At 60.0% G+C, this 115343-nt stretch carries 109 protein-coding genes and 2 pseudogenes; 46 read left to right on the plus strand and 65 right to left on the minus strand.

Annotated elements, in window-relative coordinates:
- Positions 1-139: 139 nt before the first annotated feature.
- A complete protein-coding gene (locus ACFRJ9_RS15415) occupies positions 140-901 on the plus strand; it encodes a DUF4191 domain-containing protein (protein ID WP_377669594.1) in 762 nt (253 codons plus the stop codon).
- A gap of 90 nt (positions 902-991) precedes the next feature.
- On the opposite strand, the gene ACFRJ9_RS15420 is transcribed toward ACFRJ9_RS15415, so the two are convergent.
- Entirely contained in the window at positions 992-1429 is a 438-nt protein-coding gene (locus tag ACFRJ9_RS15420; protein ID WP_377669597.1) for an RDD family protein, read from the minus strand.
- Between the two features lie 319 nt (positions 1430-1748).
- Between ACFRJ9_RS15420 and glnA the strand changes: the two genes are divergently transcribed.
- Positions 1749-3173 (plus strand): type I glutamate--ammonia ligase, encoded by a 1425-nt coding sequence (glnA, locus tag ACFRJ9_RS15425; protein WP_377669599.1) that lies wholly within the window; start codon positions 1749-1751, stop codon positions 3171-3173.
- Between the two features lie 121 nt (positions 3174-3294).
- On the opposite strand, the gene ACFRJ9_RS15430 is transcribed toward glnA, so the two are convergent.
- Positions 3295-3444 carry a hypothetical protein gene (locus ACFRJ9_RS15430; RefSeq protein ID WP_377669905.1) on the minus strand — a complete coding sequence of 50 codons (150 nt, stop codon included), beginning with the start codon at positions 3442-3444 and terminating at the stop codon, positions 3295-3297.
- A 900-nt stretch (positions 3445-4344) separates the two neighbouring features.
- On the opposite strand from ACFRJ9_RS15430, the gene ACFRJ9_RS15435 reads away from it, so the two are divergent.
- From ACFRJ9_RS15435 to ACFRJ9_RS15445, 3 genes are all read left to right on the plus strand, one after another.
- Entirely contained in the window at positions 4345-5526 is a 1182-nt protein-coding gene (locus ACFRJ9_RS15435) for a hypothetical protein (RefSeq protein WP_377669601.1), read from the plus strand.
- Between the two features lie 688 nt (positions 5527-6214).
- Positions 6215-6421 carry a hypothetical protein gene (locus tag ACFRJ9_RS15440; RefSeq protein ID WP_377669603.1) on the plus strand — a complete coding sequence of 69 codons (207 nt, stop codon included), beginning with the start codon at positions 6215-6217 and terminating at the stop codon, positions 6419-6421.
- 90 nt (positions 6422-6511) lie between these two features.
- A complete protein-coding gene (locus tag ACFRJ9_RS15445) occupies positions 6512-6922 on the plus strand; it encodes a hypothetical protein (RefSeq protein ID WP_377669606.1) in 411 nt (136 codons plus the stop codon).
- Between the two features lie 713 nt (positions 6923-7635).
- On the opposite strand, the gene ACFRJ9_RS15450 is transcribed toward ACFRJ9_RS15445, so the two are convergent.
- The 3 genes from ACFRJ9_RS15450 to ACFRJ9_RS15460 form a co-directional block, all read right to left on the minus strand.
- Positions 7636-7857, minus strand: a complete 222-nt coding sequence (locus ACFRJ9_RS15450; protein ID WP_377669608.1) for a hypothetical protein — start codon at positions 7855-7857, stop codon at positions 7636-7638.
- Positions 7858-8089: 232 nt separating this feature from the next.
- A complete protein-coding gene (locus ACFRJ9_RS15455) occupies positions 8090-8896 on the minus strand; it encodes a hypothetical protein (RefSeq protein ID WP_377669610.1) in 807 nt (268 codons plus the stop codon).
- Positions 8897-9027: 131 nt separating this feature from the next.
- A complete protein-coding gene (locus tag ACFRJ9_RS15460) occupies positions 9028-9489 on the minus strand; it encodes a hypothetical protein (RefSeq protein ID WP_377669612.1) in 462 nt (153 codons plus the stop codon).
- Between the two features lie 118 nt (positions 9490-9607).
- Here ACFRJ9_RS15460 and ACFRJ9_RS15465 point away from each other — a divergent pair.
- A pseudogene (locus ACFRJ9_RS15465) lies at positions 9608-9784 on the plus strand (HNH endonuclease); the annotation flags it as partial.
- Between the two features lie 96 nt (positions 9785-9880).
- Positions 9881-10447 (plus strand): hypothetical protein, encoded by a 567-nt coding sequence (locus tag ACFRJ9_RS15470; RefSeq protein ID WP_377669923.1) that lies wholly within the window; start codon positions 9881-9883, stop codon positions 10445-10447.
- 119 nt (positions 10448-10566) lie between these two features.
- Here ACFRJ9_RS15470 and ACFRJ9_RS15475 read toward each other — a convergent pair whose 3' ends face one another.
- From ACFRJ9_RS15475 to ACFRJ9_RS15485, 3 genes are read right to left on the minus strand one after another with little or no spacing between them, the layout of a single operon-like run.
- Positions 10567-11394 (minus strand): hypothetical protein, encoded by an 828-nt coding sequence (locus tag ACFRJ9_RS15475; RefSeq protein WP_377669614.1) that lies wholly within the window; start codon positions 11392-11394, stop codon positions 10567-10569.
- Positions 11391-11648: a helix-turn-helix transcriptional regulator gene (locus tag ACFRJ9_RS15480; protein WP_377669616.1), complete on the minus strand. Its 258-nt coding sequence runs from the start codon at positions 11646-11648 to the stop codon at positions 11391-11393. Before ACFRJ9_RS15480 ends, ACFRJ9_RS15475 begins: the two co-directional genes overlap by 4 nt.
- Before the next feature lie 39 nt (positions 11649-11687).
- Positions 11688-12212 carry a hypothetical protein gene (locus ACFRJ9_RS15485; RefSeq protein WP_377669618.1) on the minus strand — a complete coding sequence of 175 codons (525 nt, stop codon included), beginning with the start codon at positions 12210-12212 and terminating at the stop codon, positions 11688-11690.
- Between the two features lie 181 nt (positions 12213-12393).
- Here ACFRJ9_RS15485 and ACFRJ9_RS15490 point away from each other — a divergent pair, with 181 nt between their 5' ends.
- Together ACFRJ9_RS15490 and ACFRJ9_RS15495 are read left to right on the plus strand one after the other, a co-directional pair.
- Positions 12394-13092, plus strand: coding sequence for a hypothetical protein (locus ACFRJ9_RS15490; protein WP_377669620.1), 699 nt, complete (start codon positions 12394-12396; stop codon positions 13090-13092).
- Positions 13093-13123: 31 nt separating this feature from the next.
- Positions 13124-13261 carry a hypothetical protein gene (locus ACFRJ9_RS15495; RefSeq protein ID WP_377669623.1) on the plus strand — a complete coding sequence of 46 codons (138 nt, stop codon included), beginning with the start codon at positions 13124-13126 and terminating at the stop codon, positions 13259-13261.
- Here the strand turns inward: ACFRJ9_RS15495 and ACFRJ9_RS15500 are convergent.
- The 4 genes from ACFRJ9_RS15500 to ACFRJ9_RS15515 form a co-directional block, all read right to left on the minus strand.
- A complete protein-coding gene (locus ACFRJ9_RS15500) occupies positions 13258-14529 on the minus strand; it encodes a hypothetical protein (protein WP_377669625.1) in 1272 nt (423 codons plus the stop codon). The genes ACFRJ9_RS15495 and ACFRJ9_RS15500 overlap by 4 nt on opposite strands.
- Before the next feature lie 714 nt (positions 14530-15243).
- The gene (locus ACFRJ9_RS15505) at positions 15244-15471 is read right to left on the minus strand and encodes a hypothetical protein (RefSeq protein ID WP_377669627.1); all 228 of its coding nucleotides are present in this window, start codon (positions 15469-15471) and stop codon (positions 15244-15246) included.
- A gap of 62 nt (positions 15472-15533) precedes the next feature.
- Positions 15534-15734 carry an AsnC family protein gene (locus ACFRJ9_RS15510; RefSeq protein ID WP_377669629.1) on the minus strand — a complete coding sequence of 67 codons (201 nt, stop codon included), beginning with the start codon at positions 15732-15734 and terminating at the stop codon, positions 15534-15536.
- Positions 15735-15782: 48 nt separating this feature from the next.
- A complete protein-coding gene (locus ACFRJ9_RS15515; protein ID WP_377669631.1) occupies positions 15783-16376 on the minus strand; it encodes a GNAT family N-acetyltransferase in 594 nt (197 codons plus the stop codon).
- A gap of 61 nt (positions 16377-16437) precedes the next feature.
- Here ACFRJ9_RS15515 and ACFRJ9_RS15520 point away from each other — a divergent pair, with 61 nt between their 5' ends.
- Positions 16438-17916, plus strand: coding sequence for an arylsulfatase (locus ACFRJ9_RS15520; RefSeq protein WP_377669634.1), 1479 nt, complete (start codon positions 16438-16440; stop codon positions 17914-17916).
- Here ACFRJ9_RS15520 and ACFRJ9_RS15525 read toward each other — a convergent pair.
- On the minus strand, positions 17913-20924 hold the full coding sequence (locus ACFRJ9_RS15525; protein WP_377669637.1) for a bifunctional [glutamine synthetase] adenylyltransferase/[glutamine synthetase]-adenylyl-L-tyrosine phosphorylase: 3012 nt from the start codon (positions 20922-20924) through the stop codon (positions 17913-17915). The genes ACFRJ9_RS15520 and ACFRJ9_RS15525 overlap by 4 nt on opposite strands.
- Before the next feature lie 9 nt (positions 20925-20933).
- A complete protein-coding gene (locus ACFRJ9_RS15530) occupies positions 20934-22274 on the minus strand; it encodes a glutamine synthetase family protein (protein WP_377669639.1) in 1341 nt (446 codons plus the stop codon).
- 190 nt (positions 22275-22464) lie between these two features.
- Between ACFRJ9_RS15530 and panB the strand changes: the two genes are divergently transcribed.
- Entirely contained in the window at positions 22465-23370 is a 906-nt protein-coding gene (gene panB / locus ACFRJ9_RS15535) for a 3-methyl-2-oxobutanoate hydroxymethyltransferase (RefSeq protein WP_377669641.1), read from the plus strand.
- Here panB and ACFRJ9_RS15540 read toward each other — a convergent pair.
- Positions 23367-23531, minus strand: coding sequence for an SPOR domain-containing protein (locus ACFRJ9_RS15540; protein ID WP_377669643.1), 165 nt, complete (start codon positions 23529-23531; stop codon positions 23367-23369). The genes panB and ACFRJ9_RS15540 overlap by 4 nt on opposite strands.
- A gap of 109 nt (positions 23532-23640) precedes the next feature.
- Between ACFRJ9_RS15540 and map the strand changes: the two genes are divergently transcribed.
- The 3 genes from map to ACFRJ9_RS15555 all read left to right on the plus strand — a co-directional run bounded on the left by map (position 23641) and on the right by ACFRJ9_RS15555 (position 26166).
- Positions 23641-24519, plus strand: a complete 879-nt coding sequence (map, locus tag ACFRJ9_RS15545) for a type I methionyl aminopeptidase (RefSeq protein ID WP_377669646.1) — start codon at positions 23641-23643, stop codon at positions 24517-24519.
- 71 nt (positions 24520-24590) lie between these two features.
- Positions 24591-25394, plus strand: coding sequence for a polyphosphate--glucose phosphotransferase (ppgK, locus tag ACFRJ9_RS15550; RefSeq protein WP_377669907.1), 804 nt, complete (start codon positions 24591-24593; stop codon positions 25392-25394).
- 4 nt (positions 25395-25398) lie between these two features.
- Positions 25399-26166, plus strand: a complete 768-nt coding sequence (locus ACFRJ9_RS15555; protein WP_377669649.1) for an SDR family oxidoreductase — start codon at positions 25399-25401, stop codon at positions 26164-26166.
- 63 nt (positions 26167-26229) lie between these two features.
- On the opposite strand, the gene nrdR is transcribed toward ACFRJ9_RS15555, so the two are convergent.
- From nrdR to ACFRJ9_RS15570, 3 genes are all read right to left on the minus strand, one after another.
- Positions 26230-26733 carry a transcriptional regulator NrdR gene (gene nrdR / locus ACFRJ9_RS15560; protein WP_377669651.1) on the minus strand — a complete coding sequence of 168 codons (504 nt, stop codon included), beginning with the start codon at positions 26731-26733 and terminating at the stop codon, positions 26230-26232.
- 172 nt (positions 26734-26905) lie between these two features.
- Positions 26906-28270, minus strand: a complete 1365-nt coding sequence (gene hisD, locus ACFRJ9_RS15565) for a histidinol dehydrogenase (protein WP_377669653.1) — start codon at positions 28268-28270, stop codon at positions 26906-26908.
- A gap of 4 nt (positions 28271-28274) precedes the next feature.
- Complete coding sequence (locus tag ACFRJ9_RS15570) at positions 28275-28808, minus strand: hypothetical protein (protein ID WP_377669655.1); 534 nt, start codon at positions 28806-28808, stop codon at positions 28275-28277.
- 112 nt (positions 28809-28920) lie between these two features.
- Here ACFRJ9_RS15570 and ACFRJ9_RS15575 point away from each other — a divergent pair, with 112 nt between their 5' ends.
- Positions 28921-29421, plus strand: coding sequence for a flavin reductase family protein (locus ACFRJ9_RS15575; RefSeq protein ID WP_377669657.1), 501 nt, complete (start codon positions 28921-28923; stop codon positions 29419-29421).
- Positions 29422-29440: 19 nt separating this feature from the next.
- Here the strand turns inward: ACFRJ9_RS15575 and dnaE are convergent, their stop codons facing one another.
- From dnaE to dinB, 23 genes are all read right to left on the minus strand, one after another.
- On the minus strand, positions 29441-32998 hold the full coding sequence (gene dnaE, locus ACFRJ9_RS15580; RefSeq protein WP_377669659.1) for a DNA polymerase III subunit alpha: 3558 nt from the start codon (positions 32996-32998) through the stop codon (positions 29441-29443).
- 56 nt (positions 32999-33054) lie between these two features.
- Positions 33055-33981, minus strand: coding sequence for an RluA family pseudouridine synthase (locus ACFRJ9_RS15585; protein WP_377669661.1), 927 nt, complete (start codon positions 33979-33981; stop codon positions 33055-33057).
- Positions 33974-34576 (minus strand): signal peptidase II, encoded by a 603-nt coding sequence (gene lspA / locus ACFRJ9_RS15590; RefSeq protein ID WP_377669663.1) that lies wholly within the window; start codon positions 34574-34576, stop codon positions 33974-33976. The genes ACFRJ9_RS15585 and lspA overlap by 8 nt, the downstream gene beginning before the upstream one ends.
- Positions 34577-34675: 99 nt before the next feature.
- The gene (locus ACFRJ9_RS15595; protein ID WP_377669665.1) at positions 34676-35374 is read right to left on the minus strand and encodes a DivIVA domain-containing protein; all 699 of its coding nucleotides are present in this window, start codon (positions 35372-35374) and stop codon (positions 34676-34678) included.
- A 157-nt stretch (positions 35375-35531) separates the two neighbouring features.
- Positions 35532-35819, minus strand: a complete 288-nt coding sequence (locus ACFRJ9_RS15600; protein WP_207597124.1) for a YggT family protein — start codon at positions 35817-35819, stop codon at positions 35532-35534.
- A gap of 106 nt (positions 35820-35925) precedes the next feature.
- Positions 35926-36459, minus strand: coding sequence for a cell division protein SepF (locus ACFRJ9_RS15605; RefSeq protein ID WP_377669667.1), 534 nt, complete (start codon positions 36457-36459; stop codon positions 35926-35928).
- Positions 36460-36545: 86 nt separating this feature from the next.
- Positions 36546-37304 carry a YggS family pyridoxal phosphate-dependent enzyme gene (locus tag ACFRJ9_RS15610; RefSeq protein WP_377669669.1) on the minus strand — a complete coding sequence of 253 codons (759 nt, stop codon included), beginning with the start codon at positions 37302-37304 and terminating at the stop codon, positions 36546-36548.
- Positions 37297-38010 (minus strand): polyphenol oxidase family protein, encoded by a 714-nt coding sequence (locus ACFRJ9_RS15615; RefSeq protein ID WP_377669910.1) that lies wholly within the window; start codon positions 38008-38010, stop codon positions 37297-37299. The genes ACFRJ9_RS15610 and ACFRJ9_RS15615 overlap by 8 nt, the downstream gene beginning before the upstream one ends.
- A 25-nt stretch (positions 38011-38035) precedes the next feature.
- Entirely contained in the window at positions 38036-39256 is a 1221-nt protein-coding gene (gene ftsZ / locus ACFRJ9_RS15620) for a cell division protein FtsZ (protein ID WP_377669671.1), read from the minus strand.
- A 216-nt stretch (positions 39257-39472) separates the two neighbouring features.
- Complete coding sequence (locus tag ACFRJ9_RS15625) at positions 39473-40426, minus strand: FtsQ-type POTRA domain-containing protein (RefSeq protein WP_377669673.1); 954 nt, start codon at positions 40424-40426, stop codon at positions 39473-39475.
- The gene (gene murC, locus ACFRJ9_RS15630; protein ID WP_377669675.1) at positions 40419-41789 is read right to left on the minus strand and encodes a UDP-N-acetylmuramate--L-alanine ligase; all 1371 of its coding nucleotides are present in this window, start codon (positions 41787-41789) and stop codon (positions 40419-40421) included. Before murC ends, ACFRJ9_RS15625 begins: the two co-directional genes overlap by 8 nt.
- The gene (gene murG / locus ACFRJ9_RS15635; protein ID WP_377669677.1) at positions 41786-42904 is read right to left on the minus strand and encodes an undecaprenyldiphospho-muramoylpentapeptide beta-N-acetylglucosaminyltransferase; all 1119 of its coding nucleotides are present in this window, start codon (positions 42902-42904) and stop codon (positions 41786-41788) included. The genes murC and murG overlap by 4 nt, the downstream gene beginning before the upstream one ends.
- 6 nt (positions 42905-42910) lie before the next feature.
- A complete protein-coding gene (ftsW, locus tag ACFRJ9_RS15640) occupies positions 42911-44212 on the minus strand; it encodes a putative lipid II flippase FtsW (protein ID WP_377669679.1) in 1302 nt (433 codons plus the stop codon).
- 2 nt (positions 44213-44214) lie between these two features.
- Positions 44215-45804 carry a UDP-N-acetylmuramoyl-L-alanine--D-glutamate ligase gene (gene murD, locus ACFRJ9_RS15645; protein WP_377669681.1) on the minus strand — a complete coding sequence of 530 codons (1590 nt, stop codon included), beginning with the start codon at positions 45802-45804 and terminating at the stop codon, positions 44215-44217.
- Complete coding sequence (gene mraY / locus ACFRJ9_RS15650) at positions 45786-46895, minus strand: phospho-N-acetylmuramoyl-pentapeptide-transferase (RefSeq protein WP_377669683.1); 1110 nt, start codon at positions 46893-46895, stop codon at positions 45786-45788. Before mraY ends, murD begins: the two co-directional genes overlap by 19 nt.
- Entirely contained in the window at positions 46892-48382 is a 1491-nt protein-coding gene (gene murF / locus ACFRJ9_RS15655) for a UDP-N-acetylmuramoyl-tripeptide--D-alanyl-D-alanine ligase (protein ID WP_377669685.1), read from the minus strand. Before murF ends, mraY begins: the two co-directional genes overlap by 4 nt.
- Positions 48383-48388: 6 nt before the next feature.
- Positions 48389-50023, minus strand: coding sequence for a UDP-N-acetylmuramoyl-L-alanyl-D-glutamate--2,6-diaminopimelate ligase (locus ACFRJ9_RS15660; RefSeq protein ID WP_377669687.1), 1635 nt, complete (start codon positions 50021-50023; stop codon positions 48389-48391).
- Positions 50024-50123: 100 nt separating this feature from the next.
- A complete protein-coding gene (locus ACFRJ9_RS15665; RefSeq protein WP_377669913.1) occupies positions 50124-51863 on the minus strand; it encodes a peptidoglycan D,D-transpeptidase FtsI family protein in 1740 nt (579 codons plus the stop codon).
- Between the two features lie 99 nt (positions 51864-51962).
- Entirely contained in the window at positions 51963-52613 is a 651-nt protein-coding gene (locus ACFRJ9_RS15670) for a hypothetical protein (RefSeq protein WP_377669690.1), read from the minus strand.
- On the minus strand, positions 52610-53638 hold the full coding sequence (gene rsmH, locus ACFRJ9_RS15675; RefSeq protein ID WP_377669693.1) for a 16S rRNA (cytosine(1402)-N(4))-methyltransferase RsmH: 1029 nt from the start codon (positions 53636-53638) through the stop codon (positions 52610-52612). The genes ACFRJ9_RS15670 and rsmH overlap by 4 nt, the downstream gene beginning before the upstream one ends.
- A 137-nt stretch (positions 53639-53775) precedes the next feature.
- Positions 53776-54207 carry a division/cell wall cluster transcriptional repressor MraZ gene (gene mraZ / locus ACFRJ9_RS15680; RefSeq protein WP_377669696.1) on the minus strand — a complete coding sequence of 144 codons (432 nt, stop codon included), beginning with the start codon at positions 54205-54207 and terminating at the stop codon, positions 53776-53778.
- Between the two features lie 440 nt (positions 54208-54647).
- Positions 54648-55016: a DUF3040 domain-containing protein gene (locus ACFRJ9_RS15685; RefSeq protein ID WP_377669698.1), complete on the minus strand. Its 369-nt coding sequence runs from the start codon at positions 55014-55016 to the stop codon at positions 54648-54650.
- Between the two features lie 238 nt (positions 55017-55254).
- Positions 55255-56517 carry a DNA polymerase IV gene (gene dinB, locus ACFRJ9_RS15690; RefSeq protein WP_377669701.1) on the minus strand — a complete coding sequence of 421 codons (1263 nt, stop codon included), beginning with the start codon at positions 56515-56517 and terminating at the stop codon, positions 55255-55257.
- 74 nt (positions 56518-56591) lie between these two features.
- On the opposite strand from dinB, the gene ACFRJ9_RS15695 reads away from it, so the two are divergent.
- Both ACFRJ9_RS15695 and ACFRJ9_RS15700 read left to right on the plus strand, forming a co-directional pair.
- Positions 56592-57176: a hypothetical protein gene (locus ACFRJ9_RS15695; RefSeq protein WP_377669704.1), complete on the plus strand. Its 585-nt coding sequence runs from the start codon at positions 56592-56594 to the stop codon at positions 57174-57176.
- A gap of 17 nt (positions 57177-57193) precedes the next feature.
- Complete coding sequence (locus tag ACFRJ9_RS15700) at positions 57194-58267, plus strand: polyprenyl synthetase family protein (protein ID WP_377669916.1); 1074 nt, start codon at positions 57194-57196, stop codon at positions 58265-58267.
- 111 nt (positions 58268-58378) lie between these two features.
- On the opposite strand, the gene ACFRJ9_RS15705 is transcribed toward ACFRJ9_RS15700, so the two are convergent.
- Entirely contained in the window at positions 58379-58732 is a 354-nt protein-coding gene (locus tag ACFRJ9_RS15705) for an Rv2175c family DNA-binding protein (RefSeq protein ID WP_377669706.1), read from the minus strand.
- A 258-nt stretch (positions 58733-58990) separates the two neighbouring features.
- On the opposite strand from ACFRJ9_RS15705, the gene ACFRJ9_RS15710 reads away from it, so the two are divergent.
- Both ACFRJ9_RS15710 and pknB read left to right on the plus strand, forming a co-directional pair.
- Complete coding sequence (locus tag ACFRJ9_RS15710) at positions 58991-60325, plus strand: LysM peptidoglycan-binding domain-containing protein (protein ID WP_377669708.1); 1335 nt, start codon at positions 58991-58993, stop codon at positions 60323-60325.
- A 76-nt stretch (positions 60326-60401) separates the two neighbouring features.
- On the plus strand, positions 60402-62468 hold the full coding sequence (gene pknB / locus ACFRJ9_RS15715; RefSeq protein ID WP_377669710.1) for a Stk1 family PASTA domain-containing Ser/Thr kinase: 2067 nt from the start codon (positions 60402-60404) through the stop codon (positions 62466-62468).
- A 55-nt stretch (positions 62469-62523) separates the two neighbouring features.
- Here the strand turns inward: pknB and ACFRJ9_RS15720 are convergent, their stop codons facing one another.
- Positions 62524-63927, minus strand: a complete 1404-nt coding sequence (locus tag ACFRJ9_RS15720) for a class II 3-deoxy-7-phosphoheptulonate synthase (RefSeq protein WP_377669712.1) — start codon at positions 63925-63927, stop codon at positions 62524-62526.
- A gap of 66 nt (positions 63928-63993) precedes the next feature.
- Positions 63994-64785: a lysophospholipid acyltransferase family protein gene (locus tag ACFRJ9_RS15725; protein WP_377669919.1), complete on the minus strand. Its 792-nt coding sequence runs from the start codon at positions 64783-64785 to the stop codon at positions 63994-63996.
- Between the two features lie 111 nt (positions 64786-64896).
- Between ACFRJ9_RS15725 and ACFRJ9_RS15730 the strand changes: the two genes are divergently transcribed.
- From ACFRJ9_RS15730 to ACFRJ9_RS15740, 3 genes are read left to right on the plus strand one after another with little or no spacing between them, the layout of a single operon-like run.
- On the plus strand, positions 64897-65685 hold the full coding sequence (locus ACFRJ9_RS15730; protein WP_377669715.1) for an alpha/beta hydrolase: 789 nt from the start codon (positions 64897-64899) through the stop codon (positions 65683-65685).
- Positions 65682-66485, plus strand: a complete 804-nt coding sequence (locus ACFRJ9_RS15735) for an alpha/beta hydrolase (RefSeq protein ID WP_377669717.1) — start codon at positions 65682-65684, stop codon at positions 66483-66485. Before ACFRJ9_RS15730 ends, ACFRJ9_RS15735 begins: the two co-directional genes overlap by 4 nt.
- Positions 66472-67029: a hypothetical protein gene (locus tag ACFRJ9_RS15740; protein WP_377669719.1), complete on the plus strand. Its 558-nt coding sequence runs from the start codon at positions 66472-66474 to the stop codon at positions 67027-67029. Before ACFRJ9_RS15735 ends, ACFRJ9_RS15740 begins: the two co-directional genes overlap by 14 nt.
- 30 nt (positions 67030-67059) lie before the next feature.
- Here ACFRJ9_RS15740 and ACFRJ9_RS15745 read toward each other — a convergent pair whose 3' ends face one another.
- Positions 67060-68118: an ROK family protein gene (locus ACFRJ9_RS15745; protein ID WP_377669721.1), complete on the minus strand. Its 1059-nt coding sequence runs from the start codon at positions 68116-68118 to the stop codon at positions 67060-67062.
- A 186-nt stretch (positions 68119-68304) separates the two neighbouring features.
- On the opposite strand from ACFRJ9_RS15745, the gene ACFRJ9_RS15750 reads away from it, so the two are divergent.
- The gene (locus ACFRJ9_RS15750) at positions 68305-70116 is read left to right on the plus strand and encodes an AMP-dependent synthetase/ligase (RefSeq protein WP_377669723.1); all 1812 of its coding nucleotides are present in this window, start codon (positions 68305-68307) and stop codon (positions 70114-70116) included.
- A 58-nt stretch (positions 70117-70174) separates the two neighbouring features.
- On the opposite strand, the gene ACFRJ9_RS15755 is transcribed toward ACFRJ9_RS15750, so the two are convergent.
- Positions 70175-73570, minus strand: a complete 3396-nt coding sequence (locus ACFRJ9_RS15755; protein WP_377669725.1) for a pyruvate carboxylase — start codon at positions 73568-73570, stop codon at positions 70175-70177.
- 301 nt (positions 73571-73871) lie between these two features.
- Between ACFRJ9_RS15755 and ACFRJ9_RS15760 the strand changes: the two genes are divergently transcribed.
- The gene (locus ACFRJ9_RS15760) at positions 73872-74681 is read left to right on the plus strand and encodes a ParA family protein (RefSeq protein ID WP_377669728.1); all 810 of its coding nucleotides are present in this window, start codon (positions 73872-73874) and stop codon (positions 74679-74681) included.
- An 80-nt stretch (positions 74682-74761) separates the two neighbouring features.
- On the opposite strand, the gene ACFRJ9_RS15765 is transcribed toward ACFRJ9_RS15760, so the two are convergent.
- The 5 genes from ACFRJ9_RS15765 to gcvH form a co-directional block, all read right to left on the minus strand.
- Positions 74762-75355: a MerR family transcriptional regulator gene (locus ACFRJ9_RS15765; RefSeq protein WP_377669730.1), complete on the minus strand. Its 594-nt coding sequence runs from the start codon at positions 75353-75355 to the stop codon at positions 74762-74764.
- Between the two features lie 236 nt (positions 75356-75591).
- Positions 75592-76095: a bifunctional nuclease family protein gene (locus ACFRJ9_RS15770; protein WP_144652820.1), complete on the minus strand. Its 504-nt coding sequence runs from the start codon at positions 76093-76095 to the stop codon at positions 75592-75594.
- The gene (locus ACFRJ9_RS15775; RefSeq protein WP_377669732.1) at positions 76095-76811 is read right to left on the minus strand and encodes a MerR family transcriptional regulator; all 717 of its coding nucleotides are present in this window, start codon (positions 76809-76811) and stop codon (positions 76095-76097) included. Before ACFRJ9_RS15775 ends, ACFRJ9_RS15770 begins: the two co-directional genes overlap by 1 nt.
- A gap of 23 nt (positions 76812-76834) precedes the next feature.
- Positions 76835-77311: an FHA domain-containing protein gene (locus tag ACFRJ9_RS15780; protein WP_377669735.1), complete on the minus strand. Its 477-nt coding sequence runs from the start codon at positions 77309-77311 to the stop codon at positions 76835-76837.
- Positions 77312-77449: 138 nt separating this feature from the next.
- Positions 77450-77836 (minus strand): glycine cleavage system protein GcvH, encoded by a 387-nt coding sequence (gene gcvH, locus ACFRJ9_RS15785; protein WP_377669737.1) that lies wholly within the window; start codon positions 77834-77836, stop codon positions 77450-77452.
- 118 nt (positions 77837-77954) lie between these two features.
- Between gcvH and ACFRJ9_RS15790 the strand changes: the two genes are divergently transcribed.
- Entirely contained in the window at positions 77955-78536 is a 582-nt protein-coding gene (locus ACFRJ9_RS15790; protein ID WP_377669739.1) for a hypothetical protein, read from the plus strand.
- Between the two features lie 83 nt (positions 78537-78619).
- Here ACFRJ9_RS15790 and ACFRJ9_RS15795 read toward each other — a convergent pair whose 3' ends face one another.
- Positions 78620-79828 carry an MFS transporter gene (locus ACFRJ9_RS15795; RefSeq protein WP_377669741.1) on the minus strand — a complete coding sequence of 403 codons (1209 nt, stop codon included), beginning with the start codon at positions 79826-79828 and terminating at the stop codon, positions 78620-78622.
- A gap of 172 nt (positions 79829-80000) precedes the next feature.
- Here ACFRJ9_RS15795 and ACFRJ9_RS15800 point away from each other — a divergent pair, with 172 nt between their 5' ends.
- Entirely contained in the window at positions 80001-80447 is a 447-nt protein-coding gene (locus ACFRJ9_RS15800) for a MarR family winged helix-turn-helix transcriptional regulator (RefSeq protein ID WP_377669921.1), read from the plus strand.
- 113 nt (positions 80448-80560) lie between these two features.
- The gene (locus tag ACFRJ9_RS15805; RefSeq protein WP_377669743.1) at positions 80561-81010 is read left to right on the plus strand and encodes a hypothetical protein; all 450 of its coding nucleotides are present in this window, start codon (positions 80561-80563) and stop codon (positions 81008-81010) included.
- 864 nt (positions 81011-81874) lie between these two features.
- Here the strand turns inward: ACFRJ9_RS15805 and ACFRJ9_RS15810 are convergent.
- The 8 genes from ACFRJ9_RS15810 to ACFRJ9_RS15845 all read right to left on the minus strand — a co-directional run bounded on the left by ACFRJ9_RS15810 (position 81875) and on the right by ACFRJ9_RS15845 (position 95145).
- Entirely contained in the window at positions 81875-82597 is a 723-nt protein-coding gene (locus ACFRJ9_RS15810) for a hypothetical protein (protein WP_377669745.1), read from the minus strand.
- Positions 82598-82879: 282 nt separating this feature from the next.
- Positions 82880-85567, minus strand: coding sequence for a DEAD/DEAH box helicase (locus tag ACFRJ9_RS15815; RefSeq protein WP_377669747.1), 2688 nt, complete (start codon positions 85565-85567; stop codon positions 82880-82882).
- Entirely contained in the window at positions 85567-86622 is a 1056-nt protein-coding gene (locus tag ACFRJ9_RS15820) for a DUF1837 domain-containing protein (protein ID WP_377669750.1), read from the minus strand. Before ACFRJ9_RS15820 ends, ACFRJ9_RS15815 begins: the two co-directional genes overlap by 1 nt.
- Positions 86623-86624: 2 nt before the next feature.
- Positions 86625-87344, minus strand: coding sequence for a M48 family metallopeptidase (locus ACFRJ9_RS15825; protein WP_377669752.1), 720 nt, complete (start codon positions 87342-87344; stop codon positions 86625-86627).
- Positions 87331-90429: a type I restriction endonuclease subunit R gene (locus ACFRJ9_RS15830; protein WP_377669754.1), complete on the minus strand. Its 3099-nt coding sequence runs from the start codon at positions 90427-90429 to the stop codon at positions 87331-87333. Before ACFRJ9_RS15830 ends, ACFRJ9_RS15825 begins: the two co-directional genes overlap by 14 nt.
- A 37-nt stretch (positions 90430-90466) precedes the next feature.
- Positions 90467-91603: a restriction endonuclease subunit S gene (locus tag ACFRJ9_RS15835; protein ID WP_377669756.1), complete on the minus strand. Its 1137-nt coding sequence runs from the start codon at positions 91601-91603 to the stop codon at positions 90467-90469.
- Between the two features lie 2 nt (positions 91604-91605).
- Positions 91606-94086, minus strand: coding sequence for a type I restriction-modification system subunit M (locus tag ACFRJ9_RS15840; RefSeq protein WP_377669758.1), 2481 nt, complete (start codon positions 94084-94086; stop codon positions 91606-91608).
- 621 nt (positions 94087-94707) lie between these two features.
- Entirely contained in the window at positions 94708-95145 is a 438-nt protein-coding gene (locus ACFRJ9_RS15845) for a hypothetical protein (protein WP_377669760.1), read from the minus strand.
- 1281 nt (positions 95146-96426) lie between these two features.
- Between ACFRJ9_RS15845 and ACFRJ9_RS15850 the strand changes: the two genes are divergently transcribed.
- From ACFRJ9_RS15850 to ACFRJ9_RS15925, 16 genes and pseudogenes are all read left to right on the plus strand, one after another.
- Entirely contained in the window at positions 96427-96612 is a 186-nt protein-coding gene (locus ACFRJ9_RS15850; RefSeq protein ID WP_377669762.1) for a hypothetical protein, read from the plus strand.
- Positions 96613-96622: 10 nt separating this feature from the next.
- Entirely contained in the window at positions 96623-96874 is a 252-nt protein-coding gene (locus ACFRJ9_RS15855; RefSeq protein WP_377669764.1) for a hypothetical protein, read from the plus strand.
- Entirely contained in the window at positions 96871-97074 is a 204-nt protein-coding gene (locus ACFRJ9_RS15860; protein ID WP_377669766.1) for a hypothetical protein, read from the plus strand. The genes ACFRJ9_RS15855 and ACFRJ9_RS15860 overlap by 4 nt, the downstream gene beginning before the upstream one ends.
- Positions 97075-97178: 104 nt before the next feature.
- Positions 97179-97379 (plus strand): hypothetical protein, encoded by a 201-nt coding sequence (locus tag ACFRJ9_RS15865; RefSeq protein WP_377669768.1) that lies wholly within the window; start codon positions 97179-97181, stop codon positions 97377-97379.
- 164 nt (positions 97380-97543) lie between these two features.
- On the plus strand, positions 97544-97759 hold the full coding sequence (locus ACFRJ9_RS15870; RefSeq protein ID WP_377669770.1) for a hypothetical protein: 216 nt from the start codon (positions 97544-97546) through the stop codon (positions 97757-97759).
- A 572-nt stretch (positions 97760-98331) separates the two neighbouring features.
- Positions 98332-99000 (plus strand): hypothetical protein, encoded by a 669-nt coding sequence (locus ACFRJ9_RS15875; RefSeq protein WP_377669772.1) that lies wholly within the window; start codon positions 98332-98334, stop codon positions 98998-99000.
- Positions 99001-99311: 311 nt separating this feature from the next.
- Entirely contained in the window at positions 99312-99923 is a 612-nt protein-coding gene (locus ACFRJ9_RS15880; protein WP_377669774.1) for a TraM recognition domain-containing protein, read from the plus strand.
- A complete protein-coding gene (locus ACFRJ9_RS15885; RefSeq protein WP_377669776.1) occupies positions 99920-100894 on the plus strand; it encodes a replication-relaxation family protein in 975 nt (324 codons plus the stop codon). Before ACFRJ9_RS15880 ends, ACFRJ9_RS15885 begins: the two co-directional genes overlap by 4 nt.
- Entirely contained in the window at positions 100887-101306 is a 420-nt protein-coding gene (locus tag ACFRJ9_RS15890; RefSeq protein WP_377669779.1) for a DNA methyltransferase, read from the plus strand. Before ACFRJ9_RS15885 ends, ACFRJ9_RS15890 begins: the two co-directional genes overlap by 8 nt.
- A pseudogene (locus tag ACFRJ9_RS15895) lies at positions 101230-101697 on the plus strand (DNA methyltransferase); the annotation flags it as partial. The gene ACFRJ9_RS15890 and the pseudogene ACFRJ9_RS15895, both read left to right, overlap by 77 nt.
- Positions 101698-101713: 16 nt before the next feature.
- Entirely contained in the window at positions 101714-101893 is a 180-nt protein-coding gene (locus ACFRJ9_RS15900; protein ID WP_377669781.1) for a DNA methyltransferase, read from the plus strand.
- An 87-nt stretch (positions 101894-101980) separates the two neighbouring features.
- On the plus strand, positions 101981-102295 hold the full coding sequence (locus ACFRJ9_RS15905) for a hypothetical protein (RefSeq protein WP_377669783.1): 315 nt from the start codon (positions 101981-101983) through the stop codon (positions 102293-102295).
- Between the two features lie 201 nt (positions 102296-102496).
- The gene (locus ACFRJ9_RS15910) at positions 102497-102880 is read left to right on the plus strand and encodes a helix-turn-helix domain-containing protein (RefSeq protein ID WP_377669786.1); all 384 of its coding nucleotides are present in this window, start codon (positions 102497-102499) and stop codon (positions 102878-102880) included.
- Positions 102881-102909: 29 nt separating this feature from the next.
- Positions 102910-103557, plus strand: coding sequence for an ImmA/IrrE family metallo-endopeptidase (locus ACFRJ9_RS15915; RefSeq protein WP_377669788.1), 648 nt, complete (start codon positions 102910-102912; stop codon positions 103555-103557).
- A gap of 2 nt (positions 103558-103559) precedes the next feature.
- Entirely contained in the window at positions 103560-103838 is a 279-nt protein-coding gene (locus ACFRJ9_RS15920; RefSeq protein ID WP_377669791.1) for a hypothetical protein, read from the plus strand.
- A complete protein-coding gene (locus ACFRJ9_RS15925; protein WP_377669793.1) occupies positions 103784-105286 on the plus strand; it encodes a recombinase family protein in 1503 nt (500 codons plus the stop codon). Before ACFRJ9_RS15920 ends, ACFRJ9_RS15925 begins: the two co-directional genes overlap by 55 nt.
- A gap of 218 nt (positions 105287-105504) precedes the next feature.
- Here ACFRJ9_RS15925 and ACFRJ9_RS15930 read toward each other — a convergent pair whose 3' ends face one another.
- The 4 genes from ACFRJ9_RS15930 to ACFRJ9_RS15945 form a co-directional block, all read right to left on the minus strand.
- Complete coding sequence (locus ACFRJ9_RS15930; RefSeq protein ID WP_377669795.1) at positions 105505-106329, minus strand: hypothetical protein; 825 nt, start codon at positions 106327-106329, stop codon at positions 105505-105507.
- Positions 106330-106611: 282 nt separating this feature from the next.
- Entirely contained in the window at positions 106612-106863 is a 252-nt protein-coding gene (locus ACFRJ9_RS15935; protein ID WP_377669797.1) for a hypothetical protein, read from the minus strand.
- Between the two features lie 284 nt (positions 106864-107147).
- On the minus strand, positions 107148-107351 hold the full coding sequence (locus ACFRJ9_RS15940) for a hypothetical protein (protein ID WP_377669799.1): 204 nt from the start codon (positions 107349-107351) through the stop codon (positions 107148-107150).
- 416 nt (positions 107352-107767) lie between these two features.
- Positions 107768-110626, minus strand: coding sequence for a phage tail tape measure protein (locus ACFRJ9_RS15945; RefSeq protein ID WP_377669802.1), 2859 nt, complete (start codon positions 110624-110626; stop codon positions 107768-107770).
- Positions 110627-110908: 282 nt separating this feature from the next.
- Between ACFRJ9_RS15945 and ACFRJ9_RS15950 the strand changes: the two genes are divergently transcribed.
- The 3 genes from ACFRJ9_RS15950 (at position 110909) to ACFRJ9_RS15960 (ending at position 112875) form a co-directional block, all read left to right on the plus strand.
- Positions 110909-111802 (plus strand): hypothetical protein, encoded by an 894-nt coding sequence (locus tag ACFRJ9_RS15950; protein ID WP_377669804.1) that lies wholly within the window; start codon positions 110909-110911, stop codon positions 111800-111802.
- 261 nt (positions 111803-112063) lie between these two features.
- Positions 112064-112603, plus strand: coding sequence for a hypothetical protein (locus ACFRJ9_RS15955; protein ID WP_377669806.1), 540 nt, complete (start codon positions 112064-112066; stop codon positions 112601-112603).
- A gap of 92 nt (positions 112604-112695) precedes the next feature.
- Positions 112696-112875: a hypothetical protein gene (locus ACFRJ9_RS15960; RefSeq protein ID WP_377669808.1), complete on the plus strand. Its 180-nt coding sequence runs from the start codon at positions 112696-112698 to the stop codon at positions 112873-112875.
- Between the two features lie 6 nt (positions 112876-112881).
- Here ACFRJ9_RS15960 and ACFRJ9_RS15965 read toward each other — a convergent pair whose 3' ends face one another.
- Entirely contained in the window at positions 112882-115137 is a 2256-nt protein-coding gene (locus ACFRJ9_RS15965) for a polysaccharide deacetylase family protein (RefSeq protein ID WP_377669810.1), read from the minus strand.
- Between the last annotated feature and the right edge of the window lie 206 nt (positions 115138-115343).

Here is a 115343-nt window from a genome sequence, read left to right on the forward strand (position 1 = left end):
CGCCAGGAAGCCTCCACCATCCTGGCCGCCCACGGCTAAGCCCTGCACACCGCACCACCATCACGCTGTACAGAATGACCGGATGCCGTCCGTAACGGCGTCCGGTCATTCGACGTACATCACGTAGAATTAAGGCACTATGGCGAACTCCTCTGATTCCAGCAATTCGACCCCCTCGGCCGACGCTCCCAAGCGTGGGCTGTTCCAGCGCAAGCCCAAGGAAGCCAAGGCCAAGAAGCCGAGCCAGCTGAAGCAGATCGCTGAAGTCTTCAAAATGACCCGGCGGAATGATCCCCAGGTCGTTTGGATCATGCTGCTGGCGTTCCTGGCAGTCGTGGCAGTTGCCTTCCTTGTCGGCTTCCTCCTGGACAACTGGATTACCGGTCTGATCATCGGCATCCCCCTCGGGCTCCTCGCGGCAGTCTTCATCCTTTCCCGCCGCGCTGAGCGGGCGGCCTTCGCGCAAATCGAGAACCAGCCCGGCGCTTCGGGTGCGGCGTTGGGAACTCTCCGCCGCGGCTGGGTCACACAGGACCAGCCCGTTGCCGTCAACCCGCGCACGCAGGACGCCGTGTTCATGGCCATTGGCCGTCCCGGCGTCATTTTGGTCAGCGAAGGCCCCACGCACCGGGTGAAGCCCTTGGTGGATGCAGAACGCAAGCGCCTGGCCCGAATCCTGCCGAACGTCACCATCCACGTCCTTGAATCGGGCCGCGGTGAAGGTCAGGTGCCCCTGAACAAGCTGGCCAAGACCATGGGCAAGTTGAAGAATGAGCTCACCAAGGTTGAGGTCAATGCCGTCAGCAAGCGTATCAACTCCCTCGGTAACCGTCTGCCAATCCCCAAGGGCATCGACCCCTACAAGGCCCGTCCGGACCGCAAGGCTGCACGCGGCCGCTGACGTTGTGCACTGATAACAAAAAAGCGGCCCCCGACTCTGGTTCAGAGTCGGGGGCCGCTTTGTTAGCTGTTGTTGAGGAGTGCCGGCTAACTACATCCTGATGAGGATGGTGTTCATGGCCTTGTCATGCAGCCCACGCTGGTCTGGATCGAAGATGACAGCAGGAATAACCAGGCACAAGAGGATCGTTCGAACCACCGCAGCCAAGGGGCCTGCCGGGCCTCCGCCCAACCGGACCACGTGGATGCCCGCAACCCTATGCCCAATGCTGTACCCGAGCGTGCCGATCAACAAGATCTGTTCAACCGCGAAAACGGTGAGGGTAGCCCATTGGTTTCCTCCAAAGGCAAAATTGCTGATCACCAACGCAATTGCCCAGTCCACAGCGATGCCCAGGATGCGGCGTCCGGCGCGCGCCATGGAGCCGGGACCGGCCTCGGGCAGGCCGAGTCTTTCGCCGGGATATTTCGAGATTCCGGAAGTGTCGGGTCCGCTCAGCCAGGAGCCAATGTCTTTTCGATCAACCACAGTCCAAGCCTAACGGCTGCCATGCTGGGTGTATGACGCCGAAAGCGTCCTCTGCCCGGCAACATCCATGCAGCGGCCGGGTGTTCGTCCAGCGGACTGACGTGGACCTGATAGCGGAAAGCCGACTACCGTTTACACAACAGATGATTCTGTAACCTGCCGGAAACAATACTGACACCCCCGGGAAATCCCATCTCCCTATGGTGGTATGAGTTGCCAGCCACCGCAGCCAGGGGATTTTTTGCGTCTCCTGACCTTCGGCTTGGGCTGGACCGAACGGCCTTCCGGGCCTGTTACTTGATATGCATAAGGAGCATAGATGTTCAAGACTGCGGACGAAGTCCTCAAGTTCATCAAAGACGAAGACGTCAAATTCGTCGATATCCGCTTCACCGACCTTCCTGGTGTCCAGCAGCACTTCAACGTGCCGGCCAAGAGCGTTGACCTTGACTTCTTCGTCAACGGCCAGCTCTTCGACGGATCTTCCATCCGCGGCTTCCAGGGCATCGCTGAGTCGGACATGCAGCTCATCCCGGATGTGACCTCGGCATTCATCGACACGTTCCGCATCGAGAAGACGCTCGCGCTGAACTTCTCCATCGTGAACCCCCGCACCGGCGATCCCTACCACCGCGATCCCCGCGGCGTAGCAGAGAAGGCTGAAGCCTACCTGGCCTCCACGGGCATCGCAGACACCGCGTTCTTCGCTCCCGAAGCCGAGTTCTTCGTCTTCGACAACATCCAGTACGAGTCCTCACCGCAGGGCAGCTTCTACAAGATCGACTCCGAAGAAGCGCACTGGAACACCGGCCGCAAGGAAGAGGGCGGCAACCTCGGTTACAAGACCCCGGTCAAGGGCGGCTACTTCCCCGTTTCCCCCACCGACAAGCAGGCAGACCTGCGCGACGCCATGTGCGTCGAGCTGGACAAGGCCGGCCTCGAGGTAGAGCGCTCCCACCATGAAGTTGGCTCCGCCGGCCAGGCCGAGATCAACTACAAGTTCACCACGCTGACTGCAGCCGCTGATGACCTCCAGAAGTTCAAGTACGTCATCAAGAACACTGCTGACGCATGGGGCAAGTCCGTCACGTTCATGCCGAAGCCGGTCTTCGGTGACAACGGCTCGGGCATGCACTGCCACCAGTCGCTCTGGAGCAACGGCGACCCGCTGTTCTACGACGAGAAGGGTTACGCCGGCCTCTCGGACATGGCCCGCTGGTACATCGGCGGCCTGCTGAAGCACTCCTCGGCTGTCCTCGCCTTCACCAACCCGACGGTCAACTCCTACCGCCGCCTGGTCAAGGGCTTCGAAGCCCCCGTCAACATGGTCTACTCGCAGGGCAACCGCTCCGCCGGTATCCGCATCCCGATCACGGGCACCAACCCGAAGGCCAAGCGCATCGAGTTCCGCGCTCCGGACCCCTCTTCCAACCCGTACCTGGCGTTCGCTGCCCAGCTGATGGCCGGCATCGACGGTATCCGCAACCGCATCGAGCCACCGGCACCCATCGACAAGGACCTCTATGAGCTCCCTGCCGAGGAAGCCAAGGACATCCCCAAGGCTCCGGGTTCCCTGGAAGAGGCGCTCGAGGCACTGCGTGAGGACAACGAGTTCCTGCAGGCTGGCGGCGTCTTCACCCAGGACCTGATCGACACCTGGATCGACTACAAGTACGAGAATGAGATTCGTCCGTTGTCGCTTCGCCCGAACCCGTACGAGTTCGAGCTCTACTACGGCGTCTAGCAAGATCATGAGGCTGAAACGGGCATAGTCCGCGAGCAGTCCGCAAGAATCAAGACACAGAAAAGGCCGGTCCCAGGTTTCACTACCTAGGGCCGGCCTTTTCTCGTTAACTGAGCGTCTCCTATGCGTCCTGCTCGGCGCGGGAACGGAAACGGTCCGCAAGGACGCTAGCAACGGCAGCACGAGCCGTGTCTTCCTTGTCCGGCCACGTATGCCCGTAAGTGTCCAGCGTCGTTTTTGCTGATGAGTGCCGAATGCTCTTTTGAACCACTTTGACATCAAGGCCTTGAGCGATCAGCAACGATGCAAAGTAATGCCTGAGTCATGGAATCGGAATCCGTCAGGTAGTCCTTCAACCGAGCTGCGAGCCTCGCGGAAGTAATGTTCAAGCCGATGCGGCGAAATGGAACGGCCCCACTCGTTCGTTACCAGCGTCTCACTCCCCCATCGCGCGTGATTGACTGAAAGCTCTAGGCAAAGGTTCTGTGGGATAGGGATTGGGTTTTTGGATTCCTCTGTTTTATGTTCAACGCCTGGTACTGAAGGTACAGACCACAGGTCTGCCCAAAACTAAGTGAAGCCCCGTCGAGCAAATGCTCCGGGGCTTCACAGGTTAATCGACTGCTCCCTTTGATGTAGTTTTGTCCTATCGTCAGATAGGTGGGGCAGAGAGTGGAAAAACTTCGAGGGAGTCTCCCTTTTCAGTCGACTGGTCACATCCAATGACCGGCCTGACACTCCCGGACCATTGCCCGCCGCTTGGTCATTTTGAAGCGTCCGGAACCTACTATCGGCTCACGACCGGTGATTCACAGCTTGGCAGCGAACCGCCAGCGGTAAATTGGCGCCTCCCAGTCACTAATAAGAAGAGCAAAGCATTCCAGGAGATGGATGACTGCTCAGCCTATGCGCACTCTGTCTTTGACAACGTAGACGTGCTGCTAACCGCCCGTCTGGCGTTGCCTTGGGCGAGAAGTAAGAGCATTTCTGAAGTGGTCCTTTCAACTGGCATGGGCCGGCTGCTTGAAACCCCTAGCGAAGTCGGAGATGGTCATCACGACTTCTGGGCGACCCCACTTGATAGTCACCCACCGTGCATAGTGATTATTCCTAAACAAGAACTAGGTGCGTCATGATTCCACCGACCAGCGGTCCCCTGGGGACATTGGAAGTGGACTACGTGCATTTCACGCATGACTTTCCACGACTCTTCAGCGCAAGATCTGCCGGAGCCGCGGACCGAAGCTACCTCGTTTTCTGTGTGGAGGAGGACGAAGTCGCAGACACCGTCACGTTTATGTATGTTCCTTTGTCTCCAGAGCATCTACTACTCGCTGAGTCAGGCGGGATCCAACTTTCGGACATCTTCACGATGGGCCTCGCCCCACACGTCTGGATAGTCGAGACAGACTTTGCGCCAGAAGTACCGAGTGACACCTTCCAGTACACGGATGTTGCTGACATCCCCAGTTGGTGGATCCCTTTGCAAGGCGCCAAGCTCCGGCGAAAAGTCGAAACGGCAACAGCCTTCAATGAAGTCGAGCTCATTTCAGATAGCCGAGCTGGACTCCGAAGCGTCGTAGCTCTGGAGTTTGAGGCGGCAACCACGAACGTCACAGAGTTCCCCCTTCGCTCACTTGGAAAGGTCAGTGAAGATGTACAAGACCTCCTTACTGCGCTAGCGCAGGAAGAACGAGGAGCAGCTACCGAGCGTGGCGCTGTGCCTCGCTCAATCTCCGAGGAAGTAGAGATGTCCGTCTACGGACTTCGCGCGGCATCGTTTGTCCTCCTCATCGGCGCAAACAAACGCGAACGGCTTATAGAACATTCTCCATTGGTGGAAGCCAGTCTCGATCGCCTGACAGAGTTGGTGGATAGTGCGACTTCCGAATCAAGGCTAATTGAAGCGCTTGGTGCCTATCGCGGACGGGTCCGAAGCCGCTTTCGTGACCTACTCGGGTCACTAGCGGAAGCTCAGTCGCCTATCACAACACTCCGCCCTTCAGGTGCAAGGGTAGACCGCCGTCATCTGGGCCTGGACGAGATTGCAGACGCGATCCGAATCATGGACCAGGTGGAACCCCAGATTTCTAAGCGCAGCATCCCACGCGCCTCTCTTGTGGGGCTGAACCTCACCACTTCGCGTTTTGAGCTAATCGATCTCGCGGACCTAACGACCTACGCCGGACAAATTTCTCCCGCAGCTGCTGAGGCAGTAGAGAACAGTGTGGTTGGACACGCCACGGACTACCACGTAGAGCTAACAGTTGAAACGAGCTTTGTGGCCGCCAGCAGCGACGCCCGAGAGAAGTTCATACTGAAGTCGATTACTCCAAAATGGCAGAAAAAGTAGCAAGAACACCGGAAAAGGCCCCGAGAAATCAGGGCCTTTTTCATGCCCGCGAACTGGGATTATCGTGTGCCAAGTTGTCATCACCAACATGCTGGACTCGTCATTTCGCTGCGATAGGTGTTCAGCGCAGGCGTTCCGCATGTACGCGCTACTATCCACCGGCCGTTGCCCCGATGGGGAACTGTTCTTCTGCGTCCATCACGCAAACGAATAACATGACGCACTCGAACCCCAGACCGAGTTCCTAGCCGACGAATCCTACCGGCTGCACGAGGCCATCAACGTCCCGCCCAAGTGAGCCGTTACGTAAGATCACGGACCCAAGCGCAGCGAATCATCCTCGGCTATGAGGATGCAGCGCAAGACTCTTGGGCGCAGATGCACTGGCAGGACACCTCAACACGGTCGCTGGCGCAGATCAGCGACTCCATGGTGAAGCTCCGGACGCTGAACGCGCCTCTGGAGATGCTTTTCGCGATGATTCCGGGCTGGTCGAAGTCAGACGCCCTCGAAACCGCTGATTTCGCTCGGAAGAACGGTGATCAGTCCATCCCGGCTCAGATTCAGGCAAAACGGATGACACTATGCGCGCCGTTGGCGCGCAACTACAAACCCCACCCGAATAGCGGGGACGCAGTGACGGCAACTGCTCATTTGCCGGTATATCGACGGATTTACGGAGGAACCCATGACTGGAGCAGCCCCAGAAGGTGCAGCGACGGCTGAAGATAGTGGTGCAGGCGCGGAAGGCGCTGGCGGAGAGAGCAATTACACTCCTCCCGCATCGCAGGCCGATCTCGACCGGATCATTCAGGACCGTCTGTCCCGGCACGACAAGAAGTACGGCGACTACGACGACCTCAAGTCGAAAGCAGCCGAGTACGACAAGTACTAGGAGTCCAGCAAGACCGAGCAGCAGAAAGCAATCGACGCTGCACGAGCCGAAGGCGCCCAGGAGGTCACCGGCAAGTTCACGACACGAATCGTGAACGCCGACATCCGGGCAACCGCCGCAACTCTCGGCTTCTCCGACCCGCAGGACGCCATCGCGCTCTTCGGGGACATTTCCACGGTTGAAATTACCGACGACGGTCCTGACGCGAAAGCTATCAAGGCCCGCCTCGATGAGATCGCCAAGGACAAGCCCTACCTGCTCAAGTCCACCACGGGTCCCAAAGTCGTCACGAAGCCGAAACCGGTCAAGGGCGAAGAATCTGACGCCGACAACAAGCCTGGCAAGTCCAAGGCTGCTGCCGCTCAGTGGGGTGGGTATGCGTCTGAGCGGTGGCGACACCCACGTGATCAACGGCTTCACGATCAACAAGACGGCTCTCTCCGGCATCAACGTCATCACGAACCCGAAGAAGGTTGTCATCGAGGCGGGGCGGATCTCTAACGCCACCGACTACGGGGTCTTCTCGAACACAAGCACAACTGAATTGCTGGTGGAATGTGTGGAGGTTGACACCGTTGGCGGATTGAACCGCGGCTTCTACGCCAGTGGTGGCAACGTGTCATTCGAGAATAACAAGTCAAGCGCCGCTACACACCTTTTGGTGGGCTCTGGTACGCGCAGCGCGAGCGTGGAAACAGTTGGACCCGGCCGAGTCTTACGGGACGGCTGCGCCGACTGCTGGGACGTTTGGCGTAGGCGACAAGGGGTACAACACTAACGTCGTCGCTGCCGGAACAGTCGGCTGGATCTGCGTGACAGGGGGGGACACCTGGAACATGGAAGGCCTTCGGAAACATCGCCGCCTGAGATAGCAAAGAATGGGCCGGCAAACCAGAGGCGTCGGTTCCCGGACCCATTCTTTCTTCGTCACAGTCAAGAGACTCTCCATCGCCACTAAGCGACCAGCTCCACTCGCTTCAAGCGCAGTGTCGTGAGCTTCGTAGCCGATTGCTTGAACGAGCGTGGCCCTGAACCTCCGCGGCACGGAGGTTCAGGGCCATTTTCGTTTCTATCTTGCCGATCAGCTCATACATGCCTTATCGCAACGCCACTCCTTACCGCTTTTCCGCTCAGCGAGGTTCCATCAATCACCGGACGTAAGCGGACGTCTCCACCACACCTTGGGCATGCGCCCGGGATGGTCTCGGGTGAAGTCACTCGGCAACCTCTTCCAAGAACGCCTGGCGATAGGTCCGGACTTCGCCAGCTTCATCCAGGCAGACGTCAATGACACTCACGTTCAGATCATCACCAATAGTCACCTTGCGGCCAATGCTGGTGCCACCGTGGCTTCCGCTGAGGGCCAGACCGGTCTCACCAGTGGCCGGTACCCTGAAACGCCGATCTACCATCTTCGGACCGTTGAAAATCTCCATATTTGGCATCCTTGTTCCCTTTTGTTTCGCTATTTGCGTCTAACAATTCTCAGTCTGCCCCAGCCTGTGCCTGTTTTTGCTCGGAACTTGGCGCTGACGAGATCTCACCGGGTGGCGAACGACTGCTGACGCGGCAAGGAGAAGCGGGGCAACCCGTTGGATAGTTTTGGCGGCATCGAATCGATAGTAAGCCCCCCACTCTCCTGCGAGGGAGGGGGCTTTTCTGCGTTGCCTAGTAGTCGGTGCGGCGCATCTCATCCTTGTCTGTTTCGGAATGGTTCGCCAACATACCCGCCCCAAGGTCAATGTCAAGGTGACCAACTCCTTCTCGTGGAGCCCAGACAATACGATCCCAAGGTCCAGGGGGCGCATCGGGCCACAACTCTGACCACAACTCTTCTCGACCACGGGCGCGGGAAGCTACCACGCCCAACATGTCCTCATGGCTTGCATTCCAGACGAGAAAGGCCACATGTCCCAAGACAATGGCTGTGGCACCCAGCGTTCCATTCTGCGCAGCATCACGTTCAGCCCACCTCATCCCTGTATGGAAGAGGCGAAGCTTGTTATCGTCCCCAAAAAATGCAGCGTGAACTATCACGCCAGGTGGAATGCTTCGAGTCTCATAGAAATCGTGGCGCTGAGCATCAGTAAACGAGATGGTGGAACGGTCGTTGAATTCGAACATCATGGCCGTTTTGACGGCCCACTTTGCCAAAGTTGTGAAGTCCGCTTGAGAAAGTTCCACTACGGCTCCGGCTATCAGGGGCGCCAAGTACGGACTCACCGATGACTCCAATGTTGACATCCAGCCCTCGTTGCACTCGCTACAGACAACCCGGACCTCAATGGCGTTCATGGGAAACGAACGCCCTCGCTCTACGAAATCCACACCCACAACAGATCCCGATCCGTCCAACTCATACTTGGACAGGTAATGCGGGTTTCCTAGTTGTGACTCATTGATTTCGAGTTGACTTCTGATCAAAGGAAGCTTGGAGATCCACTTGGGAATAACATGTTCAAAGCTAAGTGGCATGCCATTACAAAAGACGCACTCAGTTATTTTTCCTACCGGCACCTATCACCCCATACGCGAATACGACTGGCTAGTTGTAGCACTTGAGAGAACGACTATCATCGAGCTCAAGAATTGACGTTGCGATATGGTCACTGAGTGCCTGAGAGTGGACTTGGATCTAGCCACGTCAGGAGGATAGCGAACATCGCCACCAGCGCGAATAGCAAGAGCCCGATGGTCCAGGTCTTGTAGCCAGGAACGAGCGGGACAAACATGCGGTCTCTCGGGTGAACCACAGCACGCCTGTTTATGAAGTTCTTCCCGTGTACGCGCATCTCTTCCGGCAAGCCGCCCTCAAAGCGTTCCAACCACGCCGCGTCCGACAATTCGGCTTGTCTATGCCTTGCCATCAGGGTCACCGACAAGCACGAGATAACTATCGAAAGCACCGCAGCCAAGGTTCGCGCCATCCGGCTGGAGTCAGGACCTAGTGCAATAGTGAAAAGAAAGGCTTGTGCGGTCAGGGACAATGTGGGCACCTGCCAGAGCAGTGAGTCCCACTGCAATCTACGGGCTACTACGGCCTGATAGACAACCTGATGTTCACTCATGGAGAAATTATGCATTGCCTTGGACTGGACCTCCGCTGTGACACGGGCCAGCTCCAACAGACTGACGGTGGATGACAAATATGACCTTGAGGCGGCGGTCTAGGGGTAGTCTTCCTGAATGACTAAACGCCCTTCGACCCCTTCAAATGTGAAACGGCAGCTTCGCCGCGAGTCGGGGTTTGGCTGTTGCGCTTGCGGATTCCCTGTCATTCAGTACCACCACATTGTTCCCTGGCACGAAGACAATCACTTTCGACCAGAAGACATGATGACACTTTGCCCTAATTGCCATGACCAGGTCACGAAGGGATTCATGTCTGTCAGGGAGCAACGTAGAGCGAAGACCAACCCGCGCAACCTTCAGCGCGGATACGCAAGTGGGACACTCCATATGAACCAGGGCTACGCCGCAGTCGCGCTGGGAAGTCTTCTCCTCGTCGGCGACCGCAATTTCATTCGAGTGGACGGCCAAGATCTCGTCCGAATTGGCATAGGCCCTGACGGCGAGCTCACTCTCAGCGCCAGTTTCGAAGACCGAGACGGCGCTTCCCTTGCCATGATAGAAGACAACGAGTGGGTTTCCGGCGACTCAAGGGCTTGGGACTTAACTGCAGACCATGGCCGCTTGAAACTGTGGTCCGCGGCTCGCAGAATCGCGCTTGAAGTCGACGCGAGAACTGAGCCGATCTCGCTGCGAGGCGAGATGTGGCGCGAGGGCGCTCGAATAGGAATCACGCCGCGAGGCTTAGACATAGAGAACGCCGACGTTCCGTCGAAAATGAGCAGCCTCGGTCTTGTCGGAATGGGAATAGAAGTGAACACCAAAACAGGCTCGGTTGGGTGGATGCCGTACGACGGTGGCGGGATTGTCGTCTCGGCCGGTGATGGCGATCGCCTTAAGGAGTCGCTAAACGCTTGGAACCGGTTGGCTCATCCAGGATTCTTCGCTCGCAGATAAATAACTTGAAAGACGGTCCCTTCCGCGTCTCCGAGGATCCCTACATGAAGCTGGGCTTCTAATGGGCTGACGTACACCCGAGTTGTCGGTCCGGGTCTCTCCTATCTGTCCCCTCAACGTTAGACAGGACGTGGCGGATAATCACGAGGTCGCGCAACTAAGGCGCTCGGTACTGGCATTCCTGCTTTTTCCCGCAGAAGGAGCCAATGCTCGATTCGGGCGTCTTCAGTCTGTTCCGGCATGAAGCGCACATATTGTGCGGCACCGTATGTCATGGGACCACTTTTGAGTTCCTGGAGAGCAGCCTCGCCTGCGGGAAGATCTTCCTCGAGGAGCCTGAGGAAGGCAATATCTAACGCAAAAAGGTCTAGTTGGTACTTGGCCGAGAACCGCAGGACTCCTCCCCTAGGAAAGAAGGCCCGCAGGTCAGTCGCTCTTGGTTGTCCGGGGGTGTCATGAGGTAAGGATTGAGGAATCCGCCCATCCAGGCTGATGTGCCAGTCAATAATCGATGCAGTTCCATCGAGAACCACTGCATCCATCTTTTCATCGAAGTGTTCGCAGGCGTCTCTCACATCTTTGCTGAAAAATAGGGGCGAGTTTTCCTCGATCGAAAGCAGCTCTCGAAGCCGGTTTCCCCGGTGTTCTGCCTGTCTTTTTCGTTCTGCATGCGTCTCTTTAGGAGTTCCCCGCACTGGCCCTGGCTTGAGGATCCTTTGGATCACTATGGCGGAGAATAGGGCTGCTTGCAGGTCACCCCAGACTATGTTGTCGTTGCTCTTCACTTCGCCAGACATGGCTCTGGTCCATGCACGTTTGACGTATCGGCTTCCGAGTTCCGCCTGCCTCTTGATCTCGGCAAGGAACACTCCGAGCCACAGTGCTTCGGTGGTTTCAGGAGCAGTGCCAGAAATTGAGCTGACCAGCACTTCTGAATTGCCGTTCATTGGCGAGTACCTGACATGTCGTCCTCGTCCATGCTGCCCGCGGCGATTCGTTCGGAGACTTGTCGGTATGCGTCCTGGATAAAGTCTTCAAGGTCTTGGCGGCCGATCCGCCAGACGTTGCGGCCCCCGATTTGGATGCCCTTAGGCTGGCCCGTCTTGAGCATCGCGCGGATCTGAACCTCGCTGGTCGCCAACTCTTCCGCCACCTGCTCAACGGTCAGGAAACGCGGGCTCGGTTTATCGTCTTTAGGCATGCCAAGAAGACTAACAACGTTCGCCACACTTTCGTGTCGCTAGTCGTGCCCGCCTGCCCCGCTGGGAAGGGCCTCAACGGGGTTACCCATGCCGCTCGGGTTAACCGCCACTCGCGTGAACTCCTTCGGGAGATCCGTGGACTTCGAAATGAGGATTAGGTTGGCGCGTTGAGCTGGCGATGCAACAATGTCAACGGCGTTATTGAGACGCACCCCCTCGTTGTACAACGCGTTCCCCGTCGCTTCATCAACCGTGGAACCATCGCGCATATGGTAGACGTAATCAGATCCGAAGCTTGGGCCCCACTCACCGAATACCGTCTCAGCCCAAGCGAATGAGTACTCCTTACCGTCAGCATCGTAGGCACTCACCCTATACATATTGATGGGCGTGGTCCCGTTCCGATTATCGACGTCAGCCACTATGTAGCTCACGGGCGCCGCTCCGGTTTTCTTCCGGAACGCCTCGATATCTGCCACAGCCGGGTCACTCGCCGGCGTGGGCAACGTGAACCGGATGGTGCCCCCAGTTTTCGCCACCGCATCGTAGGCTCCGGCCGGCATTCCAGTCCTCGTTGGCGTCGGCGTAGACGCTGCGCCTTTCGTCGACGCCTGAGTGGCTTGAGGTGGTGCAGGCCGGTCATTGGACGCTGGGGGTGAGCAAGACGTGGCACCCAGCAATACCGCTAAGACAAGAACGCCGATAGCTCGCCTCATAGCCAACTCCTGTGGTCAGACGTTAGATATGCCTGACCACATTTTAGGCTCGGGTAAACGACAGCGGAACAGGAGTTCGTGCGAAATTGGCGCCGACAATGCTCTTATGGACTTCCTCGTGCCGGTGCGCCAGACTTCAGAAGGAGTGAGTTGGATATTTACAGACTTGGAGCCAGCTTTGAAGGTACGTCACATCGGACTTGCCTTGCTGGTCCTGAGCCTCAGCGCATGTTCGGGTGCTGCAGATGTAAGTGCGGCTACCAGCGCTCCCGCAGGAGAGGCTTTCACCACACCAGCACCGACGCCGATGCCCACACTGATACTCCCCGAAGCTGCCGGCGTCGCCTATCTCGCTGCCGTTTGCCCAATGAACGAGGCGGGGACGACTCTAAATGCCACAATGCAAGCCAACCCCGTAGACATCGTTGCTGCCAAACGGGATGCGGGACTCTATAGGGACTCCCTTAGGAGCGTTATTCAACAGATGTCCGCCCCGCCTGCGGCTTGGCCCGCAGCAGTTGAGAAAGACGTTAGCGACTTTATCGAAGGGCTGTACGCCGAAATGAGCCAGGCAGAAACCCTGTCTGCCATCGAGACCCGCGAGGGAATTATTGCTTCCTGGAATGCGTGGAACGATCCGTCCCAGCCTTATCCGGCCCATGTGGCATCCCAGAAAATTCGGCTCAAGCTCGGCTTGCCCGCCGATTCGAAGGCAAGTTGCGCATAGAGCGTCTGCCCCTCCAGATACAGTCCCATGCATGGCGAAGTTTGACCCCGAGGGTTTCCAGAAGATGATGGCGGAACTCAACGCGGAGGACCGCAGCGCCGTTGTTGCACGCTCCCCGTATGAGGACCTGGAGCCGGATCCGGAGTACCTCTCAGCAAGTAAGGATTAGCTACTCAACCCTATGTACGCGTAGACCTCATCGATTGATGCATCTGGCGACGGAGCCGGTGCGAACACTTCTGCCTCTAGCGAGGCAACATGTTTTTCGACCGAAGACATCCAAGACGCATGGGCCTCCATTTCGACTCCATCCAGCCCTGTTCCAGCCTCCTGTAAGCGCGTCAAGAACTCCCGCCGGTCAGTAACCTCCTTCCACACAACCAGCCGATTCTCAAACTCATCGAGGTGCCTTCGTCCGATAATGGAGCGACCGACCAAATCTCGGATTTCCGGCATGTGATCTTGCACCAGGTTAGACAGACGCTCGTTTTCGGACTGTCGCTCTAAGGCAAATGTTGATTCCACTTCGGCGCGCCTAAACATCCGCGGCAATCCAGCCTCATCGGTTGTCGTTCGGTCCCAGCGAATTTCAAGGCGGCCAGTTGGAACGAAGGTATTCTGGCGGCTGCGGATCCACGCAGGTGTCTGGGGGTCGCGCCTTGTAGGATACGGTTGTCGCTCGGACCCGGTGCCGGCGATTTCCGAAACCTGAACCGTGATGTTCGTATGTGGCGGATTTACTCGTAAATGCGTGCCTTCTCCAAGGTCGCCGGCGTCCGGCCCAGCATCCCCGTGCATGTTCGTCTCCCAACCCCTACGGTGGGCTTCCAGGCGAATCTGCTGAAGGATTAGCGCCGCCCGTCTTAATGAGGCGGACGAAACGTAGTGCCAGTCCTTGTTTGCCATGTATCCAAGCACGCCGGGGTCTGTCACTCGTGAAACGGCGGGAAGAGGCACGAGAGGCAACTGAGCCTCCGCGTCCCACACGAGTTCATCCCAGTAGGTAGTGGCGACAACAGCCATAATCGGGCTGCGATACGAACCCAGTTGTTTACAGATCAGATGCCTGCCGCGCTCTCGGGTCGGGAGGGACTTGGCTCGGTCAACGAGAGGCCTATAGTCGCCGGAGTCAATCCGCTTGCTGACCAGGATTGCTCCGCCCGCTGTCTCAACTCTCGACCAAAGGTCGGCCGCCTCTCCAATCAGGCGCAGATACGGAAGGACTTTTGAGACCATCCACTCGCGCCCAGCCTCGGTTATGGTCGCGCGCCACGTGGCTCCCTTTCCTTCCACCTCCAAGAATCCTCGGGATTCGAGAGACCTTGCAGCGATGCGCTCACGGTTGGCGGTCCACGAAACACCGTCCGGGCAGCCATCATAGGCCCACTTGAGAACGTCAGCCTGTAGTTTGGTGAGTTTGGGTTCTTTGGGTGACACGCACGTGACTATCCCCCACCCTCTTGTCTCCGCTGGTCGAGAATGACTGCACATTTTTGCAGAGCCACTTGCGCGAGTGTGCAGATGTGTGAATGTAAATGCAGATCAGACGTGGTGGTTTGATGGAAATGCTTTGAAGGGTCCGCGCTGTGGTGGCACGGACCCTTCGGCGTGTCTGGAGCTTTCGGCAGACAAGGGTAGCGACCCCGAGCTGTGACCAAAGAGTCCGCGGCTAGTCCGCAAAAGGGCCGCAAGAGGGCAAATCTCCACTACCGTCACCAACCACAAAAACCCCTCCAACACGGGGAAGACAACGGCATGCAACCATCCACAATCACCATTGTTTAGTTCGAGCTCTACTACGGCGTCTAGCATCCGCCCGCGGCCGGGCCGGCACTAGCCGACCCACAGGCCGCAGCCACATGCTTGAAAAGAAGGCCAGCCCCGGTTCACCGAACCGCGGCTGGCCTTCTTACGTATCTGGCGTAAGCCGGGCCGCGGTCAGTGCTTGGTTGTGGGTATCTGGCCGGCTTGTTCCGGAGCCGAACACCCCTCGCAAAATACCCGGCTGGTTTCTTCACCGCAGCACTGGCAGCGGTGGACGAGTGCCGCTGGTTCAATCACATAGGCTGTCATACCAAGTATGTTGCCCGCCTCGGTACCCCGCGGGCACGAGTAGTGTGTACTCGTTTTTTCGCTGCAAGCCGTTGGCGACTACTTGGATTCGAAGAACCGATGCCCCTCGACACCAGCGGCAGAATGCGCCTGCGCGGCATCCGCCGCCACCGAGGTGCCTTGGTCGGCGAACGTGGCGAAACACCTCCGGCACGCAAAGGTGTCACCGCGGCCATGCCGCGAGGACCAATGCGGCCCGGCCTGCTCACACCGGAAACAACTCGCGTCCGAGAAGGCAACACCCTCAGAATCCACCATGACGGTCACGGGAGAATCCTAAGGGACAGCCCGCCCGGAGGAACAGCCCCTACCGACACGCAAATCTTTCCCTATTGCTTTCCGTACTTCTTGTGCGCGGCTTGCTTCGTGACTCCCAGGCACAGGGCGATCGCTTCCCACGACAAGCCGGACTGACGTGCGGCCCGCACCAGCGAAGCCTCGGTCCTGCCAACTTCCTTTTGCAACTCCGCCACGGCGTACAGCGCCTCCGCCGGGCCCATGCCGTCCATTGATCCCACAAGTGTCTTCATGCGGTCCACCTCCATGTCGCCAACAATAGTTGACACCGGCGCGCGACGTCAACGCAGATTGACGGCAGTCTCGACCGGAAAAGCCTTGAACATCACCCTCTGGGGCCCGGAGCTCCCGCCCAGATATTCTCCCGAATCCACAAATCCGGCCTTGCCATAGGCGGCAAGCCCCGCCGGATTGCCTTCGTTGACAGAAAGTACGACGCCGCCCTGGCCGCCTCCCAGCCTGACCGTCAGCCGGCGCGCCTCTTCAGCAGCGGCGAAGGCGGCCCTTGTACCAAAACCACGCCCCTGGCTTCCCGAATCGATGAGGAAACCCCGAAGCAGCCACGCAGAGTCGTCGTCGGGCCAACCCGCGAGACATGCCGCTCCGGACTGCAGTGTCAGAACCCCTACAGCCGCTCCCCCGGCCTCAATGACGTAAGGCAACCGTGACTCCTCCTCGAGGCCAACCAACATCATCCGCAAAGGGTCGCCTACAAAGCGGCGCTGGCTTGGCGCAACAGAGAGCTCAGCCACTGCGCCCAGGTGTATCGCACGGGCGTCGTCATCGAGCGATTTGAGCGGGATCAGCCATGTATCACTCGGTTCATAGTGATTATTTGAGCTTGTAAAGAGTTCATTTGCGTCGTTTTCGAGCATTTCGGCGGTCCCTCCGATTAGGGTTGTTCCAACAGTTTCTTACGTAAAGGGGATCAACCTGATGGACCAACCAAACGTCATCCTGATCTGCGTCGATGAGTGGAGAGGAGACTGCCTGTCCTCCGACGGTCACCCTTACGTGGAGACGCCCCACCTCGACGAACTGGCCAGAGGCGGGGTCCGGTTCTCCAAGGGCTATTCCGCCACGCCGTCGTGCGTGCCTGCCCGGGCCGCATTGTTCACCGGCCAGTCTCAGGAGCGGCACGGACGCGTCGGCTACAACGACGGCGTTCCCTTCCATGCGGTCCACCCAGTGACCGTACAGGACGAGTTCAGAAAGGGCGGCTACCACACGCAGGCCATCGGAAAGATGCACGTGTGGCCCGAACGGTCGCGGCTCGGCTTCGATGACGTGATCCTCCACGACGGATACCTCCACCATGCGCGCCGGGAACACCGGCAGCACTTCCCCATGTTTGACGACTACGTACCGTGGCTTCGCAGGCAACCCGGGATGGGCCCGGAAGCTGAGTACTTCGATCACGGCGTCAACTGCAACTCGATCGTCGCCCGTCCCTGGGACAAGCCTGAGAACGTGCACCCCACACACTGGATCGGCACCCAGGCCATTGAATGGATGCACCGCCGCGACCCCGTGAAGCCATTCTTTCTCTACCTGTCCTTTCACCGCCCGCACCCGCCGTACGATCCGCCGTCGTGGGCTTTCGAGCAGTACCTCAACATTCCTTCCTATGAAGCCGTGGAGGGCAACTGGGAACACCATTGGGACGACCACCGGCAGGACGGCGACTACCAGGCAAGCTACGGCAGGGTGCCCGATCATGTTGTCCACAGGGCGAGGGCGGGGTACTACGGCCTTATGGCCCAGATCGATCTCCAGATCAACAGGATCAAAGAATCCCTGGTGGACTTCGGTCTCTACGAAAACACGGTCATCGCCTTCACCAGCGATCACGGCGAAATGATGGGCGACCACCACATGTTCCGCAAGGCCGTCCCCTACGAGGGTTCAGCGCGCGTCCCGTTCATCATCGCCAACGCCCCGTCAGCCGAGGAGGCAGCAAGGGGAACTGTGGTGGACCATGTCGTGGAACTCAGGGACCTGATGCCCACCCTGCTGGACCTCGCCGGGCTGCCGATCCCCGATTCCGTGGACGGAGAATCATTGGCGGAGATTGTTCGGGGCCGCAGCATGGAGGCAGTCCGCGACGTCTTGCACGGCGAGCACGTGTACTGGGGCCAGAACCTGCACTGGCTGACCGACGGCCACTTCAAGTACATCTGGGGTTCCGGGAAAGGGGTCGAGGAATTGTTCAACCTCGACGACGACCCGCAGGAGTGCAATAACCTCGCCGAAGACGCCGCGCACCACGATGAATTGGAGTCATGGCGTCGGCGGATGGTTGAAGCGCTGAGCAACCGCGAAGAAGGCTTCGTGGTGGACGGCAAGCTTGCCCCCGGTGCGCCGGTTGTCGCCATGCTCGGCCATGCACGGGAAAGGGCTGCCTCTCGCGGCTAGGTGCCGTAGAAATCCTTTTCGAAGACTCCCCTGGCACGGCGACTGAGGCGGAGATAGTCCTCTTCGAACTGGCCCGCGTGTCCTGGCGCGTAGCCACACCAACGGGCAACAGCCTCCAGGTCCCGCCGCGACGACGGCAGCAGGTCAGAGGCACGTCCGGTGACAATGACATTCGCGGAACGGATTCGGCTGGCGAGCCGCCACGCCTGACGCAACAGCGCGGCGTCGTTCGTGTTAATGAGGCCCAGCTTCTCCGCGGCAGCGAGTGCTTCGAGGGTTGAACTGGTCCGCAGCTCAGGGTGCTTCCCGGCATGCTCCAGCTGGATCAGCTGGACAAGCCATTCGACGTCGCTGAGGCCGCCCCGTCCAAGCTTGACGTGCCTCGCCGGATCAGCTCCGCGGGGCAACCGTTCGGACTCGACGCGTGCCTTGACACGGCGGATCTCCCTGACATCCTGCTCCGCCAGGTCCTCCGGGTACCGGATGGGATCAATGACCCGAAGGAAGTCGGCCGCGAGCTCGTCCGAGCCGGCCATGGGCCGTGCACGCAGCAGCGCCTGCGCCTCCCAAATCAGGGACCAGCGGCGATAGTACTCGGCATATGAATCCAAGGACCGCACCATGGCGCCGTTCTTGCCCTCGGGCCTCAGATCGGCGTCGACCATGAGAACGCGCTCGGCCATGATCGCCGGCTTGAGGGGCTGGGTGAGGAAGCTGGAGACCTTGGCGACAATCGCCGTCGCCTGTTCCTGCGCCTCAGCATCGCTGAAGCCTGGCCTGGCCCGGTGCACGTAAATGACGTCGGCGTCCGATCCATAACCGATCTCGCGGCCGCCTTGGCGGCCCATCGCCACCACCAGCACGTCCGTGGTCAAGGGCCCTGAGGCGGCCACCACTGACTCCGCAACATGCAGGGCTCCAAGAACCGCTGCACGGTCCGTCTCGGCCAAGGCAAGGCCCACGGCGTCCTGGTCCAGCAGGCCGGAGCTGTCAGCAATCGCAATCCTCAGGATTTCCCGCCGCCGGATCAACCGAATCAGCCGCATGGCACTTTCAGGGTCCGGATGGCGGGACAGTTTGGACTGGATTTCCTGCCATTGGGCTTCAAACCGGACGGGAGCCAATTCCTTGTCATTGCCCAGCCAAACCACGGACTCCGGAGAGACCTCCAGCAGATCCGAGATCAGCCTGGAGTTGGCGAGCACCTGGCACAGGCGCTCGGCAGCGGCCTGGGAGTCCCGGAGCAGCCCGAGGTACCAGTGTGTGGTCCCGAGTGCCTCGCTGACGCGCCGGAAGGCGAGTAAGCCGGCGTCGGGATCCACTCCCTCGGCAAGCCACCCCAGTAAAATGGGAAGAAGCTGGCGCTGCAAGGCTGCGCGGCGGCTCACGCCCGCGGTCAGAGCTTCAATGTGCCGCATGGCACCCTGCGGATCCAGGTATCCCAGAGCGGCAAGGCGACCTTGGGCGGCCTCCGGGCTGAGCTTCGCGTCTTCGCTGCTGAGTTTGGCAGCGGTGTTGAGCAGCGGCCGGTAGAAGATCCGTTCGTGCAGTTCACGCACTGCCCTCTTGGTCTTCTGCCAGGTGGCCATCAATTGGTCCGGATGGGGCCGCTCCAACGAGAACGGACCCAGGACTGCCTTCGCAAGGAAGCGCTGGGCGTCTTCAGCGACAGGCATCAGGTGCGTTCGCCGCAGCTGGAACAGCTGGATGCGGTGTTCCAACAACCGAAGGTAGCGGTACGCATTGTCAAAGGCCGCTGCGTCAGTCCGGCCGATGTACCCGCCGGCGGACAGTGCGGCGATGGCAGACGTGGTGTCCCGGCACCGCAACGACTCGTCCGATTTGCCGTGGACCAATTGCAGCAGCTGCACGGTGAATTCGACGTCGCGCAGTCCGCCACGCCCCAGCTTGATCTGGCGTTGTTCTTCGGCGGCGGGAATGTAGTCCGTGACTCTGCGGCGCATCGCCTGGACAGACTCCACAAAGCCTTCCCTGCCGGCTGATGCCCACACCAGCGGTTCTACGGCCTTCTCATAGCGCTGGCCCAGCTCCCGGTCTCCTGCAATAGTGCGCGCCTTCAGGAGTGCCTGGAACTCCCAGCTTTCAGCCCACCTCGCGTAGTAGCTCAGGTGCGAGGGCAACGTGCGGACCAGAGGCCCGGACTTGCCCTCCGGCCGAAGGTTGGCATCGACTTCCCACAGTCCTGGCTCGGGCGCAGAAGAGGAGATCGCACGGGAAATACCCGACGCCAGCGCCGTCCCGATGGTGGAAGCGCGGGCGTCATCCAGTTCCCCGGCTTCGATGACATAAATGACGTCGACGTCGGAGATGTAGTTCAGCTCACGGGCGCCGCATTTGCCCATGCCGATAACGGCAAGTCCGACGTCGGCAATCTCCGCCGCTGCGAAGTTGCCCGCCGCTTCCGCCCGGGACACGGCCAACGCAGCTTCGATGGCGGCACCGGCGAGATCAGCCAATTCGGCGCCGACCGCCGGCATGAAGTCCTGCGGCGACGCCGCACAGAGATCCTTGATGGCCAGCTCGGACAAGCCGCGCCGGTAGGCGGACCTCAAAGCCGCGTAGGCCGGCAGACCCGTTATCCCAGCCACGGGCCGCTGGGCACCTGGCTCGGCTTTCACGGAGCGAAGAAGCAGTGCCCGGAGTTCCTCGCTTGAGGCAGAGAGCGGTTCGGGGCTGACCCGGACCGAGAAAACGTCCAAGTGCTCGGGGCGGCGAATGAGGAATTCCCCCAGGGCCTCCGATGCCCCGAGCAGGCGATACATGGGTTCGCTGGTGTCCGGATCGGCTCCAGCCAGGTCCTTCAGTCCGGGGTTCTTCTCAATGAGCCGTACCAACGACTGAAGAGCAGTGTCCGGGCTGGCGGCAAGTGAAAGCCCGGCGAACAGGGCATCACCATCAATCCCCTGAAGTTCCGGGGCGGCCAGGAACCGTTCACCCTTTTCCAGGTCGCTGAATCCGGCTGCAATGAGCCGTCGCGCGAGGCTCATTGGCCCTGCCTACAGAATGCCGAGGTTGCGCTGCAGCTCGTACGGAGTGACCTGGAGGCGATAGTCCTGCCATTCAGCACGCTTGTTGCGGAGGAAGTGCTCGAATACCTGCTCGCCCAGGATCTGAGCCACAAGCTCGGATTCCTCCATGGCACGGATGGCATCGTGAAGGCTTGCCGGCAGTGGGGCGTGCCCCATGGCCCGACGCTCGGCGGTGGTCAGCGACCAAACGTCGTCTTCAGCAGCAGCGGGCAGCTCATAGCCTTCCTCGATGCCCTTCAGGCCGGCGCCAAGCAGGACCGCGTAAGCCAGGTAGGGGTTCGTGGCGGAATCAATGCCGCGGTACTCAATACGTGCGGACTGGCCCTTGCCGGGCTTGTACAACGGAACGCGAACCAGTGCGGAGCGGTTGTTGTGGCCCCAGCTCAAGTAGCTCGGTGCCTCGCCGCCACCCCAGAGGCGCTTGTAGGAATTGACGAACTGATTGGTGACGGCCGTGAATTCCGGAGCGTGCTTCAGGATTCCCGCTATGAACTGGCGTGCGGTCTTGGACAGCTGGAACTCTGCTCCGGCCTCGAAGAACGCATTGGTGTCCCCCTCGAACAGCGAGAAGTGCGTGTGCATACCGGAACCGGGGTGGTCCGTGAACGGTTTGGGCATGAAAGTGGCGTATGTGCCCTGCTGCAGTGCAACTTCCTTGATGACCGTGCGGAACGTCATGATGTTGTCCGCGGTCTGCAAGGCGTCCGCGTAGCGGAGGTCGATCTCGTTCTGGCCCGGACCACCTTCATGGTGGCTGAATTCGACCGAGATGCCTACCGACTCGAGCATGGTGACCGCTGTGCGACGGAAGTCCTGCGCCACTCCTCCCGGCACGTGGTCGAAATAGCCGCCTTCGTCCACGGGAACTGGCGCGCCGTTAGGGCCAAGCTCCTTGGACTTCAACAGGTAGAACTCGATCTCGGGATGGGTGTAGCAGGTGAAGCCCATGTCCGCGGCCTTGGCAAGGGTCCTCTTCAAGACGTTGCGCGGGTCCGCAGCGGAGGGCTCACCGTCAGGAGTCAGGACGTCGCAGAACATCCTCGACGTCTGCTCGGTCTCGCCCCGCCACGGCAAGATCTGGAACGTGGAAGGGTCCGGCTGCGCCAGCATGTCGGATTCGAACACGCGCGCCAGGCCTTCAATGGCCGAACCGTCGAAGCCCAGGCCTTCCTCAAAGGCGCCTTCAACCTCTGCCGGCGCCAGGGCAACGGATTTGAGCGAACCCACGACGTCGGTGAACCACAAGCGTACGAAGCGCACGTCACGCTCTTCGATCGTCCGCAGAACGAACTCTTGCTGGCGGTCCATAGGGCCTCTTTTCCGGTTCGGTGTCCATGCTGCTGATTCCACTGGAGTGAAGCCACGACAGCTCAGCCTTCACTCTACTAAGAGTTGAGTGCTAATGCCGCAGCAGTAGCTGCGCGTAACACAGCGTTTACATTGGGTGACCCTGAGCACACTGGTGGCTGGTCCCTTCAACACGGCTTAGGCTCTATCCATGGCCCCGAGCATCCTTCCTGAGTCCACCACGCCCGCCGAAGTTCCCGCACCATATGGCACCGGCCCAGCAGCCGCGGCACAGGCGCCGTCCGTTGCCGGCAGGAAGCCGGTCAGCAGGGTTCGGATCCACCACCTCCAGCAGGCCAAGGACACAGGCGAGCACTTCGCCATGCTCACTGCCTATGAGCAGTACACCGCCGAGATCTTCGACCAAGCCGGAATCGAAGTCCTCCTGGTGGGCGACTCCGCTTCCAACAACGTGTTCGGCAACGAGACCAGCCTCCCCGTCACAGTGGACGAGCTCTTGCCTCTTTGCCGAGCCGTGAGCAGGTCGGCCAAGCGTGCACTGATCATTGCGGACCTCCCCTTTGGCAGCTACGAGGTTTCTGCTGAGCAAGCTGTCGCCACGGGCGTGCGATTCCTCAAAGAAGGACTCGCGCACGCCGTCAAGATCGAGGGTTCGGCTTACTACGCCGAGACGGTCAAAGCGATGGTCCAGGCCGGCATTCCCGTCATGGCCCACATTGGCTTCACTCCGCAGAGCGAGCACTCCCTGGGTGGATACCGCGTACAAGGCCGCGGTGACGACGCACAGCGCCTGATCGACGACGCCGTGGCCCTACAGGACGCCGGCGCCTTCAGCGTCCTGATGGAAATGGTTCCTGCGGAAGCTGCGGCCGCCATCGACGCCGCGTTGCGGGTCCCCACTGTCGGCATCGGTGCCGGCAAGTCCACCACTGGCCAGGTATTGGTATGGCAGGACATGGCCGGACTACGCGGCGGCAAGATGGCGAAGTTCGTCAAGCAGTACGCAGACCTGCGCACCACCCTCAGCGACGCCGCAGCCGCCTACGGCGAGGACGTCCGGTCCGGGCAGTTCCCCGGACCGGAGCACTCCTTCTAGTCGTCGTCCTGGACGTCCCAGGCCTCATTGCGCGCCTTGACCTTTTCCAAGGCGTGCTCGGCTTCTTCCCTGGTCTTATAAGGGCCAATGAGCTGAGTCCAATCGGACATGGCGTCCTCTTCGATCTCGTGCGTCTTGACGTTGTACCAGTACTCCGTCACGTCTCCTCCTCGATCCGTTGGCTGTTGGACGCGTAACGTTGGCGCCGGTATCCGAACCCCGGCCGCCCTTTGTTACTTACGTCTCTTGTGTGCCTTATATGATCAATCTATGCCTTCTCTAGCTTCGACTGCACCCATCGGCACACTCACACCGGGAACCCTCAGCCCTGAACGGCCCGTCCCGGCGTCGATCCCCCGGCCTGAGTACGTGGGCAAGAAGGCGCCCGCGAAGTTCACGGGTTCCGAAGTGAAGTCGGCAGAGACCATTGAGAAGATCCGGATCGCGGGCAAAATTGCGGCCCAGGCGATCGTTGAGGTGGGAAAGCACGCCGTGCCCGGAGTCACCACGGACCAGCTGGACAGGATTGGCCACGAGTTCCTCCTGGACCACAACGCCTACCCCTCCACCCTTGGATACCGCGGCTTTCCGAAGTCCCTGTGCTCCTCCCTCAATGAAGTCATTTGCCACGGAATCCCTGATTCCACCGTGGTCCAGGACGGCGACATCCTGAACATCGACATCACCGCCTTCATTGGCGGCGTGCACGGGGACACGAATTTCACTTTCCTTGTTGGCGACGTGGATGAAGAATCCCGTTTGCTGGTTGAGCGTACGCAGGAGTCGCTCAACCGGGCCATCAAGGCAGTGGCCCCCGGCCGCGAAATCAACGTAATCGGCCGTGCCATCCAGTCTTACGCCAAACGCTTCGGCTATGGCGTAGTACGGGATTTCACTGGGCACGGTGTCGGTGAGGCCTTCCATACGGGCCTCATCATTCCGCATTACGACGCAGCCCCGGCGTATAACACCGTGATCGAGACAGGCATGGTCTTCACCATCGAACCCATGCTCACCCTCGGCACCATCGAATGGGATATGTGGGCCGACGACTGGACTGTTGTCACCAAGGACCACAAACGCACGGCCCAATTCGAGCACACCCTGCTGGTCACCGAGACCGGCGCGGAAATCCTTACCCTTCCCTGAACCCCGCGGAAGGTCCACGCAGCCTGCGCGGCTGCGCCATGCCCACCCCTCCTGCCATGATCGGAAATGCATTGTCCAAGAAGGATGAGAAGACCCACAAGCACGCGCCGCTGATCGGTATCGACATCGGCGGCACCGGCATCAAGGGCGGCATCGTCGACCTGAAGAAGGGCAAACTTATCGGTGAGCGCTTCCGGGTCCCCACTCCCCAGCCCGCGACTCCCGAGGCCGTTGCCGAAGTCGTCGCCCAGATCGTCGAAGAGTTGTCCAGCCGTCCGGACGCACCCGCTGCGTCCTCGCCGGTAGGCGTAACCTTCCCGGGCATTATCCAGCACGGTGTGGTGAACTCTGCGGCCAACGTGGACAAATCCTGGCTTGGTGCCGACATCGACACAGCATTCACCAAGCGTCTGGGCCGCCCTGTCGAGGTGATCAACGATGCCGACGCCGCCGGACTCGCGGAAGCGCGTTACGGAGCGGGCGAAGGCGTGGACGGAACTGTCCTGGTGATTACGCTTGGAACCGGCATCGGATCCGCTTTCATCTTCAATGGTCAGCTTGTTCCCAATGCCGAGCTCGGCCACCTCGAGGTGGACGGCTTCGACGCCGAGACCAAGGCATCTGCGGTGGCTCGCGAACGCGACGGCCTGAGCTGGGACGAGTACGGTGTCCTCCTCAACCGCTACCTCCAGCATGTCGAATTCCTGTTCTCACCCGAGCTCTTCATCGTTGGAGGCGGTATCTCCAAGCGATCCGCTGAATACTTCCCGCACCTTGAGCTGCGCACCAAGATCGTGACCGCCGAGTTGAAGAACGACGCCGGCATCGTCGGTGCAGCACTCGAGGTCGCACTGCATCACAAGCTGGCCAAGTAGTCCCATGACCGGGAACAACAGCGCTGTATCCGGCATAGCGATCGTCAGCGGCGCGAGTCGCGGGATCGGAGCGGCAGTTGCACGCGCTGCCGCACGCGCCGGGTACGGCGTTGTCGTCAACTATTCCGCGGATGCGGATGGCGCCCGCAGAGTGGTCAGTGACATCAACGACTCAGGCGGCACGGCACGGGCCGTGCAGGCGGACATCAGCCGACCCGCCGACGTCGTGCGTTTGTTTGACGAAGCCGCGGAATGGGGACCCCTTACCGCCGTGATCAACAATGCTGCCATCACCGGCGACCAAATAGGGACGCTGACGGACGTACCGGCGGAGACCGTGCAAAGAGTAGTGGACGTCAATGTGGCGGGCATGATTTTCATGTGCCAGGAAGCGGTCCGGAGGCTCTCGACCGACCGTGGCGGCAACGGTGGTTCCATCATCAATATCTCCTCCACGGCCACCAAGGCCGGCTCGCCCGGAACCTGGGTGCACTATGCCGCCACGAAAGGCGCCGTTGATGTGCTGACGGTGGGTTTGGCGGCCGAAGTGGCCAAGCAGGGAATCCGGGTCAACGCAGTAGCGCCCGGCAGCACCAATACCGGCCTCCATGCTGCGGCCGGAATGCCTGATCGCGTCGAACGGCTAAATCCGACCATTCCCATGGGTCGGGGTGCTGAACCGGAAGAGATTGCCGCCGCGGCACTCTGGCTGATGTCTGACAACGCAGGTTACATCACGGGTGCCGTCTTGCCGGTTTCCGGCGGTCGATAGCGGCACCGTCCGCGTGTGGTGCCGGTGGCGGCTGCGGCTTCCCCTCCGCTGCCGCCACCGGAGCTAGAGTTGGCTCTTTTCGGAGCCCGTGGCCTCTTTGGAGCCCGCCTTCGCATGTGCCTCGGCCTCATGACGGAGCAGCGAAATGGCAGATTCGAAATCTTCCAGGGATTCGAAGGCCTGGTAGACGCTGGCGAAGCGCAGGTAGGCAACCTCGTCCAGTTTCCGCAAGGGGCCGAGAATGGCCAGTCCGACCTCGTGGGCGTCGATTTCCGCTGCCCCCGATGAGCGGATGTTTTCTTCGACTTCCTGGGCAAGCATCGCGAGGTCGTCTTCGGTGACAGGACGGCCCTGGCATGCCTTGCGGACGCCACTGATGACTTTGATCCGGCTGAAGGGCTCGCCTACTCCGGAGCGCTTGATGACAGACAGGCTCGTGGTTTCCACGGTAGTGAAGCGGCGACCACATTCAGGGCACTGGCGACGACGCCGAATCGAGGAGCCGTCATCAGCCATTCGGCTGTCGACGACGCGCGAGTCAGGATTCCGGCAGAACGGACAATACACGCTGGGCCTCCCCTGACAGCTCCGGCACGGGACCGCACGGGCGAGACGCCGGATACGCAAAGGTGCCGGAAGATTGACTTCCGGCACCAGTTTACGTTTGTCTCCACCCTAATGACAAGCGTGTAATTACTACATGTAGTAGTAGCCACCCTTATATGTAGTGGTTTGCTCCCTAGGCGAAGCGGATCCGGACCGCGTCTCCATGGCCCGGAAGATCCTCTGCACCCGACAGGCTGAGAATGTGACCGCTGACTTGCTCCAACGCCGTGCGGTTGTAGTTGATGACCTGCACGGCACGGAGAAACGTCGTCACGTTCAAGCCCGACGAGAAGGCGGCTGTGCCGCTGGTGGGCAACACATGGTTGGAACCGGCACAATAGTCGCCCAGGCTCACGGGGCTGTAGTCGCCCACAAAGATCGCGCCAGCGTTGCGGATTCGCGCCGCAACAGAAGGTGCATCCGCCGTCATGATCTCCAGGTGCTCCGCAGCATAGGCGTTGCAGACCGCAATCCCCTGCTCAAGATCGTCCACCAGGACAACGCCGGACTGAGGGCCGGACAACGCCTCAAGTACGCGGGCCTGGTGTTTTGTCGTCGCGGTTTGCCGAGCCAGTTCACGCACGACGGCGTCAGCCAACTCTGCGGAGTCCGTCACCAGGACTGACGCTGCTTTGGGATCGTGCTCGGCTTGGCTGATGAGATCGGCAGCGACCAGCGGGGCCTGCGCCGTGGAGTCGGCAAGGATGGCGATTTCCGTGGTTCCCGCTTCAGAATCAATGCCCACGACGCCCTTAACGAGCCGCTTGGCCGTGGCCACGAAGATGTTTCCGGGACCCGTGACGACATCCACAGGCTCAATGGGCAGTTCGTCCCCGGTAGTGGGGACACCATAGGCAAAGGAAACAATCGCCTGGGCGCCGCCGATGGCGTAGACCTCGTCAATGCCCAGGAGTGAGGCAGCCGCAAGGATGGTGGGGTGCGGAAGGCCGCCAAAATCCTTCTGGGGCGGGGAAGCCAGCGCAATTGACTCAACACCGGCCGCCACTGCGGGCACCACGTTCATGATGACGGAAGAGGCCAAAGGGGCCAGACCCCCGGGAACATAGAGTCCCACGCGCCCCACTGGAAGCCAGTTCTGGCTGACAACGGCTCCGTCTGCCAATGCGACGTCAACATTGGCGGGCCGCTGCTGTTCGGCGAACTGCCTGGCACGGCTGATCGACTCCTCCAAGGCCGCACGGACCTCCGGGTCGAGCTCGGCCAACGCCCGGGTCAGAGCCTCCGCGGGGACCCGCGGGTGGGTCTGTTCCACGCCGTCGAAATCCTTGGCCAGCTCGGCAAGGGCCGCAAATCCGCGGCCTCTAACAGCAGCAATGATGTCCAGGACTTTCTGCTCCGCGTCAGCCATGGTCCGATGCTGTGCCCGGGGTACCGCGGCGCGCAGTTCTGCCAAGGACAGGTGGCGTCCCCGGAAATCGATGCTGCGGAATTTCAAGGAAGCGTCGGCAGGGGCGGAAGTATCCGAAGAAGTGGTCACCCTGCTATTTTACGGGCTTCTTGGAAAGAACCCCGAACAAGGCCAAAACGAACGTGACGAAGGCAGTGGCCCCGGGCCACAGGAAAAGGACCGAGTAGGAACGCAGGGTGAAGCCATATTCGGGGCCGAGCGCGGAATCCGGCGCCGGCCCCCACAGCTGCGCGGCGAGAAGGCCAACCAGCCAGGCAATTACACCACCCGCTGCGCTGCCAAGCACGGCTAAGACCAAGCGGCGAACGGCATCGTGTCCGTGCAGCTTCCCGTCCAGCATGACCCCCGTGAAGCAACCGGCCAGCAACACAAGGCCAGCGAGGATCAAATCCCTCGGAAGCCAGGATTCAGGGTTGGCCGCATTCGCCAAATCGGGATTACCGGACAGCAAGTTGAGTCCGCCCGGCGCCAATACCCACCACAGAACGCCCAGAATTGCGCCGGAAACCGCGGGAACAGCAAACCACAGGCCGTCCCGGAAGCGCCGAGGGGTTGAAGCGCGGGCAGGTTCGGCATCCGCGGCGATGTTCATACTGGGCTGGGTCATGCAACTCACATTAACAAACGTTCATGCCACCTCAACAAAATAAGGCGTCCAAGCACGTGGGGCATACCCTGAAGAGAGGCAAGATAAACCCCAGTGCAGGAGAAACACCCACGTGGCAAGCGAACTACCCGGCTTCGAACAGACCTTCAGGGAGATGTTCCGCAGGCATGCCGCCGGGGTGGCCATCATCACGGCGAACCTTAACGGCAAGCCTTTCGGATTTACGGCTACGTCCGTAGCCTCCCTGTCCGCCGAGCCGCCACGCTTCACGTTCAACATGGCCAGGAGTTCCAGCTCCTGGCCCGCAGTGGCAGGCGCCGAATACATCGGAGTCCACATGCTGGGGCTCGAAAACCAGGCACTGGCCAATCGATTCGCGCGGACCCGCGACCGCTTTGAAGGCGACCACTGGGAGCCCGGGCCGCATGACGTACCCATCCTGAAGGATGTCAGCGGCTGGCTCGTCGGGAAAATCCAGATGCGCCTGTCCTTCGAGAACAACGCCGTCATCGTCGTGGAAGTTATTGACGGTCAAGTAGGCGAAGACGGCACTCCCCTGCTCTACCACGGGGGCGGCTACAGCCGCCCGGCACCGCTCGACTACGAGATCTGACCGAGCGGCGGTCGCTGGCCTAGGTATCGAGGCAGGCCGGGCCGAGGAGGACCTTCAGATCGCCGAAAAGCGACGGGCTGGGGTTGACCCGCATGTGGACGGGCAAGCCCATGACCTCAATCTTGGTGTCGCCCATCAGCTTCAGCCGGACTTCGGAGTTCCCGCGATGGGTGCGGAGGACATCGCGCAGGTCCGTCACCACGGACTCCGTCGCTTTGAAGGTTGGAATGGTTATCACCACAGGGCCGTTCACGCTTTCGCTCAGGTCCGGAACCGAGAGCTCCATGCAGTTCAAGGTGATGGCACCGTCATCCCTGCGCTGGAGCCGGCCCTTGACCACGACGATCAGATCCTCCGCCAGCACCGAAGCAATGGGGCCGTACACCTGCCCGAAGAACATGACTTCCATGGAGGCGCCAAGGTCCTCTATCTCCGCACGGGCGTAGGCATTGCCGCTGGCCTTGGCGATCCTTCGGCTCAGCGAGGTAATCATGCCCGCAATGGTGACGATCGCGCCGTCGTGCGGTCCGTCTTCGGCGATGATCGACGTAATGGACTGCTCGGCATGCTGGCTGAGGACGCCCTCCAAGCCCTGCAGCGGATGGTCTGAGACGTAGAGGCCCAGCATGTCGCGCTCGAAGGACAATTTGTCCTTCTTCTCCCACTCAGGAAGGTCGGGAATTTCCGTGGTCAGCGAGGCCTCGGGCTCCTGGTCCTCGAATCCGGCAAAGAGATCGAACTGGCCGATGGCCTCGTTGCGCTTGAGCGTGATGACGGAGTCAATGGCTTCTTCATGGATCATCGCCAACGCGCGGCGATGATGTCCGAGCGAATCAAAGGCTCCGGCTTTGATCAGCGATTCAATGGTCCGCTTGTTGCAGACCACCGCAGGCACCTTCAGGAGGAAGTCCTTGAAGGAGGTGTAGCTTCCCTCTGTCGTCCGGGCGGACACCATGGCATCCACAACGTTCACGCCGACGTTCCGGATAGCGCCCATGCCGAAGCGGATGTCCTTGCCCACTGGGGTGAAGTTCAACGACGATTCGTTGACGTCCGGCGGGAGGACCGTGATGCCCATTCGCCTGCACTCGTTGAGGTAGATGGCCGATTTGTCTTTGTCGTCACCAACAGAGGTCAGCAGCGCTGCCATGTATTCAGGCGCGTAGTGCGCTTTCAAATAGGCAGTCCAGTACGAAATAACGCCATAAGCCGCCGAGTGGGCCTTGTTGAAGGCGTAGTCGGAGAAGGGCAGCAGGATGTCCCAGAGCGTCTTGACGGCTGCCATGGAGTAGCCGTTGTCCTGCATGCCTTGGGAGAATCCAGCAAACTGCTTGTCCAGTTCTGATTTCTTTTTCTTACCCATGGCACGCCGCAGGATGTCTGCCTGGCCAAGCGAATAGCCAGCCAGCTTCTGCGCCACGGCCATCACCTGCTCCTGGTAAACGATCAGGCCGAACGTACCACCCAGGATGTCTTCCAGCGGCTCCGCCAGCTCCGGGTGGATGGGGATGACTTCCTGGATCCCGTTCTTGCGCAGCGCGTAGTCGTTGTGGGCGTTGGCGCCCATAGGACCAGGCCGGTACAGGGCCAGGACGGCGGAGATGTCTTCGAAGTTGTCAGGCTTCATGAGCTTGAGCAGTGAACGCATAGGGCCGCCGTCGAGCTGGAAAACGCCCAGTGTGTCGCCGCGTGCCAGGAGTTCGTAGGAAGCGGCGTCGTCGAGTTCCAGGTTCTCCAGGTCCAGGTCTACATCGCGGTTCATCTTGATGTTTTCCAGGGCGTCCGAAATGATCGTCAGGTTTCGGAGACCCAGGAAGTCCATCTTGATCAGCCCGAGGCCCTCGGACGTTGGATAGTCGAACTGGGTAATTACCTGGCCGTCCTGGAAACGGCGCATGACGGGAATGACATCAATGATGGGGTCCGATGACATGATGACGCCTGCGGCGTGCACGCCCCACTGCCGTTTCAAGCCCTCGATGCCCAGCGCTGTCTCGAAGACCTTAGCAGCCTCGGGATCAGTCGCAATGAGCTGGCGGAAATCGCCGGCCTCGCTGTAGCGCTTGGATTCCGGGTTCTGGATGTCCGCAAGCGGGATGTCCTTGGCCATGACTGCCGGCGGCAGGGCCTTGGTCAGTTGCTCACCCATGCTGAACGGGTAGCCCAGCACACGGGATGAGTCCTTGAGTGCCTGCTTGGTCTTGATGGTGCCATAGGTGACAATCATCGCTACGCGTTCGTCGCCATACTTCTTGGTGACGTAGTCGATGACCTCCGATCGGCGGCGATCATCGAAGTCGACGTCGAAGTCGGGCATGGAGACGCGGTCCGGGTTGAGGAAGCGTTCGAAGATCAAGCCGTGCTGGAGGGGATCGAGATCGGTAATACGCATGGCATACGCCACCATGGAGCCAGCGCCCGAACCACGCCCCGGACCCACCCGGATGCCGTTGTTCTTGGCCCAGTTGATGAAGTCGGCCACCACCAGGAAGTATCCGGGGAAGCCCATGGAGGTGATGACCCCCAGCTCATAATCGGCTTGCTTGCGGACCTTGTCCGGGATTCCCTGGGGGTAGCGGTACTGCAGGCCGGTGTCTACTTCCTTGACCAGCCAGGAGGTTTCGTCTTCTCCCGGCGGACAAGGGAATCGGGGCATGTAGTTGGCGCCGGTGTTGAAGGAGACTTCACAGCGCTCGGCGATGAGCAGGGTGTTGTCGCAGGCTTCCGGGTGGTCGCGGAACAGTTCGCGCATTTCCTGAGGAGACTTCAGGTAGTAGCCGCTGCCGGAGAAGGCGAAGCGCGAGCCGCCGTTGTCGTACGTCGGCTCCAGCAATGTGGAGCCGGACTGAATGGCCAGGAGTGCCTCGTGGGCCTTGGCATCGTGTTCGTGAGTGTAGTGGAGGTCGTTGGTGGCCACGAGTGGAAGATTGAGTTCCTTGGCCAGACGCAGGAGGTCACCGGTGACGCGACGCTCGATGTCCAGGCCGTGGTCCATCAGTTCGCAGAAATAGTTTTCCGCGCCGAAGATGTCCCTGAATTCGGCAGCTGCCTCGACGGCTTCCCGGTATTGGCCGAGTCGGAGCTTGGTCTGCACCTCGCCGGACGGGCATCCCGTGGTGGCAATGAGCCCTTCCGAGTACGTGTTGAGGAGCTCGCGATCCAAGCGCGGCCACTTGCCGAACACCGAATCCAACGACGCAATCGAGGACGCCCGGAACAGGTTCCGCATGCCTACGTTGTTGTAGCTCAAGAGCGTCATGTGGGTGTATGAACCACCACCGGAGACGTCGTCCTTGCGCTGGCTTTCATCGCCCCAGCGCACACGCTCTTTGTCACCGCGGGCAGTTCCCGGAGTCACGTATGCTTCCACGCCGATGATCGGCTTGATGCCCTTGTCCGTGGCCTTGCGCCAAAAGTCGAAAGCGCCGAACAGATAGCCGTGGTCCGTTGTGGCCAGGGCAGGCATTCCGAGGCGTTCGGTTTCATCGAACAGCTCAGTCAGGCGGGCCGCTCCATCCAGCATGGAGTATTCGGTATGGGTGTGCAGGTGGACGAACGAATCATTGCTGGAAGTCACCACGACAGTCTACCGTCCCCGTCAGGACGGGATGCGGACCTCCTTGAGAGGGTTGCCTAGGCACTTCCGCTGGCAAGCAGGTCCAGCGCGTACTGGAGGTCGGCCGGGTAGTTGCTGGTGACTTCCACCCATTCACCGGTTCTGGGATGGGTGAAGCCAAGCTGGCGGGCGTGGAGCCACTGTCTGGTCAGCCCAAGGTTCGCAGCGAGCCGGGGATCCGCCCCGTAAGTGAGGTCGCCGGCGCAAGGGTGCCGCAAGGCGGAGAAGTGAACCCGGATCTGGTGAGTCCGCCCGGTCTCCAGATGAACCTCAACCAAAGTAGCCTTGCCGAACGCTTCAAGAACCTCATAGTGGGTCACCGATGGGCGCCCGTCCTCGATCACCGCGAATCGCCAGTCATGGCCCGGGTGGCGCCCGATCGGGGCATCAATAGTGCCCTCAAGAGGGTCCGGGAGGCCTTGGACTACGGCATGGTAGACCTTGTCCACCGTGCGCTCCTTGAAGGCCCGCTTCAGCACCGTGTAGGCGTGCTCGGTCTTGGCGACCACCATGACGCCTGATGTGCCGACGTCCAGCCGGTGGACAATCCCGGCCCGCTCAGGCGCTCCCGACGTCGAGATCCGGTATCCGGCACCGGCAAGGCCACCCACCACCGTGGGCCCGACCCAGCCAGGTGATGGGTGCGCAGCAACGCCCACCGGCTTGTCGATGACAACGAAATCCTCGTCATCCAGCAAGATCTTCAGGCCTTCCACAACTTCCTCCACGACTTCCAAGGGGTCCGGCCGCTCGGGAACCGTAACTTCAAGTACTGCACCGCCGGCGAGCTTCGAGGATTTGCCCAGTGCCACCCCGCCGCTGGTGACATTTCCTTCAGCGATCAGCAGGGCGGCCGCGGAACGGGAAATATCCAACAGCCTGGCCAGGCCGGCGTCGGCCCGGGCCCCTGCCAGGTCGTCCGGGACCACTACCGAATCACTCACCGGCAGGCTCCCCGGCAGGGCCTTCGGCGCGCTTGTTATCCTTTGCCGACGTGGCCACGTGGCGTGATCCGTCCATGGAGACTCCCCGCAGGGTCAGGATGCAGATAATTGCAACGCCGGACACCACTGCTGAGTCCGCGATGTTGAAGATCGCAAAGTTGGGGAGCTGGATGAAGTCCACCACGTGCCCCATGGCGAAGGACGGCTCGCGGAAAAGACGGTCGGTCAGGTTGCCCAACGCACCTCCCAGCAGCAGCCCCAAGGACAGCGCCCACCAGGCTGAGCCCAGACGGCGCAACTGGAAGAGGATCGCCACTGACACAGCTGCCATGACGATCGTGAAGATCCATGTCACGTTCTCGCCGATGGAGAACGCAGCCCCGGAGTTCCGGATGTAGTACCAGTGCAGCAGCGGGGGCAGCACAGGAATGCGCTCCCCTTCGGTCATGGTGCTGGTTACCCAAAGCTTGGTCAGCTGATCGAAGGCGTAGGCGAACACGGCAAAGCCGGTGAAGAGCCAGAGCATGGCCGGACGCCACTTACGGCGTGTGGTGGGCGCGGGCTGCGATGCGGCATCGGTGAAGTCGTCGGTCATTGTGCTTTCATTCGGGAAGCGTGTCGGGCTACTGCCAGGGCGTTAACAGCAAAAGCCGGTGGCCGAGGAGTCCTCAGCCACCGGCTTTCAGAATACTTGCTAAACGTCGGCGGTTGCTTCGCCGACCTCAGGGGCAGCAACAGAGCCGCGTGCGTCGAGGTCGCGGAGCTGGCCTTCGATGTAGGCCTTCAGGCGTGAACGGTAGTCGCGCTCGAAGCCACGGAGCTGCTCAACCTTGCGCTCCAGGACGGAGCGCTGCTGCTCAAGGGCGCCAAGGATCTTGCGGGACTTTTCCTGAGCGTCGTTGACCAGGCTGGACGCCTCGATCTGCGCCTCGGCAATGATCTTTTCCTTCTGCTGAGCGCCGTCGGAAACGTGCTTGTCGTGCATCTGCTGAGCCATGGCCAACAGCCCTGCAGCGGATTCCGCCGAAGGGGTGACACCGTTGCTTGCAGCGGGAGCCTTGGCAGCTGCGGCAGCAGCAGCGGCCTGCTCTGCTTCCTTCTTCTTGGCAGCTTCGGCAGCCTTGGCTTCAGCTTCGGCCTTCGCCTCAGCTTCTTTGTCAACCTTGACCGGAGCCGGAACCTTCTCGACGACGGGGGCGGCAGCAGTGGCGGCAGGCACAGCCGAACCAGTCTCGCCGAGCTTCTTGCGAAGTTCGTCATTCTCCTGGTTCAAGCGGCGAAGTTCCACCACGATCTCGTCGAGGAAGTCGTCTACCTCGTCCTGGTCGTAGCCTTCGCGGAACTTGGTCGGCTGAAAGCGCTTGTTGACAACGTCTTCTGGCGTCAAAGCCATCTGGTCACCTCGTTGGTCTAGTTAGTCAGTAGGCCTTCCGGCCGTTCAAAACTACGGTACCTAAATATCATCTGGTTCCTCCAATTCAACACCATCGTGTTGATTTGGAGAATTTGCGGCCTGTGGACCATTCGGTGGTCCGGGTTCCGCGGTGCAGCTAGGCCAGGCTGTTGGTTACGGCCATGGCGATGCTCACGGCAATAATCAGTATCAAGAAGCCCAAATCCAGGGAGATTCCACCCAGTTGGAGCGGTGGTATCAGTCGGCGGAGCCTCCCGAGCGGAGGGTCCGTGACCGAGTAGACCACATGTGCTGTAACCAATGCCACACCGCGGGGGCGCCATTGGCGGGCGAACATCTGCACCCATTCAAAGATGAGTCTGATGATCAGGGCAATGAAAAACAGCAACAACACAATATAGATAAGGCCGAAAACAATGCCCACGAGTTAGCTCAGATCTCCCACTTGTTCCGGAATGCCGATCGGTCCCTACTATTGCAACACAGATGCCAGGCAGGTTGACCCGCCTGGCATCCGCAAAAGTTCGTTCTCAGCTCTGGTTGAAGAAGCTTGCCTGCGTTTCGCTGGCCTTCTTGTCATCTCCGATGACTTCGACATACGACGGCGACAACAAGAACACCTTGTTGGTGACCCTTTCGATGCTGCCGTGGAGGCCGAAGACGAGACCCGCGGAGAAGTCCACGAGGCGTTTTGCGTCGGCTTCACCCATGTCTGTGACATTCATGATGACGGGAATGCCGTCCCTGAAGCTCTCACCGATAACCTTGGCGTCATTGTAGGAACGGGGATGAACGGTGGTGATCTGCCTCAAACCAGAGGCATCTTCGCGGCTCGACGCCGCACGCTTGATGGGTGTCACGGGTGCGCGGTATTCCTCTTCGGCGTCAACAGGGGGCAATTCACGGACAACTTCCCGAACAGGAGCAGGCGCCCGGCGCTCTTCCCGTTCCGGAACCTGGGGGCGTTCTTCGTCGTGGTGCGCGACGGCCTGCTCAGATTCGTAGTGTTCATCGCCGTCGGCGAGCCCAAGATAGATCATTGTCTTGCGCAGAGCGCCAGCCATGGTGCACTCCTATCGTTTCTGCAGTAGGCGGGCCGTCATGACTTGACATTATTGGAACCCCGGCCCGTCATTCCAATACTTTGACGCTACCCCAAGGCTGGACGGGATCCGAGAATATCGGAGCCAATCCTCAGGTGTGTCGCCCCAAACTTGACTGCGGCTTCAAGGTCCTGGCTCATCCCGGCAGATACCGCGGATGCCGCCGGGTGGATAGCCCTCAGATCGCGGGAAATGCCTGCAAGCTTGTCAAAAGCGGTTTCCGGATCGGCACCTAGCGGCGCTACGGCCATCAGCCCTGCAAGCTGCAGCCCGGCCGCCGATTCGATCCTCGCAGCGAGGGCCTCCACCTCGGAAGGCAGGGCGCCACCTCGGTGCGCACCGGCGTCGTCATCCAAACTGACCTGGATGAAGCATTCGAGATCGCTCCGGCCACTGGTGTCCTGCTCCCGCGCAATGGCTTTCGCCAAAGCGTCAACAACCTGCGGCCGGTCAATGGATTGGACCGATGCGGCGTATTTGGCGACCGATTTGGCCTTATTGCTTTGAAGCTGCCCGATGAAATGCCAGCGAACATCAAGGTCGGTAAGTTCAGCTGTCTTGGATGCCGCTTCTTGGTCACGGTTCTCGCCGACATCCCCGATTCCGAGTGCCACCAAACGGCGTACATCAGCTGCCGGATGGAACTTGGTCACCACAATCAGCCGGGGTGCATCCGAACGACCTGCGGCCAAGGTGGCGGCTTCGATCCGGCGCTGTACGACGCCGAGACGTCCCGCCAGTTCATCGGTCCGAGCGTCACCGGCCAGGGTTCCTCCCTGACCGGCCTGGGTCCCAAAGTCAGTCATGCGTCCACACCAAACCTGCGAATCGACCGGTTCGGGAGTCCCGCCGGTATGAGAAAAGGGATTCGTGCTCCAAAGTGCACTCCCCCGAATATTCCACGTTCACGTCAAGCTCGGCCAACTGCGCCCGAACACCGGCAGGGAGGTCCAGGGCGGGAGTTCCCCACGACGTTGTTGACCACGTGGCGGGCACCTTCGCCGAGACTTCCGAGCGCAGTTGCTCCGGGACCTCATAGCAGGATCCGCAGATGGAAGGCCCGAGCCACGCGCTGATGTTCAGCGCGCCACGCCGACGCATCTCGGCAACGGTGGCAGGGACCACTGCTGAGGCCACACCAGGACGTCCTGCATGGGCAACGGCTATGACCGGGTTCGTGCTGGCGTGGTCGCCTACGAACACCACGGGTACGCAATCAGCCACCATCACAGCCAGGGGCCGGGCTGAGGTGATGGACCCGGTAGCTGCTGAGACCATGGCGTCAGCAGTTGGCCCGGGGCCGGGCGCTGCGATGAACTCCACAGCGTTGCCATGGACCTGATCCATGTATTGGAAGCTGCCTGCACCCAAGCCGGCAGCTTCCTCCAAGCGGACGCGGCGCGCCAAAACTTGCTGCGGGTTGTCTCCCACGTGGAGAGCCAGATTCCCGGCGTCTGTATCCGTGAAGGCTACAGAGACGCCGGGCCGAACTTCATCGCGCCACCAGAACACCAAGTACTGACTCTCCGAACGCGGCTTACTTCAGGAAGTCAGGAACGTCGAGGTCGTCCGAGCGGCTGCCCGAAAGATCGGGTTCCACCACGGCGGGGAGGTCGACGTCGAAGCCGGAATCGGCCGGCAGCGCCGACGGGCGCTGCTGACCCCAGTTGCTCAAGCCGGACGCACCGATGCCGGCTGTAGCGTGCTGCGGTGCCGTTGCGCTTGACGGCGCGGAACTCGGAGCGGCCGGACGATCGGAAGGAACGGGGTTCTGCGCCGGGCGGGACTGGTCCATGGACGGCGAGGTTGCCTTGACGTCGTCGAAGCCTGCAGCAATAACAGTCACCCGGGCTTCATCACCCAAGGCGTCATCGATGACGGCACCAAAGATGATGTTGGCCTCGGGGTGGGCCACTTCCTGAACCAGGCGGGCTGCCTCGTTGATTTCGAACAGACCCAGGTCGGAGCCGCCCTGGATGGAGAGCAGTACGCCGTGGGCGCCGTCGATGGATGCTTCCAACAGCGGGGACGCGATGGCGAGTTCAGCGGCCTTCACGGCACGGTCTTCACCGCGGGCCGAACCGATACCCATCAGGGCCGAGCCGGCGCCCTGCATGACGGACTTGACGTCGGCGAAGTCAAGGTTGATGAGGCCGGGGGTGGTGATCAGGTCAGTGATGCCCTGGACACCGGAGAGGAGCACCTGGTCAGCGGAGCGGAAAGCGTCCAGGACGGAGACGTTGCGATCACTGATGGACAGGAGACGGTCGTTGGGGATCACGATGAGGGTATCGACTTCATCGCGCAGGGCATCGATGCCGGCTTCTGCCGAACCGGCGCGACGGCGGCCCTCGAAGGTGAATGGCCGGGTGACAACGCCGATGGTGAGTGCACCCAGGGAGCGGGCGATTCGTGCAACCACGGGGGCGCCACCAGTACCGGTGCCACCGCCTTCGCCGGCGGTAACGAAGACCATGTCAGCGCCGCGGAGAACTTCTTCGATCTCGTCGGCGTGGTCCTCGGCTGCCTGCTTGCCGACCTCGGGGTTTGCGCCCGCACCGAGACCGCGGGTGAGCTCGCGTCCGACGTCAAGCTTGACGTCGGCGTCGCTCATGAGCAGCGCCTGCGCATCCGTGTTGATGGCGATGAACTCCACGCCCCGGAGGCCGACCTCGATCATGCGGTTGACTGCGTTCACGCCACCGCCGCCGATGCCGACGACCTTGATGACGGCCAAGTAATTCTGCGGTGCTGCCACGTTTCGTGCCCCTTGCTTGTGTCCTATAGCGAAACTGATCGAGTCCAACTTGAATACTTGGACCTTAACCCTCTAGTTGAAGGTTATAGTTATGTCAAGTAACTCTACTGCGACGGTATTTCCTCTGGTTCGCACATGCAATGACCGCTTGCGCGTGTCGTGTGATTGTCGCGAAATAAAGCCACCGGCGGTCGCAGGTTACCTTCTCAACGCTGCCTATTTAGTGAATGGATGCCGCGGAACACTGACGTCATAGACGTTCACGGGAACCTTGGGGTCCGCCGGCATTTTCAGCAGCGCTTCCAGTGCCTTCGCCTTCAGTTCCCTGTCCTCGGCATTGCCCCACACTACCGTCTTTCCGTCCACCAGTTTCAGCTCCACCGCATCCGCAGACGCCGCGGAGGCAGTGGACATCCTGGCCAGGACATCGGCAGGCAGGGTATCGAGGACGGAAGCTATGGCTTTGAACAATTCGGTGTTCGTGGCGCCGGCGCCCGCATCGATCAACGGAAGGGCCACCGCGGACAAATCCTTCGTGGCGCCCAACTGCACGCCATCGACGTCTACCATCACGTAGGACTCGCCCTGCTTCAACAACGCGACCGGCACACGTTCGTTCACATGGACCAGCAACTCCGACGGCGGCCGCGCCTCCATAGTTGCCGAACGGACCTGGACCAGTGGTTTCAGGAGTTCATTGATTTCCTGCTCGCTCACCTGAGGCAAGGGCTTGCCCTCAAGATCCGACAATGCCTTCTGCACGGCGTCGGGAGTCAGGATGGTGGTGCCATCCACCGTTATGGTCCGGACAGCAAGAACCGGTGAGTACACCGCTCCTGCAAGTAGAACCGCAACCAGGGCAGCCACGATCGAGACAGTCCACACAACAGCCCTGCGCTTGCGCCGGCCCTTAGGCTCGGGGAAAACGATGACATTGCCCGGAGCAGGGGACTTTTCCGGCTTGGCGGACTTCGTCGGCTTGGCGGTCTTTCCAGGTTTCGCGACCTTCCCGGCCGACGCGGGCGCGGATACCTCCGGCTCCAGGGAGCGCTGCGCGCTGATGACTCCGGAGGACTCCCGGGCTTTGAGACTGCCTGTCCCGGAACGCACCGAAGCCGACGGGCTGGCGTTCGCTCCGGGCTTATACGTCGGCTTGCGGGTGCTAGCCACCCAAAGCCTCCACAATCACGGGTCCATAGGCCGTCACGTCGCCGGCTCCCACAGTCAGGATGACGTCGCCCTCGCCTGCTGCTGCCATCAACGCGTCCACGGCTTCTCCGCCCGCAACCAAGCGGCCCGTGGACAATTGATCTCCAATCAACGCGCTGGTGACACCCGGAATGGGGTCCTCACGCGCTGGATAGATGTCCAGGACCAAGGCGGTATCGGCCGTGTTCAGCGCCGAGGCGAACTCGGCCGCAAATTCACGGGTCCTCGAAAACAGGTGCGGCTGGAAGAGAACGTGCACTTTGTTTCCCGCTGCCACTGAACGAGCTGCCGAGAGGGCTGCCCGGACCTCGGTGGGGTGGTGGGCGTAGTCGTCATAGACCCGCACTCCCCTCCCCTGGCCCTTGAGTTCAAACCGGCGCGAGGCGCCTGTGAAGTGGCCCAGTGCCGTGGCAGCTGCCTCGGCGTCCACACCCAGCTCAACGGCAACGGCGAAGGCGGCAGCCGCATTCAGCGCATTGTGGCGTCCCGGCACTTGCAGAGCGAGTTTGTGCACGTCGTCGCCGATGGCCACCGACACTTCGCCCGGGCCGTCGTCGTGAAGCCGGATGTCGGCGTCTTCCGCTGTGCCGTACAGCAGTACCCGGGTGGAGGCGTTGGCAGCCGTGCGTTCGGCCAGCGCACGGGCACCGGCATCGTCTGCACAGGCCAGCAGGACTCCCCCTGAAGGCAGGAGGGCCGTGAACTTGTCGAAGGAAGCGAAGACGGCTTCCGGTGTGCCGTAGTGGTCAAGGTGGTCGGCTTCGACATTGGTGACGACCGCGATCAGTGGCCGGTAGTTGAGGAACGACCCGTCCGATTCATCGGCCTCGGCCACGAAAATGTCGGAGGATCCGTGAGCTGCGTTGACGCCCAGTGCCGGTACATTGGCGCCGATGGCGAACGAAGGATCGGCTCCGGCCTCTTTGAGCAGGACGGCAATCATGGAGGTGGTGGTCGATTTTCCGTGCGTGCCGGCCACAGTGACCACGCGGTGGTTGGCCATGGTGGCAGCCAGGGCTTCGGAGCGATGCAGCACAGGCAGCCCTGCTCGACGCGCGGCCATGAGTTCGGGATTGTCCGCCCGGATTGCCGATCCAGCGACGATTGTTTGGGCATCACCCAGATTTCCGGCGTCGTACCCCACGGCAATGCGGGCACCGGCCGATGAGAGGTCGTGCATCACCGGGAGGTCTTTGGCATCCGTGCCGCTCACGGGCACGCCCCGGGACACCATGATTCGGGCCACGGCTGACATCCCCACGCCGCCGATCCCGATGAAGTGGACGCGACCAAGGGTGTCGAGGGGAGCAATGTTGTTCGTCATGCGGATACCGCTTCCAGGACAAGATCAGCCATGCGCTGATCGGCGTTTCTGATGCCAAGGGCTTCGGACTTTCGGGCCATCTCGTCGAGCCTTCCGCGGTCGGAGAGGAGCGGGATGAGCTCGGCCTCCAGCCACCCGGGGCTGAGGTCCTTGTCATCCACCAGGAGGGCACCACCGGAGGCCACCAATGCGCCCGCATTCAACGCCTGCTCCCCGTTTCCGATAGGCAACGGTACGAAGACGGCCGGAACGCCTACTGCGGCCACTTCGCTGACGGTTGCGGCGCCTGCACGGGCCAGGAGGACATCTGCGGCTGCGTAGACGTTCTCCATCCCGTCCACGTACTCAACCTGGCGGTAGCCTTCGGCGGCGAGGAGGCCGCCGTCGTCGTTGTGGACAGCTTTGCCGTTCCCCGTGATGTGAAGGGTCTGGATGCCGGCCGCAGCCAGGGCGGGCAAGGCGGCGGCGATGGAACGGTTGATACTCAAGGCACCCGAGGATCCGCCGGTGACGATCAACGCGGGCCGATCCGGACTGAGGCCCAACGACGCCTTCGCCGAGGGGCCGGCCGCAGTCCGGTCGAGTCCAGAGATGGCAGCACGCATGGGCATTCCGACGTGGCGCGCTCCGCGCAACCGCGTGCCGGCAAACGCCACGGCAACGTAGTGGCTGAACCTGGCTCCGACCCGGTTGGCCAGGCCCGCCCGCATGTTTGCTTCATGGATAACGATCGGAATCCTGAGTTTCCGGGCAGCAAGGTACATGGGCGTGCAGACGTAACCACCCACCCCCACCAGGACGTCCGCGTGCGCTTCCTCCAGGATGCTCCGCGCCTGCCTGACGGCCGCGTTCAAGCGGCCCGGCAGCTTCAGCAGGTCAGCAGAGGGCCGCCGCGGAAACGGAACACGGTCTATGGTCGCGAGCTCGTACCCGGCCGCGGGAATGAGCCGTGTCTCCATGCCCGACGGCGTACCAACAGCCAGGATGGCAGCGTCCGGCCGCTTGGCCTTGATTGCGTCGGCAATGGCCAGCAGCGGACTGATATGCCCGGCTGTGCCCCCGCCCGCAAGGACTACAGAGAGGGGTTTGGACGCGTGGGAGGAATCAAAAGTCATGAAGTGCTATGTACGCTTTCGTGCGGTCTTGGAGAAACGGCGCGGCAGGAACCGGGGGCGCTGCTGCGGTGGCAGCTGGCCTCGGGCCAAGGACAACACTACGCCCACGCCGCACAGCGACATCACAAGCGCAGAACCACCCGCGGAAATGAAGGGAAGGGGAACACCAATGACCGGGAGCAACTGCGTTACCACTGCCATGTTCATGCTGGCCTGCCCCAGCAGCCACACCATGATCCCGCCCGCCAGCGTACGTTGGAACGGATCCGTTTGCCGGACCACCACGCGGAAAATCGCGATGCCCAGAATGGCGAACAGGACCAAGACCACCACGGTGCCCACCAGCCCCAGTTCCTCGCCGATGATGGCGAAGATGAAGTCGTTGTGCGCTTCCGGCAGCCAGTTGTATTTTTGCCGGCTCTGGCCGAGTCCCAGCCCTGTCCAACTGCCTTGGGCCAGGCCATACATGCCGTTGGTCGATTGGTAGGTGAAGTCGGAATCTGCGGTGCACGAATCCCCGGCAATGCCCAGCCACGCAGTGACGCGGCATATCCGGTTCGGGCTGATGACCGTCATTGCCGTCGCACCGACCGCGCCGATCACCCCGGCGATCGCCAGCATTTTGGTCGGAACTCCGGCGAAATACAGTCCCGCAGCAACGATGGCCATGACAACGATTGCCGTTCCAAGGTCATTACCCACCAAGATCAACCCAAGGACCAGGATGGCCCCGGGGATGACCGGGATAATGACGTGCATCCAACGGTGCAAATACTTTTCCTTGCGGGCCAGCACAGCGGCAATCCAGACGCATAGCACCAGTTTGGAGACTTCCGACGGCTGGATACTGATGCCGCCGATGTCGATCCAGTTCTGGTTGCCCAACGTACTGCGTCCGAACACCTGGACGGCTACCAGGAGCACGACGACGGCACCGAGTCCCCACCAGGACAGTTTCTTCATCCAGCTGACGTTGGTCCTTGAGATCACGTACATCGCAATAAGACCGACAACGCCGAACATCGCTTGCTTCAGGGCGTCCGCATACGGTGACTTGCCTTCCGAGATCGCTTCCACGCTGGATGCAGAAAGTACCATCATCACGCCGATAGCAGTCAATGCGAACGCACAACCAAGGATCAGGTAATAGGTGGAGCTGTTGGGCGCCTTACCTTTGCCCTCAAGGCCGTCCCAGAAACCACGCAAATGGCCGCGGAGCCCTTTGGGCTTGTCGCCGGCAGTGGGCGCAGCCTTGGGTTTCGCACCGCGCGTTTCTTTGCCGCGGGTGCGGGTGGGCGTGCTGACCATTGTTACTCCTTGGTGGTCTGTGCCTGCCCTTCCACAAGCTCGCGAACTGCCTGGATAAAAGCGTCGCCACGGTGAGCGTAGGAAGAGAACTGATCCATCGATGCAGCCGCCGGCGCCATGAGGACGGTGTCGCCTGATGTTGCGACGCCTGCGGCCAACGCCACTGCTTGGGCCATGATGGTTTCACCAAAAATTGGCGAAGCGGCGTTACCGGCTGCGGTCTGCACTATTTCAGTGTCGCCCTTGGGTTGCGCTATCACGGGGACATCCGGTGCGTGTCGTTGGAGGGAGCCCTCCAACGCCTCGGTGTCGGTGCCGATGAGCACCACGGCTTTCAACCGGCCGGCGTGCTCCTTGACCAGTTCGTCGTAGTTGACGCCTTTGGAAAGGCCGCCGGCAATCCAGACAACCTTCTGGAACGCAGACAGAGCAGCGGATGCAGCATGCGGATTGGTGGCCTTGGAGTCGTTGATCCACAGGACATCGTGGTGATTGGCCACAAGCTGGATGCGATGAGCACCGGGCAAGTAGTTGATCAAACCCTGCTTCACTGCCGCAGGCTCCACCCCGTAGGCACGTACCAATGCGGCAGCCGCCAAGGCGTTGGCCACCATGTGTCGCGGTGCCACAGGTCCCAGGTCGCTCATCGCAGCCAGTTCCGCAGCGGAGTCCTTGCGTTCGGCGATGAATGCACGATCCACCAGCAATCCGTCCACTACACCCAGCATGCTGACGGCAGGCGAATTCGTTGTGAAGCCAATGGCACGGCATCCTTCGACGACGTCGGCGTTCTCCACCATGCGTTCGGTCTCGATTTGCTCCGCGTTGTAGATCGCAGCCTTGCGGGTGTTCTCATATACCTTGGCTTTGTCCGCCAAGTAGGATGCGTAGGAGCCGTGCCAGTCCACGTGGTCTTCTGCCACGTTGAGGCACACGCTTGCTTCAGGTGACAACGAGTGGCTCCAGTGCAGCTGGAAGCTGGAGAGTTCGACGGCGAAGGCGTCGTAGTCCACTGGATCCCGGAGGGCGTCAAGAATCGGCGTTCCCACGTTGCCAACCGCGATTGCCTTGAGTCCCGCTGCCTGCAGCATGGACTCCGTCATTCCCACCGTGGTGGTCTTGCCGTTGGTACCGGTAATCGTGAGCCAGTCCGCAGTTTTGCGACCAGCCCTCTCCCTGAGGCGCCACGCCAATTCAACGTCGCCCCACACAGGGATGTGCTTGCGCTTGGCGGCAGCAAGCAATGCCTGGTCCGGACGCCACCCGGGCGACGTCACCACGAGCTCAGGCTTCTCGCCATCGATCAAGGGAAGGACGCTTACTGCGTCATCGCCCAGAAGGACATCCACGGCACCCACGATTTTCAACGTATCCGCCTGTGCTTCGGCCTTGGCAGAGGTCGCTGCGTCAACCACCACGACCTTGGCCCCAAGCTCAATCAGGGTGTCCGCGGCCGCGAAGCCGGACACGCCGATGCCTGTCACTACAACGCGCAAACCACGCCAGTCAGCATCCCAGCTGGTCAGGTCCTTGAGCCGGTCATAGGCCGACGGCGTTGTCTCCGGGTTTCCGTTCACAGCAGCACCACCCATTCAGCGTAGAAGATCCCAAGGCCGGCAGCCACGAAGAGACCTGCGAGGATCCAGAAGCGCACCACTACGGTGACTTCCGCCCAGCCTTTCAATTCAAAGTGGTGTTGAAGTGGTGCCATCTTGAAGACGCGCTTCCCGCCGCTGAGCTTAAAGAAGCCCACTTGGATGATGACGGACAGGGTGATCAGGACAAAAAGTCCGCCGATGAAGGCCAGCAACAGTTCCGTGCGCGACAGGATCGCGAAGCCGGCCACAGCGCCGCCGATGGCCAAGGATCCTGTGTCTCCCATGAAGATCTTTGCCGGTGAAGTGTTCCACCAAAGGAATCCCACCAGCGCCGCACTGAGGATCGCTGCCAGCAAGGCCAGGTCCATGGGGTCGCGCACCTGGTAGCAACCGCTGCCTGCCTCTTTCGGAGATCCGCACGCTTGGTTGTTCTGCCAGATTCCCATGATCGTGTAGGCACCAAAGACCATGATGGACGCACCCGCGGCCAGACCGTCCAGGCCGTCGGTCAGGTTGACACCGTTGGTGGCCGCGGTGATGATCAGGTTCGACCAGACGACGAAAAGAATGGCCCCCAGGATGGTTCCGCCAAAGGCAAGATCCAGCCAGGGAATGTCGCGCACCAAGGAAATCTGCGTTGAAGCCGGCCGCAGCCCGTCTTCGTTGGGGAACTGCAGGACCAGCACCGCAAAGATGATGCCTACGGCTGCCTGCAGGATCAGTTTGGCCCGGGCGTTGAGGCCAAGGCTGCGCTTGTTGGAAATCTTGATGAAGTCATCGAGGAAGCCCACGAAGCCCATGCCGACCATGAGGAAGAGCAGCAGGAGGCCCGACGCAGACGGACCCGGAGACCTCGGGTTCATCATCCACATGATGAGGTGGGTCACGAAGTAGCTGACCAGCACGGCAGCAACAACTACGGTTCCGCCCATGGTGGGTGTCCCGCGCTTCGTGTGGTGCGAGGTAGGTCCGTCATCGCGAATGAATTGCCCGTAGCTCTTGGCTACGAGGAACTTGATGAACAGGGGCGTCCCTATGAGGGCTACCAGAAGGGCGACGCCGGCGCCGATCAAAAGTGCAATCACAGCAGCTCGTTCCCTTCGTCTGCGGCAGCTTCAGCCGCGCTATCCCCGATGGACTCGGCCCGTGGAGGTAATGCTATCCGATCGCCCAACTGCCTTAGCCCGACGCGCTTGGAGGACTTGAACAAGACCAGGTCACCGGGTTCCAGCTCTCTTTGCAGGAGTTCGTAGGCTTCCTCCACCGTCTCGGCGAAAGAACATTCGTCCCCCCAGGATCCCTCCTGGATGGCGGAAACATAGAGTGCGCGGGCCTCGCGACCAACAACTACCAGCCTGGAAATGTTGAGCCGGACCACTTGGGTACCTACAGCAGTGTGCTCTCGAATGGAGTCCTCCCCCAGCTCGAGCATGGCTCCCAGCACAGCCCAGGTCCGCCTGCCCTGTCCAAGATCGGCCAGGGTGCGCAGCGCCGCCCTCATGGATTCCGGGTTGGCGTTGAAGGCGTCATTGATGATGGTGACGCCGTCTGCGCGTTCGATGCGCTCCATGCGCCAACGGCTGGCTGCGGACTGTGAGCTGAGCGCCAGTGCAATGTCCGCGGCGGGAATACCCGCGGCGAAAGAGGCTGCCGCGGCAGCCAACAGGTTGGTCACGTGGTGACCACCGATCAGGCGGCTTCGCACCTGAACTGAAGGTCCGCCGTCGGGCAGGACAAGATCAAAGTCGGGGTGGCCTTGGGCGTTGACCACCACATTGCGGGCTTCCACTTCTTCAGTGGTTGCCGGCGATGCGGTGAAGCCGAGGACCCGCGCTTTGGTGCGGGAGCGCATGGCAGCTACGCGGCCGTCGTCGAGGTTGATCACCGCCGTGCCGTGCTCGCTGAGGGCCTCGACGAGTTCGCCCTTGGTCTTGGCGATGTTCTCGACGCCGCCGAATTCGCCCGCATGTGCCGTGCCAACCAGGAGGACAACGCCAATGTCCGGCTTGACCATGTCGGCGAGGTACTTGATGTGCCCCAGGCCCGTGGCGCCCATTTCGATGACAAGGAAGCGGGTATCGGTGCCAGCGGCAAAAACCGTCAGGGGCACCCCCACCTCACCGTTGTAGGAGCCTTGCGGCGCAACGGTCGCCCCGGCTGCGGACAATACACCGGCCAGCAGGTCCTTGGTGGTGGTCTTCCCGGCGGATCCGGTGATGCCGATGACCGTAAAGTCCTCGCCGCGCTGCGCACGTTCGGCACGAATGCGCCGGACAACTTCCGCGGCGAGTGCGCCCATGGCCAGGACGGCATCGTTAACGACGACGGCGGGGTACGGATTGCCGTCGGCGTCGGTGACTTCACGTTCGGCAAGGACCAGAACGGCTCCCCGCTCGAAAGCGGCGTCGACGAAGTCGTGGCCGTCGGCGTGCTCGCCGGGCTTGGCCACGTACAGCGAACCGGGGGTCGCTTCCCGTGAGTCAGTAACGACGGAAAGGGGCACGATGTCCCTGTCTCCCGTCAAACGGCCATGGGTGATGTCGGCGATATCCGCCGCAGTAAGTGCAATCATCTCGGTTTAGGACTCTATCCGCTGGTCCGTTGAAACGCTGAATCCCTTGGATGTCAAGGCGGCCCGCAACTCCACTCTGTCGTCGAGGGCCAGGTTCACGCCCTTGACCTCCTGCCAGACCTCGTGGCCGCGTCCGGCGATGAGGATGGTGTCCTTCTCCGTGGCCATCTCCACCGCCAGGCGGATAGCGGCATCCCTCGGGTAGGACTCGATGATTTCGGTGCTCAGTTTTTCGGTTTCACGGGCTTTTTCGGCTCCCTGCAGCACGTCCGCGCGGATGGCCGCGGCGTCCTCGTCGTGGGGGTCGTCGTCGCTGATGATCACGATGTCTGCCAAGCGCGCTGCGATGGCTCCCATGGTGGGCCGCTTGCCCTGGTCGCGTTGGCCTGTAGCACCGAACACCACAATGACGCGGGACCCCTCCAGGGGTGATCTCACGGCTTCCAGGGCACGTTCCAGGGCATCGGGGTTGTGGGCAAAATCAACAACGGCAGCCGGATTCGTGGAGACGAGTTGCATGCGGCCGGGAACGGCCACCGTAAAGGGATCATGGGTGTCAAGGGCACGCTGGAGCGTCTCCGGATCAACGCCCGAGGCCAGCACCATGACAGTAGCCAACGCCGCGTTGGCCACGTTGAAGTCACCAGGAAGACCCGTGTGGACGCGCAAGGTGCGCCCCTCACGGTGCCGAAGCTCGAACTCCGAGCCCAGTCCGCGCGCCGTGGTCGAAGCCACCTGCCAGTCAGCTTCACGGCTGCCGGTTTTCGTGGACAGGGTGGTGACCGGGATGTCAGCCCGCTCCACAAGCTGCAACCCCCAGTCATCATCGATGGTGACTACGGCGTGGCGCGCCCTTGCCGCCGTGAACAGCTCAGCCTTGGTCCGGAAGTACTCGTCCATGCTGCCGTGCAGGTCCAGGTGGTCCTGGGTGAGGTTGGTGAACCCCGCGACATCGAACAGCACCCCGTCCACGCGGTGGTAGGAGATCGCATGGGAGGAGACTTCCATGGACGCTGCGTCCAGGCCGCGTTCGCGCATCAGGGCAAGCAATGCATGGACGTCTGTGGACTCCGGCGTCGTCAGCAGACTTGGGATCGCTTCCCCGCCAGCGAGGATCTCGATTGTTCCAATGAGCCCGGGCTTCTTGTCCAAGGCCCGCAGAAGCGAGTTGATGAAGTAGGTGGTAGTGGTCTTGCCATTGGTACCTGTGACGCCAAACAGCGACGGGAAGCGTTCACCCGCAGGCTGGCTGCGGTAGACCAAAGCGGCCAGGCGCCCGACGACGGTACGCGGCTCAGCGACGATGAGAACCGGAACCGGCTGCTCACCGGCCAGCGCGAGCTGGCGTGCCCCGGCGTCGTCCGTAACGACGGCCACCGCACCTGCCTCGACTGCCTGGGGAACAAAGTCCACACCGTGGCGCGAGGCACCCGGCAACGCCATGTAGAGGTCTCCGGCTTCAACGGCCCTGGAATTAAGCGTGATACCCGTCACTCCTGTTGCGTCGCCATCCGGCACAGCTACACCGAGGGCTTCCGCGATGGTGGCCAATGGCACTGCCGCCACGGATTCGGGACGGAAGCCGGATCGGCCGGCATCCGGCGTCGTGGCATTGGAAGCTGCCTCTTTGTGCTCTGACACGTGGTTCTCCGTTGGTGCTCGTGGAACGACCGGCCGGGGGCCAGCGGCGCCCGGGCCGTTGTGGTGGATCAATCTTGGCCGAAACAGACGCCCAAGAAGCTTACTTGACGAACTGCGGCAACCGCGCAGGTGTTCCGGTTGACGGAGGAACATTGTAGGTCCGCAGGACTTGCGACATGACCGAGCGGAACACCGGACCGTTGGTAATGCCGTAGATGTTGCCCTTCGGACGCTGCAACACGACTTCCACGATAAACCGGGGGTCGTCCATGGGCGCCATGCCCACCATGGAGGCCGTGTAGCCGTCGAAGCCAGGAAGGCCGTCCTCCCGTGGGGCCTGCGACGTTCCTGTCTTGGCGCCTACGCGATACCCGTCGATGGCCGCGTCTTTGATCTGCCCTTCCGTCACAGCACTTTCCAGGATGTCCCGCACCTGCTGGGCCGTGCCCTTGGACACAACCTGGCGGGAGTCCTTGGCCGGAACCTTCTGCTCCACTCCCTCAGGGCTGATGTAGCTGTCAATCAACCTCGGCTGGAGCATCACGCCGTCATTGGCGATGCTTTGAAACGCGCGGACTGTCTGCAAAGTCGACTGTGAAACACCCTGCCCGAAAAGCACTGTGTACTGCTGGCGGTCGTCCCACTGCTCCGGCTTGGCAAGGATGCCCGTAGCTTCAGCAGGGAGGCCGATGTCAGTCTGCTCACCAACGCCGAATTTCTTCAACCACTCGTACCGTTGTTCCTTGGTAAGCCTGCTTCCTGCCATCACCGTCCCAGTGTTCATGGACCAGCCAAGGATGCCTGCCAACGTACGTTCTTCGGTGCCGTGTTCAAATGCGTCCGTGAACGTCTGTCCATCAATGGTGTAGGACGGCGGAATCGTGAAGTGGTCCAACGGACTGGATTTGCCTTCTTCGATGACGGCGGCAGCAGTGATCATCTTCTGCACCGACCCCGGCTCATAGGCAGCGGTCACCGAACGCACGCCGCGGTCCTTGGCATCGACTTTTCCGGGATCGTTGGGATCCGGGGCATTCGTATCCGCCAAGGCGATGAGATTGCCCGTCTTGGTGTCAATCACCACGATGGAACCCCACTCGGCATTCATCTTGCTGACCTGGTTCTGGATGGCCTGCTGAGCAAAGTACTGAATGTCCGTATTGATGGTCAGCTTGACGTCACTCCCGTCCACCGCGGGCGTCAGCTCATCTGTGGCGACGGGAATCCGCAGACCGTCAGCGCCGATCTCGAACACGCGCTTGCCCTCGGTTCCGCGGAGGATTTCGTCCTGGGTCTGCTCGATGCCCGCTTGCCCGGTTGTTCCGTCCTGTAGGAAGCCGACCACCCCGCCGGCGATACTGCCGTTGGGGTAGACGCGCTTGCTGACACCCTCAGCGGCGATACCCGGGACCAGGAGTTTGGATATGCGGTCTTCGAGCTCCGGCTTGACGTCCTTGGCCACCACGGCATACTTCTTATCGCCGGTCAGGGATGCACGGATCGTGCTTTCATCCGCCCCCAGCAAGGTGGCCAGCTCCGAGATGCCCTGGTCACGCGTGATGACGTCCAGCTCTTCGGTTTTCTCGTTGTACCGCTTGAAGGTCGCGGTGTTCGTGTTCTGGACCTGGTCCACCACGATGTTGTATCGGATGACACTGCTTGCCAGGACCGTGCCGTTCGCATCCACAATGCTTCCGCGTTCGGCCGGCAAAACCATGGGCTTGAGCCTGTTGGCCAGAGCCGCCTCCGCCATGCCGCCGACATCCAGGCCCTGGACCATGAAGAGCTTGCCGCCCACTACCAGCAGCAAGGTCAGCATGATGCCAAGGCCGACCCGCAGCCTCTTCCTCGCCGCCGGCACCTTCGTCTTTTTCGATTTGCCGGGGTTCTGAGCCACGTTGATTCCTTGCTGCTGGCTTTGCTTCTGTGGACTGATGAACTACTGCCCTGGTGCCTTCTGCTGGGGTGCCGGGACCGATCCCCCGTTGAGCTCCACCGGCGGCGTTGCCGCCGGTGTCGGGTTCGCAGCCGGAGCCGGAGCAGCTGGCGGGGTAACCGGCTTGAGGTTTTCCAGCGGGTCCTTGGTGGTAACGGACGGAACGACATCAAGGAGGCCCGCAACTGCCGGCGGGGCGAGCAACGCGCCAGGGTTGTCTCCCTTGACGGCCGGTGTCGCCTTGCCGGTGACCGTCATGGTGTTCACATCAATCTGGCCTTTGACAGTGGACGGGACCATTCCCAATTCTGCAGCCTTCGCCGCCAGATTCTGGGGAGCCTCGAAGTTCTGCTTCTTCTGTGTCAGATCCTGGTTTTCCTTGTTCAAGGTGGCAGCCTCCGCCTTGAGCTGGACCAACTGGTACTGGGCTGTCGAGACAGAGATGTTCAAAACCAGCACCGTCAGCAGGGCCGCAGCCATGGCTACGAAGCACAGGACCACGAACGGCGTCCTGCGACGTCCTGGTGCGCTGCGCACGAGCGCAAGCGGCGTGCGTGACTTACGTCCGACGTCGGGCTTCCCGGCAGGAACCGAGAGCGCCCGGGCAGTGTTGCCAACCACGGAGGGCAGTGTCTTCGCTGCGGCGTTGCTCATGCTTCTCTCCTCGGTTTAATGCGCTCCACGGCCCTCAATCGGGCGGACGCCGCGCGGGGGTTCTCGGCGATTTCTGCTGTCGTCGGCACTTCCGTGCCCTTGGTGATGGTCTTCAATTCGGGTTTATGCTCTTCAAGTTCCACCGGGAACCCAAGAGGCGCGGAGGACTTTGATCCTGACTGGAAGACGGACTTGACGATCTTGTCCTCCAACGAGTGATAGGACATCACCACGATCCGTCCGCCCATCGCGGTAGCCGCTACAGCTGCTGGAACCGCGCGCTCCAGGACGTCTAGTTCCTCGTTGACCTCGATCCGCAGAGCCTGGAAGGTCCGTTTGGCCGGGTGCCCGCCGCTCTTGGCTGCGGCGGCGGGAACAACGCTTCGAATCTGCTCCACAAGTTCGCCTGTGGTGGCGAATGGTTTCTCGGCCCGGGCGTTCACGATCCTGTTGGCGATCCGTCCGGCGAACTTTTCCTCGCCCCACTTGCGGATAATCCGTACAAGTTCTTCTTCGCTGTAGCTGTTGACGACGTCGGCCGCGGTTTGACCGCGGCTGGTATCCATCCGCATGTCCAGAGGAGCGTCGTAGGAGTAGGCGAAACCACGCTCACGCTCGTCCAATTGGAGCGATGACACGCCCAAGTCCATCAGGATGCCGTGGACTTCGGGAATACCGAGGTCTGCCAGCACGTCTTCGATCTCGTCGTAAACCGCGTGGACCAGGTCAGTCCTGCCGGAGAAGGTTTCCAACCGGGCGCCAGCGAGGGCCAGTGCTTCTTCATCGCGGTCAATCCCCACCAGGTGAAGATCGGGGAAGCGCTGAAGCATGGCTTCGGAATGTCCACCCATGCCGAGGGTTGCATCGATGGCCACTGGAGTCTCGCCACGTTTCCTGGCTGCCTCGAAGCCGGGAGCAAGGAGATTAATGCAGCGGTCTTTCAGGACGGGTACGTGGCGCTCCGATGTGGGCTTTGCCGCGTCCTGCTCTTCCACGCTGCCTCCTCTTTCCTCAGTTGCTTCCATGCTGTTTCTTGAATCGGATCCCCATCCGCGCCTATCGTTCCGTCGGCCTGGCTCAGGGGAAGTTGAGCCAGGAAGACAGTTCGATGGGCGGCTGGAGATCCCATTCAAGAACCGGGGTTCCCACCCCATCCGACCGGTTAGATAAACCCGGGCAGATTGTCGTCATCCGTTTCCGAGAAGGCTGCTTCCTTCTCGTTCAGGTATTCGTCCCAAGCAGTTGCATCCCAGATCTCCGCCCGGGTGCCGGCACCGATCACTGCCAGTTCCCGATCGAGCCCCGCATAGGCACGGAGCGCCGGCGGGATCGTCACGCGACCCTGTTTGTCAGGTACCTCATCAGAGGCCCCGGACAGGAAAACCCGGGTGTAATCACGAGCCTGCTTGGAAGACAGTGGCGCCTCCCGCATCGATTCGTGAATGCGCTCGAATTCCTTCTGGCTGAAGACGTAGATGCAACGCTCCTGGCCTCTAGTGAGGACCAGCCCCGCAGCAAGCTCCTCGCGGAACTTGGCGGGAAGTATGATTCGGCCCTTTTCATCGAGACGCGGCGAGTGAGTACCAAGAAACACTGGCCCCACCGCCCCTCAATCAAGGTGCCCGCACGTACCCAACACTGCCACTACCCTCTTATGCGCTCCACTTTACTCCACAACGCCCCACAGTCAACGCAATAGAGGGCGTTTCTCCACCACTTTGACTTTCACGCTGCTTGGAAACACGCGGTTTTCCGGGCCGGGATGTAAGTGGAGGGCAATTTGGAAGTCCGGCCAGTCCCTGGCGAACCGCCATCGACTGCGGGCCACAACATCGGCCCCCGGCGCCGTCACGTCTCGCGGCAGTGGCGGGAAGTAAAACGCGTGGTGGGAAGTGGAGGGGCCTTGGCGGCCGCAACGAGGGCCTTAAACGCGAAAAGACCCGCATGGCGGGTCTTTAGGTCTCCCCTTTGGCATTCGGGGCGTAGTTGACTCAGTATGGATTTCGTTGTCGGCTGCAAAGCCTCCGCGGAGTATCAGTTGTCGTCGCGGCGCCGTTCGTCCCAGCGCTCTTCCAGGCTGCTCATGAACGAGCTCTTGGATTTGGTCTTGCCGGGCTTGCCGCCGCGGGCCTTGCCGAAGGCGGCGCCGCGCAACGTGGCGAAATACACGCCCGCACCCATGACGACGAAGCCGAGTACCCCGATGGGGATCGCCTGCATCGATACGCCGACAAGCAGCAAAAGAATGCCGGCGATGGCGCCAAGAACACCGATTATCACGTGCCGGGTAGACCAGCTGCGGATGGGATCCGAACCCATGGTGTTGGCAAACTTCGGATCGTCCTCATGAAGTTGCTTCTCAAGTTGCTCAAGCAGCTTCTGTTCATGCTCCGAGAGGGGCATCGCGACCTCCTTTAGTCAGCCAGCGTCCGGACACAACGCGTCCTGTGCGTCTGTTTCCAGAACGATCGGAACAAGAAAAACGTTCCCAAAATCCCCTCTTGGTTCAGCGGGCATCCGGGGACCGACTGTTCTGGAAACAGTTTGTCCAGACGATATAAATCTCTGTAATAAATAGGATAGTTTGTCCGACGCCGTTCTGAAAGACGCGCAGGGAGCGTTGGGGCACCCGTCGGGTCTCCTACGGCCCTTCCGACGGCTTGCCTGGTTCCAAGAGCCTTGCCGGAAGCAACGTCTTAGACCCAAAACGTTCGGAAACGCGGTCCAACGCCTGCTCTGCGGCGCGCCAATTATCGTCCCGGCGGTCCAGGCTCAGTTGCATGGAAGTCTGTCCCGCAGGTTCCAGTTGCTCCGCGCGAACGCCGACAAGCCGGACGTTCATGGAACGGGGTCCCAATGACTCCATGAGTTGAACGGCGACTTGGTAAATCAACTGTGCGCTATCTACGGGCGTCTGCACCGTTCGGCTGCGCGTGACTGTTGAGAAATCGGCATAACGCAACTTCAAGGCAACCGTCCTTGCCAGCATTCCGGAGGCGCGGAGCCGGGCCGCCGTGCGATGCGACAAACGCAGCAACTCCCTGTGCAGGAGGGCCTGGTCCGCCGTGTCCGTGGAGAAGGTTTCCTCCGCCCCAATGCTCTTCTCAAGCCTTGTGGGCGTCACTGGCCGCGGATCAACCCCCATTGACAGACGGTGAACGTGCTCCCCGCTGGCCCCCAGGACCTTCTTCAAGGATGCCAATGGCGTTGCCGCCACGTCAGCCACGGTGCGTATACCCAGGCGCGCCAGGACGTCGGCGGTCTTTCCTCCGACACCCCACAAAGCATTTACAGGAAGGCTATGCAGGTACGCAATGGTGTCAGCGGCATCAATCTGGAGGATGCCGTCAGGCTTGCATCTGGTGGATGCGATCTTGGCCACAAACTTGGTACCGGCGATCCCCACCGATGCCGTGATCCCAAGTTCGGACTGCACCCTTTGGCGGATCAGGTGGCCTATGTCCAGGGGTGATCCAAGCCGGCGAATCGCTCCCCCGACATCCAGAAACGCTTCGTCGACGCTTAGCGGCTCCACCAAATCCGTGATCGACCCGAAGATCTCCATCAGTTGCGAAGAGACCTCGTAGTACAGCGCATGGCGTGGGTTGATGACCACCGCACTGGGGCACATCCGCATGGCGATGGCCATCGGCATTGCAGACTTCACTCCCATGGCCCTGGCCTCGTAGGAAGCGGAAAGCACCACCGACCGTTCTGCAGGGAAGCCGACGATCACCGGCTTCCCGACAAGATCGCGGCGGCTGCGGAGTTCGACCGAGACGAAGAAGGCGTCCATATCCACGTGAAGAATGCTGGTTCGCCTCAATTCCCGCAGGGTTTCTCCGGCGCTACGGGCGGGCTCATGTCCCGCGCCCTGGGCACCTCCGAATGCTTCCTGACTCACAACGGCAATACTATGCCCGGCCACTGACTAAACTGGAGGCACAGTCCGGCGTCAGCCCAAGGAAGGATACCCCTGTGAAGCTCTTTGGAACTCCTCAATCGCGAGGGTTTGCCCTGCTCGCAGTGAGTATCGCCGTGGCGGTCTCGGCTTGCACCCCGTCACCCGGCGGTTCAGCAGGACAATCACCGTCGGGGACCTCCACCCCGTCGGCGCCATCGTCGTCGACGGCAACACCCGGTTCATCCCCTTCCGGTTCTGCGTCCGCGTCCGCCAGCTCAACCGCATCCGGCTCCGAAACGCCCGCGGCCGGGGCCACAGCAACAGTGGGCGCACTCGTGCCAGGCTTCCCTGAACAGCTCATCCCGGTCATGCCCAAGACGTCCGTACGTTCCAGCAGCTTCGATAAGAACGCTTCCTTGGCAACAGTGGCGCTCGTCGGCACCGTCAAGGCCCCGCCGGAAGGCGTTGTGGACTACTACAAGGCTTCCTTGGAAGCCCAGGGTTTCGCAGTGGTCCCCGGACCCGAAGCTGTTGGCAATGTCACCTCGATCGACTTCATTCGCGGTGACGGTGAAACTGTGAACGTCTCAGTAAGGCAGAAGGAGGGCGTCTCCACGTTCACCATCGGTGCCAACGTGGCGGCCGGGTCCATCAAGTGACCGTCCCCGCCCTCGTCATGTCAGAGCAGACGCAGTTCATTAATGGAGTTGCCGGCAAGCTAAATGAGTTCGTGTCGGAAAAGCAGGCGCTCATGGCCACGGTTTCTCCGGATGTTGCTCCGCTGATCGGGTCGATATCGAGTCTGGTCACAGGTGGAAAGCGCCTGCGTGCACTGATGTGCTACTGGGGCTGGAGGGGCGCAGGAGGATCAGCCAATGATCCGGGCATTGTTACTGCAGGGTGCGCGCTGGAGCTTTTCCAAGCCGCCGCCTTGATTCACGACGACATCATCGACCGCTCCGATACCCGCCGCGGCGGGCCAAGCGTGCACAAGCGGTTCAGCCAACTCCATGAGATGAATGGCTGGGCGCTGGACAACGAACGGTTCGGTCACGCCGCCGCGATCCTGACCGGCGATCTATGCCTTTCCTTCAGCGAGGAATCCTTCACGGAAATCGGATCCCGGGCCGCCTCAGGAAGCAAGGCCCGGCAGATCTTCAACCTCATGCGGGCCGAAGTGATGGCGGGGCAATACCTCGACATCCTGGAGGAAGTGGCAGGGCCTGTCCGGGACAAAGCTGGATCCGTGGACCGGGCGAAGTCAATCATTCGGTACAAGTCCGCGAAGTACTCCACCGAGCATCCACTTGCCCTGGGTGGAGCGCTGGCAGGGGCGCCCGAGGGGCTGCTGAAAGGCTATTCCGATTTCGCACTGCCGCTGGGCGAGGCATTCCAACTGCGGGATGATGTCCTGGGCGTTTTTGGCGACCCGGAAACTACCGGCAAACCTGCTGGCGATGACCTCAGGGAAGGGAAACGCACGGTATTGGTTGGCTTTGCCATCAACCAAGCACAGGAGGCGGACGCCGCCTACCTCGACCGCATTCTGGGAGACCCGGACCTGGGTGAAGATGACGTCACCCGGATTCGAACGATCATTGTTGAGTGCGGAGCCCTCGATGCGACGGAATCGCTCATCGCAGAACTGAGCAACAATGCTTTTGATGCCCTGGAAACCTTGCCGGTGGAGGAACTACCCCTCATGGCACTGAGGCAGCTGGCCGAAGCCGCCGTCAGCCGGGCTGCCTGAGAACAGCCGGCAACACACTCAATGCCCCGAGCCGGGCATGACGCGGACGACGGCGGTCAATTACCGCCGTCGTCCGCGTCACTTCAGTGCATAGTGGTTAAGGCGACGCTGTTACCAGGCCAGGGACTGGGCGCGGCGCCTGATCTCAGTCTTTCGGCCCTCGCGCAGGGCATCAATCGGGCGCCCGCGCAAAGATTCGTCCGCGGTGAAAAGCCAGACAATCAGCTCTTGGTCGTTGTAACCGGCATCGCTGAGAACCGCGATAGTTCCCTTCAAGCTGTCAACAACGTGCCCATCCTGGATAAACAAGGCCGGGATCGAACGGATATTCCGCTCTCCCCGCCTGATGGCGACCAGCGCACGCTCATCCAAAAGTCCGTGGACTTTGGTGATGGAAACTTCCAACAGTTCGGCAACATCCGGCAGTGGCAGCCAGTCGGAAACAAGGCTTTCTACATTACTCACGGATCAAGATTGCCACGCCGCCCTGCCCGGCGCCTAGCCGGAGTCCCACGCCGCAGTCGGCGGATCGGCATAAAGCCGCAATTTATTGGCAACACATTGGATTGAACAATCCCGAACGAGGGGAATTGTTGTGCCGAATGAATAAGTGTGAGAGATTCACACTGATCACACTTGCACCATTGATAACATCAGTAACATTGGTAACACTGACAACAGCGATAACAACAAGCCCCGCTGTTCGAGATGAGGACACATTTCATGACGACGCCCCGCTCGCCGAAACGAACCATGAGCATGCCCCTTATCGCGGCAACCACGGCTGCGCTTCCCGCCGTGGTTTTGTCCTCGCTTGCCCTGGCCCAGCCGTCCACGGCAGCGCCGGCGCCGCAACCACGTAAGATTCCGGCCACGCTGGCAGCCGCCATGAAAGCCCAGGCCGCCCAGGCCGGCACGGTCATACCTGCCCAGGCGGTGGCTGCGACCCTTCCTGCGGCCCTGCGCCCCATGGCTCCGTCCGTCCCGGACACCTACACGATCGTCCGCGGCGACACGATCAGCGCTGTCGCACGACGTTTCAACCTGGACACCTCGGCCCTGCTACAGCTGAACAAGCTCACTGCGACCACGCTGATCTACCCGGGACAGAGCATCAAACTCACCGGCACGGCGCCCGCCACGCCGGCGCAGCCCATCGCTCCTCCAGCACCCAGCACCGCGGGCAATGCCACGATCTACACGGTGGTGTCAGGCGACACCTTGGGTGCCATCGCCGCAAAGCACGGGGTGCCGCTGTCCAGCATCTTCAGCTGGAACGGCCTCAACGGAAGCTCCATCATCTACCCGGGACAGAAGATCAAGGTCAGCGGCGGATCCGCGCCTACGGCACCGGCCACACCGACGCCTGCTCCGACGCCCGCTCCCGTTGCCAGCACCGGCTCGTACACAATCAAAGCCGGCGACACTCTCAGCTCCATTGCTTCACGGCACGGCGTTTCTTTGGCCGCACTGATGTCCGCCAACAACGTGACAGCCACCACCGTGATCTACCCCGGCCAGAAGCTCACCATCCCCGGCACCAGCCTGCAGCCGGCCGGTGATACCAAGCCGTTGGTCCCCAGCACGTTCCTGGGCTTTACGTACCCGCCCGCCGTTGTAAGTTCAGCCAACGAAAACAAGGCTCTGCTGAATGCTTCCCCGGTGCCCACCCGCGCCGAAATGAAGACCATCGTGGCAGATACTGCCCGTCGTATGGGTGTCAGCCCGTCCTTGGCCCTGGCGTTTGCCGAGCAGGAATCCGGTTTTGACCAGCGGGCAGTTTCACCAGCGAACGCAATCGGCACCATGCAGGTGATTCCGTCGTCCGGTCAGTGGGCTTCCGATCTTGTGGGCCGCAAGCTCAACCTCCTTGACCCGTACGACAACGCCACAGCAGGCGTGGCCATCATTCGGGCCCTCATCGCCACGAGCAAGGACCTGGACACCGCGATCGCAGGCTACTACCAAGGCCAGTACTCGGTCAGCAAGTACGGCATGTACGACGACACCAAGCGCTACGTCGAGTCGATCAAGGCACGCCAGCGCACCTTTGGCTGAGCCCCGTCAAAGCACCTCGGAAGGGGCCCGGATCTTTTATGGATTCGGGCCCCTTCCCTGTCTCGATTAGGATCGTATGGTGCAAGAACCAACGCAGGACCACCTCATCGGGACCATCGTGGACAAGCGCTACAAGGTCCGCTCCCGGCTCGCGAAGGGTGGGATGTCCACTGTTTATCTGGCCACGGACCAGCGCCTGGAGCGCGACGTGGCCCTCAAAGTCCTGCATCCGCACCTCGCCAACGACCAAACGTTCTTGGAACGATTAAGCCGTGAAGCCAAGGCCGCAGCGAGCCTCTCACATCCTCATGTCGTTGGCGTGCTGGACCAAGGCGAGGACGGCCACATCGCCTATCTCGTCATGGAGTACGTCAAGGGACACACCCTGCGCGACGTCCTCGACGAACAGGGAGCACTGCCTCCCCGCCTGGCCCTCGCATTGATCGATCCGGTCATTGAAGGCTTGGCGGCTGCGCACGGCTCAGGACTGATCCACCGGGACATCAAACCCGAGAACGTCCTCATCGCCGACGACGGCCGTATCAAGGTCGGCGACTTCGGACTGGCCCGGGCGGTTTCAGCCAATACGAGTACCGGCGCCCTGATCGGCACAGTGGCCTACCTGGCTCCTGAGCTGGTGTTGGGCCAGGCCGCAGATGCCCGCAGTGATGTCTATTCGGCGGGCATCATGCTCTACGAAATGCTGACAGGCAAGCAACCCTACGCCGGAGAGTCACCCATTCAGGTGGCTTACCAGCACGTCAACGCCGTGGTGGGTCGTCCTTCCGAAGCCGCACCGGGCCTTGCCCAGGACCTTGACGAGTTGGTGCAGTGGTGCACGGCCGTGGAAGCAGAGAACAGGCCTGTGGACGGTTCCGCCTTGCTGTCAGAGCTGCGCCATATCCGGACCACCCTGACCGACGAGCAGTTGGATCACAGGCAATCTTCATCACGACGGCCCTCCTCCACTGCGGCAACTGCCACTGTTGGCAGCCTCGCCGGGAATCCGACGGAGGCCATGGCCACTACAGCCTCACCCACGGAATTCATCTCCCATCAGAACAACCCCACCACCGTCATGTCAGCCGCAGGCGGTGGAGCCCTCCAGCTGTCCAAGGCCAATGCGGCGGGCGCCGACATCGACCAGGACCTGCGTCAGCCCGGCAAACGGGAATTGAAGAAAATCGAACGGCAACAGGCCAAGGACCGCGCGCGGGCAGCAGCAACTCCGGTTCGCCCGCTCCGTGAAGGCAATCCCCGACGCCGTGGCATCATCTGGACCGTAGTGATCGTGATCGTTGCACTGCTTGCGGCGACCGCCGGATGGTTCTTCGGAATGGGGCCTGGTTCACCGGGCACAGTGCCGGACGTCAAGCACAAGACCGTGGCCGAAGCGCAACAGCTGCTCCGGACAGCGGGGTTCCAGTCCGAGCCGCGTGATGTCTTCGATGACGATATCCAGGCCGGACTCGCCGTCGGAACCCAGCCGGAATCCGGGGCAGAAGTCCGGAAGTTTCAACCCATCACTCTCCTGGTCTCCAAGGGAGCACAACTGTTCGCCCTTCCAGGGCTGACCGGCGGCACTTTGGACGAAGCCAAAACGGCCCTCAATGCCGCAGAAATGGCCTTGGGCACAGTCACGGAGGCTTTCGACGAAAAGGTTCCGGCCGGCGTCGTGATCTCCCAGACGCCCGCTAAGGGCACGGAGGCGCGGCACGGTACTCCCGTGGCCCTGGTGGTTTCGAAGGGACCGCAGCCCATTCCGGTACCGGACGTACGTGGCCAGGCGCAGGACGCAGCCGTCAAGGCCATTCAGGATGCGGGTTTGAAGGCCGTGGTCGCTCCCGAAACGGTCAACGACAAGTCGGTCCCCAAGGGCGCCATTGTGTCCCAGTCCCCTGCCAACGGCACCCTCATCAAGGGCGATACGGTAACACTGACGGTGTCCAAGGGCCCCAAGATGGTCAAGGTCCCCAGCTTCATCGGCAAGCAAGCAGATGAAGCTAAGCGAGAACTGGAAAAGCTTGGCTTCAAGGTAGAGATAATCAAAATCCTGGGTGGATTCTTTGGGACAGTCCGCGATCAGAACCCCGTAAATACCGAAAAACCCGAAGGGGATCCAGTGACTCTGACGGTAGTCTAGGTTCCCGCCAAAAAAGGCACGGTCCGTTTCAACGGACCGTGCCTTTCTTGTTCTGCTACCTCTTGGAAAGGGCTCCCGCAACGAGGAAGGCCATCTCGAGGGACTGCATGTGGTTCAAGCGCGGATCGCACACCGACTCGTAGCGGTCCAGGAAGGCGTCCTGGTCGATCGGGTCGGCGCCACCCAGGCACTCCGCGACGTCGTCGCCGGTCATTTCGACGTGCAGGCCGCCCGGGACGGTTCCCAGCGAGTGGTGGACTTCGAAGAAGCCGCGTACTTCATCGATGACGTCGTCGAAGTTGCGGGTCTTGTACCCATTGGGCGAGGTCACCGTGTTGCCATGCATTGGATCAGTAACCCACAGCACCTGGGCGCCGGAGGCGGTAACACGCTCGACGACGGCCGGCAGCTTTTCGCGGATGTTCTTGGCGCCCATGCGGGTGATGAATGTGAGGCGGCCAGGTTCGCGGTTCGGGTCCAGTTTGTCGATGAGGCGGAGTGCGTCGTCGCCGCTGGTTGACGGACCGAGCTTGACGCCAATGGGGTTCCGGACGCGCGAAAGGAAATCGACATGGGCGTGGTCGAGTTCGCGTGTGCGCTCACCGATCCACAGGAAGTGCGAAGAAGTGTCATAAGGCAAGCCGGTGCGGGAGTCGATGCGAGTCAGTGCACGCTCGTAGTCGAGGAGCAACGCTTCGTGGCTGGCAAAGAACTCCACGCGCTTGAGTGCCTCGAAGTCAGCACCGCAGGAATCCATGAACATGATGGCGCGGTCAATATCTCGGGCCAGCGACTCGTAGCGGGCGTGTGCCGGGTTCTCGGTGAAGCCCTTGTTCCACTGGTGAACGAGGCGGAGATCGGCAAAACCGCCCTGGGTGAAGGCCCGGATGAGGTTCAGCGTGGAAGCCGACGTGTGGTAGGCCTTCAGCATCCTGCCAGCATCGTGCGCGCGGGATTCAGGGGTGAAATCGTAACCGTTGACGATGTCGCCGCGGTAAGCAGGAAGCGTTACGCCGTCGCGGGTTTCGTCATTGGACGAGCGCGGTTTGGCGAACTGGCCTGCCATGCGTCCCATCTTGATGACGGGCATGGCGGCGCCGTAGGTGAGTACAACGGCCATCTGGAGGATCGTCTTGACGCGGGCGCTGATCTTGTCTGCCGTGGCTGCCTCAAACGTTTCGGCACAGTCGCCACCCTGCAGGAGAAATGCCTTGCCTTGGGCGGCAGCGGCGAGTCGTTCACGGAGAACGTCCACTTCGCCAGCGAAGACCAAGGGCGGGACAACGGAGAGTTCCTTGACGGAAGCCTTGAAGACATCAGCGTCAGACCAGGTGGGCTGCTGTGAAATGGGCAGGTCCCGCCAGGCATCCAGCCCCGGATAGTTTGCCGCCCCGCTCTGGGCGGTGCTGGCGAGGGGATCTGCTGCAGAAGGTGCGGTGTTCGCGGTTAGCTCAGTCACCCTACAAGAGTAGTAGCCTCCGGCAGGGTTGAGGGACTACCGCCGTAACTGACGCCTCAGGAGGCGTCACAGTCCCCCGGCTGGCTTCTGCCCGTCGCCGTCAGGTTTCTCTGCGTCGTCGGCAATCCCTGCGGTAGTGTCCTCGGCTGCCTCGGGCTTATGCACGGGTTCCGGACCCTTGCCAGCCAACCGCGCCTTGACGACGGCCGCGTACTCATCCACGTATTCCTGTCCGGACAGCCGCATCAACTCATACATGATCTCGTCTGTCACCGCCCTCTGAATCAGGCGGTCGTCCTCCATGCCGTAGTAGCGGCTGAAGTCCAGCGGCTGCCCGAAGATGAGCCCGATCCGCCGAATGCTCGGCAGTCTCTTGCCGATTGGCTGGACTTTCTCGGTTCCGATCATCGCCACCGGCACAACCGGCACGCGCGTCTGGAGGGCCAGCCTCGCTACGCCAACCTTGCCGCGGTACAGCCGGGCATCCGGGCTGCGGGTGCCCTCCGGATAAATCCCCAACAGGCCGCCGGAGGTCAGGACGTCCTTTCCTGCCTGCAAAGACATCTCAGAGGCGGCGCCTCCGGAGCGGTCCATGGGCAGCTGGTTGCTCAGCCTGAAGAACAGAGCAGTGAGCCGGCCCTTAATCCCGGTTCCCGAGAAGTACTCGGCCTTCGCGAGGAAAATGACAGGACGGTGGACTACCAAAGGCAGGAAGATCGAGTCGGAAAAGGACAGATGATTGGACGCCAGTATTGCTGCGCCATTTTCAGGAACGTTGTCCAGGCCTTTGACCCAAGGCCTGAACAGGAGCTTGAGGATGGGACCGAGAAAGATCCTCTTCATGACCCAATAGAACACGTTTGTCCCTCTCACGGCCGATGGCTGGCCTGCTTCCGGGGCTACCCGGCCGGCACTCAACTGCAACCCTACTCCAGTGAGAAATGTCCGGAACAGTGACACGATGGACCCATGACGGAACGCAACAAAGCCGCTGCCCCGCTCGCCTTCCACTATGCCGGACACGGAGCCAACGCTTCGACCGGAGTGGCTATCTGCCATGGGTTCACCGGCAGCCCGCTCAGCATGATCCCCTGGGCCGAGTACCTGGCTGAGCAAGGGTTTGCCGTTTCCGTGCCCCTCCTCCCCGGTCACGGCACCAACTGGCGCGACCTTGCCACAACACGCTGGCAGGACTGGTACCGGACCTTTGAGCAGAGCTACCTGGACCTCGCCGGGAAAACAGACATGTGCTTCGTCGCGGGACTGTCCATGGGCGGCGCGGTGGCCCTTCGGGTGGCTGCCATCCACGACGTTCCAGGACTGGTGCTGGTCAATCCCGGCCTAAGCTTTTACGACCGCCGGGTGAGGTACGTAGGCGCCCTGAAGTACGTCATGCCGACCACCACGCCCATAGTGGAAGACAACCCTGCTCCGCTCACCGATGAGACGGGCGACTACTCCAAGACACCGTTGAAGTCGGTGCACGAACTCAAGAAGCTCTTCCGGGCGGCTACGCGCGGGCTGCCCCAAGTGCAGGCCCCGGCCTTGGTGTTCAAGTCAGCGGTGGACGGTGTCATCCCGCCCAGCTCCGTGGCCACCATCAGCCGGCACATTGCTTCGTCCCGCCTGAAGATCGTCACCCTCCCCCAAAGCGGCCACGTTGCCACTCTGGATGTGGACGCCCCCATCATCTTCGAAGAATCTGCCGGGTTTTTCCGTCAGCATGCCAGCGACAGAGTAGCCTCGAAGTCATCATGAAAATGCTTCCGGATTTCTCGCCGTTCCGCAGCAGTTGGAATGGAGCCGGCCCCCGCGTCGGAGTGGTCATGTCCCACGGCTTCACTGGGAGTCCCCACAGCGTGCGACCCTGGGCTGAACACCTGGCGGCGGCCGGATACGCTGTCAGGCTGCCATTGCTCCCAGGCCACGGGACTACCTGGCAGGACATGGCCACGCGCTCGTGGCGGGAGTGGCACCGCGCAGTCGATGATGCCTACAGGGAGTTGGCCACGGATTGCGACTACGTGTTCACTGCAGGCTTGTCCATGGGAGGCACACTCGCATTGAGGATTGCGGCCACACGGCCTGTAGCGGGCACTGTGGTGGTCAATCCCGGCCTGGTTTTGGATGACCCGCGGGCCGTTATTGTCGGGGCGCTCAAGTATGTAGTGAAGACGACACCGGCGATTGCGAACGACATTCTCAAGCCGGACCAGGACGAAGGTGCCTACGCCCGGACACCCGTAGCGGCAGCCCACGAACTGAAGAGAATGTACAAGGACACCGCTGCCATCCTCCCCCGCATCAGCAGCCCGGTCCGCGTGTACCGTTCCACCGTGGACAACGTGGTTTCGAACGCCAGCTTGGATTTCCTGCGGTCCCGCCTGCAGGCGCCCCTGGATGTCCGCTACCTCCACAACAGCCACCACGTGGCAACCTTGGACAACGACGCACCTGAAATTTTCGACGGTACCGTCGAATTCATTCGAGAAACCGTGGCGGCTTTGGCTGGCAACGGGCTTTTCCCCGAAAAGGACACAGCCGATGAACAGGCCTGATCCCAATTCAGCCGATCAAAGCGCCAACAAGGATGACGACGCCGTATGGCTGGATCTGGTAGCCCGTTTGGAGGCGACCGAGACTTTGCCCGAAGAGGAACTTCCTGCGACCAGGCCCGTGGATGAACCTACTGAGGCTGCCGCTCCAGCCAAGCCGGAAGCCGGCAAGACTTTCAAGGACTTCGATCCTCTCGGATTGTCCACTCCGGCGGGGGTCGGCAGCCCGGAGCCGGCAGCAGTCCCGGCCTCCAGTGAAGGTGCAGGCCGACCCCTGGGGCCACGCGACTTCGAGGTTGACGACGACGATGAGGCCTTCGTGCCCGACGAGCCCCCGAGCCTGGCGGGCACGGAACCCATGACCATGCTGGCTTGGGTGGGTGCCGTTGGCGGGCCCATTGCTTTGCTTTTCACCGCGATGTTCTGGCGTTCAGCGCCGCTGACCGCCATCCTGGGAATCGTGGCCGTGTTCGTGGCGTCGGTGGTCTACCTCATCATGAGGCTGCCCCAGGAAAAAAACGAGGACGACGACGGCGCGCGCATCTAGGCCTCGGCCCTCGCTTAGGTGCGTCCCGGCTTAGCTGTGGGCCCGCCCGCTGACACGCGAAAGGTCCGCGGCCCCGATCATTCCGGCACTCGGGCCAAGGGCAGCGAGTTCGATCCGGGCCATCGGCCTGAATCCCCGCCCGGTCAGGTTCTTGGCAAAGGCGGTGCGCGCCGGTCCGGTGAGGAGCTCTCCGGCATCGCACAGACCTCCACCGATCACGAACATCCCGGGGTCCAGCGCAGCGGCCAGGTTGGCCAGGCCAAGACCCAACCATTCGCCTTGATCGGCCAGCAACTCCTTGGATGTGGCGTCACCGGCAAGAGCCAACGCTGTGACCGCGGCCCCGGTGATGCTTTCCGCGACCCCGCCGGCCTTCTCCAAGAGCCCCCGGCCCTCCGGCGAGTTGGTCCGTACCAGTTGATGGGCTTCGCGCCCCAAGGCATTTCCGGACGCATACTGTTCCCAGCAGCCGCGGTTGCCGCACTCGCAACGATGCCCGCCCGGGAAAATGATCTGATGCCCGAATTCTCCGGCCACACCATAGCGCCCGCGTTCAACTTTGCCGTCCATGACCATGGCACCGCCGATGCCCGTGCCCAGCGTGATGCACACCAGGCGGCTCTCACCTTGGCCGGCACCAAAGCGCCACTCGGCCCAGGCTGCGGCATCGGCGTCGTTGGTCAGCAGGACAGGCCGCCTCAGCAGCTTCTGAAGGCTCTCCCGCAGGGGCTCGTTGCGCCAGGCGAGGTGCGGGCTGAACAGCACCGTACCGCCGTCGAGGTCCATCCACCCTGCCGCCCCGATGCCGACAGAGGCGATCCGATGGTCGCCGCTGAGCTCGGTAACCAACTCCACAATGGTCTGCTCCACCGCCCGGGGGTCGGCGCCGGGCGTGGAACGGCGCGCTTCCGCCAGCACCCGCCCCTCGGCGTCAACGACGCCGGCAGCCACTTTCGTGCCACCGATATCGATACCGATGGCCAGGCCCCTCCGGCCCAGATGGCTTCGGCGGGCAGCCCACGGCACTTCCTTCCAGGCAGCGGCCGGTGGCCTGATTCGGGTGCGGGAACTGGACCTAAGGGAGGGCATCCCACAATCCTATTCCGCGGAATACCGCACCCCGGCATCCAGGGTGCCGAATGGAGCCAAGTTGCCCTGAACGGCGGCTCATCCGTAAAGTTACTCGCCAGTAGGTGAAATAGGACACACCTCCATGAGTGGGCATACTAGAGTGGAACCAGCCCCTCGTGGCCCGTGGATATCAAAGGAGCTACCGTGCGTGAAATCAGTGTTCCTCCCCTCATCAATGTCGCCCCTGAAACCAACATCACGGACCTCGTGATCCGGGAAGCCGCCAAGGCATCCAACCCGGCACTGTTCGCCAAGCTGGACAGCAACGCGCAGTGGCAGGACATACATGCCAAGGAGTTCCTGGCGGACGTCAAGGCCCTGGCCAAGGGCCTCATTGCGAGCGGAGTGGCGGCGGGCGACCGTGTGGGCATCATGTCCCGGACCCGGTACGAATGGTCCTTGGTGGACTTTGCCATCTGGTTTGCCGGGGCAGTCTCGGTACCGATCTATGAAACCTCCTCGCCTTCACAGGTGGCATGGAACCTGGGCGATTCAGGCGCAGTAGCCGCTTTTGGCGAGGCAGCCCACCACGAAGACGTGATCCGGCAGGCTGTCGCAGCGGAGGACATCGCGTCCGTGGCCAATGTCTGGCAGCTCGAGGGTGCCGGCTTGGATGCGCTGCGCGCTGCCGGCGCCGGCGTCCCGGACGAAGAACTTGAGTCCCGCCGCTCCGCCGCTGGTCTCGCGGATGTTGCCACCATTATCTACACCTCCGGCACCACCGGCCGTCCAAAGGGTTGCGAACTGACCCACGGGAACTTCGTTGAACTCTCGGAGAACGCCCGCGTGGCAATTCCGGAGGTGGTCAACGAGTCGGCCAAGACCATCATGTTCCTCCCGCTGGCCCACGTGTTTGCGCGCTTCATTTCCGTTCTGGCTGTGGCTGGCGGCGTCAAGGTGGCCCACACCCCTGACATCAAGAACCTGCTGGCCGATCTCCAAAGCTTCCAGCCGACGTTCATCCTGGCGGTCCCGAGGGTTTTCGAAAAGGTCTACAACTCCGCCCTGACCAAGGCCGAAGACGGAGGCAAGGGCGCAATCTTCCATCGCGCCGTGGATACTGCCATCGCCTACTCCAAGGCGCGCGAGTCCGGCTCCCTGGGTCTCGGCCTAAAGATCAAGCACGCGGTGTTCGACAAGCTGGTTTACGGCAAGCTCCGCGCGGCCATGGGCGGCCACGTAGCCCATGCCGTGTCCGGCGGAGGCCCGTTGGGTGAACGGCTTGGCCACTTCTTCCAAGGCATCGGGCTTCAGATCCTGGAAGGCTACGGCCTGACCGAGACCACGGCGCCAATATCGGTCAACACTCCGTCCATGATCAAGATCGGTACGGTGGGCGCCCCCCTGCCGGGCAACTCGGTCAAGATCGCGGACGACGGCGAAATCCTCACCAAGGGCGTCTGCGTGATGCGGGGCTACTACCGGCGGGAAGACCTCACCGCCGAAGCCTTCGACGACGGCTGGTTCCGCACCGGCGATATCGGCGAACTCGACAACAACGGCTTCCTCAAGATCACCGGCCGCAAGAAGGAAATCATCGTCACGGCGGGTGGAAAGAACGTAGTTCCTGCCCTCCTGGAGGACCAGATCCGCGCAGACGCCTTGGTCTCCCAGGTCCTGGTGGTTGGTGACAACCGCCCCTTCATCGGGGCACTCGTCACGCTGGACGAAGAAGCACTGCCCGGTTGGCTGGAGCGGCACGGACTGCCGTCCGGCACCACGCTGGACGAGGCCTCGGATCACGCGGTGGTCAAAGCCGCCGTCCAAGAGCTCATCAGCAAGGCGAACCAATCCGTCTCGCAGGCGGAGGCCATCAAGTCCTTCAGGATCGTTCCAGCGGACTTCACGGAAGCCTCCGGGCACCTTACCCCCTCCCTCAAGGTCAAGCGCGCCCAGGTCATGAAGGACTTCGACGCCGTGATCGAGGAAATGTACGGCGCGCCCCGCGCGTCCTAGGCAAGAAAAGAACCCCTTCCGGAAGATCCGGAAGGGGTTCTTTTTGCTTTGCCGGGTCCTAGCCGACTACCAGCAGCAAATCGCCGCCTTGGACCTGCCCCACCGCGGGAATGGCAAGGCGTGAGACCGTGCCTGCCACCGGCGTCGTGATGGACGCTTCCATCTTCATGGCCTCAATGGTGGCCACGGTGTCTCCGACGTTCACCACATCGCCCACCTTGACGGCGACAGTGACAGCGCCGGCGAACGGCGCCGCAACCTGGCCCGGTTGTGCGGGGTCGGCCTTTTCTGCGGCCTTGACGTTGCTGACCACGGAGCGGTCGCGGACTACCACCGGTCGGGACTGCCCGTTCAGCGTGCACATGACCGTGCGCATGCCCTTCTCGTCGGCCTCGGACACGGCCTCGAGCTGGGCAATCAGGCGGACGCCCTTTTCCAGTTCGATGACATGCTCCGCACCGCGCTGCAGGCCGTAGAGGTAGTCGCGAGTGTCGAGCACGGAGATGTTGCCGTAGGTGTCAACGCTCTTGAGGTAGTCCTTGGTGGGACCCGCAAAGAGCAAGCGGTTGAGCGTGTGCTGGCGGGTCTTGGAATCACCCTTGAGCGCTGCGCTGTCCTCGGCACTGATCTGGACGTCGCGCACCTTGATGCTGCGGCCCTGCAGGGCCTTGGTGCGGAAGGGCTCAGGCCAACCTCCGGGAGGATCACCGAGTTCCCCGGAGAGGAAGCCGATGACGGAGTCCGGGATGTCGTAGTTCTGCGGGTTCTCGTTGAAGTCCGCCGGGTCGGCATTGAGTCCCACGAGATGCAGGGCCAGGTCGCCCACCACCTTGGAAGACGGTGTCACCTTGACCAGGCGGCCCAGGATGCGGTCGGCAGCGGTGTACATGTCCTCAATGGCTTCGAACTGCTCCCCCAGCCCCAGCGCGATGGCCTGTTGGCGAAGGTTGGACAGCTGGCCACCCGGGATTTCGTGCTGGTACACCCGTCCCGTGGGACCCGGGAGCCCGGACTCGAAGGGTGCGTAGACACGTCGAACGGCTTCCCAATACGGTTCCATGGCGCCCACGTGGGCCAGGCTGAGGCCCGTGTCGCGCGGGGTGTTGGCCAAGGCAGCGACCAAGGCAGAAGCCGCGGGCTGGCTGGTGGTACCGGCCAACGAAGCCGAAGCGACGTCGACGGCGTCCACACCTGCGTCGACGGCCGCCAGGAGGGTGGCGAGCTGGCCGCCTGCGGTGTCGTGCGTGTGCAGGTGAACCGGCAGGTCGAAACGCTCCCTCAAAGCCGTGACCAGCTTCGCGGCAGCGGCAGGACGCAACAGTCCGGCCATGTCCTTGATGGCAAGGATGTGCGCACCGGCGTCGACGATCTTCTGGGCAAGCTCCAGGTAGTAGTCGAGGGTGTACAGATCCTCCTTGGGATCCAGGAGGTTGCCGGTGTAGCACAGCGCCACCTCTGCAACGGCGGTTCCGGTTGCACGCACCGCACGGATGGCCGGGGCCATCTGGTTGACGTCGTTGAGGGCGTCGAAGATGCGGAAGATGTCGATGCCCGTGGCCGCTGCTTCGCTGACGAAAGCCTCAGTCACTTCTTCCGGGTACGGCGTGTAGCCAACGGTGTTGCGTCCACGGAGGAGCATCTGGAGGCAAGTGTTGGGCAGTGCCTGGCGCAGTGCGGCCAAGCGGTCCCACGGATCCTCACCCAGGAAGCGCAGTGCGACGTCGTACGTAGCCCCGCCCCAGGCTTCCACGGAGAGCAGCTCAGGCATCAATGCCGTTACAGCCGGACCAGCCGCAACGAGGTCGCGGGTACGGACGCGGGTGGCCAGGAGCGATTGGTGGGCGTCCCGGAACGTCGTATCCGTGACGGCCACTGCCTGCTGCTCACGCAGTGCCTTGGCGAAGCCCTCAGGCCCGAGCTCAATCAACTTCTGCCGCGAGCCGGAGGTCGGAACCGGACCGTCGACTTCGGGCAGCTTGCTCGCGGGGTCGGAGTGGACCGTGAGTTCGCCGTTCGGCTTGTTGACGGTGACGTCCGCCAGCCAGGTGATCAGCTTTGTGCCGCGGTCTGCCGAGATGTGCGACTTGAGGAGCTCGGGGCGCTTGTCGATGAAGTCCGTGGCCACGTTGCCGGCGTTGAAGTCCGGATCGGCGAGAACGGCCTGCAGGAAGGGGATGTTGGTAGACACGCCGCGGATGCGGAACTCAGCCAACCCACGGCGTGCACGTGCCACGGCGGCCGGGTAGTCACGGCCACGGCAGGTCAGCTTCACCAGCATGGAGTCGAAGTGCGGGCTGATCTCGGCACCGGAGTAGACCGTACCGCCGTCGAGCCGTACACCAGCGCCACCTGCGGAACGGTAGCCGGTGATCTTTCCGACGTCCGGGCGGAATCCGTTGGCCGGATCCTCGGTGGTGATACGGCACTGCAGCGCAGCGCCCTTGATCGAGACGCTGTCCTGGCTAAGGCCGAGGTCGGCAAGGGTCTCACCGGAGGCAATGCGCATCTGCGCCTGAACGAGGTCGACATCCGTGATCTCTTCGGTCACGGTGTGCTCAACCTGGATACGGGGGTTCATTTCGATGAAGACGTGTTGTCCGGCTCGTTCGCCCTCGGTGTCGACGAGGAACTCGACGGTTCCGGCATTGACGTAGTTCAAGGCCTTCGCGAAGGCAACGGCATCCCGGTACAGCGCCTGGCGGATGTTCTCATCCAGGTTGGGAGCGGGGGCAATTTCAATCACCTTCTGGTGGCGGCGCTGCAGCGAACAGTCACGCTCGAACAGGTGAATGACGTTGCCTTCGGCGTCAGCGAGAATCTGCACTTCAATGTGGCGCGGCCGCAGCACTGCCTGCTCAAGGAACATGGTGGGGTCACCGAATGCCGCGTCAGCCTCACGCATGGCGGACTGCAGCGCTTCGGGGAGGGCTTCGCGTGTCTCGACACGACGCATGCCACGTCCGCCGCCGCCGGCAACAGCCTTGGCGAAAATCGGGAAGCCGATCTCGTCCGCAGCTGCAATCAGCTCATCGAGGTCCTTGGACGGCTGGCTCGACTTCAGGACCGGGACACCGGCCTTGCGTGCGGCTTCGAGGGCGGCAACTTTGTTGCCGGCAAGTTCCAGGACCTCGGCGGGCGGACCAACGAACGTTATTCCGGCCGCTTTAGCGGCACGGGCGAGGTCCGGGTTCTCCGAGAGGAACCCGTACCCGGGGTAAATGGCGTCAGCGCCGGCTTCCTTGGCGACGCGGACAACCTCCTCGACATCCAGGTAGGCCCGAACGGGATGGCCTACTTCGCCGATGAGGTAAGCCTCGTTGGCCTTCTGCCGGTGGATCGAGTTGCGGTCCTCGTGCGGAAAGACGGCCACGGTTTTGGCGCCCAGCTCGTAACCAGCGCGAAACGCCCTGATCGCGATCTCGCCGCGATTGGCCACCAGAATTTTCGAAAACATGCTTCTCCTGCATCATTGCGGGTGGATCGGTCGGTGGTCACAGTGTGTAGTGCCGCCAGCATCAAACACAAATCTTTGTGGCAACCATCACAAAGGAATCGTCATGTGGACTGTATATGCGTGCGCGCGATCCGCCAGCGTGCTATTGCCACCCCTCTCCCAAGCCTCGGGCGCGTAGAAAGCGGGAATCGACGGTCATGCACCATATGATGTTGAGGGGGCTTCGGCAAGCCCCGGCTCCGGCGCTTCCGGAGCCGAATCAGCGCGATACGGCAACCGGCGTTAGGTTTTGGGTTTTCAAGTGCAAGTAGTCAGCATCAGCAGCCTCAAAGGTGGAGTGGGAAAAACGTCCGTGACCACCGGTCTGGCGTCCGCGGCCCTTGCGGCCGGTATTCCCACCCTGGTGGTGGACCTCGATCCCCATGCCGACGCCACCACGGCACTCGGCGTGCAGCCCGACGAACAGTTGGACATCGGGCGCATGCTGAAAAGCCCCAGAAAAGCCAGGCTCCACGACAATGTGGCCAGCAGCAGTTGGGTCTCCAACGGCTCCAGCGACGGCACTCTTGACGTCGCGGTGGGTTCGGCATTCACGGGAATCTATGACCGGCCGGACCTTGGCCGCCGCGATCTTCGCAGATTGTCCGCCGTGCTGGCCGGAACCACCAACTACGAACTGGTCCTGGTGGACTGCCCGCCGTCCCTCAACGGGCTGACTCGCATGGCGTGGAGCGCCAGTGACCGCGTGGTCCTCGTTGCCGAACCGGGACTGTTCTCAGTGGCGGGCACCGAGCGCACCATGCGGGCCATTCAGCTGTTCCGGCAGGAGTTCGCCCCCAACCTTGCCCCGGCCGGGATCGTCGCCAACCGCGTGCGCACGGGATCGTCGGAACATACGTTCCGCCTGGCCGAAATGGAGTCCATGTTCGGGGATCTCTTGCTGACGCCACACATTCCGGAGCAAGCCAACTGGCAGCAGATCCAGGGAGCGGCGCACTCAGTGCATCATTGGCCCGGGGACTCAGCCAAGAACTCCGCCAAACTGTTTGATGCCCTGCTGCAGAGCTTGCTGGGCAGCCAGCCCGCCGTACGGGACCGCCGCCAGCGCTGAGGTAGAAGTTAAACAATGAAGCCCCGCCCATACTGGGACGGGGCTTCATTCAATTGGTATGAATTCTGTGGGCCGGCGTTCTAGCCGATACGACGCGCTACGCGCCGCTTGGTCAATTCGTCGTCCGGAAAGGACTGCTCTGCGGCGTGCTCGCTCGGAAGTGCGGCAAGGCTTCCCTCGACTTCCCTCCACACACGTCCAACGGCAATGCCGAAAACGCCCTGACCACCTTGAACGAGATCAATGACTTCGTCAGCGGACGTACATTCGTAGACGCTGGCGCCATCGCTCATGAGCGTAATCTGTGCAAGGTCCTCAACGCCGCGCTCACGAAGGTGCTCAACGGCGGTGCGGATCTGCTGCAGGGACACTCCCGTATCCAGCAGGCGCTTTACCACCTTGAGGACCAGGATGTCGCGGAAGCCGTAGAGCCGCTGGGATCCTGAGCCCGCAGCACCGCGGACAGCAGGTTCAACGAGGCCGGTGCGCGCCCAGTAGTCCAACTGGCGGTACGTGATTCCTGCGGCCTTGCACGCAGTAGGACCACGGTAGCCCGCGTCCTCGTCCAGCACAGGAAGGTCCTCCGTGAAGAGCAAACCTTGGGCGCCGGATGCGGGCGCAGCAATGCCGGTCGAGGCCTGCTTCAGCTCGCCTGCTTCGCCTTTCGGACTCACGTGACCTCCTTGTTCTCAGTTCCCTTGGGGACGGTGCATACCCTGATCACAACGCCGAAATGCAGCAGTGTAATTCCCGCAAGGCCGCACTTTCCAGTGTGACTTGCGCAGGCAGTGTATGCAACGGGAACTTGATACCTTCGACGTTAGGCCTGTGAGGCTTCGAGGTCAAAGACCTTGGCACCAAATTCGGGTCGTGTCGAAACTTTCACCCTCAACTTTAGGCTTAGGGTGTATCAGCCTTCGAAATCCTCGGGTTCCACGTCGTCCAGGAACTCACGGAAGCGGCGCATTTCGCGCTCTTCGTCCACAGTTGGATCCGGCTCCGAGTCCTCGCCTTCATCGTGCTCGGTGATCCGGACACCAGCTTCTTCCATCACGGCGTCAGCGCACCAGATGCGGCATTTGGCCCGCAGCGCAAGGGCCAGGGCGTCCGAAGCGCGTGAACTCACTACCGTGCCGTCGTCGAATTGCAGCTGTCCGTAGAAGATGTTGTCCTCGACGGCCACGATGTTAACGCTGATGATCGAATGGCCCAGCGACTCAACAACGTCCACCAGGAGGTCATGGGTCATGGGCCGTGGCGGAACCACACCCTGCTGCGCCAAGGCGATGGCGCTGGCCTCGGGAGTTCCAATCCAGATGGGAACATGCCGCTCCCCGTTGATCTCACGCAAGAGGACCAACGGCTGGTTGGACGGCAGTTCGATCCGGACGCCGACGATTTCGACTTCTATCATCAGGTGTCCATCCGTGCGATGCGGTCGTGGACAAGCGCCCTGTGCAGCGTGAGGCAGAGTTCGCTGATCTCACGGGCGGCTTCGGCAGCCCGTGCCTGGGATGCGGCGTCCCGCCGGGATGTCAGCGCGGCAACAGCCCTTTCAACCAAGCCGAACTCGCGTTCAGCTGCTGCTTGGAAGGGGCGCAAATGCCTGGGCTCCAGGCCATGTCCCTCCAGCTGAACGCAGGCGCGCGCCACTTGCAGTGCGTGTTCGTCAAACTTCCCGCCAATGTGGCTGATGAGCCCAAAACTCAGGAGGGACTCCAGCAAAGTAACACTGGCACCCGACTCGGCACGCAGCTGTTCCTCCGTCAGGGCGCGTGCGCGTCCCTGCACCTCCGCAGCCATCTCAGCGGAGACCACCCTGGGCGACACCGTCACCCCAGGCGGCAGGTTCTCCGGCCGCTCTCCCCTGTCAATGGCGTCCAGGTAGTCCTTGATGACCTTCAGCGGCAGATATTGATCACGTTGGAGCCCCAGGACAAACCGGAGCCGCTCGACGTCGCTGTCAGCGTACTGCCTGTAGCCGGCGGGGGTCCGCTTCGGATTGATGAGTCCCTTTTCCTCAAGGAAGCGAATCTTGGACGCAGACATACCAGGGAAGTCATCGCTCAACTGGGCGAGGACTTCCCCGATGTTCAGGATCTGCGGTCCGCGACGGTCCGGCTGGGCCATAGCCACAGGCAGATACCCGGGGGTCAGACCTGGCCTGCTGCGCGTGCAGGGCTCAGGTAGTAGGTCAACCGGAATTTACCGATCTGGACCTCATTGCCGCTCTTCAACTGCACGCGGTCCACGCGATCGTGGTTGACATAGGTGCCATTGAGGCTGCCCATGTCCACGAGTTCGAAACCGGACGCGGAGCGGATGAACTGGACGTGTTTGCGGGACACCGTGACGTCGTCAAGGAAAATGTCAGCATCCGGGTGCCGTCCGGCGGTGGTGGTGTCCGCATCCAGAAGGAACCGAGCGCCTGCATTCGGGCCGCTGTGGGCTATGAGCAAGGCCGAGTCCGGGGGAAGGGCATCCACGGATGCGCGTTCCTCGGGTGCCAGCTTGGGCGCAATGCTCGGCTCGTCCCACGTTGGCGTGATGCTGATCGAGGTGGTCTCCGACGTAGGCTGTTCCTCCGCGCCGTTCCCGACATTGGCTTGGTTCTGTTCGCCGCCAACCATGGAATTTCCTCCTCATCCGCCGGCAGTTCCAAACCCTGCCGGCCACTTCCGCATCCCGGTACCGCCGGGCAAATCGGTTCCTGGCCCGCCGCCCGACTTCCCCTCGCGGAGGAATTCAGCCTGGCGGGCCAGATAACTTTAGCCTACCTGTTGTTCGTACTCCGATGCACTGAGCAGGGATTCCACCGCATCAGCTTCGGCGAGCTTTACTTCAATAAGCCAGCCTTCGCCGTACGGGTCCGAGTTAATAAGGGCAGGATCGGAGTCCAGGGCATCATTGCGGCTGACTACCTCGCCTGCCACGGGTGCATAAATATCGGAGACACTCTTGGTGGATTCAACCTCACCAACAACCTCGTTGCCCTTGACCTTGGTGCCGGGTTCGGGCATCTGGGCATAGACGACGTCGCCCAAGGCATCCTGGGCGAAGTCGGTGATACCAACGCGCACCACGCCGTCCGCATCGGGAGCGGATACCCATTCGTGTTCTGCGGTATAGGAAAGATCTTCTGGAATATTGCTCATGGGTGGCCTTTCATCGGGACATTTACGAACCTCGACGGCGGCCCGCTCGTTCGGCCACCGCTGAAAGTATAGGCACAATTACCCCTGCGCCCGATGGGGTCTCTGCAATGATTGACCCATGACTGAACAAGCACAAGTACCGGCTCAGAAAAAGCGCAATTGGGGCGTCAAAATTATCCTGATCCTGGTGGCCCTGCTTGTCGCCGTGGCGGCCTACTTCATTCTCGGCGCAATTCTTCCCCGCTGGTGGGCCGACACCATCGCCGGACAGATCCGGCGGGATCTGGGTGCCAGCATCCTGGTAGGCATGTTCTACGGGTTCGTGTTCACTTTCATTCCACTGCTGGTGGCGTGGCAGGCAACACGCAAGGCCGTCACTTGGCCGTGGAAGATCGCCATACTGCTGGTGGCTGTCGCCCTCGCCACGCCCAACCTCTTGACGGCCGGCATCGTCTTCGGCTCTACCGAATCAGCCCACGCCGGCCAGCGCACGTTGAGTGTAGACGCCGGGTTCTTCACTACCTGGACCGCCGTCTCAGCAATCGCGGCCCTGGTCATCTTTATTGGTGTGACCGTCCTCTGGGCCGTCTGGCGGAGGCGGGGAAAGCAGATGAAGGCGCTGAAGCAGGCCGAGACCGAGCGCACCGCAACAGCCAAGCGGACTGAGCATGAGGCACGGGATACAACACCCAACCCCTAGCCCGGCGCTGGACCAGCATCACATAACAAGAAAACCCGCCACGGGAAACTCGCGGCGGGTTTTTCCTGTTCGGTCATCAATCGTTAAGCGACGGTCGCCTCGCGGGGTGAGTGATCGACGTCGGGCGTTGCAGCAGGTGCCGCAGCTCCCCCGCCCCTGGCGGCTGCTGCAGCCACCAGCATGACCAGCAACGCCGCAACCGTAATGGCGGCCCCGGCCCAGATGGGCGAGGTGTAGCCAAGGCCGGCAGTGATGGTGACGCCACCAAGCCAGGCCCCCAAGGCATTTCCGAGGTTGAAGGCTCCGATGTTCGCGCCCGACGCCAGGGTTGGAGCAGTCGAGGCAAAGTGCATGACCCGCATTTGCAGGCCGGGGACGGTAGCGAACCCGAATCCACCCATGAGCGCCAGGGACACGAGCGTGGCGATGCTGTTGGAGGCGGTCAGGGCGAAGAAGACAAGAACCACTACCAAGCCCGCCAGAATGACAATCAAGGATTTGTCCAAGGCTTTGTCGGCCGCCTTGCCACCCAGGAAGTTGCCGACGAACAGGCCACCGCCAAAGAGCACCAAGAGCCACGGCACGGCGCTGGACTCGAATCCGGACACCTCGGTCAAAGTAAAGGCGATGTAGGTGAAGGCGCCGAACATTCCCCCGAAGCCGAGGACAGTTACGACGATCGAAAGCCACACTTGTCCCGACTTGAACGCACCCAGTTCACTCCGGAGGCCCTTGGTGGGCTCAGTGCTTGCCTTCGGAACCATGAGCGCGATGCCTAGCAACGCCACCACACCAATAGCGGTGATTGCCCAGAACGTGGAGCGCCAGCCGAAGTTTTGGCCGAGAAGGGTTCCGAACGGCACACCCAGGACGTTGGCGGCAGTCAACCCGGTGAACATGATGGCGATTGCCCCCGCCTTCTTGTGGGCGGGAACCAGGCTGGCAGCGACCACGGACCCGATGCCGAAGAACGCGCCATGGCACAGCGCGGCAACAATGCGGCCGATGAGCATCGCAGTGTAGTTGTCGGCTATCGCGGACAAGAAGTTGCCCGCTATGAAGAGGACAAGCAGTCCGACGAGGACCGGCTTACGCGGCAACCTGGTGACAGCGGCTGTTACCAGGAGGGCACCGACGGTAACGCTGAGGGCATAGCCGGAAATGAACCAGCCTGCCGAGGCTTCGCTGACCTGGAAGTCGGCAGCAACCTCCGGCAAGAGGCCCATGATCACGAATTCGGTCAGTCCGATGCCGAATCCGCCGAGGGCAAGGGCAATCAACCCTGCGGGCATGTGGAGCTCCTTAATGGTTGGTTCCCACCGAAAGTGGAAGTGCGCCGCCGGGAACCGTAGAATAATAGTTGCAGACGCTCTATATATAGTTGCACACGCTAGGTACTTGCGCAAGCAACTACTTTTGGATGCGTCTCCGTCCATCCAGGAACAAGGCAGGAGCACAGCACGCATGGGCATCAAGGATGACGCCGTCGAGGTAAGGGCGCAGGGGTGGCGCACCCTTGCGGCGCTGCACGGAAGCATCGAGGCAGAACTGGAAAAGGCGCTGCAGGCCGCCAGTGACCTGTCTGTGGTTGAGTACACGGTGCTGGATGCGCTGAGCCGCCAGGATGGCTGGCACATGCGGATGCAGCAACTGGCCCGGGCCACCGCTCTTTCCAGCAGCGCCACCACTCGTCTGGTCAATCGCCTCGAGGACCGGGGGCTGCTCACCCGGATTTTGTGCGCCGATGACCGCCGCGGCATCTACACCGAGCTCACGGTCGCCGGCCAGAAGCTGCTGGTGGCCGCCAAGCCGGTCCATGACGAGACCTTGGCGTCGGCGCTCGATGCAGCCGGGTCCGTGCCTGAGCTTGAGCCTCTGGTGAGGGCCCTCGGCGCACTGCAGGAGGTCTAAGCGAATCCCGGGCCCTGTTCGGATAGTCCGGCGTTATACGGCGGGCGAAACGAACAAGCCCGGGAGCGCGCCAAACCCTTAACGACCAAAGGCCGGAACCCCCGCGTTTCCGCGTGATTCCGGCCTTCATGGTCGAGGTGCTAGCACGTTACTCGAACCGGGCCAGCTTCAAAATAGATAAGCTCAACATCATCCGCGACGCCCTGGACCGTATCGATGCAGGGAAGCTCCGCCGTCCTCTGGCCAAGCATCCTCGCCCGACCCATCGCTACCGCCTCACCGATCGGTTCACGCCCGACGAACTCAATCAGCTGGTTGCTCGCTACCAAGCCGGCGAGATGAGCACAGCTCTGGCCAAAGAGAGTGGCATCGCCAAGACCTCACTTCTTCGCTTACTTAAAGAAAAGGGAGTCGATACTCGAACACCAGGCCTCACCGACATCCAGAAGCATGACATCCTCCACCTTCGGAAGCAGGGCCTCGGTATCCGCACGATTGCCAACCGGCTCGGCTGCGCCTATGGGACGACGCGGTTGTTCCTCCTAGCGCAGAGCAAGGACTAGGTCATTGGGTGCCGACGCTTGTACAAAATGAAAAGAGCCCGCACCTCCAGCGGTCGGAGCACGGCCTGCTTGACCTGGGCGCGGACGAATGGCTTTCAACCTCGGAGGGTTGGGCTCTTTTCGTTCCGCGAAGTGCGGGCTAGGAGGTGACTGACTCCAGTTGGTGCCAGGAGAAGCTGGACGGCCCTGAGTAGCGGAAGTCCTCCTGTTTTGCGCGTGAACGGTGCAGAAGTGGGTGCCACCCAAGAATCCCGGAACGCGAATCACGCGAACCCAATCGGCCTCCTTCCCACAGGCTTCACTTTCACACTTCGGTCCATCACTCTCGATGGTGCGGAGTGTGGTGTCGACTGGCTCGATGGTCCAGTATGAGGAGATGCGATCCTCGAACTGCTTGACCGCTGCGAGGTACTGCTCATACTGATCACCTCCAGCCGGGACGAATATCGTCAACTCGATTGTCTCTTCTTGACGAGGAAGATACCGCGCCTTGTTGATGACTATCCAGCGGCCATTGCTCTTCTCGAAAACAGAGGCTGCGGCCTGCCTAAGAAGCGATTCGAGTACTGCAGATCGCATACTATTGCTGTCGACTTTCGATCTGAATGCCATACGCTGGTACGACACGTCGTATCCCACTACCTGCTCCATGTGCTTCACCTTCTCTCGTTATCAGCAAGCAATCGCCTGACTGCCTGCAGGGTGCAGGGATCTGGGCTCGAAGAAGCCAGGATCCCTACACCGTCAAAAGAGGTGGTGACTAGGAATAGTTATGAACCAAGAGGTCGATCTTTGCAAGCATAAGCGTAGGCAACTGCTAAGCTCTCGGAGCTGTGTATCGCAATCGAACACTCACTCGAGACATTAACCTTTAATTTGCTCGATATCTATGTGATACTTATCAGCGAAAGTCTTTAGCAATACATCGAGCGATTCTTCTATGAGTTGAGTCTGCCTTAAAAAGTCGCTGCGACTCAAGCTTGTATCAACGCCCATTCGGTGAATAATATCATGACGGTACTTGATGAGATCATCCAAGCGCCGCCATAAAGACTCCTCGGGTGTGGTTGTCGATAGGGTCAGTGGTTGCTTGACATCTACTGCGAGCCACTTCCTAAAGGCTTTTCTGACATTGCGTAGATCCTGAAATGAAATGCTGTCTGCAATTGATTCCTCGGTGATGTTCTCGCTCGATGCACCTACAGCGATTGCTTCTCGTCGAAAATCTTCAACCTTGTCCTGTGCGGTTGAATCGTACTTAAGTGCAATGATAAATGTATTTTTGAGATAAAACTCGAGCATGGATATAAGGAAGGGTACAAGTGCATTGTAGATAACTCGAGTCGGATCAAGGGAGCTAAGTATGTTGTCCAGTTCTGTATCGCCTTTTCCGAGGTCTAGCTCGTTAGGTAGCGCATATGAAACTGAACCGATGTTGCCATGAGTCATCCTGTAGACCCACGCAAAACCTCGGCTTATTGGAGTTGAGGTGTCTTCCCAAAGTGGCGCATACCTATTTTTGCCATAATCTCCGAATATGTCACCACCAAACTTCTTACGTCCCGTGCGAAGAATTTTGTTTAACATCTCCACATCATGCCAGGAGGCGGAGTAGGTGTTCCGTACGTGTATTGCCCACTCGCTATGACTTAAGCTTCGTTCGCTGTCTCGAACTGGGAATATTGTTATCTCTACGCCGGCAGTGGACATGTAATCCGTATCATCAAACCAGAAAAAATGCTTCGTGCCTCTTGGCCAATCCCACAGATGACTGCTCGTTTGTATCTTGTCGAATGACTTAATGAGAGATACTAAGTCAGCCTTGCTTGCATTCTTAGGGTATAACCTCAAGTCTCTTCCCATGGTTGCTCACTCGGCCACTTCTTCGGACATGGGGTGACGCGGAAAAAGCTCGATCAACTCATCCAGCACTTCCGGTTCGGACGCGGCAGCATTGATGAGCTCGTTTATCTTCAGATCAATCAGGTCGCCATCGTCTGATACATCCACAAATTCTCCGAAGTCGGTTGCGACTTTGAGCGCAGCGGCTCGGGACAGCCCAGCATCCTGCAATGCGATGGCGACGGTGTTGGAAGTTCCATACTCCACGAGACTAGCTAGGTTGATGCCCGCATCTTCCTCGCCGACCGCCAGCCGGGCCAACTCATAGTGATTCTGTAGGTAGCGCATGATCTTGAAGCGAAGACCGACCTCGATGTCGAGAAGAGTCTCCTCGATCACCAGGTTGATGTGTCGAGGATCAGACTTGACGAAGGGTTCAGTCGTATAGGTCGTCTCGGACTCGAAATCGCGGAAGGTTATCTCGCCGTTCCTCTCGTAGTAGCGGATCGAGCCCTTGATGATTTGATTGAGGGGCTTTCCGCTAGTCCAGTTCCGCGTGAGGTTGGCCCAGTATCGCAACCTGGCTGTGATTGGATCCGCTGAAGTTTTCCACTTAGGAACCAGGGAGTCTGAGCCAACTGACTCTTGCCCGTTCCAGTCATACTCGGAATAGAGGCGCAACAGAACACTGAGATAGGTGGAGGTTTTGGTTAGGTCTGCGTCGGTAGGTACTAGCCGAGCGGAAGCTGGGTCCGCCTTCATACGATTCCACACACCATCCTGTGAAATAGAGGGGATGTCGGGCGTGCTCCGAAGAATGTCCGGAGGTACTGCTACCGAAAGTGACACCTTCTTCAGGATGTCTTTCGCGTTGGGGATCCGATCGATGAAGTAGTCCTTCAGTGGAGAGGACTGTCCGTCGAGCTCGTGCAACGTGAGGATAGAAGCGTACTGTTGTGTCGCCTTGCGGGCTTCCTCTGACCGTCCTTTGGGTAAGGGTTTGCCGGTCAAGATTCGCTCGATGTCGGTGAACTCCTTCTTCCGACCTTTGCGTGGGTTTACTAGGAAACTCTCAGCCCTATGGGTTCCCGACCCGCGGATTAGCTCCCGAGTCGTTCCATGCCACGCCGATGCCCTATCGCGTATGCAAATAACGTTGCCCGAGAAGTCGTAAGTCAGCCGACCTGCGCGTCCAATCAGGTTCTCGAAATCGAGCCGCGTAAGCATCTTCAGGCCGTGTCGATCACTCAGCACGAAAATGTTCTTTGCGGGGAGGTTCACCCCTTCCAGCAGCGTTGACGTGCAGAACACAAATTGGAGTGGCGAGTTGACGAGAGAAAACAGTTCTTCAATTTTATCTCGCAAGTCCTGGGGCATCCTGCCGTGATGAAATGCCACGCCCTTCTTCAAGCATCGGATGAGGTAGTAGTCCTCATGAACATTTTCCGCAGCGAAGGTAGCGAGAGCGTCGAGTCGCGGGTCGGTTTTGTCCGGAAGACTCTCGGCAAACTCACAAGCGCCCGTAACCGTACCGCGGGCACTGTTGATGTATACGATGCTCTGATTGGAGCGAGACAGCTCGCGTACCACGTCAAACTTGTTAGACCACTGGGGAGGAACCGGGTACTCGTTGTCCGCGGTACCAAAGTGCTGCTCGAAGTGGCTCACTTTCCGATCAACGAAGTCCACAAGATAACGCCTCTGGCTCACAGTACGTTCGGGGACGGCTACGGAACCCTCCGAGGACTTCTGAAACAGCTGCAGGAAGATTTCAGGATTGTCGATGTTTGGGGAAGCGAAGATAAGCTTCGTGGCAAACTTTCGAAGCGTTTCATTAATCGCGTGATAGTAGAGCGGGCTTCTAGTGTCGTGTTCTGAAATTACCTTCTGGGCTTCGTCAACGAACAGATAGTCGATCTCTCTTGGTGCCTCAGGGAGATAGCTTAGTAGCCGTTCCGGCGTGAAGACGAAGACCGTGCGGGAAAACTGCTTCCTAAGGAAATAGGACAATTGAGGGTGGGGAGAGACATGCACGTCCGGTAGGTCGGCCAGAACATCCCGAAGGTCAGCCACCGTTTGCGTGATGAGCGCTTTTGTCGGTACGAGCACCACGATGGAACGATTTGCGATTTCGGGCTTTTGAACTAGGCCATACAGTGTGTCCTTGATGATAAAGGATTTGCCAAGCGATGTTGGCCCGGAAAAGCTGAAGAAGCTGGCTCCTTCCAAGCTGCGAACTATGGTCGCTTGCGCGTCTGTGAATACCGCGTCGCCCTGACTTGTCTCTTGGATTGCATGCTTGAGGGCTCTAGTCACCTCCTTGGACTGTGGAGGTACCAACTCGAGCTCGCTTCGGCGCCTGAGAGTCTTTATCGCCGGAAAGTTGCCAAGCTCAATCATGATGGCTTCAGTAAAGCCGCTCACTGTCGCTTCCAAGTCGGGGTCCAGAGTGTCAGTAGCAAGGAGCTCGTGCAGGAGAGCGATGACCGTATACGAGAGCTCCCTATGTAGGGGAAACTCGGAGTGGGAGAGGATGTCGGCGAATCGCAGCAGCCGTGGCACGTCGAGTTCTTCCGATACTTCTGCTGAAAAGTTGCCTCCGGAGCCGAGGAGAAAGGTCTCTGCGCAAAGCCGTTCAAGCTGACGGAAACTACCAACGAAACCTTCGGACGCGACGATCCGTTCGCTGAGGCCGGTACCAATTGTCTTCGCCATCAGGCATCATCCTTGTGTTCAGCGGGTTGAGGCGAGGGTGTCTTTTTTGGGGGCTTTGGCTCTTTCCCGGAAAGCTCCTTCGCGAGAGTGAACCTAACGTCCTTAATCCCGCGTACACCCTCTTTCGTCTTTTGTTTCAAGAACGGCACCATGTAGAAGTGGAATTCGTAACCGCCCAGACCGTTGTTGGTGATCTGCTGTCGAATGTAGTCGATGCGCTCGCTGACTAGTTCTCGCGCCTTTGTTCGAATGCGGCTTTCAATTTCCTCGTGATCAAGATCGATCAGCGGCCACTCGCAGATGTCGATTTCGTATCCTAGAAATACGCCAAAGGACTTCCTGGTCTTAAGGGCCGATGAAGTGTCTGGAAGTAACACCGCTGCCAGGGCATCTACCGTCGTCTCGTCATACGCTTCCTTGAGTAAGTTGTTTTCGACGAGCCACTTGTCTGTGCTGAACCGGCCGTCTCGAAGCGTCGCCATAGAATTGAAGGCGTCCGCAATCGCGGTTTGAAGGCTAGATCCCGGCTTGCCTTTACCGTCCGAGTGCATCTTCGACTCACCAAAAATGAGTTCCAGTTCTGTGCTGGATTGACGCAGGTGTATCCCGTCGGCACCTTTCACATAATCATCATTGGCTGTCTTGAGCTCCAATTTGGATAGCAGCTTAGGGGCGACAAGATGACTTTCAAGAAAAGTGTACAGCAGCACTTCTCCGCCTTCGCCGCTCTTAAGCTCTGGAAGGCGGAACTTTTCTTTTACCTTGTTAACGATGGAGACTCGAGGATCAGCAAAATATTTGGCGGCGTTGGTCCTGGACAGGGCATAGGTAATCGATGCATCGGCCAATGACTCGTAGAGCTCGGCAAGCGCGAACTCTCCGCTATCAATCCGTAGGACGTGAAGTTGAATACCTGCCTTCTTTCCAACGATAAGAGCTTCCGGCTCGTAAAACAGCTTTGTGAAGCGGTCAATGTCGGACGATCGTAGGCTGAGCTGAAGGGGTACCGATTCTGGTATCTCGATTTCGGGAGCTGCAAGTTGCGATTCCTCCATGACTACCATTTCTCCTCTTTGAGAGGACTCTGGTTTAGGAAATCTCGACGTGCTCGCCAGTCGGGCAAAAACTGGTCCATTAACTCAGTGAAGCGCTCGTTGTGATTGCGCTCTAGAAGGTGTGTCATCTCATGGACGATGATGTATTCGAGGCAGTTCGGGTGCTTCTTGCCGAGTTCGAGATTAAACCAGATGTGTGCGGACTCGCGATTGCAGCTACCCCACTTCGTTTTCATGCGGCGCACAGTCCATTTCCCAACGTCGCGCCCAATGATCGGCTGCCACTTGGCTATGAGTTCAGGAATCTCGTGTTTAAGTGCAGCGCGGTACCATTCGTCCATTGCTTCGCGACGAGTGTCCGAAGTACTTTCTTCGGGGGCGTGCAAGGTCAGACGCTTGCCGGTGACATCAAATCGAATCCGACCAGGTTCGTTTACGACCTTTAGCCGGTATCGCTGGCCCCAAACATAGTGGGATTCTCCTGTAACCATTTCGCGTTCGGTCTGGCGCACGGCCCTGCGAAGCTGCTCACGTTGTCTCTTGATCCACGGCAGTCGCTGCACGACAGCAATCCTGATGGCATCGTCATCGAGTCGCTCAGGCGCCGCAACGCGCACCCGGCCGAGGGGAGGGTAGACGGCGATATGCAGGTTCTTGATGTTCTTATAAATGACGTCGACATCGATCCCGGAAACGGTAAGGTAGGCGCTAGTGGTACTCATTTCGGGCCTTTACCAAATCAAAGAGCTCATCGAAACGGTCGAAGTCGGCCGGTAGGACACGACGAATTGCTCGCGCCACTTCCTTCTCCTTGAACGTGTTGCCAACCCAACCGTGCGGCTTGCCGGTCATGATCGCGGTGTCGACCTGGATCGGAGTGGCCGGATCTGGCCAGCCGAAGTCGACGATGGCACGCTGCGCGCCGTTTGATGCCCAGGCAGGGTAGACAGTGTCAGACTCTTTTGAGCCAACCTTCTTGGCGTGGGCGATCAGCTGCTCAAGGTATTCCTTGTAATCGATGGCGCCCTTGCGGCGTTGCTCGATGATGGCGTCGAGAAGTGTAGACATGCTCTCGTAGTACTTAGGGTTCATCGCGTTCTCATCGATGATGACTTTGCGGATGTTGTTCGCGATGGTTTCTGCGACCGCTTCTGGATCCTTCTTGATCCCGGCAGGGAGCTTGTCGATCGCAGCCGCCCCTTGTTCAACAATCAGGTCAACGAGCCCGACATTCTGGAAGTCGACGACGACTTCAGATGCATCGGCCCGGATGTAAGTGTCGAGCAGGAATCGCATGCCGGCTTCGTATTGCTTGAAGTCGACATTCTCACCAGCACCGAGTTTCACTTCATCACGCACAGCGACGTAGTGGGTGACTTCCTTGGCAATAGCTGCAGCTTCAGTCGCACTGTATCCGGCCTCGGCCATGTCGTTGGCGATGGCTCCGTAGGTACGAACCAATGTAGCCACGGACTTGTAGAGCTCGACGCGCTTGGCTTCGTTGTTCTTGATTTGGTGGGCGTTGCCCTGTTCCGGCGCGCAGAAGTAGTGCTGATATTGAAGTGTTCCCTGGGGTGGTTCGACTGCTTCGCAGAGCGCGCGAATGCGTTCGAGGGCTTCGTCAAGGTCTTCGCGTGCTTGTTGGACGCGGTCTTTGAGCAACCCCTCGATGTCGGACTTCTCGTAACCGTCGAGTGCTCCAGACGTGTAGTCCGTGATGGCGTCTTCCAGTGAGTTGAAGAGGTCCTGATAGTCAACGATGTAGCCGTAGTCCTTGTCGTCGCCGTCGAGGCGGTTGACGCGGCAGATGGCCTGGAATAAGCCATGATCGCGCATCTTCTTGTCGATGTACAGGTATGTCGCCGCTGGCGCGTCGAAGCCGGTCAACAGCTTGTCGACAACAATCAGGAGGCGCATCTGGCCGGGCTCGTTGATGAAGCGGTCTTTGACTTCCTTTTCGAACTGCTCGATCTTCGTCACTGCTTGGTCGGCCGGCTCTTCGAAGTGATCGGCCAACATTTGCCGATAGATGTCGTATTGGCGCAGCTTTTCAGTTGCACCGTGGCCTGAATCCTCTTTGGAGATGTCGCTGGCCTGAGGGATGTAGCTCGTGACGATGGCGCACTTGCCCTTAAATCCGGCCTGGCAGAACATCTCGTAGAATTTACACGCTTGATAGATGCTGGATCCAACGAGCATGGCATTGCCCTGGTTGTCCATGAGACGCGGCCTTGTCTCCATGTCGAGCAGGATGTCATTGACGATCTGCTTGGACCGAGGCTCGGAGCTGACGACTTTTTGCATCGTGCCCCAGCGCTTCTTGAGCTCAGCCTTGGAAAGATCAGTCATGCCCTTGGTCTTTGCCTCAAACCACTGATCGATTTTGGATGATGAGATGAGATCCTGGTCGATATTGCGGGCCTCGTAGCGTAGGTCGAGTACTACGCCGTCCTCGACGGCCTCGTTGAACTTGTAGGTGTGTATGAAGCTACCGAAAGTCTCGATGCTGGTTGCTTTGTCCGCCTTCAGCAACGGGGTACCGGTGAAACCGATGAACATAGCCCCAGGCAGCAGTTGCTTCATAGCCTTGTGCATTTTGCCGGACTGGGTGCGGTGGGCTTCGTCGACAAAGACGAACAGATTGCCCTTAGCGGAGAAGCCAGCCGGGATCTTAGAGTTGAGCTCGGCGATGAAGTCGCCATCGGCGTCGTTCTGTGCTTGATCGTCATCGGCGCCGCGGAACTTGTGCACGAGCGAGCACATCAGCCAAGGATCATTACTGTTTAGCGAACGAATAAGATCGACGCCGCTCTTCGTGCGGTAGATTTCCTCATTGACACCACTGAAGACTCGCTTGATCTGATCGTCCAGTTCAGTACGGTCGGTGATAATGAGGACGCGCGCCTGGCTGTCGCCGCGCGTCTGATGTTCGCGGATCCATTTGGCCAGCCACACCATAGTGAGGGACTTGCCCGAACCTTGGGTATGCCAAATAAGGCCGCCTTCGCGCTTGGCGATGCGATCCTGAGCGGCTTTGACGCCGAAAAACTGGTTGTGGCGACAAGTTTTCTTCGTACCGCCGTCGAACACCATAAAGTCGTGGATAATTTCCAGGAATCGGTTCTTAGAACACATCTGAACGAGCGCACGATCGAGCGGCTCCTCGATGTCGGACGGCTCTTTCCATTCAAGCCAGTACTTCTCAGCTGTATCGATGACACCGTACCGCAGTCCCTCGACATCGTTGCCGGCCATGACCAGCTGCACCGTGCAAAAGAACGGACGAATGAAGTCCTTCTTCTGGTTGCCGATGTTCTGGCGGATACCTTCGGAGACAGCAACCTTTGAGCGCTTGAGTTCGATGACACCAAGCGCCAGGCCGTTGACGTAGAGAACGACATCCGGTCGTTTGGTGTGCTCACCCTTGATCGATACTTCTTCGACTACAACGAAGTGGTTCGCCTTGGGGTTGTGCCAGTCCACTAGCCAGACCGTCTCGGTCTGTTCGCCGATACCGGGCTTGACCTTCACGCCGTAGCGGAGAAGGTTGTAGACCTCGTGGTTAGCTTCGTAGAGGTTGCGGCCGCCGCCCAGCGACGCGGTCTTTTTGAACTGCTCAATGGCTTTGTTGATCAGACCGGCGTCGTAACCGCGTGCCTGCAGATTCTGCTCGAGTAGGCCGACTTCGATGTGCGAATTGTTCTCGCGGTACTCCCAGTTGCCCAAATACTCGTATCCAAGCTCACGCTGGAACAGGTTGACAACGCGGTCTTGTGTTTTACGTTCAATCTGTCCGACTGTGCTCATGATTCATTCCCCCCAAAATAACATTCAGATACGGACTTCACGCCGAAGGCTCCACCGGCTGCAATCGCGTGCGGCCCGTCAAGAGTTCTTGCATCATGCCAAGTTTCATCGACTTCGCTTTTCGGAGACGGTTATGAAGAATTTCGATCTCTCTATCTATGTCCACGAGCATGGCACCAATTCTCTGTTGGTCTGACCGGGAGTCCGGATGCGGGACCGCCAACTTTCGTAGTACTTCCATGCCCACAGACGCACGGGTGGATCCACTCATTACTTTTCCAAACTGATTCGTGACTGGGACAGTAGATAGTGTGTAATACAGGAAGTCAAAGTCAACATTTCTGGGACGGATGATACCCAAAGTAGGTGAAACTACACAGCTTCCATCCACAAGTGGTAGGCGGACTACTTTGCCGATTGACGCAACGCGACCTAGTCCAATCAAACCTTCACTTAGCCTGTATCTTGCCGCATGCTCGAGGAGTATTTCAGGTGAAACACGTCGAGCATTGTCGCTAGCAAAGCTGCCGTCTAGGTTCATGTCTCCGATTCCAACAAATGGAATTCCATTTGCATACTCGGCAGGGGCTCGATGACTAGGGTGGGGGTCAATAACGTCCGCTATCTCGGCAAGCCTTGATTTTGGCCATTCATTCTCCGTGCGGAATAGCTCATGCATCATGCCTTGTTTAACAGCTTCTTTTTTTGCAATCAAACGAAGCAGTGAATCTATCAAACCATCTGCGTCAGATAGGGCTGCGACTATGATCTTCTGTTCCGCGGGAGACGTTGGAATGACGACCGAGAGCCCGTGGAGGTCGTTTCGATTAACCCCAGGGACGCCGCTCTTTCCTTTATGCGAATCGAAATCGATTCGCTGTAGCATGTAGTAAACGAATTTCGGCTCGTTTTGGTGAAAATCTGAAACGTAGAGCGTCGTGTTCAAGGGCCAGTAATCTGATTCGGCATAGAAGACGTTGCCGATAGTCCCATATCGACCTGTCACTACGCCAGGCGCGGAAACCATCGCCTGATTGTGCCAGTCCGTAGTGCCGGAAGAGGAGATGATAGGAATATGTCCCTCAACGCGGAGGCGTCCCGGAAGGTCATACCCACGGTGAAGTGTGGCGACACTTCCCAGATCGGTAGTGGTCCAGTCCAAGGCCGCAGCCACGATTACTCCACTCCCATCGCCGCGAGGTGCTGAGCAACTCTGACGTTTAGCCGTTCAAACTCAGTCTCCAGGTCATGTACGGTCTCGTCATACCGTTCGCCGAGTTCCTTGATTCGGGCCACAAGATTGTGGGCCAGCTTTGTAATTTCACCGTCGATACCGCCGGCGATTGCCGGCTGCCATTTGGTATAAAGAACAAGCTCCTTCACATCCCGTTTTGTCAACTTGCCATATTGGACGAGGACTGTGGAATCAAGTTTGGATTGAGCGTCCTTCGTAAGCTTCCTGGCCGCTGCTTCGCCATTGTAGAGCTTGGTCAGATGTTCAAGGGCTTCAATCTCTTCCGGGTCGCCGTGCTCACGCTTGGATTCTTTGAGGCGTGTAGCGGCTAGGGCCTTGCTGATCTTGCCGTCGTCCATGGCATCGGCGAGGAGCCCCTCGTCCCCGGAGTGCTCTTCGATGTACTCGTCGATCTGGCGTGCGGCGTCGTCTGCGACGGCAGTCAACTGGTCAATGTCGGCCTGCTCCTTCGTGAAGTAGCGGTTCACGATCAAAGCGGGCGGTATGAGGTCCATCTTGTACTTGGTAGCCGACCGGCCGGCACCGACCACTAAGTCGGGTGTTTCGGAGATCTTCCGGTCTTTGTCTTCGATGGCCTTTCGTGGTTTGGCCGCATTCAGCCACCCTTCGTTCATGACCAGGAAGACGTCGTCGTGCATCGTGCTGTGCCAGTACGTCATGAGCTTTTCATAGACATCGTACTCGTCCAGGAGTGCTTTGCTTCTAAAGCGTACGAGCAGGTCGTCGCCCAGCTCGGCGATTAGATCGTTGGGCCTCGTGTTCTCGTCGATCGATTCAAGCGCCGCATGGTGAGCGGCGTACCAGGTCGCAAGTTCAACGTATGCGTTGTCAGAGAATCCGGCGAACTCCTCCGAACCCAGAATGGCCTGGTGTACGTCGCGGATATCGACGGTCAGCTTGCTATATCCGTCACGTCCTGCGCTCTTGAACAACTGCTGCCGCAGTGACGGGAACGCGTCCCAGCTGGCACTCAGGGCATCAATGTCGCGGTTCGGGATACCACCATGCAGGTGCGCATAAAGGTCCTGGATGTCTTCAGGCTCCGTGGAATCGATGTAGCGCGGGATATTGAGGTTGAAGTCATTGGCGTCACTGCCAATCTCAGAAAGCGGCACCATGCGCGAATAGCGCTCGACCTCCTGCTGCTTGGTGAAAATGTCGACGATCTTGTGCATGTCCTGGGAGCGGAGGCGGTTCTTGTTGCCTTCCTTCAGAAAGCCCTTGGAAGCGTCGATCATGAAAACCCCAGAACGTCCCTGGGCGTTCTCCTTGTCGAGCACGATAATGCAGGCGGGGATACCCGTGCCGTAGAACAGGTTGGCGGGCAGACCGATGATGCCCTTGATAAAGCCACGCTTCAGAAGCTGCTTGCGGATGTCGGCTTCCTTATTTCCGCGGAACAGAACGCCGTGAGGAAGGATAACGGCGGCTTTGCCTGTGCTTTTCATGGATTTCAGGATGTGCAGTAGGAACGCATAGTCGCCGTTCTTTTCCGGTGGCATGCCATATTCGAAGCGTCCAAACTCGTTCTCAAGTCCGTTGCTCCATGACTTAATTGAGAACGGTGGGTTGGCCACAATGAAGTCAAATGTGTCGAGCCTATCGCCGTTCGTGAACTGCGGGCTCGTGATCGTGTCGCCCTTGCGGATATCTGCGATCGCGTTGTCGTGCAGGATCATGTTCATCTTTGAGAGCGCCCAGGTCGCGTTGTCCTTTTCCTGGCCGTAAATTGACATCCCGTGGCGTGACTCGGCGGCAACCTTTAGAAGTAATGAGCCCGAACCACAGGTTGGATCGTAGACCGTCGCGGACCGTGGGGTGTCAGGATTGACGCTGATCAACTGGGCGATGACACGCGAAACTTCAGCTGGCGTATAGAACTGCCCTTTGGATTTGCCTGATTCGGTGGCGAAGTGACGCATCAGGTATTCGTAGGCATCACCGAGCAGGTCGTCGCCTTCAGCGCGTGAGCCACGGAAATCGAGTTCTTGGAAGATAGTGACTAGCTTTGAGAGCCGGTCCTGCATCTCCTTGCCCTTGCCAAGCTTTTCCTCGTCGTTGAAGTCGGCCAGGTCGATGACCTTTTGAAGATCGTTTACCTCGGCGAGTTTGGCAATAATCTTGTTGACCTTGTCGCCAATCTCCTTGTCGCCCTTGACGGCCACCATGTCGTCGAAGGATCCGCCGACAGGGACATCGATCAGAGAGTTGGGGTCAGTCTTGGCCTTATCGGAGACGTACTTCACGAACAGCATCGTGAGGATGTAGTCCTTGTATTGGCTGGCGTCCATGCCGCCACGTAGCTCGTCACAGCTCTTCCAAAGTGAGCTGTAGAGATCCGATTTCTTAAGCGCCACGGCGCGTACCCCTTGCTTTGATGCTGATTCAGTTGAAGTTGTCATGCGGCAGTCTCCAGCCACACGACGGTAGCTACTTAGTGTTGATTTCAATCTACCGGGGAGCTGCGACAAATCAGGTGAAGTCCGGCCGAGCTAGGTAGGTTTGCGGGTGGGGAGAGGCCTCAACCACGGCCCGCTAACTGGCCTAAAGTATACCACAATCGGCATATATCTAGTAGGTCCATGAGGCACTTGACTACTGTCTTATCGCCACTAGGTCGGTGGTTCCAATCGGGCAATAGACGGCGAATCCGGTCGTCGAAGCCATGGGCGCGCTTAGCCTGATTTTCGAGAGGGACGGTGCGCGGGTGCATTACGTCCTTCAATTGACGCTCAGCTGGACACTATCAGTTTGCTCACCTGGACGCCGTGCCCGCAGCTTCAACAACTACCGACTCATATGCTTGCTCTCAATAGGCGGGCACTGACTAGGAAGGAGGCCCCAACCACGCTCATCGCCGCAGGGAAGCATCTCACGGGTGGTCGCCGTCTCCCTCGGACCCTCCGCTCTCATCGCCACTGGTGTCTCCAGGGCCACCGCAGAGGAGCGCCCGAATGGCAAGGTTTCCTCGGATGAGTTCCATGGTGGCTCCTGCGGGCTTGGCCTGGTTAGCTACGCTCAGTTTATGTGTCTGGCCAGTACCAAACAATGCCACAAGTACGGCCCAACGTGATGTCCTCCCATTTCGCCTGTACCCGGTTGTGGCTCGGCGTGAGGGCTTCGCCCCGCGCCTGCGCTTGAAGGACGTTCTGAGGCGGGATGTTGTCGATACGCCAGATTTCTTCTGGGATCTCGGGCGGAGTGAAGCGGACGCTGATTGACAGCTTCCCTATTGGCACTGCCGGAGTTAGGTGGACGCGATGCACGCTACTGGGTCGCCACTGATCCCGATGGGTGAGTCGATGGGTGAGCAGCCAGGCAACCTCGAGAGGTTCTCCGAGTGGGAGTGGTGGAAAGGTAACCACAATGTCATAGCGGTAGCCGGGGACGCCGTTCTCTTCGTAGTCGCGGAGGTTCTCGATCGTGAGCTGACCTTGTCCGACGTTCTGGACTTCCGGCATCGCCCCACCCGGAGTGCGATCAGTGTACGTCTGCCGGAAATCCGTGAGTGCGGGAACGGTCGGTCGGTCGGATCGTGCGCCTTCGGATGACCGTGCGAATTTGTCCCTCAGCTCTGGCGGGATAGACGTACTCATCCTGCGCCTCGACAATCTCGTAGGTCCAGGGTGCTTTTGAGCCAACTGTGGCGATCGAAACCTCTGGGCTCTTGACGTTCTCCACAATGATGCCAGCGACGGTGGCAAGGACTTCCTCGCGTTCGACTCGTCGCACCTTTTGGTAGCTGTCTCTGAACTGATGCCTCGAGAGGTTTCCCTCCTGATGGAACATACACCCGGTAGGTACGTGCAAGCGCCACCCGGCGGTCATCTGAAGTGAGGTGCCGGGCCTCCCCGAGCCCCAACAATAGTGTGGCACGAAGCTTCAGAAGCTCAGAGGGCTTCAAGGCAAGAGTGGCGACCCTGCTCTGACAAAGCACATTGACATACGACGAGATGTCTTTCCGGCTCTGCGCGCTGACGGCATCCTCGACGTACTGGATATCGAGCAAATGCCCATTGCCGAGGTTCACCGATACCTTCGGCCCGTTCGTCCCGTGTAGACCATTCCGAGTATTCGCGCCAAGGAATTCGATAATTCGTGCTTTCAGCTGTTTCTCGTCGTCAGCATCCCTCATATGCCTCCTTTGCAGTGCATTATGAGACTCCCTTTTGCAGCAGTCAAGGACTTCGCAACAGGTCGCAAGTACTCGCCGCTGCGCGGCACAATTCCGCGACAGCACAGCAGTAGCCCTGTGTTCCCGCTGCTCCGTCAGCTTCAGCCTTAGTTACAGGGCCGCAAACAGCCGGCTCTCTCAACAATCAGAGGGGCAAGATCATGTCCAGCGAACATCCTGCGATCGGTAACCACGAACTCATGCGGGTCGGCATATTTCTCATTCGGCTTCCCACCGACAGAACGGTTATGCCGGACGAGGACCGTGGCATCGCGAATTCATGGAGAGTCTTCGGCGTCTCACGACCGAGCGCAAGCCTGAAGCTCTTGGAGCAGTTTGATGATGGGGCTCTGGCTGAGCGATCCCAGTTCGCTTTGCTCCGATTGGGACAGAATTGACGGCCCTCATCGCCGTCCTTCACCGAAACAACGAAAGGAACAAGCCATGACCGATCTCATTCCCCGTCCCAGCGGAAGGGTAACGCCATTCAATCCACCAGAGGGCTTCTCGCGGTCAGAGGGCAAGGCCCTCCAGCGAGCGCAGAACGTCCGAAGTCTCACGGGGGCTCGTGACAGCAACCCGGGTCCAGGCTGCCGGCTATGTGGCTGCAACGGGTATGCACCTGAGCGGGATGCTCAGCCGCGAGGCCGAGTTCCAGGCGAACGGTGACCCACGGGCGGCCGAGCGGCTGAATTTCATTGCCGATTCCTTCGCCGAGTATGCGGCGTGGGAAGTACGCCGGTTTCAGCGGTAGGGAGCATGTCGTGAAGCACGAATTTGTGAACCCGCTGACGCCAAATCGTCGTGCGGAGCCCCAGGTTTTACAGCACGAGGCCGCCGTCCGTCTGTTTATTGGGCGGGTGGCGGCACTCGTCGATGAGTTGGATGGCGCAGCGAGAACGGTTTCCATCGATTCACCAGCAACGGCGCGACACATGCGTCTGGTGTCCCAGCAGATCTCGGCCATGGCGCTGACAGCGCTCGAAACGTGGCCAAAGGAGTCACAGCTGCCATGATCGCGATCTTTTGGATTGCCATCCTGATCGCCTGCGCCGCCTCCATCACCGTTGCATACCTTGTGGCAGCTGACTTTTGGCGTCACCGGTCTGTCTCTTCGCAGGATCGGATCATCAGCATCACCAGGGATGCTCACGAGAGCGCTGGGCGGCTCATGGCAATGTATCAACAAGCGCTCAAGGACATGCGCCGCCACTGAAGCTAGCGGTTCGTCATAGTCTCCACCCACTTCAAACAAACCTCGAGAAAGGGGTTATCTGTCATGCCCGAATTCATTACGTCACTAGAGAGGGAGCGCCAGCAGTGAGTGTCGATCCAAGCCCTGGAACGTGGTTTGACCGAGCGCTCGGGGCATGTATGTCTGTCCTGCTGGCTGTCATCGCGCTCTACTGCGCAACACAGGTACTGCAGTCGATCCTGCCGTTCCTCGTCGTCTGCGTGGGCGTGGCATCGATCATTTGGGCCGTCTGGGCAGTCATCCAGTACTGGCGCAACAGGTACTAATTCCATCGCCACAAAACAGTGCGTGAGCTCTTCCAGTCGGTGTTGTGGTTTGCGCTAAACGGTTGAACGTTCAACTTATTGAACGCATACTAAACGACAGACATCGTTCAATTTGTTGAACGATGGCGGCAATCCACAACACCGCAGGAAGGAGGGAAACAACAATGTCCATGAGAAGTAAGCCAAATCGGAGGCGCACGACTACGCCGCGCCGGGACGGCAAGATCGTCGTCCGAGGCGTGCAGCGCGATCGTCCTGATCTCCGGAAACTGAGCCGAGCTGTCATTGCCATGACTCAGGCCGAAGCTGAGCGAGAAGCTCAGGCACAGCAGGAGCACAAAGGCATTGAGCGTCGTCCGGAGGACTCTACTGATGAGTAGTCCTGAATCCATTCTTCGGCAGCTGGTATGGCAGGAGATCCATTGGCCGCGTCCGCTTGAGGATGAGCAAGCTATCAACCTGCTGCGCTTATGGAGTGCGCAAAGCCACGCCCCGCAGATTATCCTGGAAGCCCGGGCCGCCCGCAATGGCATCAGCTACCTTGTGGGCTCTCAGCGGCGACACGCATCGGCTATCCGCCGAGATATTGAACGGCTTGTCGCTGGAACAATCGTGGTCGCTGATGACGGCGAGCGGCTACCGGCGCAGGTTGTTCGCCGAGTGCGGGTCAATGCGCCAGCCCAATCACTTGAGCCTCGATCTCCGGAGGGTTCGACACGATCTCTCCTGGCAAGTCTGACGGCCATCCAGGGTAACGAGAGATTGGTGATCCAGCTTATCCTCGGGCCGAGATATGCCCCGCAGCTGACACCACACACCATCCCGCAGGTTGATCAGGGCATCGCTTCAATGGTGCTTCACAGTATCCAGCCGGAGCAGCGTCGGGGGTGTTTCCCGTGGTGTTGAAAACAAGCAAGGTGAGCACGGCTTTGCGAGTTATGTCCGCATTGGTATGAGCGCTAAAGAGAAGGATCGCCGTCGCACACTGATTAGTGGGGTAGTCAGCGCTTTTCGCTCCATGGTCGCACCGGGACTCCGCTTCCAAGTGGACTTTGACCACATCCAGAAGCTCAATCATCCAAGTCCTGATTGGCCGCGCTTCGCGTTCGGGCAGCGCCTTTCTGCCATTGAAGTCGGCATGCTCAGCGCTTGGCCAATCGGTGAAGGGTCAGTGGCCTATCCCGGCCTGCCACCCGCTCACCCAAGACAGATTCGGCCTTCCTTTGCGGCGTCGGCCACGGATCGCATCGTCGCCTTAGCCACGGCACCCGGGGCGGAGGAAGCACGGCTAGGTTTATCGCCAGCCGACAGCTGCCACCATGTCTGGGCCATGGGGCCGACCGGCGTGGGCAAGAGCTCCATGCTCCTGTCGATGATCATCAACGACATGGCGGCGGGGCGCAGTTGCGTCGTGATCGAACCGAAGGACCTAATTCGTGACGTCCTCAAGCACGTGCCCGCAGAGCGTCAAGACGATGTTGTCGTGCTCGATCCACTCGACAAGGAGCCAGTCGGTATCAACCCGCTTGATGGCCACGGCCGGAGCCCCGCTCTTGTCGCCGATCAACTCTTTGGCACCTTTCACGCGCTCTACGGCGATCAGCTCGGTCCGCAGCTCTGACATCCTGCGGCACTCACTCCTGGCACGGGCTCAGCGCAAGGACGCGAGCTTGGCCATGCTGCCGATTTTGCTCAATAACAAGAAGTTCCGGCAGTCAGTCACTCAACACATCGCAGGCGGCGATCCGTTCTCGGCTGGGCCATTTTGGCACTGGTATGAGCAGCTGTCACCGGAGGCAAGTGGCCAAGTCACCGCGCCTGCTTATGAACAAGCTGCGCCCGCTTCTAGACCCGAACCTGCGCCATGTCCTCGCACAGCCAACGCCACGCTTCAACGTCCGTCAAGTGCTGACGGAGCGGAAGATTCTGCTTGTGCCTCTTCAGAAGGGAGTGCTGGGGCCCGAAGCTGCCCAGCTACTGGGAGCCATGGTGGTTGCTGAACTATGGCAGGCCATACAAGAACGCGCCAGCCTTCCTGTTAGCGATCGCCATCCGGTCATGGTCTACCTCGATGAGGTCCAGGAGTACCTGCGCCTCCCGACTGACATCGGTGATGCGCTGGCCACTTCGCGGGGCCTGGGTGCTGCCTTCCATGTGGCGCACCAATACTTAGATCAGCTGCCGTCAAGCATGCGCACTGCATTTGAAGCCAATTGCCGCTCTCGCGTTTTCTTCCAACTTGCCGCACGTGATGCCAAGGCTGCAGCTGCAATGGCTCCCGGACTTGAACCTCAGGACTTCATGGCGTTGCCGGCACGTCACGTCTACGCCCAGCTCGTTCGTGGCGGTGCGGTTACTGAGTGGGCGTCCGGAGCCACCCTCAACGTGCCGAAACCGACGTCGTCTCCCGCCACGATCAGGGCACGCAGTCGCAAGCAGTTCGGTCAGTCCACGGAGGCTATCGAGCAGGGGCTACGCAGTGTCCTTAGTCCATCAGTGGAGAACGAGGCGACTGGTGGGCGGCGCAGAAGGAGTCAGCCATGACGTCAAAAGATGCACTACCGATCGGCTACCCGTTCGCGTCAAAGTCGGAAGCTGCGTCGTCGCAAGTGGAAGGCGAATCTGTGCCGTTAGTGGCGCCGAATACTGCTGCTTCTGATGGCACCCGAACTCATGCGGCACCTCGCGTCACCCAGCGTCGTCTGCGGGCTGTCGAAGCTCGGCTCAGTGACCGTGACCTTGCCGTTCTCTCGTCTGTCGAGCGCTTCCGATTCCTGACTGCCGAACACATTGAGGCTCTGCACTTTCATGACCATGCCTCGGCAGAATCAGGTGGGCGAACATGTCGCCGCGTCCTGGTTCGACTGCGACGAGAGCGTGTTTTGGGTGTCCTCAATCGTCGCGTCGGTGGCGTTCGTGCTGGCTCCCAGGGACTGGTGTACTTCGTGGACGCAGGCGGGGAGCGTATCCAGCGGCAAGGGGAATCCAGCCGCCGGGGCCGACGCTTCCCAGAACCATCTGCGCGCTTTCTAGATCACACGCTGGCAATTGCCGACGTTGCAGTCGGTATCAAAGCTGCCGCTGATGTGTCAGGCGCGGAGGTAGTGCAAGTGGCTCCGGAGAAGGAGGCTCGCCGCCCATACGTAGACCGTCTTGGTGGCACTCAGGTGCTGCGCCCGGACCTTTACGTTGAACTCGCTGCCCGACCTGGAGATGAGGATGTCCAAGCTTTCTTCGTTGAAATCGACCTCGGTCATGAGAGCCTGCCGACGGTGTTGCGGAAGTGTCGGCAGTACGAGGCCTATTGCCAGGCCGGTATCGAGCAGCGTGATTTCGGTGGCTTTCCCCGCGTGGTCTGGGTGATGGGTGCCTACCGGCCAGAAATAGCCGATCGACGTCGGCAAACCCTGCGGGCCGCAATCGGGCGAGGTGCCAGGCTAACGCCGGAGCTCTACCGCGTGACTGCAGCGGAGGAGGTGGCGGCGCAGTTGGTCCAGGAGGTTCGCCATGGGTAAGCCGGTCAACGCTCTATACGTCGGCGATGCCTTGGATGAACTGCGCAAGCTTCCGTCGGACTCGGTTGATATGTGCCTCACGAGTCCGCCCTACTTTCGACTGCGTGATTATGGCGCGAATGGACAGCTTGGGCTGGAGGCTAGCGTCGATTCCTGGGCGGAGGCCATCCGGGTTATTGCTGCCGAGATTCGCCGAGTCCTGGTGCCGACGGGCACATTCTGGCTCAACCTCGGTGATACCTACGCCAATCATCCGCGCCAGGGGGGCGCCGTCGAAAAGTCTGCTGCTGGCGCCGGAGCGGGTCGCCCAACTCCTGCAGCAGGACCGCTGGATAGTGCGGAACAAGATCATCTGGGCCAAGCCCAACCCGATGCCGAGCAGCGTTGGGGACCGGCTGACCGCCACTCATGAGGTCATCTACTTGTTTGCAAAGCAGGGGCGCTACCACTTTGATCTGGACGCCATTCGAAGACCGCACCGTTCGCGTCCCGGTAAACCACCCCGCCCTGCAACTCGTCGCCCCAGTAGAGAAGGGTGGCGGGGCCCGAACGCCGATTCGACAACCGGCCTCGCAGCCATGAAGGCGCTGGGTAGTGTAGGGCACCCTCTCGGCAAGAATCCCGGGGACGTTTGGACCATCGCCACGGCCGCAGGCAAGGGAAGTCATCACGCTGCGTTCCCTGAGTTGCTCGCTAACCAGTGCATCCAAGCCGGCACTCCGGAGGCTCGCTGTGCAATCTGCCGCGCACCCTGGAGGCGTCCGATCCGCCGGCTTGGAGCAACAGCCACGCGGTTAGCTCTTCAGGCAACATGTGCGCATGCTGGCAATCCTGAGCCTGGTATTGTCCTTGACCCCTTCATGGGGGAGTGGCTCAACGGCGGTCGTCGCCGAAGCCCTGGGGCGGCACTGGGTGGGCATCGAGCTCAACCCAACGTTTGCAGAAGAAGCTCGGGTCTGCATTGCCGCCGCGCGTACACGATCGCCGCCTCGCGTGTAGTTCGGTCGACACCTCATCGGTGCACCGCGGCTGGTGACGAGGGCTCCATCCCGGAGTCTCGCCGGTCGCACACACCGAGGAGTTGTCATGACGACACCCATAACTGGCGGCGATCGCCAGAACCCGGCAGGAATCAAAACTCTTGCCATCCGGCTCGAACCGGACGTCCATACCCAACTGATGCTGATTGCCCAGCTGCGGAACAGCACGATCACTGACGAGATCAGAAAGGCCCTGATGGCGCACATTGATGGCATCAAGGGCAGTGCCGATCTCGCCTCGCAGGCGGAATCCGCTATGGCGGAGATCGAGCGCGAAGCTGCTGCTCGCCGTGAAGCGATCGCACAGTTGTTTGGCAGCGATCCGGAGGCGACTAAAACTCGCCCGGCTCGCGGACGGTAGTTCGAGACCATCGGCAGGGGCAGCGTGATGCGCACTCGTAAGAGCGCCTCCGCTGTCCTTGCCGGATATCCCTATTGACCCCTTGAACGGTTAAGGAAGCCCTTCCTTTCTTGACGGAATTTCTGTTGTGGAATTCGCTTAAATCGTTGAACGAATTGAACGGGCGATTCATAATGAAAACAGAAATTGGAGATAGAAGAAATGCAGGAAGAAGATATACGCGGATTGGCTGAAACCATCAGAACTCAGCGTCAGAAGCTCGGCCTTTCAGCCAGTGAGGTTGCCCGCCAGGCAGGAGTGGCCAAAGGGACCATCACGCGGCTGGAGCTGGGGCAGATCGCAAGTCCTCGCATGGATAACCTGCGGGCCCTCGCTGACATTCTCCAGCTTCCGCTCACCGACATCCTAGCTGAGTCGAGTCTGCTGCGCGGCTCCGACCTTCCGACCCTCAGTCCCTATCTCCGGACGAAGTTCAAAGATATGCCCGACAGCGCAGTCCGTGAAATTGAAGAACATTTCCGTGATGTCGCCGCCCGGCATGGCATCGATATAAATACAGGTCCAGCCCCAGGCGAGGACGAATAACCAAACGACTTCTCAGAAAGGAGAAAGCCATGACCAACGAACATATTTCTACATATATCGAACGGAGCGTCCTGGCTACTCTCCGAGGCCTCATTCCTAACAGGGAAGTCCGCTCTCACGCGGAGGCCAAGCGAGTTGCCGAACACCAAGCCACACGACTCCTGGAGCTTCATCAGATCGACACTGGTCCAGTGCCAGTTGAATTCATTGCTGATCTGCCCAAGATTGAGATCGAACTCATGGACGCTCCGGTCTCGGGCGCCAGCTTCTGGAACGGCAATAGCTGGATCATTCAGTTGAACAAGCACGAAAGCTACTGCCGCCAGCGCTTCACTTTGGCTCACGAGTACAAGCACATTATCGACCACAACCGGGCTGACGCCCTGTATGTTGGCAGCCGCGAGGCAACACCATCCGAGCAGGCAGAGCAAGCTGCTGATTACTTTGCCGGCTGCCTGCTGGTTCCCAAGAAGCTACTGAAGCGCGCGTACTACGGCGGTATGCAGCGTACGGCTGATCTCGCCGCCTACTTCCAGGTTTCCGAAGCCGCGATGACCGTACGCCTGCGTCAGACGGGCATCGTCGAACCTGCGCCGCGCTGCACGCCGCAAAGCACCCCGTTCTCCCGCTCATGGCAGTACCGCATGAACGGCCGCACCCAAATACAAGGAGTTTGACGATGACGCTTGAAGAAGTCGAAGCACTGAGACCGCGTAAGGCAGTTCTGTATCTGCGCGTCTCAAGTAAGAAGCAAACGCAAACTGCCATTGATATCGATAAGGATGGCAATTCCATCGCCACGCAACGTGACATCTGCGAACAGAAGGCCGAAGCCGTCAACGCAGACATCATGGAGGAATTCGTCGAGCCGGTGTATCAGCTCAGACCATCGAGAAGCGCCCGGTGTTTCAAGCCCTCCTCGAGTTCCTGCAAAACAACCGCGACGTTGACTACGTGATCGTCTACGCCCGCTCGCGTGCCTTCCGTAATTTTACGGATGCGGCTATCACGCGGCGTCATCTCGATAAGCTCGGCGTACGTTTGCTATCTGCTCGTGAGGACTTTGGTGAGGGTACCTACGCCGAAGCGATGGACGCTGTCACCGACATCATGAACCAGGTGCAGAACCAACTGAGCGGTGAAGACATTCGCATCAAGATGCGCAACAAAGCAGTCAATGGCGGCACGGTGGGCAAGGCTCGGCTCGGATACCTCAACATCCATAAAGACATCGACGGGCGGATGATCAACAGTGTTGGGCTCGACGAAACAAGGGCACCGCTCGTCCTTAAAGCCTTCGAGCTGTACGCCACCGGCCTCTATTCAATCGAACAGCTGGAAGCGACGATGGCGGATCTCGGCTTAACTAATCGCCAGACTGCACGATTTCCTGAAGGGCCCGTCTCGGCCAGCAAGCTGCACCAGATGCTGAAGGACCCGTATTACGTCGGGTATGTCATCTACAAGGGCGATGCCTATCCCGGACGGCACGAGCCAATCATTGGGCAAGACCTATTCGATCAAGTGCAGGAGGTGATGAGCTCACGGAGTGGTGCGGGCTCGCGTGACCGGATCCACAACCACTTCCTCAAGGGCATGCTCTACTGCGGCAAGTGTTTCAAGCTCGGCCGACAGAGTCGCACCATCTACACGGAGGCGAAGGGGCGAGGCGGTACCATTCACGAATACTTTTTCTGCCGAGCTCGTCAGGAAGGCAAGTGTGACCTTCCGTATCTGCCGGCTTATCTCGTCGAGGACAGCGTGGCGGACTCTTATAGCCGACTCGTTCTCGACGAGGACTTCAAACAGGATGTGCGCAGGCGACTGGAAGAGGCCCTCCTGGGTGAACAGAAGGACATCCAGGACATGTATGCGAGGTACACCAATCAACTGAAGGAAGTCGATGCCAAAGAGAGTCGCCTCGTCGACGTTGCCGCTGACGGCATACTGCCTGCTTCGAAGGTTCGCGAGAAGATGCACGAGCTGCGTGTGCAGCGTTCTCGTATCGAAGATAGTCTCGCCAACATCGGTGAAGAGATTGCCGTAGGTGGCCAGCTGCTGACTAAGGCTCTCGACCAGATTGCCGACCCGAAAGCGTACTACGAGACGGCGACGGATAAGGTTCGGAGACTCCTCAACGAATCCTTCTTCCTGCGGTTCTTTGTCTACCAAGACGGCACGGTTGGCGCGGACCTCAACGAACCATTTGACGACATCTTCGCCGCCCAGACGGCCTTCCGGGTATCCGAGACGCCACAGGCGGTATCTGTCCCAGGATCGTCCCAATCGTCCGAAATAGGACCGTTTTTGGGCGATTCAGGCGTACTTGCCGGGCAATTCCGGGGTACCAAAAATGGCGCCGATTTCTCGACGCCATCTCTGTTGTTCAAACTAAAGTCGGTCTAGTCAAACCATGGTTCGAATAAAGCGACTCTGGTCGGGCTGACAGGATTTGAACCTGCGACCCCTTGACCCCCAGTAACGAGGCCATCATGTCCCCCTATATCCGATGGGTGTACGTGGTGGCCTCTGTCCTTATATATAGAGGGGTGTCGTTTCCGACTGTGAACCCCGAAACTCAGGTGAATCCGACAGTGTGCACACACGTTTGCACACACACCGGCCTACTCCCCCAAGTTCCGCCGCAATGTATCGGCTGACGACTTGTGCCCGTAGCCTGCAAGCTTGCCGATACCCCATTCAACTAAGCCTCGCAGTCGTGCGACTTCCTCTTCAGCGTCTAGGGCTTGTTGCCTTAGGTCGTTGTTCTCCTTGCCTATCCACTTACGGAGCAGGCGGCATGCTGTTTCGGTGTTCTCCCATGAGTTCCGAGTTACTGGCCAGGGCTCATCACCAGGACTTAGCTGTTCCCAATGCTTCTTGTCAGCCTTGAGCTTTCTTTCATCTTCTTCGACGTGCCGCAGGATCGCTTCGGGCTCACGTGGGGCAAGTCGTTCGGCTATCGCGTAGGCGGTGTAAGCCGGCACCACCCACGAATCACCTTGTTCGAACGACAGGGGGTCGCTGCGCAGTTCAGCCAGGCTGAGCCCGGTAAGGTCTGACAGTTGGGGCAAGTGGCGTAGGGCGATCCAGCTTTCTGCATGGTCGGGTAGCTGCGCCGGGGGGCGCGCACCTCCCCACATTTCGTCAGGTAGAGCGACCTCAATCACCAAGTCAATGGCCGCATGGGTGCCCCAGTCGATATTTGACGCCTTGAGTAGCGGGATCCACTTTCTTTCCTCAGCCTCAAAGTGTTCGGCTTCTTCCCAGGGGCACTTTAGCCGCCCGTCAGGCACCCACTCTTCACGCCCGTCAGCATCTTCCGCTTCGAACCGGACCAGCGAATATTTATGCTTGGGCTGGTCGCCGCGCCGATGTCGCAGATAGGTCACAGGCTCTAAGGGATCGACTGCCCGTTGGCGGTAGGCCCACAACTCTCCGGGTTCCATGCGACCTATTCTGCCCGAAACGTAACTGGATACGCCGAAGGGTCCGCGCCTACCACGGCAACGGACCCTTCAAAGCGTTTTCATCAAACCATCACGTCTGATCTGCAATTACATTAACACATCTGCACACTCAAGCAAGTCGATCTGCAAAAATGTGCACGACGTTGGGTGGCGGCAGGTACTCCTGATCCGGTTCCATGTCCTCATACGGTGGAGCGGACAACCACGCCTTTTCGAAACCCTCTTGGTCAAACTTGCGCCAAGCCCGGAACTTTGAGGTATTCACTCGGCTACGACAGCCCACACCTCGTGCACGCCGTCCGGGTCGTCTTCTAGATACGACCAGCCGTTCCGGGCAAGGAGTTTCTTACACCGAGCGTTCTGCTTGTGGACATCGGCCTTCATGACGACCTTGCTGGTGACGGACTGACTCAAGATCGCCACGTCAACCTCATCCCATATTCGATCCAGGGTTGCTTGGCCGCGGCCCTTGCCCCACATATCTCGGTGTGTTGCAAGCAGATAGAGGTTCACGTCGTGAAATCCGCTAGAGTCCCAAGCAATTTTGTAGCATCCCACCGCTTCGACCAGTTTAAGTTTGTCGTCCCAGCGCAGGGTAAGGACCCACGGATCCAGGAGGCGGGGTTGAAGATCTCGGACGAGGCTTTGGACGTGCGAGGACCAAATCTCAGCACCGGCGGCCAGGCCATACCTCAGTAGCCTCTTGAGACGGCGGTACGGGTGCGGAGCGCAAACGAAGCGCTGAAGATATTGCCGATGTTCGAACTCGGCGTCAACCCAATCAGACAACTAAGCGCTTAGCGCCGAGGCAGCTTGCGAGCCGGCTTCAGAGCCCGTGCTTTAGCGATGATTTCAGGGCTGTCCAGCACGGCATCGACGCGGTTGACGTAGTCCGAGAAAGTCTCGCTTCGTCGACCTTGGATTGTTAGGGGCCGGAGCCATTTAAGGGAGATTGGGGCGGCATGCTTTGCGTTCTCGCGCCCGAATGCGTGAGTAGTCATGTCAAGCCCCTCTCTTTCCCAAATCTTCCCAAACTTTCCCAGCTAGTCCCACCAAATGTACCGTAGTTCGGCTCACAATGCAGAGTCGTGTGACGCGGCGAACACCACCAGCGGGTTTTGTACCGTTCACTGTGCGACCGCAACACCGCATGTTCTGGGCAGAAGGGAACCCGTTTTGTTCCTTCAGTTCGCTTGTGGTATCCGCTTATCTATCTCATCAATCCGGCTCGCTATAAGCCCCAAGGACTCCCAGATGCCTTCAAATTCGTTAACTAGGCGCTGGCCGAGAGTTCCCACATCCTGGTTTAGGGAATCAGTCGTTTCTCGAACCCTGTCGTCAATAGCTTTGATTTCTTCCCGCAAAGTCATGCTGACCGCCCCTTAGTGAGTATGTGGAGCGGCCAGCATATACTTTGCTACCTGCCGGTGCGCATGTAGGCAGATTGAGCGTCAGCGGCGCCAATCTCCGAACGGGACACCTCAGTAGCAACCCCGCGGAACGTCCCGAAGACCTGACCAGAATCCAAGATAAGGGTGCCTGTCATCTGGGTAGGACCAGATGATGCAGTGACAACAGGACGAGCCGTAACGGCAGGCGCCCCAGCCGGCGCATACTGGTAACCCATAGGCTTGACCGGCGTAACATCTCCGCCGTTCATGCGATCAAGGTTGTCATACCCGATCTTCTGAGCAGCTTTCGCCGTCAGAACATACTCATCCTTCGACAAGCGGGCATCAATCGAATCCGAGGTAGTCGTACCAGGGCCGAACACCCGGCCACCAGTCGCATAAGAACCCATACGCCCAGTACCAGACGCGCCACCATTCAAATCCGGTGCAGTCGAACGCCGGTCAACACTGTCAAAATACTCGGTCGTGTAAATGCCAATCGTGACCTTGCGCCCATCCAGGCCATCAGCCTTACGCTGGATCCCATCCAGCGCTGTTGAAGCATGATCAGCAATCCAAGCATCAATGTTCACGTTCTTCGGGATCCCCAACGCCTTACGAGCCATAGTGTCCGCAGCGTCACCAGTAATACCAAACTGACCAGCCGCAGTAATCAGGTCGTCATAGCTAGTGCGAAGACCAGCCTGCAACTGAGCCTGCGCCGCCGCGGAACCCTGCGTCTTCAACGTTTCCTCAGCAGTCGCAGTAGCCGAAGCCATCGCAGCTTTAGCAACATCATTGAAAGCCGACTGGTTAGCACGACCCGCAGCAGTGTTAATATCAAGCGTTGTACCGTTCGTGGTTACAGAATCCGTGAGCTTGTCAATCGAGTCCTGATACGCAATCGCAGCATCAGAAGCCGACAACGACAAAATGCCAGCAGCAAACAACGAAGCAGTAAACGCCTCAATGTTCGTGATAGCACCAGAAGCGCTCAGGCCAACATCCTCAAGAGCCTTCGACATTTCCTCGGTCATGGGAGCCGCATTACCGACTTTCGTCGTGAAGGTCTCCACTGAGTCGCCAGCTACCTTCATGGAATCAGGAACCTTGCCCATGGCGAAGTCCAGAAGTTCCTGCTCCGTGAGCGTCTGACCAGACTGGTTAGCGAGCGAAAGCAGCGCATCCTTATAACCCGGGAGGTAATCAAGGGCGTCCTTGGCACTCTTGCCGTTTTTCTGGAACTCGGCAGTCAATGCCTGGAAAGACTTAGCAGCAGTGTCCGCAGCGCCATTCTTGGCGAGGCTGCCCATCTGCTCGCCTAGGCCCTTCATGCGGTCCTCAAGCTGTCCGATGTCGCCCTTGGAGCCAGTGACCCACTCGCGGAAGCCGTCAAGCCCCTTGTTCAAGGTGACGTCCGTGAAGTTCTGGTTGGTCAACCGTTTGATGGCATCGGCTGCGTTATCAATCCCGGGCGCGACGCCGGCGAGGCTATCTAGATCCTGGAAGGCAGAGTCAAGGCCAGAAAGCGAGGCGGCGCCGGACCGAGCGAGGTCCTGGACCTTGAGCAACGCTTGACCGTAGTCCTCAGCCGACTTCGTGTGCTTCTCACTGAACACCGCCGAAGCGGCCTGCAATGCAACCAGCAGCGCGGCAGCTCCACCGGCAGCTTTACCAACATTCGTGATGGCCGTCCGAGCCCTCGACCCAGCCGGTGCGATCCTGTTCAACGAGGCATGAAACTCAACAAGACGAGGAAGCGCGGTCAGCAAAGCGCCGCCCAACAGCAATGCACCACCAGCCATGCCGGCGATACCAACAGCAGCGTTCAAGATCGGGGTTGGTATCTTCCCGATAGCATCGATCAGATCCTCAGCGCCTTGCACCAACCCACGCAATGCCTGAGCCGCGCCAGAGCCGCCCTTGATCAGAACCGAATCGAACGAGCCGCCCAGCTTCTCAAGATCACCAGCAAGCGTGTCCTGCTTGATTGAGGCAGTGACCGCAGCGTACCCGGCGTCATTGACCTTTTCGGTCCAGTCCTCGATCCCCGCTGCGCCCTGTTCATACAGAACGTTCGCGGCTCTCACCGCATCAGAACCGAATATCACACCCATCGCCGCATTCCTGGCTTCCGGGGTAAGGTCACGCATCGAGGTCTTCAAGTTCTCCGAGAACTTAGACAGCCCGATGAACTGGCCCTGAGCGTCATAGGCAGAGATGCCCAGCTCGGCCATCTTTTCAGCCGCTTCTTTAGACTGAGGTGTGAGGCGTTGCAGCATCGTCTTCATGGACGTGCCAGCATCGGAACCAATCAACCCGGCAGAAGCAAACGCGGCCAGCCCGCCAGTGGTTTCCTCAATCGTCAACCCAGTAGACGCAGCAACAAGGCCCGTCTGATTCAAAGCCATACCAAGGTCATGCACCGACCCCTGCGCCTTACCAGCACCAGCAGCCAACAAATCAGCCAGATGCGGAACCTTATCGCCAGACAACTTGAACTGAGTAAGAGCTGACGCCGAAATTTCCGCCGCCTCAGCAACTTCCAAAGAACCAGCCGCAGCCAACGACAACGCACCCTTAAGCCCGCCATTCAAGATGTCCTTAGTCGAAACGCCAGCCTTCGCCAGCTCATCAATAGCCTGAGCAGCCTCAGTCGCAGAAAACGCAGTATCCGCGCCGGCCTCAATCGCAGCCTGACGCATCAAATCCATGTCACCCGCAGTCGCATGCGTGCTCGCCTGCACCGCAGACATCTGCTTATCAAACTCCGCATAAGACTTGATCGCCAAAGCAACACCCGCCAAAAGCGTGCCGCCCATGACCATGCCCGCCTTGCCAACACGATCCAAATCCTCAGCATTGCGTTTGGCATAGTCGCCCACACGAGAGGAAAAGTCCTCCGCGGACTTCGCCGCTGTTTTCATCCCCGATACAAAGTCGGTTACCTTCGCCTCAAGGGCGATACTTATAGATCGATCCGCGATTGGGACCACCTCTTTCGAAGCCCAAGAGACAGACGGAGCCTGTTTCAGGGCATGAAAAAGCCCGCCATGAGCGGGCTAGTCATTTGTGCCGAAATCAGCCGGCAGAATCAATCGGTCCCTGCGCTAAAGAGCGGTCAATCCGTGGGAGACTGACCGAGAACTTTAGCCATGGGGGTAAAAATGGAACCATCCACTTATTGGACGATGATCGCTGCAATAGCAACCGCTGTTTCTGCGGTGGCCACGATGGCTTCAGCGGTTGTCATTGCCATCCAAGCCGTATTGACCCGCAAGGCACTCATCGAGGCGAAACGGTCCGCCGACGCAAGCGAACGAGCAGTTACGGTCGCCAACGCGTCACTAGAGTTAGCACGAGAACAGGCGCAACAGTCGGAAGTCATGACAGCCGAAGCAATCCGAGCGCGCATGGAAACGAACGCGCCTTCGGTCTTCTTCACTCTTGATCGTGATGAGAACGGCCCTAAAGCCTGCGCATACGCACGTTCCGATAGCTACGACGATCCCGTGTTTAGCGTGGTTGAGCCAGGAGCAGTGTTCCAGAAGGGTCCGGATGATAGCTCTTGGCTTTTTGCAATCTTCAGGGTCAGGTTCGAGAACGCTGGCACGCAACCGCTCGCAGTTAACCCCGGTCTAGGATTCGCCCATCTAAGCAATGCCGTACTGACTCGGCGCCAGAGCCACATAGAGCTTTCAGTAAGCAACTCAAGTCACTCTTTCCTCGCTGTGGGTTGCCGTGTTTCTGATTGGATTCGGGCAACTCATGCGCCAGACAGGGCTCGCATTGTTGTCGCGTCGTCTGCTTGGTCTGTTGATGTTGGAGGAGAGACAGGAGTGCTCGTGAGACAACCACTGCGGATCGAGGGGACTCTTTTGGAGAGCGGCCCAGGCGAAGGGAATTACTCGCTCCGTTCTTTGGGCCCTGATCCAATGCAGAACTACCCGTCAAGACTTGTAATGGATAAGCAAAAGCGCGACTACGTAGTGGGCTGGGATGCCATTGGTAATCCACGGCTCCTGCCGACCCCAGAAATTCCCACTGAGGCCTTCAACTGAGTCCATTCAGGCCGGCCCTCCACAAAGGCGCACTGCTTGCTAGTAGTTGGAACTCTCGTTGTGGATGCCGAAGTCCTCGGGCCTAAAGCTGCCATCCAAGACAGCCGTCAATACCGCAGGTCGTCTGAACAGCGAAGGTGATCAACATCGGTGGTGTTGCCGAGTTCCCATAAGGTATGTGCACCCCCCATAGGGCATCGGCGCCTTGAGGGCACGATGTAACAAAGGCTTCTCCTGGGTTTGGTCGCATAGTATTTGCCCATGCCGTTGACGTTTAGAAGTGCCGACAACTCCTGGGAGTTTCAGAACCAGAAGCACGTTGTTGTATACGAGGCGTTGACGGCTCGTGTGGGTCATCGCGATGGCCTACTGTGGCAGTCGCCCGCTTTGGCGTTGACTGCACAAGCGTTCCTGCTGACTATTGCGCTTGGACACGAAAGCACTTCGTTTGCCCGATTAATATCAGCACTTCTCGGAACAGCCATCACGGTTCTTTCCATACAACTGATGCGGAAGCACCGGATGTATTTGTGGAACGAGATGATCGCCATGCATGCCTTGGAACGTGAAATGGGCTTGAGTGTTAGCGCAGTGGACTACTCAAATCAGTTGGCTTACATTTACAAGAATGATCCAGCTAGGCACTACATTCAGCCAAAGACAAAGCGTTTCTTGACAAAGCTTGAGAGCGTCAGAGTTTGGACCTATGGATTGGCAGTCTTTGGCTTCGTTAATCTTGGGTTGTCGGTCCTTTCGATCCTGTCCATGTCCGGCGTCAAGACTCTGGATGCTCTGTTGTAGAGCAGTCCAGAACCACCAGCAGTAAGTGGTTGCGCCCGTAGCTACTTGATCCAGCTACGGGCGCAACTCCCCTACACGTCTAGGATTGGCTCATGACTAAAGCGCAAAACAAGCCTGTGGCCTACCCGGAATACGATGAAAACGGCAATCCCAACCCGGTGAGGGTCCCGCCGTCGCACGAGACTGAGCAGTGGGAAATGGAGATCATGCGCGAGAACATCGCCAACGATCCGAATGACCCCGACTCGCCGATCTACCGGGGCCACAACTGAAGTTGGTTAAACCGCGTACATGTTGGCTTGCTGTACGTCGAACGTAACTCCAGTGGTGGAGTTGATGTAGATGCTCGCTCCAACGTCTGCGCTGTGGGGGACGCTGAAGAAGATCCGCAGATCGTGCCATGCGCCATCACCAGGAACGGCGAAAGTCTTCTCCTTCGTGAGGACAGTCGAGACCGTACTCAACCGCACCTTCACACTGTTTGCTGCGGACGACCTAACGCGCACATAAACTTCGCGGGCACCACCCTTTACCGATGGGCAGGCGTCCCACCTTCCGGTGGTGGACAGAGTCGCGGTGGAGGCAGGCGACGTCGCGAACCCGCCGCCGACCGTCCATCCGGAACCAGTCCAGCCGTCCAGTGAGTTGAAGACGCCAGTCAGCAGGTTGTGCCGGTAGCTGGTTGTGGAGTCCAGAGCCAGCATGCCCGTGGCTGTTCCAACCATCAGGTTCCCGGCGTCTCGCTCTCCAGCGAGCCACGCCATGCACGTCCCGAAGTCCGCCCAAGACATCTTCCCCGCCGTGCCCAACACTCCGGGGTGCGCCATCATCGTCAAGCTCACCGCGCCGGCCTTCTTTGCCGAGTTCACCAAGTCTTGGAACGCGGCCACCGTTGATGACTCGAACGTGGTGTGTCCCTGACCGTCAACAATCCCACCCTGCCGAGGGAGCCAGCCACCGCGGGCGCCAGCAACGTGGCCGTGCCTAGAGTAGAGCAGCTTTCCCGCGGTCGTGTTGTAGGCGGCTTCCTCAGTGGAATCAATGTATCCGCCGTAAGGTGTTCCTGCGCCAGTGCCTGGCATGGTCCAGGTATGAATCTTCACCGCTGGCATATTCGTTTCGTGCGCGTCTGCGGACTCGATAATTTCGTGCACCAGTTGCGCGTCTGTGGACGCCGGCCCATGGGAGTAGGAGTGGTTGACGACTTGAAAGCCGTCATTCACATGCCATGACTGGATCTGCGCGGCCCCAACGGACGCCGCCACCATGTCCACGGTGCACGCCATTATGCACGGCATGTCATAGGACTGCAGGATAGGGGCGACATTGGTTCCGAACTCGGTGTGCCAGTCATCGAACCGCAGAATAATGAACGGCTTGCCGCCGGTGCCAAGTGGCCCACCAGACACAGCCTTGGCGGTGTTGGCGCGGACCTGGTGCTTGAGGCCTGGTTCTGTGACCACGGGAACGGGCGCGGTTGCAATGAGGTTCGTCCAGGCGTTCCAGACTGGTCCTGTCAGGTTTGCCACGGACCTATACCAGAGCCCGCCAGCGTAGGTCATGAACCACTGCGCAGCGATGCTGCCACCAGCAATGTTGAAGACGTGAATTTTTCCGGCACGAGCTTCGGGAAGGTTCGTCATCGTAGCCGCGGCAGTAGAAGATGCCACGTTCCAAACGCCCTCGTGCGCGGCGGTGTACATGGCGTTCAGGTCCGTACTGTTGGCGATGTTGCCTTTTTGCGGGACTGCATCAATGTTCAGGTCTTTCCAAGCCGTCCACGTGTGCGAGGTGACAGATGAGAGTGAACGAACCCAGAACTTGCCGGTGCTATAAGTGCGGTACGTCTGGAACCCGATGCCAGGATCTAAGGTGAAAACTCCGAGCGCGTTTTCACCAGCGGGGAGCCCTGTGATGCTGTTCGCGGCTGGGGCGGTACTGATCTTCCATGCACCGACCTCCGTGGCGTTGTACATGGTGTCCAAGTTGGTGCTGGCAGGAAGTTCTCCGCGCTGCCACTTGATTGACTCAAGTGTCCCTATGCGCCCGTCTTGCGTGGATGGATTCCAGTTGGAAATGCTGTAGGAGGCTCCGGACGTGAAGTTGACTTTCGCCGCAACCACGTCGCCGCTTGGAGCGATGACCTTTTGCCCCGCCGTGTACGCGGTAGATGACTTAAACACTGGGACAAGCCCAGCAGTAGACGCCGCCATTGTCGCCGCCGATTCGAGAACTGTTGGGTCGGTCGCGATCACCCCGGCGACAACTGGCGGCACCTGTACTTCCAGACGAGCCTCAAGCGCGGCCTGCGATTCCACACCCGTGGTGAGCGTTTCAGCAACCGCAGAGTCATTCAATTCAAGAGGGTCACCCGTGAAATCAGCTTTGGCTTCCAAAGAAGCCAGTCGGGCACGGGCATTCACGAAGAGTTCCTGGGACTTCTGCGCATTCAACGCAATGGTGTCGTTACCGTTACGCACAAGCTCGTTGCCGTCTGGCTTCTGGAAACCAAGGGGGGTTGTTGCGATAGCCAAAGATGGCTCCTTGTCTGATTTTGGGTACAAAAAAGCCCGCCATAAGCGGGCTGCGTAGGTGATTTTTGAAAGACAGAGAGGGTTCAAAAACCCTTTGAACCCTCCGGAGGTTTTTTTCCCCTCCCCGGCGGGTTGGGACTAAGGCGTGTCGAGGGGGTACCCGCCACCCCTGGGGCCGGTCGGGTCGCTAGTCATTTGATGCCTTG

This window comes from Paenarthrobacter sp. NPDC056912 (genome assembly GCF_042786555.1).
In the GTDB taxonomy this organism is placed as follows: domain Bacteria; phylum Actinomycetota; class Actinomycetes; order Actinomycetales; family Micrococcaceae; genus Arthrobacter.

What these genes read in the sequence shown, in the direction of transcription:
- murF (WP_377669685.1), bottom strand. Translation starts at nt 48,382, where the DNA reads ATGATTGCACTTACTGCGGCGGATATCGCCGACATCACCCATGGCCGT.
- ACFRJ9_RS15700 (WP_377669916.1), top strand. Translation starts at nt 57,194, where the DNA reads ATGTCAGAGCAGACGCAGTTCATTAATGGAGTTGCCGGCAAGCTAAAT.
- ACFRJ9_RS15495 (WP_377669623.1), top strand. Translation starts at nt 13,124, where the DNA reads ATGGCGAAGTTTGACCCCGAGGGTTTCCAGAAGATGATGGCGGAACTC.
- ACFRJ9_RS15415 (WP_377669594.1), top strand. Translation starts at nt 140, where the DNA reads ATGGCGAACTCCTCTGATTCCAGCAATTCGACCCCCTCGGCCGACGCT.
- murG (WP_377669677.1), bottom strand. Translation starts at nt 42,904, where the DNA reads ATGACTTTTGATTCCTCCCACGCGTCCAAACCCCTCTCTGTAGTCCTT.
- ACFRJ9_RS15780 (WP_377669735.1), bottom strand. Translation starts at nt 77,311, where the DNA reads ATGGTTGGCGGCGAACAGAACCAAGCCAATGTCGGGAACGGCGCGGAG.
- ACFRJ9_RS15740 (WP_377669719.1), top strand. Translation starts at nt 66,472, where the DNA reads ATGAACAGGCCTGATCCCAATTCAGCCGATCAAAGCGCCAACAAGGAT.
- ACFRJ9_RS15885 (WP_377669776.1), top strand. Translation starts at nt 99,920, where the DNA reads ATGACGTCAAAAGATGCACTACCGATCGGCTACCCGTTCGCGTCAAAG.
- ACFRJ9_RS15755 (WP_377669725.1), bottom strand. Translation starts at nt 73,570, where the DNA reads ATGTTTTCGAAAATTCTGGTGGCCAATCGCGGCGAGATCGCGATCAGG.
- ACFRJ9_RS15440 (WP_377669603.1), top strand. Translation starts at nt 6,215, where the DNA reads ATGACTGGAGCAGCCCCAGAAGGTGCAGCGACGGCTGAAGATAGTGGT.
- ACFRJ9_RS15955 (WP_377669806.1), top strand. Translation starts at nt 112,064, where the DNA reads ATGCCGTTGACGTTTAGAAGTGCCGACAACTCCTGGGAGTTTCAGAAC.
- ACFRJ9_RS15920 (WP_377669791.1), top strand. Translation starts at nt 103,560, where the DNA reads ATGACGCTTGAAGAAGTCGAAGCACTGAGACCGCGTAAGGCAGTTCTG.
- ACFRJ9_RS15875 (WP_377669772.1), top strand. Translation starts at nt 98,332, where the DNA reads ATGAGCGCTAAAGAGAAGGATCGCCGTCGCACACTGATTAGTGGGGTA.
- ACFRJ9_RS15450 (WP_377669608.1), bottom strand. Translation starts at nt 7,857, where the DNA reads ATGGAGATTTTCAACGGTCCGAAGATGGTAGATCGGCGTTTCAGGGTA.
- pknB (WP_377669710.1), top strand. Translation starts at nt 60,402, where the DNA reads ATGGTGCAAGAACCAACGCAGGACCACCTCATCGGGACCATCGTGGAC.
- murC (WP_377669675.1), bottom strand. Translation starts at nt 41,789, where the DNA reads ATGACGAACAACATTGCTCCCCTCGACACCCTTGGTCGCGTCCACTTC.
- ACFRJ9_RS15900 (WP_377669781.1), top strand. Translation starts at nt 101,714, where the DNA reads ATGCTGGCAATCCTGAGCCTGGTATTGTCCTTGACCCCTTCATGGGGG.
- ACFRJ9_RS15745 (WP_377669721.1), bottom strand. Translation starts at nt 68,118, where the DNA reads ATGCCCTCCCTTAGGTCCAGTTCCCGCACCCGAATCAGGCCACCGGCC.
- ACFRJ9_RS15570 (WP_377669655.1), bottom strand. Translation starts at nt 28,808, where the DNA reads ATGACCCAGCCCAGTATGAACATCGCCGCGGATGCCGAACCTGCCCGC.
- ACFRJ9_RS15735 (WP_377669717.1), top strand. Translation starts at nt 65,682, where the DNA reads ATGAAAATGCTTCCGGATTTCTCGCCGTTCCGCAGCAGTTGGAATGGA.
- ACFRJ9_RS15730 (WP_377669715.1), top strand. Translation starts at nt 64,897, where the DNA reads ATGACGGAACGCAACAAAGCCGCTGCCCCGCTCGCCTTCCACTATGCC.
- rsmH (WP_377669693.1), bottom strand. Translation starts at nt 53,638, where the DNA reads ATGGAAGCAACTGAGGAAAGAGGAGGCAGCGTGGAAGAGCAGGACGCG.
- ACFRJ9_RS15470 (WP_377669923.1), top strand. Translation starts at nt 9,881, where the DNA reads ATGAACCAGGGCTACGCCGCAGTCGCGCTGGGAAGTCTTCTCCTCGTC.
- ACFRJ9_RS15610 (WP_377669669.1), bottom strand. Translation starts at nt 37,304, where the DNA reads ATGACTGACTTTGGGACCCAGGCCGGTCAGGGAGGAACCCTGGCCGGT.
- ACFRJ9_RS15825 (WP_377669752.1), bottom strand. Translation starts at nt 87,344, where the DNA reads ATGAGTACCACTAGCGCCTACCTTACCGTTTCCGGGATCGATGTCGAC.
- ACFRJ9_RS15475 (WP_377669614.1), bottom strand. Translation starts at nt 11,394, where the DNA reads ATGAACGGCAATTCAGAAGTGCTGGTCAGCTCAATTTCTGGCACTGCT.
- map (WP_377669646.1), top strand. Translation starts at nt 23,641, where the DNA reads ATGCCTTCTCTAGCTTCGACTGCACCCATCGGCACACTCACACCGGGA.
- ACFRJ9_RS15775 (WP_377669732.1), bottom strand. Translation starts at nt 76,811, where the DNA reads ATGGCCCAGCCGGACCGTCGCGGACCGCAGATCCTGAACATCGGGGAA.
- ACFRJ9_RS15795 (WP_377669741.1), bottom strand. Translation starts at nt 79,828, where the DNA reads ATGCCCGCAGGGTTGATTGCCCTTGCCCTCGGCGGATTCGGCATCGGA.
- ACFRJ9_RS15915 (WP_377669788.1), top strand. Translation starts at nt 102,910, where the DNA reads ATGACCAACGAACATATTTCTACATATATCGAACGGAGCGTCCTGGCT.
- ACFRJ9_RS15840 (WP_377669758.1), bottom strand. Translation starts at nt 94,086, where the DNA reads ATGACAACTTCAACTGAATCAGCATCAAAGCAAGGGGTACGCGCCGTG.
- ACFRJ9_RS15830 (WP_377669754.1), bottom strand. Translation starts at nt 90,429, where the DNA reads ATGAGCACAGTCGGACAGATTGAACGTAAAACACAAGACCGCGTTGTC.
- lspA (WP_377669663.1), bottom strand. Translation starts at nt 34,576, where the DNA reads ATGACCGACGACTTCACCGATGCCGCATCGCAGCCCGCGCCCACCACA.
- ACFRJ9_RS15905 (WP_377669783.1), top strand. Translation starts at nt 101,981, where the DNA reads ATGACGACACCCATAACTGGCGGCGATCGCCAGAACCCGGCAGGAATC.
- ACFRJ9_RS15595 (WP_377669665.1), bottom strand. Translation starts at nt 35,374, where the DNA reads ATGGCTTTGACGCCAGAAGACGTTGTCAACAAGCGCTTTCAGCCGACC.
- glnA (WP_377669599.1), top strand. Translation starts at nt 1,749, where the DNA reads ATGTTCAAGACTGCGGACGAAGTCCTCAAGTTCATCAAAGACGAAGAC.
- ACFRJ9_RS15455 (WP_377669610.1), bottom strand. Translation starts at nt 8,896, where the DNA reads ATGCCACTTAGCTTTGAACATGTTATTCCCAAGTGGATCTCCAAGCTT.
- ACFRJ9_RS15485 (WP_377669618.1), bottom strand. Translation starts at nt 12,212, where the DNA reads ATGCCGGCCGGAGCCTACGATGCGGTGGCGAAAACTGGGGGCACCATC.
- ACFRJ9_RS15480 (WP_377669616.1), bottom strand. Translation starts at nt 11,648, where the DNA reads ATGCCTAAAGACGATAAACCGAGCCCGCGTTTCCTGACCGTTGAGCAG.
- ACFRJ9_RS15940 (WP_377669799.1), bottom strand. Translation starts at nt 107,351, where the DNA reads ATGACTACTCACGCATTCGGGCGCGAGAACGCAAAGCATGCCGCCCCA.
- ACFRJ9_RS15950 (WP_377669804.1), top strand. Translation starts at nt 110,909, where the DNA reads ATGGAACCATCCACTTATTGGACGATGATCGCTGCAATAGCAACCGCT.
- ACFRJ9_RS15810 (WP_377669745.1), bottom strand. Translation starts at nt 82,597, where the DNA reads ATGTTAAACAAAATTCTTCGCACGGGACGTAAGAAGTTTGGTGGTGAC.
- ACFRJ9_RS15670 (WP_377669690.1), bottom strand. Translation starts at nt 52,613, where the DNA reads ATGAGCAACGCCGCAGCGAAGACACTGCCCTCCGTGGTTGGCAACACT.
- ACFRJ9_RS15860 (WP_377669766.1), top strand. Translation starts at nt 96,871, where the DNA reads ATGATCGCGATCTTTTGGATTGCCATCCTGATCGCCTGCGCCGCCTCC.
- panB (WP_377669641.1), top strand. Translation starts at nt 22,465, where the DNA reads ATGGCCCCGAGCATCCTTCCTGAGTCCACCACGCCCGCCGAAGTTCCC.
- ACFRJ9_RS15530 (WP_377669639.1), bottom strand. Translation starts at nt 22,274, where the DNA reads ATGGACCGCCAGCAAGAGTTCGTTCTGCGGACGATCGAAGAGCGTGAC.
- ACFRJ9_RS15520 (WP_377669634.1), top strand. Translation starts at nt 16,438, where the DNA reads ATGGACCAACCAAACGTCATCCTGATCTGCGTCGATGAGTGGAGAGGA.
- ACFRJ9_RS15555 (WP_377669649.1), top strand. Translation starts at nt 25,399, where the DNA reads ATGACCGGGAACAACAGCGCTGTATCCGGCATAGCGATCGTCAGCGGC.
- ACFRJ9_RS15605 (WP_377669667.1), bottom strand. Translation starts at nt 36,459, where the DNA reads ATGGCTGGCGCTCTGCGCAAGACAATGATCTATCTTGGGCTCGCCGAC.
- ACFRJ9_RS15770 (WP_144652820.1), bottom strand. Translation starts at nt 76,095, where the DNA reads ATGATAGAAGTCGAAATCGTCGGCGTCCGGATCGAACTGCCGTCCAAC.
- ACFRJ9_RS15790 (WP_377669739.1), top strand. Translation starts at nt 77,955, where the DNA reads ATGACTGAACAAGCACAAGTACCGGCTCAGAAAAAGCGCAATTGGGGC.
- ACFRJ9_RS15960 (WP_377669808.1), top strand. Translation starts at nt 112,696, where the DNA reads ATGACTAAAGCGCAAAACAAGCCTGTGGCCTACCCGGAATACGATGAA.
- ACFRJ9_RS15910 (WP_377669786.1), top strand. Translation starts at nt 102,497, where the DNA reads ATGCAGGAAGAAGATATACGCGGATTGGCTGAAACCATCAGAACTCAG.
- ACFRJ9_RS15510 (WP_377669629.1), bottom strand. Translation starts at nt 15,734, where the DNA reads ATGAAGACACTTGTGGGATCAATGGACGGCATGGGCCCGGCGGAGGCG.
- ACFRJ9_RS15515 (WP_377669631.1), bottom strand. Translation starts at nt 16,376, where the DNA reads ATGCTCGAAAACGACGCAAATGAACTCTTTACAAGCTCAAATAATCAC.
- ACFRJ9_RS15490 (WP_377669620.1), top strand. Translation starts at nt 12,394, where the DNA reads ATGCCTGACCACATTTTAGGCTCGGGTAAACGACAGCGGAACAGGAGT.
- ACFRJ9_RS15930 (WP_377669795.1), bottom strand. Translation starts at nt 106,329, where the DNA reads ATGGAACCCGGAGAGTTGTGGGCCTACCGCCAACGGGCAGTCGATCCC.
- ACFRJ9_RS15685 (WP_377669698.1), bottom strand. Translation starts at nt 55,016, where the DNA reads ATGCCCCTCTCGGAGCATGAACAGAAGCTGCTTGAGCAACTTGAGAAG.
- ACFRJ9_RS15870 (WP_377669770.1), top strand. Translation starts at nt 97,544, where the DNA reads ATGTCCATGAGAAGTAAGCCAAATCGGAGGCGCACGACTACGCCGCGC.
- gcvH (WP_377669737.1), bottom strand. Translation starts at nt 77,836, where the DNA reads ATGAGCAATATTCCAGAAGATCTTTCCTATACCGCAGAACACGAATGG.
- ACFRJ9_RS15820 (WP_377669750.1), bottom strand. Translation starts at nt 86,622, where the DNA reads ATGGAGGAATCGCAACTTGCAGCTCCCGAAATCGAGATACCAGAATCG.
- ACFRJ9_RS15525 (WP_377669637.1), bottom strand. Translation starts at nt 20,924, where the DNA reads ATGAGCCTCGCGCGACGGCTCATTGCAGCCGGATTCAGCGACCTGGAA.
- ACFRJ9_RS15460 (WP_377669612.1), bottom strand. Translation starts at nt 9,489, where the DNA reads ATGAGTGAACATCAGGTTGTCTATCAGGCCGTAGTAGCCCGTAGATTG.
- ACFRJ9_RS15890 (WP_377669779.1), top strand. Translation starts at nt 100,887, where the DNA reads ATGGGTAAGCCGGTCAACGCTCTATACGTCGGCGATGCCTTGGATGAA.
- ftsW (WP_377669679.1), bottom strand. Translation starts at nt 44,212, where the DNA reads ATGGTCAGCACGCCCACCCGCACCCGCGGCAAAGAAACGCGCGGTGCG.
- ACFRJ9_RS15845 (WP_377669760.1), bottom strand. Translation starts at nt 95,145, where the DNA reads ATGCCGGAAGTCCAGAACGTCGGACAAGGTCAGCTCACGATCGAGAAC.
- ACFRJ9_RS15710 (WP_377669708.1), top strand. Translation starts at nt 58,991, where the DNA reads ATGACGACGCCCCGCTCGCCGAAACGAACCATGAGCATGCCCCTTATC.
- ACFRJ9_RS15800 (WP_377669921.1), top strand. Translation starts at nt 80,001, where the DNA reads ATGGGCATCAAGGATGACGCCGTCGAGGTAAGGGCGCAGGGGTGGCGC.
- ACFRJ9_RS15815 (WP_377669747.1), bottom strand. Translation starts at nt 85,567, where the DNA reads ATGGCGAAGACAATTGGTACCGGCCTCAGCGAACGGATCGTCGCGTCC.
- murD (WP_377669681.1), bottom strand. Translation starts at nt 45,804, where the DNA reads ATGGGTGGTGCTGCTGTGAACGGAAACCCGGAGACAACGCCGTCGGCC.